Origin of the sequence: Saccharopolyspora soli (assembly GCF_022678645.1) — a bacterium.
Taxonomy (GTDB): domain Bacteria; phylum Actinomycetota; class Actinomycetes; order Mycobacteriales; family Pseudonocardiaceae; genus Saccharopolyspora; species Saccharopolyspora soli.
In genome coordinates this window covers 1-83,694 of the sequence record NZ_JALBWV010000039.1, presented here as the reverse complement: position 1 = coordinate 83,694, position 83,694 = coordinate 1, and the positions used below count along the sequence as shown (strand labels likewise).

88 protein-coding genes and 2 pseudogenes are annotated in these 83,694 nt (G+C 68.8%); 44 read left to right on the top strand and 46 right to left on the bottom strand.

Annotated features, from left to right (window positions below):
- Positions 1-628: 628 nt before the first annotated feature.
- Positions 629-889 (bottom strand): metallothionein, encoded by a 261-nt coding sequence (locus MOQ72_RS26860; protein WP_242188451.1) that lies wholly within the window; start codon positions 887-889, stop codon positions 629-631.
- A gap of 166 nt (positions 890-1,055) precedes the next feature.
- Here MOQ72_RS26860 and MOQ72_RS26855 point away from each other — a divergent pair, with 166 nt between their 5' ends.
- Positions 1,056-4,052, top strand: coding sequence for an alpha-mannosidase (locus tag MOQ72_RS26855; protein ID WP_242188450.1), 2,997 nt, complete (start codon positions 1,056-1,058; stop codon positions 4,050-4,052).
- A 16-nt stretch (positions 4,053-4,068) separates the two neighbouring features.
- On the top strand, positions 4,069-5,028 hold the full coding sequence (locus MOQ72_RS26850) for a leucine-rich repeat domain-containing protein (protein ID WP_242188449.1): 960 nt from the start codon (positions 4,069-4,071) through the stop codon (positions 5,026-5,028).
- Between the two features lie 13 nt (positions 5,029-5,041).
- Here the strand turns inward: MOQ72_RS26850 and MOQ72_RS26845 are convergent, their stop codons facing one another.
- A complete protein-coding gene (locus MOQ72_RS26845) occupies positions 5,042-6,148 on the bottom strand; it encodes a peptidoglycan recognition protein family protein (protein WP_242188448.1) in 1,107 nt (368 codons plus the stop codon).
- Positions 6,149-6,385: 237 nt separating this feature from the next.
- Between MOQ72_RS26845 and MOQ72_RS26840 the strand changes: the two genes are divergently transcribed.
- The 5 genes from MOQ72_RS26840 (at position 6,386) to MOQ72_RS26820 (ending at position 10,638) form a co-directional block, all read left to right on the top strand.
- Positions 6,386-6,694 carry a DUF6221 family protein gene (locus MOQ72_RS26840; RefSeq protein ID WP_242188447.1) on the top strand — a complete coding sequence of 103 codons (309 nt, stop codon included), beginning with the start codon at positions 6,386-6,388 and terminating at the stop codon, positions 6,692-6,694.
- 208 nt (positions 6,695-6,902) lie between these two features.
- Positions 6,903-7,601, top strand: a complete 699-nt coding sequence (locus tag MOQ72_RS26835) for an alpha/beta hydrolase (RefSeq protein ID WP_242188446.1) — start codon at positions 6,903-6,905, stop codon at positions 7,599-7,601.
- 337 nt (positions 7,602-7,938) lie between these two features.
- Positions 7,939-8,379, top strand: a complete 441-nt coding sequence (locus MOQ72_RS26830) for a MarR family winged helix-turn-helix transcriptional regulator (protein ID WP_242188445.1) — start codon at positions 7,939-7,941, stop codon at positions 8,377-8,379.
- A complete protein-coding gene (locus tag MOQ72_RS26825; protein WP_242188444.1) occupies positions 8,376-9,797 on the top strand; it encodes an MFS transporter in 1,422 nt (473 codons plus the stop codon). Before MOQ72_RS26830 ends, MOQ72_RS26825 begins: the two co-directional genes overlap by 4 nt.
- Positions 9,798-10,131: 334 nt before the next feature.
- Positions 10,132-10,638, top strand: a complete 507-nt coding sequence (locus MOQ72_RS26820; RefSeq protein ID WP_242188443.1) for a flavodoxin family protein — start codon at positions 10,132-10,134, stop codon at positions 10,636-10,638.
- 11 nt (positions 10,639-10,649) lie between these two features.
- Here MOQ72_RS26820 and MOQ72_RS46060 read toward each other — a convergent pair whose 3' ends face one another.
- The 3 genes and pseudogenes from MOQ72_RS46060 to MOQ72_RS26805 all read right to left on the bottom strand — a co-directional run bounded on the left by MOQ72_RS46060 (position 10,650) and on the right by MOQ72_RS26805 (position 13,931).
- Positions 10,650-11,723: a PEP-utilizing enzyme gene (locus MOQ72_RS46060; protein WP_242188453.1), complete on the bottom strand. Its 1,074-nt coding sequence runs from the start codon at positions 11,721-11,723 to the stop codon at positions 10,650-10,652.
- Positions 11,724-12,305: 582 nt separating this feature from the next.
- Positions 12,306-13,209: pseudogene (locus tag MOQ72_RS46055) on the bottom strand (PEP/pyruvate-binding domain-containing protein); the annotation flags it as partial.
- The gene (locus MOQ72_RS26805) at positions 13,206-13,931 is read right to left on the bottom strand and encodes a TetR/AcrR family transcriptional regulator (protein ID WP_242188442.1); all 726 of its coding nucleotides are present in this window, start codon (positions 13,929-13,931) and stop codon (positions 13,206-13,208) included. The pseudogene MOQ72_RS46055 and the gene MOQ72_RS26805, both read right to left, overlap by 4 nt.
- 1,104 nt (positions 13,932-15,035) lie before the next feature.
- On the opposite strand from MOQ72_RS26805, the gene MOQ72_RS26800 reads away from it, so the two are divergent.
- On the top strand, positions 15,036-15,440 hold the full coding sequence (locus MOQ72_RS26800; protein ID WP_242188441.1) for a VOC family protein: 405 nt from the start codon (positions 15,036-15,038) through the stop codon (positions 15,438-15,440).
- 123 nt (positions 15,441-15,563) lie between these two features.
- Here the strand turns inward: MOQ72_RS26800 and MOQ72_RS26795 are convergent, their stop codons facing one another.
- Both MOQ72_RS26795 and MOQ72_RS26790 read right to left on the bottom strand, forming a co-directional pair.
- Positions 15,564-16,349 carry an ArsR/SmtB family transcription factor gene (locus MOQ72_RS26795; RefSeq protein WP_242188440.1) on the bottom strand — a complete coding sequence of 262 codons (786 nt, stop codon included), beginning with the start codon at positions 16,347-16,349 and terminating at the stop codon, positions 15,564-15,566.
- A gap of 143 nt (positions 16,350-16,492) precedes the next feature.
- Positions 16,493-16,825, bottom strand: coding sequence for a putative quinol monooxygenase (locus tag MOQ72_RS26790; RefSeq protein ID WP_242188439.1), 333 nt, complete (start codon positions 16,823-16,825; stop codon positions 16,493-16,495).
- Between the two features lie 232 nt (positions 16,826-17,057).
- Between MOQ72_RS26790 and MOQ72_RS26785 the strand changes: the two genes are divergently transcribed.
- From MOQ72_RS26785 to MOQ72_RS26775, 3 genes are all read left to right on the top strand, one after another.
- Entirely contained in the window at positions 17,058-17,534 is a 477-nt protein-coding gene (locus tag MOQ72_RS26785) for a MarR family winged helix-turn-helix transcriptional regulator (protein ID WP_242188438.1), read from the top strand.
- A 53-nt stretch (positions 17,535-17,587) separates the two neighbouring features.
- Complete coding sequence (locus tag MOQ72_RS26780) at positions 17,588-18,556, top strand: zinc-binding dehydrogenase (RefSeq protein WP_242188437.1); 969 nt, start codon at positions 17,588-17,590, stop codon at positions 18,554-18,556.
- 86 nt (positions 18,557-18,642) lie between these two features.
- The gene (locus MOQ72_RS26775; protein WP_242188436.1) at positions 18,643-19,551 is read left to right on the top strand and encodes an NmrA family NAD(P)-binding protein; all 909 of its coding nucleotides are present in this window, start codon (positions 18,643-18,645) and stop codon (positions 19,549-19,551) included.
- Positions 19,552-20,153: 602 nt separating this feature from the next.
- Here MOQ72_RS26775 and MOQ72_RS26770 read toward each other — a convergent pair.
- The 5 genes from MOQ72_RS26770 to MOQ72_RS26750 form a co-directional block, all read right to left on the bottom strand.
- On the bottom strand, positions 20,154-20,441 hold the full coding sequence (locus MOQ72_RS26770) for a hypothetical protein (protein ID WP_242188435.1): 288 nt from the start codon (positions 20,439-20,441) through the stop codon (positions 20,154-20,156).
- Between the two features lie 474 nt (positions 20,442-20,915).
- Complete coding sequence (locus tag MOQ72_RS26765; RefSeq protein ID WP_242188434.1) at positions 20,916-21,851, bottom strand: SRPBCC family protein; 936 nt, start codon at positions 21,849-21,851, stop codon at positions 20,916-20,918.
- Positions 21,848-22,174: an ArsR/SmtB family transcription factor gene (locus MOQ72_RS26760; protein ID WP_242188433.1), complete on the bottom strand. Its 327-nt coding sequence runs from the start codon at positions 22,172-22,174 to the stop codon at positions 21,848-21,850. The genes MOQ72_RS26765 and MOQ72_RS26760 overlap by 4 nt, the downstream gene beginning before the upstream one ends.
- Before the next feature lie 32 nt (positions 22,175-22,206).
- A complete protein-coding gene (locus MOQ72_RS26755; RefSeq protein ID WP_372495552.1) occupies positions 22,207-22,614 on the bottom strand; it encodes a PaaI family thioesterase in 408 nt (135 codons plus the stop codon).
- Entirely contained in the window at positions 22,611-23,333 is a 723-nt protein-coding gene (locus tag MOQ72_RS26750; RefSeq protein WP_242188432.1) for a 3-keto-5-aminohexanoate cleavage protein, read from the bottom strand. The genes MOQ72_RS26755 and MOQ72_RS26750 overlap by 4 nt, the downstream gene beginning before the upstream one ends.
- A 120-nt stretch (positions 23,334-23,453) precedes the next feature.
- Between MOQ72_RS26750 and MOQ72_RS26745 the strand changes: the two genes are divergently transcribed.
- Entirely contained in the window at positions 23,454-24,029 is a 576-nt protein-coding gene (locus MOQ72_RS26745) for an ASCH domain-containing protein (RefSeq protein ID WP_242188431.1), read from the top strand.
- 11 nt (positions 24,030-24,040) lie between these two features.
- Entirely contained in the window at positions 24,041-24,979 is a 939-nt protein-coding gene (locus tag MOQ72_RS26740; RefSeq protein WP_242188430.1) for a methyltransferase domain-containing protein, read from the top strand.
- 21 nt (positions 24,980-25,000) lie between these two features.
- On the opposite strand, the gene trpS is transcribed toward MOQ72_RS26740, so the two are convergent.
- From trpS to MOQ72_RS26725, 3 genes are all read right to left on the bottom strand, one after another.
- The gene (trpS, locus tag MOQ72_RS26735; protein ID WP_242188429.1) at positions 25,001-26,053 is read right to left on the bottom strand and encodes a tryptophan--tRNA ligase; all 1,053 of its coding nucleotides are present in this window, start codon (positions 26,051-26,053) and stop codon (positions 25,001-25,003) included.
- A gap of 184 nt (positions 26,054-26,237) precedes the next feature.
- A complete protein-coding gene (locus MOQ72_RS26730) occupies positions 26,238-26,798 on the bottom strand; it encodes a GNAT family N-acetyltransferase (protein ID WP_242188428.1) in 561 nt (186 codons plus the stop codon).
- Positions 26,795-27,538, bottom strand: a complete 744-nt coding sequence (locus MOQ72_RS26725; RefSeq protein WP_242188427.1) for a GNAT family N-acetyltransferase — start codon at positions 27,536-27,538, stop codon at positions 26,795-26,797. Before MOQ72_RS26725 ends, MOQ72_RS26730 begins: the two co-directional genes overlap by 4 nt.
- A gap of 137 nt (positions 27,539-27,675) precedes the next feature.
- On the opposite strand from MOQ72_RS26725, the gene MOQ72_RS26720 reads away from it, so the two are divergent.
- The gene (locus MOQ72_RS26720) at positions 27,676-28,392 is read left to right on the top strand and encodes an SDR family NAD(P)-dependent oxidoreductase (RefSeq protein WP_242188426.1); all 717 of its coding nucleotides are present in this window, start codon (positions 27,676-27,678) and stop codon (positions 28,390-28,392) included.
- 15 nt (positions 28,393-28,407) lie between these two features.
- Here the strand turns inward: MOQ72_RS26720 and MOQ72_RS26715 are convergent, their stop codons facing one another.
- Complete coding sequence (locus MOQ72_RS26715; RefSeq protein ID WP_242188425.1) at positions 28,408-28,929, bottom strand: MarR family winged helix-turn-helix transcriptional regulator; 522 nt, start codon at positions 28,927-28,929, stop codon at positions 28,408-28,410.
- A 223-nt stretch (positions 28,930-29,152) separates the two neighbouring features.
- Between MOQ72_RS26715 and MOQ72_RS26710 the strand changes: the two genes are divergently transcribed.
- The 4 genes from MOQ72_RS26710 to MOQ72_RS26695 are packed head-to-tail and all read left to right on the top strand — an operon-like array spanning position 29,153 to position 33,133.
- On the top strand, positions 29,153-30,766 hold the full coding sequence (locus MOQ72_RS26710; RefSeq protein ID WP_242188424.1) for an ABC-F family ATP-binding cassette domain-containing protein: 1,614 nt from the start codon (positions 29,153-29,155) through the stop codon (positions 30,764-30,766).
- Positions 30,767-30,778: 12 nt separating this feature from the next.
- Positions 30,779-31,444: a CatB-related O-acetyltransferase gene (locus MOQ72_RS26705; RefSeq protein ID WP_242188423.1), complete on the top strand. Its 666-nt coding sequence runs from the start codon at positions 30,779-30,781 to the stop codon at positions 31,442-31,444.
- Entirely contained in the window at positions 31,437-32,333 is an 897-nt protein-coding gene (locus MOQ72_RS26700) for an alpha/beta fold hydrolase (RefSeq protein WP_242188422.1), read from the top strand. The genes MOQ72_RS26705 and MOQ72_RS26700 overlap by 8 nt, the downstream gene beginning before the upstream one ends.
- Positions 32,330-33,133 carry an SDR family oxidoreductase gene (locus MOQ72_RS26695; protein WP_242188421.1) on the top strand — a complete coding sequence of 268 codons (804 nt, stop codon included), beginning with the start codon at positions 32,330-32,332 and terminating at the stop codon, positions 33,131-33,133. Before MOQ72_RS26700 ends, MOQ72_RS26695 begins: the two co-directional genes overlap by 4 nt.
- A 31-nt stretch (positions 33,134-33,164) precedes the next feature.
- Here MOQ72_RS26695 and MOQ72_RS26690 read toward each other — a convergent pair whose 3' ends face one another.
- Positions 33,165-34,556, bottom strand: coding sequence for an MFS transporter (locus MOQ72_RS26690; protein ID WP_242188420.1), 1,392 nt, complete (start codon positions 34,554-34,556; stop codon positions 33,165-33,167).
- Positions 34,557-34,622: 66 nt separating this feature from the next.
- On the opposite strand from MOQ72_RS26690, the gene MOQ72_RS26685 reads away from it, so the two are divergent.
- The gene (locus MOQ72_RS26685) at positions 34,623-35,432 is read left to right on the top strand and encodes an ArsR/SmtB family transcription factor (protein WP_242188419.1); all 810 of its coding nucleotides are present in this window, start codon (positions 34,623-34,625) and stop codon (positions 35,430-35,432) included.
- Here the strand turns inward: MOQ72_RS26685 and MOQ72_RS26680 are convergent.
- The 4 genes from MOQ72_RS26680 to MOQ72_RS26665 form a co-directional block, all read right to left on the bottom strand.
- The gene (locus tag MOQ72_RS26680; RefSeq protein WP_242188418.1) at positions 35,368-36,009 is read right to left on the bottom strand and encodes a LysE family translocator; all 642 of its coding nucleotides are present in this window, start codon (positions 36,007-36,009) and stop codon (positions 35,368-35,370) included. The genes MOQ72_RS26685 and MOQ72_RS26680 overlap by 65 nt on opposite strands.
- A gap of 97 nt (positions 36,010-36,106) precedes the next feature.
- Positions 36,107-36,871, bottom strand: coding sequence for a DUF899 domain-containing protein (locus MOQ72_RS26675; protein WP_242188417.1), 765 nt, complete (start codon positions 36,869-36,871; stop codon positions 36,107-36,109).
- Between the two features lie 65 nt (positions 36,872-36,936).
- On the bottom strand, positions 36,937-38,157 hold the full coding sequence (locus tag MOQ72_RS26670; protein ID WP_242188416.1) for an RNA polymerase sigma factor: 1,221 nt from the start codon (positions 38,155-38,157) through the stop codon (positions 36,937-36,939).
- The gene (locus MOQ72_RS26665) at positions 38,139-38,513 is read right to left on the bottom strand and encodes a YciI family protein (protein ID WP_242188415.1); all 375 of its coding nucleotides are present in this window, start codon (positions 38,511-38,513) and stop codon (positions 38,139-38,141) included. Before MOQ72_RS26665 ends, MOQ72_RS26670 begins: the two co-directional genes overlap by 19 nt.
- 286 nt (positions 38,514-38,799) lie before the next feature.
- Between MOQ72_RS26665 and MOQ72_RS26660 the strand changes: the two genes are divergently transcribed.
- Complete coding sequence (locus MOQ72_RS26660) at positions 38,800-39,786, top strand: malate dehydrogenase (RefSeq protein WP_242188414.1); 987 nt, start codon at positions 38,800-38,802, stop codon at positions 39,784-39,786.
- A gap of 133 nt (positions 39,787-39,919) precedes the next feature.
- A complete protein-coding gene (locus MOQ72_RS26655) occupies positions 39,920-40,480 on the top strand; it encodes a GNAT family N-acetyltransferase (protein ID WP_242188413.1) in 561 nt (186 codons plus the stop codon).
- Positions 40,481-40,517: 37 nt separating this feature from the next.
- Here the strand turns inward: MOQ72_RS26655 and MOQ72_RS26650 are convergent, their stop codons facing one another.
- The 4 genes from MOQ72_RS26650 to MOQ72_RS26635 all read right to left on the bottom strand — a co-directional run bounded on the left by MOQ72_RS26650 (position 40,518) and on the right by MOQ72_RS26635 (position 42,379).
- Positions 40,518-40,943 carry an SRPBCC family protein gene (locus MOQ72_RS26650; RefSeq protein WP_242188412.1) on the bottom strand — a complete coding sequence of 142 codons (426 nt, stop codon included), beginning with the start codon at positions 40,941-40,943 and terminating at the stop codon, positions 40,518-40,520.
- A 111-nt stretch (positions 40,944-41,054) separates the two neighbouring features.
- Positions 41,055-41,372 carry an ArsR/SmtB family transcription factor gene (locus MOQ72_RS26645; RefSeq protein WP_242188411.1) on the bottom strand — a complete coding sequence of 106 codons (318 nt, stop codon included), beginning with the start codon at positions 41,370-41,372 and terminating at the stop codon, positions 41,055-41,057.
- Positions 41,369-41,752 carry a VOC family protein gene (locus MOQ72_RS26640; protein WP_242188410.1) on the bottom strand — a complete coding sequence of 128 codons (384 nt, stop codon included), beginning with the start codon at positions 41,750-41,752 and terminating at the stop codon, positions 41,369-41,371. Before MOQ72_RS26640 ends, MOQ72_RS26645 begins: the two co-directional genes overlap by 4 nt.
- Before the next feature lie 348 nt (positions 41,753-42,100).
- On the bottom strand, positions 42,101-42,379 hold the full coding sequence (locus tag MOQ72_RS26635; protein ID WP_242188409.1) for a hypothetical protein: 279 nt from the start codon (positions 42,377-42,379) through the stop codon (positions 42,101-42,103).
- Positions 42,380-42,656: 277 nt separating this feature from the next.
- On the opposite strand from MOQ72_RS26635, the gene MOQ72_RS26630 reads away from it, so the two are divergent.
- Entirely contained in the window at positions 42,657-42,851 is a 195-nt protein-coding gene (locus tag MOQ72_RS26630) for a hypothetical protein (protein WP_242188408.1), read from the top strand.
- Positions 42,848-43,192, top strand: coding sequence for a hypothetical protein (locus MOQ72_RS26625; protein ID WP_242188407.1), 345 nt, complete (start codon positions 42,848-42,850; stop codon positions 43,190-43,192). The genes MOQ72_RS26630 and MOQ72_RS26625 overlap by 4 nt, the downstream gene beginning before the upstream one ends.
- Positions 43,193-43,633: 441 nt before the next feature.
- Here the strand turns inward: MOQ72_RS26625 and MOQ72_RS26620 are convergent, their stop codons facing one another.
- Complete coding sequence (locus MOQ72_RS26620; protein ID WP_242188406.1) at positions 43,634-44,158, bottom strand: cupin domain-containing protein; 525 nt, start codon at positions 44,156-44,158, stop codon at positions 43,634-43,636.
- Positions 44,159-44,534: 376 nt separating this feature from the next.
- On the opposite strand from MOQ72_RS26620, the gene MOQ72_RS26615 reads away from it, so the two are divergent.
- Complete coding sequence (locus MOQ72_RS26615) at positions 44,535-44,783, top strand: RidA family protein (protein ID WP_242188405.1); 249 nt, start codon at positions 44,535-44,537, stop codon at positions 44,781-44,783.
- 10 nt (positions 44,784-44,793) lie between these two features.
- Here the strand turns inward: MOQ72_RS26615 and MOQ72_RS26610 are convergent, their stop codons facing one another.
- Positions 44,794-45,783, bottom strand: coding sequence for a substrate-binding domain-containing protein (locus tag MOQ72_RS26610; RefSeq protein ID WP_242188404.1), 990 nt, complete (start codon positions 45,781-45,783; stop codon positions 44,794-44,796).
- Between the two features lie 294 nt (positions 45,784-46,077).
- Here MOQ72_RS26610 and MOQ72_RS26605 point away from each other — a divergent pair, with 294 nt between their 5' ends.
- The 6 genes from MOQ72_RS26605 (at position 46,078) to MOQ72_RS26580 (ending at position 52,163) form a co-directional block, all read left to right on the top strand.
- Positions 46,078-47,052, top strand: a complete 975-nt coding sequence (locus MOQ72_RS26605) for an NAD(P)/FAD-dependent oxidoreductase (protein ID WP_242188403.1) — start codon at positions 46,078-46,080, stop codon at positions 47,050-47,052.
- A 24-nt stretch (positions 47,053-47,076) separates the two neighbouring features.
- Positions 47,077-47,418: a ferredoxin gene (fdxA, locus tag MOQ72_RS26600; RefSeq protein ID WP_242188402.1), complete on the top strand. Its 342-nt coding sequence runs from the start codon at positions 47,077-47,079 to the stop codon at positions 47,416-47,418.
- 51 nt (positions 47,419-47,469) lie between these two features.
- Complete coding sequence (locus tag MOQ72_RS26595) at positions 47,470-48,492, top strand: cupin domain-containing protein (RefSeq protein WP_242188401.1); 1,023 nt, start codon at positions 47,470-47,472, stop codon at positions 48,490-48,492.
- A gap of 115 nt (positions 48,493-48,607) precedes the next feature.
- Entirely contained in the window at positions 48,608-49,675 is a 1,068-nt protein-coding gene (locus tag MOQ72_RS26590; protein ID WP_242188400.1) for a cupin domain-containing protein, read from the top strand.
- 2 nt (positions 49,676-49,677) lie between these two features.
- The gene (locus tag MOQ72_RS26585; RefSeq protein ID WP_242188399.1) at positions 49,678-50,616 is read left to right on the top strand and encodes an ATP-binding protein; all 939 of its coding nucleotides are present in this window, start codon (positions 49,678-49,680) and stop codon (positions 50,614-50,616) included.
- A 290-nt stretch (positions 50,617-50,906) separates the two neighbouring features.
- Positions 50,907-52,163, top strand: a complete 1,257-nt coding sequence (locus tag MOQ72_RS26580) for a glycosyltransferase (protein ID WP_242188398.1) — start codon at positions 50,907-50,909, stop codon at positions 52,161-52,163.
- Between the two features lie 26 nt (positions 52,164-52,189).
- On the opposite strand, the gene MOQ72_RS26575 is transcribed toward MOQ72_RS26580, so the two are convergent.
- From MOQ72_RS26575 to MOQ72_RS26545, 7 genes are all read right to left on the bottom strand, one after another.
- Positions 52,190-53,419: an MFS transporter gene (locus tag MOQ72_RS26575; RefSeq protein WP_242188397.1), complete on the bottom strand. Its 1,230-nt coding sequence runs from the start codon at positions 53,417-53,419 to the stop codon at positions 52,190-52,192.
- Between the two features lie 126 nt (positions 53,420-53,545).
- Positions 53,546-54,679, bottom strand: coding sequence for an ABC transporter ATP-binding protein (locus tag MOQ72_RS26570; protein ID WP_242188396.1), 1,134 nt, complete (start codon positions 54,677-54,679; stop codon positions 53,546-53,548).
- An 18-nt stretch (positions 54,680-54,697) separates the two neighbouring features.
- Positions 54,698-56,452 (bottom strand): ABC transporter permease, encoded by a 1,755-nt coding sequence (locus MOQ72_RS26565; RefSeq protein ID WP_242188395.1) that lies wholly within the window; start codon positions 56,450-56,452, stop codon positions 54,698-54,700.
- A 44-nt stretch (positions 56,453-56,496) separates the two neighbouring features.
- Positions 56,497-57,627, bottom strand: coding sequence for an ABC transporter substrate-binding protein (locus MOQ72_RS26560; RefSeq protein WP_242188394.1), 1,131 nt, complete (start codon positions 57,625-57,627; stop codon positions 56,497-56,499).
- 93 nt (positions 57,628-57,720) lie between these two features.
- Positions 57,721-58,833, bottom strand: coding sequence for an ABC transporter substrate-binding protein (locus tag MOQ72_RS26555; protein WP_242188393.1), 1,113 nt, complete (start codon positions 58,831-58,833; stop codon positions 57,721-57,723).
- A gap of 104 nt (positions 58,834-58,937) precedes the next feature.
- Positions 58,938-59,564, bottom strand: coding sequence for a cupin domain-containing protein (locus MOQ72_RS26550; RefSeq protein WP_242188392.1), 627 nt, complete (start codon positions 59,562-59,564; stop codon positions 58,938-58,940).
- Between the two features lie 65 nt (positions 59,565-59,629).
- Positions 59,630-60,526, bottom strand: a complete 897-nt coding sequence (locus MOQ72_RS26545; protein ID WP_242188391.1) for an NAD(P)-dependent oxidoreductase — start codon at positions 60,524-60,526, stop codon at positions 59,630-59,632.
- 125 nt (positions 60,527-60,651) lie between these two features.
- Here MOQ72_RS26545 and MOQ72_RS26540 point away from each other — a divergent pair, with 125 nt between their 5' ends.
- Positions 60,652-61,923: an MFS transporter gene (locus MOQ72_RS26540; RefSeq protein ID WP_242188390.1), complete on the top strand. Its 1,272-nt coding sequence runs from the start codon at positions 60,652-60,654 to the stop codon at positions 61,921-61,923.
- On the opposite strand, the gene phtC is transcribed toward MOQ72_RS26540, so the two are convergent.
- From phtC to MOQ72_RS26515, 5 genes are all read right to left on the bottom strand, one after another.
- Complete coding sequence (gene phtC, locus MOQ72_RS26535; RefSeq protein WP_242188389.1) at positions 61,877-62,599, bottom strand: 3,4-dihydroxyphthalate decarboxylase; 723 nt, start codon at positions 62,597-62,599, stop codon at positions 61,877-61,879. The two genes, MOQ72_RS26540 and phtC, sit on opposite strands and share 47 nt — an antisense overlap.
- Positions 62,596-63,717 carry a zinc-dependent alcohol dehydrogenase gene (locus MOQ72_RS26530; RefSeq protein ID WP_242188388.1) on the bottom strand — a complete coding sequence of 374 codons (1,122 nt, stop codon included), beginning with the start codon at positions 63,715-63,717 and terminating at the stop codon, positions 62,596-62,598. Before MOQ72_RS26530 ends, phtC begins: the two co-directional genes overlap by 4 nt.
- 173 nt (positions 63,718-63,890) lie before the next feature.
- Positions 63,891-64,187 carry a hypothetical protein gene (locus MOQ72_RS26525; RefSeq protein WP_242188387.1) on the bottom strand — a complete coding sequence of 99 codons (297 nt, stop codon included), beginning with the start codon at positions 64,185-64,187 and terminating at the stop codon, positions 63,891-63,893.
- A gap of 7 nt (positions 64,188-64,194) precedes the next feature.
- Positions 64,195-64,746, bottom strand: a complete 552-nt coding sequence (locus tag MOQ72_RS26520; RefSeq protein WP_242188386.1) for an aromatic-ring-hydroxylating dioxygenase subunit beta — start codon at positions 64,744-64,746, stop codon at positions 64,195-64,197.
- Entirely contained in the window at positions 64,743-65,999 is a 1,257-nt protein-coding gene (locus MOQ72_RS26515; protein WP_242188385.1) for an aromatic ring-hydroxylating oxygenase subunit alpha, read from the bottom strand. Before MOQ72_RS26515 ends, MOQ72_RS26520 begins: the two co-directional genes overlap by 4 nt.
- Positions 66,000-66,103: 104 nt before the next feature.
- On the opposite strand from MOQ72_RS26515, the gene MOQ72_RS26510 reads away from it, so the two are divergent.
- On the top strand, positions 66,104-66,883 hold the full coding sequence (locus tag MOQ72_RS26510; RefSeq protein ID WP_242188384.1) for a FadR/GntR family transcriptional regulator: 780 nt from the start codon (positions 66,104-66,106) through the stop codon (positions 66,881-66,883).
- On the opposite strand, the gene MOQ72_RS26505 is transcribed toward MOQ72_RS26510, so the two are convergent.
- Together MOQ72_RS26505 and MOQ72_RS26500 are read right to left on the bottom strand one after the other, a co-directional pair.
- Entirely contained in the window at positions 66,880-67,278 is a 399-nt protein-coding gene (locus MOQ72_RS26505; RefSeq protein WP_242188383.1) for an MmyB family transcriptional regulator, read from the bottom strand. The genes MOQ72_RS26510 and MOQ72_RS26505 overlap by 4 nt on opposite strands.
- Entirely contained in the window at positions 67,229-67,729 is a 501-nt protein-coding gene (locus MOQ72_RS26500) for a helix-turn-helix domain-containing protein (protein WP_242188382.1), read from the bottom strand. Before MOQ72_RS26500 ends, MOQ72_RS26505 begins: the two co-directional genes overlap by 50 nt.
- 241 nt (positions 67,730-67,970) lie before the next feature.
- On the opposite strand from MOQ72_RS26500, the gene MOQ72_RS45725 reads away from it, so the two are divergent.
- Together MOQ72_RS45725 and MOQ72_RS45720 are read left to right on the top strand one after the other, a co-directional pair.
- Positions 67,971-68,573: an SDR family oxidoreductase gene (locus MOQ72_RS45725; RefSeq protein WP_372495554.1), complete on the top strand. Its 603-nt coding sequence runs from the start codon at positions 67,971-67,973 to the stop codon at positions 68,571-68,573.
- Complete coding sequence (locus MOQ72_RS45720; RefSeq protein ID WP_372495551.1) at positions 68,566-69,426, top strand: hypothetical protein; 861 nt, start codon at positions 68,566-68,568, stop codon at positions 69,424-69,426. The genes MOQ72_RS45725 and MOQ72_RS45720 overlap by 8 nt, the downstream gene beginning before the upstream one ends.
- 270 nt (positions 69,427-69,696) lie before the next feature.
- Here the strand turns inward: MOQ72_RS45720 and MOQ72_RS26490 are convergent, their stop codons facing one another.
- Positions 69,697-69,924 carry a hypothetical protein gene (locus tag MOQ72_RS26490; RefSeq protein ID WP_242188380.1) on the bottom strand — a complete coding sequence of 76 codons (228 nt, stop codon included), beginning with the start codon at positions 69,922-69,924 and terminating at the stop codon, positions 69,697-69,699.
- Positions 69,925-70,015: 91 nt separating this feature from the next.
- Between MOQ72_RS26490 and MOQ72_RS26485 the strand changes: the two genes are divergently transcribed.
- A complete protein-coding gene (locus MOQ72_RS26485; RefSeq protein WP_242188379.1) occupies positions 70,016-70,630 on the top strand; it encodes a TetR/AcrR family transcriptional regulator in 615 nt (204 codons plus the stop codon).
- A gap of 32 nt (positions 70,631-70,662) precedes the next feature.
- Positions 70,663-71,487, top strand: a complete 825-nt coding sequence (locus MOQ72_RS26480) for a pentapeptide repeat-containing protein (RefSeq protein WP_242188378.1) — start codon at positions 70,663-70,665, stop codon at positions 71,485-71,487.
- A gap of 108 nt (positions 71,488-71,595) precedes the next feature.
- Here MOQ72_RS26480 and MOQ72_RS26475 read toward each other — a convergent pair whose 3' ends face one another.
- Entirely contained in the window at positions 71,596-72,033 is a 438-nt protein-coding gene (locus tag MOQ72_RS26475) for a VOC family protein (protein WP_242188377.1), read from the bottom strand.
- A 94-nt stretch (positions 72,034-72,127) separates the two neighbouring features.
- On the opposite strand from MOQ72_RS26475, the pseudogene MOQ72_RS46050 reads away from it, so the two are divergent.
- The 5 genes and pseudogenes from MOQ72_RS46050 to MOQ72_RS26455 form a co-directional block, all read left to right on the top strand.
- A pseudogene (locus MOQ72_RS46050) lies at positions 72,128-73,318 on the top strand (endonuclease Q family protein); the annotation flags it as partial.
- Between the two features lie 219 nt (positions 73,319-73,537).
- Positions 73,538-75,271: an ATP-dependent helicase gene (locus MOQ72_RS45715; RefSeq protein WP_372495553.1), complete on the top strand. Its 1,734-nt coding sequence runs from the start codon at positions 73,538-73,540 to the stop codon at positions 75,269-75,271.
- Positions 75,272-75,374: 103 nt separating this feature from the next.
- The gene (locus tag MOQ72_RS26465) at positions 75,375-75,944 is read left to right on the top strand and encodes a TetR/AcrR family transcriptional regulator (RefSeq protein ID WP_242188375.1); all 570 of its coding nucleotides are present in this window, start codon (positions 75,375-75,377) and stop codon (positions 75,942-75,944) included.
- Between the two features lie 59 nt (positions 75,945-76,003).
- Positions 76,004-77,191 carry a GDSL-type esterase/lipase family protein gene (locus MOQ72_RS26460; RefSeq protein WP_242188374.1) on the top strand — a complete coding sequence of 396 codons (1,188 nt, stop codon included), beginning with the start codon at positions 76,004-76,006 and terminating at the stop codon, positions 77,189-77,191.
- Between the two features lie 53 nt (positions 77,192-77,244).
- Complete coding sequence (locus MOQ72_RS26455; RefSeq protein ID WP_242188373.1) at positions 77,245-77,994, top strand: SDR family oxidoreductase; 750 nt, start codon at positions 77,245-77,247, stop codon at positions 77,992-77,994.
- Positions 77,995-78,032: 38 nt separating this feature from the next.
- On the opposite strand, the gene MOQ72_RS26450 is transcribed toward MOQ72_RS26455, so the two are convergent.
- Together MOQ72_RS26450 and MOQ72_RS26445 are read right to left on the bottom strand one after the other, a co-directional pair.
- Positions 78,033-79,079 (bottom strand): alpha/beta fold hydrolase, encoded by a 1,047-nt coding sequence (locus tag MOQ72_RS26450; protein ID WP_277954740.1) that lies wholly within the window; start codon positions 79,077-79,079, stop codon positions 78,033-78,035.
- Positions 79,080-79,150: 71 nt separating this feature from the next.
- A complete protein-coding gene (locus MOQ72_RS26445) occupies positions 79,151-79,474 on the bottom strand; it encodes a recombinase family protein (RefSeq protein WP_242188371.1) in 324 nt (107 codons plus the stop codon).
- Positions 79,475-79,943: 469 nt separating this feature from the next.
- On the opposite strand from MOQ72_RS26445, the gene MOQ72_RS26440 reads away from it, so the two are divergent.
- From MOQ72_RS26440 to MOQ72_RS26430, 3 genes are all read left to right on the top strand, one after another.
- Positions 79,944-81,080 carry a glycosyltransferase family 9 protein gene (locus MOQ72_RS26440; RefSeq protein WP_242188370.1) on the top strand — a complete coding sequence of 379 codons (1,137 nt, stop codon included), beginning with the start codon at positions 79,944-79,946 and terminating at the stop codon, positions 81,078-81,080.
- Positions 81,081-81,126: 46 nt separating this feature from the next.
- Complete coding sequence (locus MOQ72_RS26435; RefSeq protein WP_242188369.1) at positions 81,127-82,212, top strand: threonine aldolase family protein; 1,086 nt, start codon at positions 81,127-81,129, stop codon at positions 82,210-82,212.
- 139 nt (positions 82,213-82,351) lie between these two features.
- Positions 82,352-82,903 (top strand): AAA family ATPase, encoded by a 552-nt coding sequence (locus MOQ72_RS26430; protein ID WP_242188368.1) that lies wholly within the window; start codon positions 82,352-82,354, stop codon positions 82,901-82,903.
- On the opposite strand, the gene MOQ72_RS26425 is transcribed toward MOQ72_RS26430, so the two are convergent.
- Positions 82,888-83,484 (bottom strand): MBL fold metallo-hydrolase, encoded by a 597-nt coding sequence (locus MOQ72_RS26425; protein ID WP_242188367.1) that lies wholly within the window; start codon positions 83,482-83,484, stop codon positions 82,888-82,890. The two genes, MOQ72_RS26430 and MOQ72_RS26425, sit on opposite strands and share 16 nt — an antisense overlap.
- Positions 83,485-83,694 lie beyond the last annotated feature (210 nt).

The window sequence follows — 83,694 nt, the reverse complement described above, 5'->3', positions numbered from 1 at the left end:
CCCCGGGCGGGGGGGGGATTTTCTGGGTGGGGGGGGGCCCCGGGGCCCGCCCCGGCCGGGGGGGGGGCGCGGGTTGCCGGGGGGGGTGCCCCCCCCCCCCGGGGGGGGGCCCGGGGCCCCCCGCCACGAGTGTTTTCAGCAAGTCCTGCATCGGCCCTGGCGGTTGTTAGTTGCCCCGGTGCCCGCGTCGCGGCGGGTGCCGACGAACCGATGCCTCGACCTCACCCGGCCAGCAGGCCGGGGTGGGAACTGGCGAACGCCAGCCCCCTCATGCCTTGCGCTGGGTGTTGGCGCTGGACTGCGGGTGCCGCATCACCATGCGGGCCCGCTGCATCTCGCGGGACATGCTGCCCAGCCAGCGAACCAGACCTGCCATCGGGGCGTCCTCCACTACTTCGAGGGGATGAATCGACGATGCTCCGTCCCGTTGTCAACTCCCGGTTCCCGACAACCGGCGCGAACCGGGCGGGGCGAAGCCGTCTCACCCGCCATGTCGTCGCAGGTAGCTCCCGTGTTTCCGGCAATACATAACGTAACGATAACGAATTATCGGATAGTGGCGGTACCTATCAAAAGGGTTAGTGCGCAAGGCTTCGCGGACGCAGCGCGGCTGGTCCGGACAGTCGTATCAGCTGGGGTGAGCGCCCACCGTGTCGCGCAGCTCACCAGCCACCGCCAGGTCCGACTGGCGCGCGCAGTGCGCACAGCAGAAGAACCGGCCGCTGGCCTCCACGCCGTGTCCGAGAATCCGGCACCCGCAGTGCTCGCACTGCGGCGCCAGCCGCTGCGCGGCGCATTCGAAGCAGTCGAAGGTGTGCACCCCACCGCCCATGGTGTGCACCTCGAAGGTCATCCAGTAGTCGTTGCCGCAGACTTCGCAGGTCCCCATGATGTTGCCTTTCCGCGGGATTGGGCAGACACCCGCAGCATGCGGCCGCACGCATGGGTCGGCAACCGCGCCGGAAACACCCCCGTCACCCGCACCGCCGCTGCCCACCAGCCACCCCGATGTGCCAGCATGATCACGATCACGCCGAGGAATCGGGGGAGCAGCCATGCACGACGACCGCCGCATCGTCGAACAGCGCCTCGATCGAGTGCTGGCCGAACGGCTGCGCCCAGCCCAATACGCCGACACGCTGCCCTGCGACGTCGCGGTCTGGCACGCACCCGGCGAACCGGTGCCCGCCACCGAAGCGCTGCACGCCGACTACACGCCCACCGCCGTCGGCCAAGCCTGGGGCCCGGCCTGGGGCACCAGCTGGTTCCGGCTGTCGGCGAGGGTGCCCGAGCAATGGGACGGGCGGATCGTGGAAGTCGTCGTGGACCTCGGATTCGACGACGACCGCCCCGGATTCCAATGCGAAGGTCTCGCCTACACCGCCGATGGCACCCCGATCAAAGGACTGCACCCGCGCAACACCCACCTGCCCGCCGGACGCAACTCCGCCGGACGCACCCGCACCTGGTACGTCGAAGCCGCCGCCAACCCGATCATCCTGGGACCCCGCGGATTCCGGCCCACCGAACTGGGCACCAAACCCACCACCCCAACCCCGCCGCTGTACCAGCTGCGCCGCGCCGAACTCGCCGTGCTCGACGAACCGGTGTGGCAGCTCATCCAGGACACCGAAGTCCTCGACCAGCTCATGCGGCAACTACCGGTGGACTCCCCGCGCCGCCACGACATCCTGCGCGCCCTGGAACGCATGCTCGACCGCCTCGACCTGCACGACATCTCGACCACCGCGCCCGCCGCCCGCGCCGAACTCGCCGACACCCTCGCCAAGCCCGCCCACCCCAGCGCGCACGTCATCTCCGCGGTCGGGCACGCCCACATCGACTCCGCCTGGCTGTGGCCGCTGCGCGAAACCGTCCGCAAGGTCGCCCGCACCGTCGCCAACGTCACTGCCCTGATGGCCGAGCACCCGGACTTCCACTTCGCCATGTCGCAGGCCCAACAACTGGCGTGGATCAAGCAGCACCACCCGCAGCTGTTCGACCGGGTGCGCACCTTCGTGCACACCGGGCAGTTCGTGCCGGTGGGCGGCATGTGGGTGGAAGCCGACACCAACATGCCCGGCGGCGAGGCCATGGCCCGCCAGTTCGTCCACGGCAAACGCTTCTACCTCGACGAGTTCGGCATCGAAACCCGCGAGGTGTGGCTGCCGGACTCCTTCGGCTACAGCGCCGCCCTGCCGCAACTGGTCGCCCTGTCGGGCTCCCGGTGGTTCCTGACCCAGAAGATCTCCTGGAACCAGACCAACAAGTTCCCGCACCACACCTTCTGGTGGGAAGGCATCGACGGCACCCGGGTGTTCACCCACTTCCCGCCCGCCGACACCTACAACTCCGAGATCACCGGCGCCGAACTCGCCCACGCCGCCCGCAACTTCGCCGAACACGGCTACGCCACCCGATCCCTGCTGCCCTTCGGGCACGGCGACGGCGGGGGAGGACCCACCCGCGAAATGCTCGCCCGCGCCTACCGCACCGCCGACCTGGAAGGCTCCCCACGGGTCCAACTGGCCACGCCCGCGGAGTTCTTCACCGCCGCCGAAACCGACCACACCCGCCCCGCGGTGTGGTCCGGCGAGCTCTACCTGGAGATGCACCGCGGCACCTACACCTCGCAGGCCAAGACCAAACAGGGCAACCGCCGCAGCGAACACCTGCTGCGTGAAGCGGAACTGTGGTGCGCCACCGCCACCATCGCCACCGGCCGCACCTACCCGTACCAGGCGCTGGACCGGTTGTGGAAACAGGTGCTGCTGCACCAGTTCCACGACATCCTGCCGGGCTCCTCGATCGCGTGGGTGCACCGCGAAGCCGAAGCCGCCTACGCCCGCATCGCCACCGAACTCGACGCGATCATCAACGACGCCCTGCAAGCCCTCGCCGGTGAACCCGCCCGCCCGCTGACCTTCAACGCCGCCCCACACGCCCGCCACGGCGTCCCAGCGCTGGGCGCGGCCAACGCGGGCAACACCTCCACACCCACCGCCACCCGCCACCCCGACGGCGTCATCACCCTCGACAACGGGCTGCTGCGCGTCACCATCGACCGACACGGCCTGCTCACCTCGATCTACGACCACGCCGCCGAACGAGAAGCCCTGGCCGGGGCGGCGAACCTGCTGCAACTGCACGCCGACCACCCCAACGCCTGGGACGGCTGGGACCTCGACGCCTTCTACCGCCACCACGTCCGCGACCTCACCGACATCGACGAACTGAGCATCGACGAACACACCGTCCGCATCCGCCGCAGCTTCGGCCAGTCCACCGTGGTGCAGCGCGTCAGCCTCGCCGCCGAAACCCGCCGCGTCGACATCGACACCGACATCGACTGGCACGAAACCGAGAAGATCCTCAAGGCCGCCTTCCCGCTGGACGTGCACGCCGACCGATCCGCCGCCGAAACCCAGTTCGGGCACCTCATGCGCCCCACCCACACCAACACCTCGTGGGAGGCCGCCAAATTCGAGATCTGCGCGCACCGCTTCCTGCACGTCGGCGAACCCGGCTACGGCCACGCCCTGGTCAACGACGCCACCTACGGCCACGACGTCACCCGCGACACCCGCCCCGACGGCGGCACGACCACCACCGTGCGGCTGTCCCTGCTGCGCGCACCCCGCTTCCCGGACCCCGACACCGACCACGGCCACCACCGGCTGCGCTACGCGCTGATCGCCGGAGCCGACATCGGCGACGCCGTCCGCGAGGGCTACCGCATCAACCTGCCCGAACGCACCATCAGCGGCTCCCGTCCGGTGGCGCCGCTGATCGCCGTCGACAACCCGGCAGTGGTCGTCGAAGCGGTCAAACTCGCCGACGACCGCAGCGGCGACCTCGTCGTGCGCCTGTACGAGTCCCGCGGCGGGCGGGCGCACGCCAGGCTGACGATCTCCTTCCCCGCGACCTCGGTGACACGCACCGACCTGCTCGAACGCGCCCTGGCCGAACCGGATGCCACCACCGACGCACTCGATCTGCGGCTGCGTCCGTTCGAGATCCGCACCCTGCGTTTCGCCCGCGCGCCACGGTGAGCTCACACTGATGCGGATGCAGCTCCACGACAGCGCGATCCGCTACATCGACGGCGAACCCGACGCGGTGCTCGCCGCCAACACAGGCCTGACCGCGATCCCCGACGCGCTCCCACGGCTGCGGCACCTGCGGCGCATCGACCTCGACGGCAACGCCATCACCGAACTGCCCGCGACCGTCACCACCCTGCCGCGGCTGCACACCCTGCTGCTCTACGACAACGAACTCACCAGCCTGCCCGCCGAATTCGGCCCCGCGCTGCGGCATTTCAGCGTCGGTCGCAACCACCTCACCACGCTGCCCGACGAGCTGTGGCAGGCCACCACCCTGCACACCCTCAACCTCGCCGACAACCAGCTCACCGAACTGCCCGACGCGCTACGCGCACTCGCGGCACTGCGGATGCTCGACCTCGGCCACAACCAGCTGCGCGAGATCCCCGCCGCCATCGGCGACCTGCCCCAGCTCACCGACTACCTGTACCTCAGCGACAACAACCTTCGCCGCGTGCCCGCCGCGCTGGGCAACCTCGACCGCCTGGACTACCTCAACCTCGCCGACAACCAGCTCACCGAACTACCGGCCACGCTCGGCGGCATGACCGCGCTGCGCGAACTACGGCTGTACAACAACGCCCTGACCGAACTGCCGCACACCCTCGGACAGCTGCACCGGCTGCAGGAGCTGCACGCGCGCGGCAACCGGCTCGCTGCGCTGCCCGAGTCGCTGGCCCAGGCACAGCAACTGCGTCACCTGGACCTGCGCGACAACCCGCTGCAACGCCTCCCGGAGGGCATCGCGGCGCTGACCGAACTGACCCACCTCGACCTGCGCGCCACGGCACTGCGAGAGCTGCCCGACGGCCTGCGCTCGCTGCCCCGGCTGGGCAAGCTCGACCTGCGCTGGACGAAACTCGACCGCCACCCGGACTGGCTCACCGACCTGCGCCACCGGGGCTGCGTCGTCCTGCTCTGAGCACCGCGGCCGATCAGCTCAGCAGCCGTTGCCACGTCGACTGGTCCACCACGCCAGTGGTGGGAAGTCCGGTCATCGCCTGGAATTCCCGCACGACCGAGATCATCCGGTCGGCGAACCGCGCATCCGCGTCCAGGTACCGGCCCCGCGAGATCAACAACACCTGAGCGGCGCGCACCGCGTCACCAGTGGCACCCGAACCGAGCACCGGCGCCAACCCGGCCCAGCCCGCGCCGCCGAACACATCCGGCTCGGGTATCCGCGTGGCATAGCACGACATGCCCACCGCGCCGCTCGCCCTGGCGACCTGGCCCGCCGCCGCCTGCGTCTGCTCGCCGAAGACGCCGTCGACCGGGACCGACGCGCCCTGCGCCCGCAACAACAACTGCAACGCGGTCACCGACGGACCCGACGCCCCCGGCCGCAGCAGCGGCCACGTCACCGGGTGCCGCACCGCCTCACCGGTGGCCGCACCCACCGCCTCCCGCAACTCCGGTAATCGTCCATACAGGACCTCACCCGGACACTCGGTGGCCATGAAATCCCGGTGCCCGTAGATCTCGCCGGGATCGATGCCGTACTGCGCCACCATGTAGGAACACAGCTCCACCAGCGCATCCCACAACGCCCCCGGCACGTCGGCCTCGGTGTAGGTGCCCTCGTTCTCGATGCCCAGCGACACCGAGTTCTCCGCGCCCGCGTGCGCGCCCAACACGTGCTGAGATCCGGCGGTCAACACCGCCAGGCTCTCGTGGCGGCCTTCGGTCAGCCAGCCACCGCGCGAGTTGGTGAAGTTCTGCCCGGTGTCGATCCAACCGTTGGAATCCATGTGGAAGTCCTGGATCTGCCGGGACAGCGCGAAGGCGTGCTCCTGCGAGGTTTCCTCGCTGTTGGGCGTCGCCGTGTGATGCACGATGATCTTGACCGGCTCGATGTCCAGCACGGTCACCGGCGAACTGGGCTCCCGCGCCTGCCAATCCGCGGTCGAGGCGATCTCCGGCGCCGCCGCCCGCCGCGACCGCCCCGCCAGCGCTGGGGTCCCGCACACCCCGACCGCGGTCGCCGCCAGCCCACCGGCCAGCAGCACCCGGCGGGCAACTCGCACACCTCGCAGCACCATAACCACTCCCAAAACGGACGAACGATCATGATCAGGGCCGAGCCTAGAAACCGAAACGGTACGCAGCAGCCCCCGGCGAAGAGAATTCCTGGCGACAATCCGCCAACATCCCGTCAATCAATCACCGCCCGCATCGTGGGATGGCAAGATCACTTCGCCCGACCGCCGTCATCACCGAAACGCCGCCGCGTCCCTGGCTGTGACCGACAACCACCTCGGACAACGGGAGTGCGTCAGATGGACCGGTTCGCCCAGTTCCTGCGCCGCCAGGTCGACATCGACCTGGAACTGCTGCGCCGGGCCCGCGAAGACGCCGAAACCGGCAACGGCCACGCCTGCCTGATCACCCCGATCCGGGGCTTCCGCGAATGCGAACTCAAAGCCCGCCTGCTGGCAGCCCACCACCGCTGCGGCACCGGCGGCGGCCCGTGCGACACGCTGGGGGAGAGCTATCCGCCGGAGGACGAACGCGGCTGCCCCACCCGAGCCCTGCTCGGCCTGCCCTACGCCGACCGCCCCGGCTACGCCTCCCGCTGGCGCCCCTGACAAACCAACGGCCAGCGATCCGAACAGCAGCAGGGGAGGAGCGGATTCCGCGTCCGGCGCGCACTGCCATCGAGTCAGGTGAGACAAGGGTGTGCGACACCGCACTTTGGACGACGGGCGTGGACAGAACGTGCGAGAGTGAGCCGAACTTGCCCCGACTTGATCAGTAGTGCGCGCACAGGGCGCTGCATCGTGAACGGAACTTCCCATGGCAACGCGTGAATCCGGTCCGACACTGCTTCTTGTGCATGGCGCCTGGCATGGCCGCTGGGCCTGGGAGAAACTCCAACCCGAACTCGCAGCCGCAGGCTGGACGACCCAAGCGGTTCAGCTACCTACCGCGGTGGCGGTGAAAACTCCCGCTGAGCCCATCGCGGGCATGCACGAAGACGCGCGGGTGGTCCGAGCAGCGATCGACAACATCGACGGACCCGTCGTAGTTGTCGCCCACTCCTACGGGGGCATCCCGGTCACCCAAGCCACCGCCGGAGCACCCAACGTCACGCACGCGATCTACCTGGCGGCCTTCCAACTCGACGTCGGCGAGTCGTTGTACAGCTTCCGCGGTGCTCCACTCCCGGACAGCTTCGAAGGGACCACCCCACCTCCAGATCACGACAGCTTCTACGCCGACCTGCCAGCTGACGAGGCTGCCCAGGCGGCCGCACGGCTGGTACCGCAGAGCCTTCGCTCCTTCTGCGAGACGGTCACCCAGGCAGGCTGGCACACCATTGCATCCAGCTACATCATCTGCGACCAGGACCGAGCCCTACCACCGCACTCGCAGGACGAGCTGGCCGCCCGAGCCGGAGCCGTCCACCACCTCGACAGCAGCCACTCGCCCATGCTGTCGATTCCCGGCGAGCTCGCCGCGCTCATCACCAAAATCGCCGACGGCCGGGTTTAGCGAACCCCCTCCACCGCACCGGTTGGACACGCTCCTCGGCCACCACCCACCCGCGGTGACCCCGCCCTGGACGCGACCGAAAGTCACCGACAGGTTTGCTGGCCGGGCAGCCACCAGTTCCGTCAAGACCGAGGCTGCGCGTTCCGAATGAATTCGTTGACCGATGACCGCGGGTCGCCCGAGCGGACGAGCGCCTCTCCCACGAACACGACGTCCGCGGCCCACCCGTGGTACTCGGCGACGTCATCAGGACCGGTCACCCCCGACTCCCCTTTCGCAACCGCCAACTAGTCAGCCCAGACTGGACAGTTTCAACTGATGGTCTTACGGTGGGAGCGTGGAAGCCGACGTCTCCGAGTCCGCCGTCCGCGCCGCACGCGACCTGCGCGTGGTGTTCAGCCGCCTGCGCCGCCGACTCAGAGAAGTCGCCGCCACCCACGACCTCACCCCGTCCCAGACCTCCGTGCTCAGCCAACTCAGCAAGCAGGGAACCGCCACGGCCAGCGCCCTGGCCGCCAACGAACGAGTCCGCCCGCAGTCGATGGCCACCACCCTCACCGCACTCGACGAACAGGGACTCATCCAACGCCACCCCGACCCCGAAGACGGCCGCCGCCAACTGGTCACCCTGACCGCCGCTGGCCACCAACGCGTCGAAGGCGACCGCCAAGCCCGCCAGGAATGGCTGGCCCGCACCCTGCAAGACCACTACACCGAAGACGAGCGCCAAGTCGTGATCGAAGCGATGGCCCTGCTAGAACGCCTCACCCGCCAGTGATCTCGGCACGCCGCCACAACACCGCGCAGCACGGCTTCGACCGCAAACTCATCGCGCCGATGATCCTCGGCTCGGTGCTCAACCCGGTGAACTCCTCGATGATCGCGGTATCCCTGATACCGATCGGAACGGCCTTCGGCGCACCGCCGTCGCAAACCGCCTGGCTGGTCTCCGCGCTCTACCTCGCCACTGCCGTCGGCCAACCCATCGTCGGACGACTGGTCGACACCTACGGACCCCGCCGCCTCTACCTCGCCGGAACCGCCCTCACCGGCGTCGCCGGAATCCTCGGCGCTCTCGCACCCTCACTGGGCATGCTGATCACCGCCCGAGTCCTGCTCGGACTCGGCACCTGCGCCGGATACCCCGCCGCGATGTACCTGCTGCGCAGCGAGTCCCAACGCACCGGGCACGACGGCCCCAACGGCGTCCTCACCGCACTCGCCGTCGCCAGCCAAACCATCTCCGTCATCGGCCCCACCCTCGGCGGACTGCTCATCGGCCTCGGCGGCTGGCGCACCACCTTCTCCGTCAACATCCCGCTCTCAGCGGCCTGCCTCACCCTCGGCGCACTGCGCCTGCCGAAAACCCCGGCCCGCACAGCAGACACCCACCGCACCAACATGGACCTCGCGGGCATCGCCCTGTTCACCGCGATGCTCACCACGCTCCTGCTGTTCCTGATGAGCCCGCACACCGACCACTGGTACCTGCTCCTGCTCTCGGCCGCCGCGGCAACAGGACTGGCCATCCGCGAACTGCACACCACACAACCGTTCATCGACCTGCGAGTACTCGCAGGAAACATCCCGATACTCGCCACCTTCGGCCGCAACCTGCTCAGCTTCACCGTCTCCTACGCCTTCCTCTACGGCTACACCCAATGGCTCGAAGAAGGACGCGCACTGTCCCCATCAGCAGCCGGCCTCGTACTGCTACCGATGTTCCTGATCGCGATCGTCGTCTCCAGCCTCACCGGACGACGCACCGAAGTCCGCGGCAAACTCATCATCGGCGGCACCGCCCAGATCATCGCCTGCGCCACGCTGCTGCTCATCCACCCCGACAGCCCGATCTGGCTGCTCGTCGCCGCCACCGTGATCGTCGGCATCCCCCAGGGCCTCAACAACCTCGCCAACCAAAACGCCCTCTACCACCAAGCCGACCCCGCGCGCATGGGCTCCACCGCCGGACTGCTGCGCACCTTCACCTACCTCGGCGCCATGATCGCCTCCGCCGCCAGCGGCTCCTTCCTCAACCACGGCGCCGACACCACCGGCCTGCACAACCTGGCCACCTTCATGACCGCCAGCGCCGTCCTGTTCCTCACCGCAACCCTGCTCGACCGCTCCCTGCGCCGCATCGGCCCCACGACAACCAAAACCAGCCACGACAAGAAGGAATCATCGACCTGCTGACCAAAACCCGCGCCTGAGCGACCACCACCCAGACCCGCACCCACCGACACAGGGTCCTTCGGCTCTGGCCGCCACCCCCGCAAACCAGCCGACCATGTGGAACGGCAACACCGAGAGAAGAGACTGTTTCAGGAGCGGTTTGCGTAGCGGTGCGGGTGGCGGAACCTCAGACGCCGCCTCGACTCCGGGATCCCCGACATCATGAATGCCAATTCACCACGTCGGAGCTGTCCTCCCGAGGAGACGCCTGAGAACCCGCAGCGGTGCGAGCTGAGTCCCACACCGCAAGCGGCTACGCCGCTTACAAAACGCCCTAGGGCAGGGGAGGGGCACCATGCGCGCACTGGTGGTCTACGAATCCACGTTCGGCAACACCGAAACCATCGCCGAACACATCGCAGCCGGACTGGAGCGTTGGATGGACGTCGACCTCGCCGAAGTCGCCAGCGCCCCCACCTGCATCGGAGAGCACGTCGGCCTGCTCGTCGTCGGCGGCCACGCCTTCCCGACCACCCAAACCACCACCGACCAACCCCGCATCCACCCCGCGGCCGAACACCGGCTGCGCTACTGGCTCAACAACGTCCACAAAGGACTATCCAGCGTGCACGCCGCCACCTTCGACACCCGCGCCAAAGACCCCAACACCCCCGGCTCCGCCACCCGCGCCATCGAAAAACACCTCCGCCGCAACGGCTTCCACATCATCACCGAACCAGCCAACAGCTTCTACCTCGAACACCCCACCGGACCAGCACGCCCAGCAGAACCCCAACGCGCCCAACACTGGGCCGAACGCCTCGCCGCCAAACTCGCCACCACCGCCCGCCACCCGCACTGACCCCGCGCGGCTCAGCCCAAAACCTCAACGGTGCCCGCCGCGCCATCCACCCGCACCCGATCACCACTGCGCAACCGCGCCGTCGCGTTCCCGCACCCGACCACCGCCGGAATCCCCAACTCCCGCGCCACGATCGCCGCATGCGACAACGGCGCACCCACATCCGTCACCACCGCCGCAGCCCGCGGGAACAACGGAGTCCACCCCACGTTCGTCACCGTCGTCACCAAAATCTCCCCAATCCGCAACGAATCACCCTCATCGACCGACCCCAGCACCCGCACCGCGCCCTCCACCACACCGGCCGCGCCCGCGAACCCGCGCACCGCATCCGACAACGGCGCCAACTGACCCGACTCGTCGAACACGTCGAACCGCCGATCCGCCCACGCCGCCCACCGCACCGGATCGAAACGCCCCCGGACCAACGTCGGATACGGCCCCAAGTCGACATACGCCCGATACGTCTGCCGCCGATCCGGCACCAACCCCAGCGGCTCCCGCGACCCATCCAGCACCGCGATAACCTCCTCAACCCGCAAGAAGAACAGATCATCCCCGCACCCGATCAACCCACCAGCACGCAACACGAACGCCCGCAACACCCAGAACGCCCGGATCACCTCCGAACGCGCTGCCTCCCGCCCCCGCGCCGCCCGCGCAGCACCCGCGATCCGCCGCCGCAACGCCCGCTCCTTGCGCGGAAAACGCGACCGCAACCGCGCCCACGCCGCCTCCCGCGCCCGCTCCTGCCGCGCCAGCAACTCCACCGGATCAGTCCCCGACGACCGCAACCCCGCCAACTGCCGATCGATCCACTCCGGATCCTCCGCAGGCCGCGGCACCGACACCTCGAACTCGTCCGGACACCGATGCCCCCACCGCCGCACGAACGTCTCCCGATCGATCTCCCCACGCGCCAACTCACCCAACCCCAACACCGGCCCCAAACTCGCCAACGCCGCACCACCCGAACTCAACCCGGTCAGCAACGCATTCGCATCCGCCTCACCAACCAGCTTCCGCAGCCGCGGCCGGATCCGCACCAAACCGGCACCATCCAACCGAGCCCCCGCAGCCAACATCCGACTGCAGTCCCGCAACAACGGCTCCACAGCCGAATGCCACAACGCCGCCAACTCACCAGCATCACCAACAGCGGCAATCCGCTCGTGCAGCCCAGCACACCGATCCGGCGCTGCCGCCAACAACTCCGGTAGCCGCCGCTGATAACCCACCACCCGCCGCAAGAACGGCACCGCACCCGACAACGTCGACCACAACACCCGCCACCGCGACATCGGCAACGGCGGAACCGACACACCCGCCGGAATGCGCCCGAACGCCTGCTCACTGGCATTGCGCACCAACGCACCCAACCCCAGTGCATTGCCCGCCGCGAACGTCAAGCTCAAATTCAGGTAGAACCGCCCACCGATGTTGCCCGACAACCGATGCGGCCCCAACCGCGACAACGACATCGCCTCGGACATGAAGATCTCCACCAGCGACCACGTGCACGGCGTCATCACACTCGGAATCGCCTCACCCAAATTCGCGCACGTCCACAGGTAATCCCCGGCCAAGCTGTCGTTCCACACCTCAACCGGACGCTCCCGCAACCCGGTGATCGGCCGCGCCTGCACCACCCAGAACCGGCCATCCCGAACCACCCACTCCACATCCATCGGCCGCCCGTACAACTCCTCGATCCGCACCCCCAACGCCGCCAACTCGCCGAGCGCGGCAGGGGAGAGGACCGCCGCAGCACGACGCTCCTGCGGCACCGCCTCCTCCCGCGTCCCGCCATCGGTGCGCACCGTCATCACCGCCTTGTCCCCGATGACCTGATCACGCACCTGCCCACCCCGAGCCACCACGTACGTATCCGGTGTGACCTGACCACCAACGATCGACTCACCCAACCCCCACGCTGCATTCACCAGAACATCCTCACCAGCACCGGTCACCGGATCACGCGTGAACAACACCCCAGCCGCATCCGCCGCCACCAACTCCTGCACCACCACTGCAAGCGCAACCTCATCGGCGGCCACCCCGTTGCGCAACCGGTAGTCGATCGCCCGCGCGGTCCACAACGACGCCCAACACCGCCGCACCGCATCCAACACCGCGGACTGCCCACGAACGTTCAGGAACGTGTCCTGCTGACCGGCGAACGACATCTCCGGCAGATCCTCCGCGGTCGCCGACGACCGCACCGCCACCGCAACCTCGCAACCCATCTCGGCATAAGCCTTGCCGATCGCATCAACGATGGCTTTCCGGCACCGCGGTCTCGGCGAACAACCGCTGAATGCGCTCCGACGCCGCCCGCGCGGTCTCCGGCCGATCAGGATCGACCTCCGCCACCGCGGCCAAGATCGACTCCCGCAAACCCCCAACGGTCACGAAATCCCGATACGCCACCGTCGTCACGTCAAACCCAGGCGGAACCGGCAACCCCGCACCCGCCAACCGCGCCAACGACGCACCCTTACCACCCACCAGCGCCAAATCGGCACCAGCAGCATCCAACGGCAGCACAACAGACACTGGCACGCTCCTCATCCCTCGGAATCCAGCAGATCCCGATACGTCGCCTCGGCATTCGCCAACGCCTCGTCCAGATACCGAACCGTGGTCACCGCAAGCCGCTCCGACTCCGCCGAGGTGAACTCCCCGCCAGCGGCCAACGACCGGCACACCACCTCGGCCAACAACTCCGCGCGCACCTCATCGGAAACCGCGAACTCGTCCGGAACCATCGGCGGCGCCAGGAAGAACCCCAGGAACGCCGCGCTGACCACCTGCACCTGCTCGGCCAACCCCAGATCGACCCGCACCAACCCCGATTCGCGCAGCATCTCCAGGTACCGCACGAAATCGCTGCGCAGCGCACTCCCGGCCCGCACCGCCTTCTCCGCGCTCGCCAACTTGCCGATCACGTCCAAATCGCGCGTCACCACGGCCCGCAGCAGCGGCCGCCGCAGATACACCAACGTCATGTGCACCAGCAGACTGCGCAGCGAAGGCCCCTCCGAACCCTCGGTGACCCGCCGCCGAACCTCGGTCAGCAGCTCGACCCGCTCCCGCCGCAACAACGCGACGAACAGCCGCTCCCGGTTCTTCCAATGCAGGTAGATCGTCCCCTTGGCGACCCCGGCGGCCCGCGCCACATCGTCCAAAGTGGTCTTGTCGTACCCCCAGCGCAGAACCAACTCGGCCGCCGCATCCAGAATGCGCTGCCCACGCTGCTGCCGTCCCGAAGAACGACCCCGAGCGCCCGCCACCACCACCTCCGTGACTTCGTGACCAAATATGCCTATCTGGTCACGGGGCAGACCGTACGCCCGGAAGCCCGCGCAGGCAAGACGAGGACAGGCCCTTTACGTGACCCTGACGCACACCACTCGACACAGGAGAGCAGCCAGAGGGGAGTGGGCGATGACGCCGCCAGTGAGGGGAGTAGCGGCAACGCCAGCCGTTTCGCTGGGAGGGAAGGCAAATCGGCGCGACCAGGTTCCCCAACACCACGACTGCGTTGCCCGTGCCTCGACATGTCCAACAGCGAGCTGCGATTTGATGGATAACGTTGATTATCCATCAAATGGAGAAAGAGCTTGGGTATGCGGCCAGGCTCGGAGGGGTAGCAGCTGGGGCCGCTGACGTTGAAACCTCCGGGTCGCCCAGCTGATCAACTTGCGAAGCTCACCCGCAGAACAACACGACATCGACGGACCGGCCGACCCGACTCGATGCCTTGTGAGATCAACATCGGTGTTGCCGGGCCTGGTGACTGTTCAACGTTGCCACACGGCAGTCGACCAGCAAACCCGGGAACCCCACCGATATTCGTCACTGTGACGTTATTAAGGCGGGGAAGCCCAACCTGGAAGTTCGCGACCGAAAAGGCATCGGTGTCGGCAGGACCGGTCCGCCTGCCCACGCGGCCCGCGACGTCGCTGCGTCGTCGGGCGCATGCGAGGTGTCGGCCGGACTGCCATGCGCGACAGGCTTCTTGGGTGGATGCGCCAGGCGTCGTCATAGCCACCCAAAAGGCGCCACTCTCGTCCATCACCGCAGATCGATAGAATGCCGATAATGTACATTATGTTAAGTAAATGGTCTGCGTGCCTCACTGGATGGATCAGTGACGCAGAGCTGGGCCACTGCCCCATCGCTACCTCCGCCGACGTCTAATGGATGCACGCGGCGGTCCTCCTCTCGCCACGTTCTGCTCGCCGGTTGGCGGGCTCGTCGTCGAATCGCCCCTCTTCGGGTGCCTGCGGCGATGCTGCGAGATTTTCTTGCGTGGGATGTCGAGATCGGGGCTTCTGCTCCGACCTCCGAGTTAGGGCCCATCTGGAGGGTATCGGCGTGGAAAGGGATTGATCATGGGATGGCCAGTGGTGCACTTCGAGATCATCGGGAGTGATCCCGCCAAGCTCCGCGGCTACTACGGTGAGCTGTTCGGCTGGGCGTTCAGCACGGGTGACGCGATCACAGAGAAGGTGTCTCAGCAGGGCATGTACGGATTCGTCGACGGGAGCACGACCGGCGAGGGCGACGGGATCAACGGCGGGGTCGGTGGTGGGCCGGGCCACCAGCCCGCAGTCCTGTTCTACGTGGGCGTTCCCGACGTCGAGGCGGCGCTTCGGAAGGCGGAGAGCCTCGGTGGGAAGCGCCTGATGGGCCCCGAGCCGGATTCTGGCGGGGATTTCGCGGTCGGGCAGTTCGTCGACCCCGAGGGCAACGTCGTTGGTGTCGCCGGGCCTTCGGCGAAGTCTTCGGGGAGGTAGTCGGGCGGCTATGTCGTGGTGGACGGCGAGAGCTTGGAGCGTGCTGCGGAGATCGCGGCACGCATTCCCTTCGCTGCGGTGGAAGTGCGTCCGATCATGAGCACCTCCGGTGCGGAGATGTGATCAGCTGGGTAGGGTTTCGCCTGTTTCGAGCAGGGTTTTCAGGCTGGACAGGAGTTCGGGCCAGCCTTCGCTGATCATGGTCAGCACGGTGCTGTCGGGTTCGAAGCCGTCGTGGACCACGGTCAGTTTCACCATGTCGCCGACCGGTTCGATTTCGAAGGTCACCTTCGAACGGGGTTCGTCGGCGATCTTGGCCAGCACTTCCTCGCTGACTCCGACTGCTTCGGCCCATTCCGGTGTGAAGGTGTGCCAGGTGTAGGAGAGCTTCCGGTAGGGCTCGGATTCGAGCACGACCTGGCCGGGGTTGGTGGTCTTGGCGCCGTGTTCTTCCCAGGTCATCGGCGACCCGGCCTGCCAGTCGGTGTCGAAGGCCACTCCCCAGTAGCGGCGGGTGAAGGCCGGGTCGGTCAGGGCTTGCCAGAGGCGTTGCGGCGTGGTCTTGATGTAGGTCTTGTAGACGAATTCGGTGTTGCTCATGGGTTGTTGCTCCAATGCGGTCTTCAGGTCCGCGAGTGCGCGTGCTCGTTCGCGGTCGTACTGGTTGATCCAGCGGTCGGCGATGGCGTTGATCGGTGCTGCGTTGAGGTAGTGCAGCTTTTCCCGGCCCCGCCACGTGGTGGTCACCAGATCGGCTGCTGCCAGCACTGCGATGTGTTTGCTGACGGACTGCCGGGCCATGTCCAGTCCCGCACACAGTTCGCGCAGGCTCTGCCCGTTGCGTGCGTTAAGGCTGTCGAGCAGTCGGCGGCGGCTGGCATCGGCCAGTGCCTTGAACACCTCGTCCATGTCGTGCCATCCCAAAATATGCAGCCGGTTGGCTGCCTGAAATATAGGCAGCCAACCGGCTGCATGTCAACCGGCGCGAACTGCTAGCTCTCCCCCGCCCAGGTTTCGGGTATGCGGCCGTGCGGCGTTTTCGGAGGTGTTGATCAGCTCTTTTCGGGCACGGCCATCTCGCCGAGCAGTGACCAGTCCTGTTGGGGCACCGTCGTGTTCACGATCCGCGGGGTTTCGACCAGGTGTGGTGGCAGCGTCTGCTGGGCCTTCTTGAAGTGCTCGGACTGCACGTGGGCCGCTCCGGCGTCGTCATCGCGGAATGCCTCGACCAGGACGTACTCGGTGGGATCGGCGATGCTGCGCGACCAGTCGAACCACAGGCAGCCCGGTTCGGCACGGGTCGCCTGGGTGAACTCCTCGGCGATCTCCGGCCACCTGTCGGCATCTTCGGGCCGGATTCGGAACTTGGCCGTGATGAAGATCATCGCGGGCACTCCATTCTGCAGCGAGACATCGGCTTTCGCATGAACGCCCATGATCCTAAAAGCCGCATCGAAGGCGTCGCATGGCGGCGCGTCGGGTTCCACGCTGAGGCCGCTGGTTTTCCCAGCCGCGTCCATGCCGGGAGCCGCGACAGGTGAATGCACTTGCATGGACCGTCGCGCCTCCTATATAGTTGGTTTTGACCAACCAACTAATCAAGGTGGGGGTGCCGGGATGGAACGTACGGCGGGGAACGGGGACGACCGGCAGCGGGAAACCACCGATCGGGTGGCGGCGGCGCTGGCAACGGTGGGCAACTGGATGTTCGCCCCGGCAACGCGGCGACGGATCATGGCGGCCTCCGGGCTGGAGCTGTCGCTGGGGGACTACACGCTGCTCGCGCAGATCTCCCTGCACGCGCCGGTGCGGCTGTCGGTCCTGGCCGAGCTGATGGAGGTGGACAAGTCCACGCTCTCGCCCCCCGCCAAGCGCTTGGAGTCGCGCGGGTTCATCGAGCGGCAGCTCGACCCGGCCGACGCCCGGGCGCAGTTGGTGAGTGCCACTCGGGAGGGCAAGCTCGCTATCCGCGAGCTCTGGAAGGCCCGGACGACCGCCGTCGCCGCCCTCATGGAGGGCTGGGAACCGTCCGACATCGAGCATCTGGCCGACGGTCTCGCCGCCTTCGCCGAGGCGATCAAGAAAGGCGCATGACTTCACCGCCGGTCCGCCGGGCTGTGCGTCGCCGATTGAACGGAGTGAGCGCCATGCGTGCTGTTGTGCTGCGTGAATTCGGGCCACCGGCCCGTTTGACCATCGGGGAGGTGCCCGAACCTCGGCCGGGGGCGGGGCAGGTCACCGTGCGGGTGGCCGCCGTCGGCGTCCAGTTTCTGGAGACCCAGGTGCGCTCGGGAGCGTTGCGCGGCGCCGGCCTGCCGGTCGTTCTCGGCAAGGAGATCGCTGGAGAGGTCAAGGAGGTCGGCCCCGGAGGTGATCCCGCCCTCGTCGGCACTCGGGTCCTTGCCAGCACCTCGGGGACGGGCGGGTACGCCGAAATAGCCGCCGTACCCGCCGATTCGCTCATCCCGATTCCGGCGGGGCTCGGCCTGCACGACGCCGTCGCGCTCTACCGGTACGGGGCCACCGCCCAGGGTCTGATTCGTGCGGCGCGGGTGGCCGCTGGTGATCGTGTGCTGGTTCAGGCCGCCGCCGGTGCCGTCGGCACGGTTCTGGTGCAGTTGCTCACCCGCGCGGGCGCGACGGTCGTCGGAGCGGCGCGTGGCGAACGCAAGCTCGACCTCGTCACCGGGCTGGGCGCCGGCCATGTCGTTGACTACTCGCTGCCCGGCTGGACCGATCGGGTCCGCGAGGCGGTGGGCGGTTCGGTGGAGGTGGTGTTCGACCACATCGGCGGGACGCTCGGACAGGAGGCGTTCGGGCTGCTTACCCCGGGCTCCGGCCGGCAGGTCGTGTTCGGCTTCTCCAGCGGCGCGCCGCTGGAGGTCGCGCCCATGGAGCTGATGGGCCGGGGCCTGACCGTCAGCGGATTCAGCGCGGGCCTCATCTGGAACCGGCCCGCCTTCGCCCGCGAGTTGGTGACCGAGGTGCTCGGCCTGGCCGCCGCCGGTCGGTTCACGCCGGTGATCGGTCAGCGGTTCCCCCTGGAGAAAGCAGCCGACGCGCACGCCGCCGTCGAGGCGCGCGACACGCTCGGCAAGACCCTGCTCATTCCCTGAGTCCTGTGCGGACTCCCCAAAGACGCCCAAGAGCCGTTACCGGCCTGGGTGAAGTACCGATTTGTTTCCGAACAAGGAGTCAGAGCGTGTCCATTCCCCCCAAGGTCTTCGTGGCCGGTGCCACGGGACTGCTCGGAAGCCAGATCATCAGCGCCCTTCTCGACCGGGGCGCGCCCGTCCGGGCCCTGGTGCGGCCCGGTGCCGACGCGGACAAGAAGGCCGCGCTCGCAGCGCTGCGGTCGCGCGGCCTGGAGGTGGTCGAGGGCGACGTCACCGACCCGGCCGAGGCGCTGGCCGAGGCCGTCGGCGACGCCGCTACCGTCATCTCGGCCGTGCAAGGTGGCCCCGAGGTGATCGTGGACGGCCAGGCCAACTTGGCGCACGCCGCCGCGAAGGCCGGTGCCTGCCGGTTCATCCCCTCCGACTTCGCCATCGACGTGACCAAGCTGGAGGACGGCGACAACTTCATGATCGACTGGCGTCGCCGGGCCGCCGCCGAGTACGCCCACGCTGGCCTTGAGGTGATCTCCGTGCTCAACGGCGCGTTCTACGAAGTGATGGTCGGTTTCATGGGGCTAATCGACTGGGATCGGGGCACCCTGTCGCACTGGGGCGACCCCGATCAGCCGCTCGACCTGACCTCGGTGCCCGATACCGCCGCCTACACCGCCGCCGTCGCCCTCGACCCGAAGGCCATCGGCACACTGCGTTTCGTCGGTGAAGTGCTGTCGATGCGGCGGTTCCACGAGGCCGTCCAGCGCGGCTCAGGCCGCACCCTGGAGCTGCGGCACCTCGGCACCGCCGACGAGTTGCGCGCGGAGATCGAACGCCAAGCCGCCCGAACCCAGAACCCGTTCGACTACGTCGCTCTCCAGTACCAGTGGTGCATGGTGACCGGAAAGGCCAAGTTCGACGCCCTCGACAACGACAGGTACCCGCAGATCACGCCGGCTTCGGTGATCGACTTCGTCCGCACGGCCGCACCCCCGGCCTAACTCTCAGGGATTCCATGCTGGGCAGGACGCTTGGGCCGGAACCGCCCTGTTCCGGCCCAAGCGTGCCAGGAGCAGACGTTTCACGGACGGACGGACGGCCCTCGGGGCCTTCTCGTCCGCTTCCCTCTGGATCTGGCGCGACGACGATCCATCTGGCTTCGGCGGCGGAGGTGAGCGCTGCCGGCCCTGATCTTCTTGGCCGCTGGGCGGGGTCGGTGGTGCGCTGAGGTCCAGGCGCTGGTCAGTGCGCAGCCCCGCGGTGTCTTTCTGCCGTATTCCAGTGCCGTCCCCCGTGTTCAGCCGTAAGCGCGTGCAGCGATCCTTCGACGAGTCCGCGCGGATGACCGAGGCGATTGGTGGACGCCCGCGGCCGTACAGCGTCGTGTGACGCTGGCTGCGTTTCATAGGTGACCACCTATGAAACACCATGAAAACCGTCATCAACGCACTCTTATCCGTCCTGTTCCCCGTCGCGAAAATCGCCGCCACCGTAAGCCTTGTCGGCGCAACACTGATCGCCATCACCGCAGGCGTTTTCGCTACTGGACGTTCCCGACCGTCCACATCGGTCATCGCGACATCCGAGCTCGAACTCCGGAATTTCACCGCGCGGCGCCGCGCTCCTCCGGCTCAGTGACCGCGCCCGACGGAGCGACGCTGCGCAGCCGCAACTGGCACAGCCCCCGCACATAGCGGCTGGCCCGCCCATCGCAGGGCATCACCAAGGTCGGCCGGGTCAACGCACGACCGTTGTAGCGGGTGGCCAACAGCGCGGCACACGCGCCGAACTCCGGGTCGATCTCCGCCAGGGACAACACCACCTGGAACCTGTCCTCGGACAAAGCAAGCACGATCACGTTGAGCTGACCCATCTTGTGCCGCTGATCCAACCGGGAGGGATCTCCGCCAGCACCTCATACAGCGGAACCCCCCGCACAAGGTGCACTTCCCGACGACGCCGGGTGACGTAGTGGACCTCCTGCTCGCAGCGCGCTCGCGCGTCGAGCTCGGCGGTCTCCAGCACCCGAGGACGGACCCCACATCACCCGCGATCAGCACCTGTCTTGGCCCCAGCTCAGCGCGTTGGGCCGGAATCTCCGGCTCTCCGACACCCCTGGCGGACGGCTCCATGCGCCCACGGTAAAGCGAGCACCTCCACCGACACATCGACCACAAGGGGGCATCACGATCCGCATACACGGCCAGATCGCTCGAATTCACCCGCATTTGCGGATTAGTCCTGTCGCGAGACGCGCAACTGCGGATTCGGCCGTTCAACGGGGGCCGCCCCTTGGTCTGTCGGCGCAGGCCCCCATTGGCCCCTAATACAAAGGACTCACTCGGCAGGAGGTGCCCTTCGCTCCTCAGTCCAGGTCGAGGTACTGGGTGTAGTGCTTGCGCAGGTGTTCGGTTCGTTCCGCTGGCCAGGGGCAGCGGATGTCGCCGTGCAGTGCGGCGAACAGCAGTTCCAGGTGGGTTTGCCAGGCTGCCAGCAGGGTCGCTCGGTCGGCGGCTTGGTTGGTGGGCACGGTGTGGGTCAGCGTCAGGCGGGTGCCGATCGGGTGCTGGGCGCGGAGTTGGAAGCGCACGGTTCCGGCGGGCTGCCAGGTGTATTCCAGGACGTGCGGGGCATCGACGGTGGTGAGTGCGCCGGTCTGTCCGTAGCCGTGGGTGGTCTGCAGTGGTGGTTCGGCGCCAGGTGCGGGTTCGGTGCCTTCGGTGAGCAGTGCCCAGACCTGTTCGAGTGGTTGGACGAGGTCGCGTTCGAAGTGGATCGTCCAGCCGTCCTCGGTGGTGTGCAGTTGGCCTTCGGCGAGGCCGAATTGTTCGATGTACGCCTCGGTGCGTTCGAACCAGGTCTGCATGGAGAATTCGGCGGTGGTGCCGTCCTCCAGTCGGGTGGTCAGGGCGTCCAGGCAGGCGTCCCAGCCCGCGGCGTGGCGGGCGGCCGATGGGCGGTCGCTGTCGGGGCCGCGCAGGGTGTGGTTGAACACCAGCAGGCAGCCTTCGGGGCGTGGGAGCAGTTCGCAGCGGATGACGTCTTCGCTCCAGCGGAAGGCGAAGACCTTCGGCGGGTCGATCTCCAGGATTTCGCCTTCGTCGGATTGGTCGGAGCCTTCGAAGGTGAAGCGCATCGGTGCGCCGATGACGGGTTGGTCGAAGTCGATGCGGGCTGGGAACCAGTGGGCGAGTTCGGCGGGGTCGGTGATGGCCTGCCAGACCTTCTCCGGTGGGTGGTGCAGGAGGCGTTGCAGGTGCAGTACCGGGCGGTCGCCGATCATGGTGATGGTGGTGTTCATGGTTGGGGGTCCTTCGGGTCGGGCATGGTGTCGAGGTGGCGTTCCAGGGCGTCGAGCCGGTCTTGCCACATCCGGCGGTAGGGTGCGAGCCAGGTGTCGATCTCGGCCAGAGGTTCCAGGCGCAGTCGGTACCAGCGGCGTTGTGCGTCCTGGCGGACTTCGACCAGGCCCGCTTCGCGCAGCACTTTGAGGTGTTTGGAGACCGTGGGTTGGCTCAGCGGCAGCTGGTCCACGAGGTCGCCGACTGCGCGTTCGCCGGTGCGCAGCAGGTCGAGGATGTCCCGGCGGTGTGGTTCGGCGAGGACTTCGAAGGTGCTTGCCACACCATCAATATAGCCAATGGGAAATATAGTGGCTAGCTGTTCGTGGACAGCACGGCTTGGGTCTGCGTGGTGTGACCGACGCGGCGTCCGGCGGCGTCGAGCAGTTCGGTCTGCACGGCGATGTTCGTGCGGCCCACGTGCAGTGGTCGGCTGACCGCGTGCAGCGTGCCCTCGCGCACCGCGCGGAAGAAGTTGGTCTTCGACTCGATCGTGGCGGTGTGCGCGCCTTCGGGCAGGTTGAGGAAGGCGCAGATCGCGCCGATCGAGTCAGCCAGCGCCATGACCGCTCCCCCGTGCAGCACTCCCCCTGACGTGCAGCGTTCGGCCGCCCAGTCCAGGTGGCCGCGGACTTCTTCGGCGTTCACGGAGTTGATCCGCACGCCCAGCGCCACCGCGAAGGGCATGCGGGCCACCAGTTGCTCGTGGTCGACTGCGGTCACGAGGCCTCCTGCGCGAGGATGCGGGTTGCGGCGGTGACGAGTTCGGCGTTGTCGGCGGCGACCTGTCCATCCGGCAGCAGCAGGGTGTCTTCCAGGCCGATGCGGGTGGGCAGCCCGCGGCGGGCGGCGACGGTCAGCACCGGCCACGCCCCGGCTGCCTCGCCGTGCAGCAGGATCGGGGTCGTTGCCGGGCGCAGCCGTTCCAGCAGCGCTTCGGCGGTGGTGGCCGCGCCGCGCGCGGTCCGGTCGGTGACCTCGGCGAGCACCCGCAGCACCCGGCCGTGGTGCGGGGAGCGCAGGAATTGGCGGTCGGCGTCGGTGCCGGAGTGGATGCCTGCCTCGATGCCGACGCCGCGTGCCAGCAGCGCGGCCGCGATGTCGTCGGCGCCGGGTTCGTGCCAGTTGACCGAGGCGTGGTCGGGCAGCACCGTCCACGCCCGGATGATGCGGACCCGATCGGCCGGGTCCGGGGTGGTCCAGGCGCCGGTGGTGACCCCGACCGGTACGCCGGGGGCGGCCGCGCGCACCGCGCGCAGGGCCGCCGCGACCAGGTGCGGATCGAGGCTGTCGGTGCCGTCGGGGGCCTTGGGGTGCAGGTGGATGTCGGTGGCTCCGGCGGCGACGCTGTCGGCGGCGGCCTTGGCCAGTTCCTCCGGGCGCACGGGCAGGTGGAAGTGCTCGCGCGGGGACCGGGCGCCGTTGAGGCAGACCTGCAACATGTGCCGATTCTCCCCCGATTCAGCACACCTGCGGAAGTTGGCGACCCCGTTTCGTGATCATCGTCCGGTGCGCGCCCCTGGGTCAGGTGACGCTGGTGCGGGAGGTATTAGCGTGGTGGGGTGGCGTTGAGCGATCGGATTCTGCGCGGGGTGGCGTGCGGTGAGATCAGTCTGGCGTTCCTGCGGTGGAGCAGTCCGCAGGCCAGGGCTGGATCGCAACTGCGCACTGCGGTCGGGTTGATCGGCATCGATGAGGTCACCGAGGTCGATCCGGGGCAGATCACCGACGCGGACGCGCGCCGGGCTGGGTTCTCCTCGGCTGCGGGGTTGCGGTCCTCTCTGGACAAGCACGGGCCGGGTTCGGTTTACCGGCTCGCGTTGCGCTACGAGGGCCTGGCCCCGGCGTCGCCGCAGGAACCTGTGGTGTTGGGTGGTCGGGAGCGGGCGGCGATCGATCGGCGGCTGGCGCAGTTGGACGTGTCCGCTCCGCGCGGACCGTGGACGCGGCAGGTCCTGGAGGTGCTGGCGCGGCGGCCGGGGGTGCGGGTCGCTGAGCTGGCCGCTGAGCAGGGGCGTCCGGTGTCGCGTTGGAAGTCGGATGTGTGGCGGTTGCGGGAACTCGGCCTCGTCGAGCCGCTGGCTGCCGGATTCCGGTTGTCCTCGCGCGGAGTGTCCTATCTCGACGGTCCTGGCTGAATGGAGAACGCGTGTCGATCCACGAGGTGCACCACGCCCACCTCACCGGTGCGAGGCCCGTGGAGGTGACCGTCGACGACGTCGAGTCGGCGTTGTATGTCGCGATCTGGGCGCACAGCAGCGGCGATGACGCCACGGCGCACCGGGCGGCCGGTCGGGCCAGTGACTACGACCCGGGCAGCGAACTGGCCCGGTTGTTGGCCATGATCACTGCTGAAGGCGGTGCGACGGGGGTGTACGACTCCCCCGCGGCGTTTCGGGCGTTCATCCGCGGCGGCGGCAATGTGGGGTTGTACGAGGCGACTTCGGGGGCGTTGCGGGAGATCTACCGGCAGCACCAGCCGCAGCGGGTGCTTGACATCGGTGTCGGGGACGGGTTGGCGCTGTTGCCCGCACTTGTCGAGCACCAGCCCGTGGTGGGTGTGGTCGAGCCGAGTGCGGCGCTGCTGGCCGAGACGACCGCTGAGCTGACTCGTCGCGGCATCGTCCACCACGCGTGGACGCAGACGGCCCAGGATTTCACCGCGACGCATACCCAGCACTGGGACCTCATCCAGTCCAGCTTCGCCCTGCAATCCCTGCCGCCGCACGAGAAGGCCCAGGTGTTGCACTGGGTCGCCGCGCACACCGGCCGATTCGCGCTGGTGGAGTTCGACGTGCCCGAGGTGGCTTCGGTGTGGGAGCCCGCCTGGTTCTGCGACTGCGTGGTGCGGGTGGAACGCGGGTTGCGCGAGTACGGCGCGGATCGTGATCTCGTGGGTGCGGGGTTCATCCTGCCGGTGATCCTCGGCAAGTTCGGCACCGCCGCCCGCACCAACTACGAACTGGCCATCCAGCACTGGGAGACGTTGTTGCGGGGAGCCGGTTTCACCGAGATCACCACCCGGCCGCTGGCTGACTACTGGTGGCGTCCGGCATTTCTGGTCGAGGCGGTCACGGCGGCTGGCTGATGCCGCCGTGACCGGCGCCGGTCAGTAGCGGGTGCCCATCGCGGAGCGCACTTCGTTCAGGGTGGTCTCGGCGAGGGTGTTGGCGCGCTCGTTGCCGTCGCGCAGAATGCCGCGCAGTTGACCGGGATCGGCTGCGAACGCGGCCCGCCGAGCCCGCATCGGTGCCAGGTGCTCGTTGACCGCCTCGGTGACCGTGCGTTTCAGCGTCGCCGCGCCGCCCGAACCGATGCCTTCGGCGAGGTCGTGCGGATCTTGCCCGGTGCACAGGGCCGCCAGCAGCACCAGGCTGGAGACTTCCGGACGGGCCTGCGGGTCGTAGCTGATGTGGCGCTGGGAATCGGTTTTCGCGCCTCGGATCAGGCGTGCGGTCTCATCCGGGGTGGCCGAGAGCATGATCGCGTTGCCGCGGCTTTTGCTCATCTTCGTTCCGTCGGTGCCCAACAGCAGGGGCGCTGGGGACAGCAGGGCATCCGGTTCGGGCAGCAGCGCGCCGTAGCGGTCGTTGAACCGGCGCGCGATGGTGCGGGTCAGCTCCAGGTGCGGCAGTTGGTCCTGGCCGACCGGTACCAGGTTCGCCTTGCAGAACAGGATGTCGGCGGCTTGGTGGGCGGGATAGGTGAACATCAGGCCGCTGACCGCGGACTGCTGCGAATGCGCGATCTCGTCCTTGACCGTCGGATTGCGGGCCAGTTCGGACATCGACACCAGGCTCAGGAACGGCAGCAGCAGTTGGTTGAGCGCCGCCACGGCGCTGTGGGTGAAGATGGTGGCGCGCTGCGGATCGATCCCGGCCGCCAGGTAGTCCAGCACCAGGTTGTGCACGTGCTGGCCGAGCCGGTCGGCGATGTCCCGGTCGGTGAGCACCTGGTAGTCGGCGATGATCACCAGCAGTTCCACGCCGAGGTGCTGCAGGCGGACCCGGTTGTGCAGGGTGCCGAAGTAGTGGCCCAGGTGCAGCGGTCCGGTCGGGCGATCGCCGGTGAGCACCCGGAAGTCCGCCGGTCGCAGGTGGATCAGTTCCTCCAGCTCGGCGCTGCGTCGTGCGGCGGCGGAGGTTTCGATCATGGTGGTCATGGTGTTCTCCTCGAATTTGGTCGCGGGGTTCGGTCGACGCCCCGGACGTGCGGAGAACATGGAAAAGGGCCGTCCATCCGAACGGCCCGAGAGGTGTGCATGCTGGTTGGCCGCTCCTAACCGGAGCGCCACCACGCGAGGCACGAACTGCGAATCACCCCGCCATGCTAACGCATCGTGCGGCTCAACCGGGCGCGTCCAGGCGCATCCGCACCGACGGCAGGTTCTTTCCCAGGGTGTCTTCGTCGGCGGAGAGGCGTTGGTGTTCCTGGAACCCGAGTCGGTGCAGGAGCTGGTATGACGGGGTGTTGGCGGTGTAGAGGTTGGCGAAGATCCGCGCGGCGCCCCGGCGGAACAGCCAGCTGCACACGTCGCGCACGGCTTCGGTGGCGTAGCCGTGGCCCTGGTGGCGAGGATTGAACACGTAGGAGACCCACACTTCGGTCGGGTCCGGCGAGGTTGGCTTGCCGCGTTCGGTGCAGTTGACGGCCTGGACTTCGCCGATGATCGTGTCGTCGGCCAGCACCGTGAACAGCAGGTGGAATCGCTGGTGGTCGCTGCGCGTCCAGCGGTCGGCGGCGGTGCGGAGGCGTTGCCGGACCTGTTCCAGGCTCAGCGCTGGTTGGGTGAGGTAGGTGGCGATGTTCGGGTCCGCCCGGTATTCGTGGACCGCGGTCGCATCGGCGGGGTTCGCTGGTCGCAGTAGCAGTCGTGCGGTGCGCAGCCGCGGTTCCGGCGCGTTCACGGTATCGCCAGGGTCATGGTCGTGTCGGTGACCGCGAACCCGAGGCGTTCGTAGAGCCGCTGTGCGGGGTTGCCGACCGTGACCGCCAAACCCACCTCGCCGGAGCCCTCCTCGGCCAGCCGCGCGAGTGCTCGGCGCAGCAGCAGGCCGCCGAGTCCGGCGAACTGCGGTGCTGGGCGGCGGAAGACGTCACCGACCCACGCGGTGCCGTCGCGGTCGTTGACCACCAGGCCCGCGACGACGTGGTCGTCGGCGTCGACGACCAGTGCGCTGCAGTCCAGCACCGGTCCCAGCACTCGTCCGGTCAGCAGTGGCTGGAGCAGTTCGGTGAGGACCTGTTGGTCGCTGCCGACGACCTGGTCGGGATGTTGCGGGGGGAATGCTTCGCGCCAGGCGGGCAGCAGGTCTGCCGGTGGGCGGGTGCAGGGCACCACCCGCAGTGGTTTCGCTGGTCGCAGGTGTGCCCAGGTTGGCGGTGGTGGGTTGGCGGTCAGGTCGCGCTGCATCCGGTGGGCGTGGCGTTTCAGCCGGGCGCCCGCTCGTACCAGCGCTTCGCCTTCAGCTGGGTTGGTGAGCAGGCTCCAGCCCGGTAGTGCGGTTCGCAGCACGACAAGTGGGTTGGGGCCTCGAAGTTCGAGGACTCGTGCGGTGCGTGGCACTCCGGCGATCGGCGCGCAGGAGACCGTGGTGGTGTCTTGGGAGAGCACCACGGTCTCGCCGGTGCGGCTTTCCTGCAGCATTCGACAAGCACTACACCTGGACTTCCGGTGCGGGCAACCGGAATTCGGCGCGCTGCGCTGGTCGGACTAGTGCGTTGCGTTGCTGGTCGCCGGGGCGCTACCGTAAGCGAAGTCTTTTAGATCTAAAGGAGATTGTTTTGCGCGAGATCATCGTCACCGGCGGCGGCACCGGCATCGGCTACGCCATCGCCGAACATTTCGCCGCCGCGGGTGATTCGGTCACCATCACCGGCCGCCGCCACGAGGTCCTGGACACCGCCGCGGCCGCGCTCCGCGCCACGGCAGTGCCCTTCGACGCCACCGACCCCGACGCCGTCACCGCCGCAGTGGCGCACCTGCCCGAACGCATCGACGTCCTGGTCAACAACGCGGGCGGCAACACCGACTTCGACCGGTCCACACCGGAGGGACTGACCGCGCTGGCCGCCGGATGGCAAGCCAACTTCCAGGCCAACGTGCTCTCCGCAGTCCTGGTGACCGCCGCCGTGACCCCGCGACTGGCCGCCGGAGCCCGCGTGATCACCATCGGCTCGATCGCCGCCCGCACCGGAGCGGGCTCCTACGGCGCCGCCAAGGCAGCCGTCGAAGCCTGGACCGCTGATCTCGCGGGCGAACTCGGTCCGCGCGGCATCACCGCCAACGTCGTCTCACCAGGACTGACCGAGCGCACCGAATTCTTCCGCGGCAACCTCACCGAAGACCGCCGCCACGCGCTCATCACCGCCACCGCCACCAAACGCGCTGGCACCCCCGCCGACATCGCCGCGCTCGTCGGCTTCCTCGCCAGCCCGCAGGCCGGGCACATCACCGGCCAAGTGCTGCACGTCAACGGCGGCGCCCACCTCGGCCGCTGAGAACCCAACCACGCACTAAGGACGATCTTCGGCACCGAGACGCTCGCTGAGATCGCCGAGCAGGATCCGCAGCAACCCCGCCAACTGCTCCCGCTGCTCGGCGTCCAGCGAGCTCAGCAACGTCTCCTCATGTCGCAGCAAGTCGTCCACCCGCTCCTCGATCAACTGGTGCCCGACGTCGGTGAGTTCCACCAGCACCGACCGGCCGTCCACACCACCCTTGCTGCGGCGCACCAGACCGCGCTGCTCCGCGCGCGCCACCCGCTGCGAAATCGCCCCAGCGCTCAGCAACGACTGCCGCGCGATCTCCCCGGCCGCCAGCTGGTACGGCGGCCCCGACCGCCGCAACGTGCTCAACAGGTCACGAGTGGCGGCATCCAAACCGATGCGCGCATCGGTGCGGCGACGCTCGTCCTCCAGCAGCTTCGCGATCCGCCAGATCCGGGTGATCACCCCGATCGACGACACCGGCATCCCCGGGCGTTCCCGCTGCCACGCCCGCTGGATCCGGTCCACCCCGTCCTCACGCTGCGCCATGACCGCACAGCGTAGAACGTCGCCCGCACCCGGCACGCACACCAACGGTGGTGACCGGAAAACGCGTTGACAGCCGCCACGCGGCGCACGCTACGATCGGCGGCACTATGAAGAACTGACATCGAGCCAGGCCCGCGCCCGAGGCTTCCGCGACCCCATTCCCGGTCCGCGTCGAACACCGCCCGGCGGGCAACGCATCGAAACCACCGGTGTGTGACGCTTCGTGTCTTTCGTTCTGCTCGCTCGTGATCTCGTCAAGTCCTATGCGGACCGCGTCGTCCTCGACGGGGTGTCGTTGACCGCCTCGCCGGGCCACCGCATCGGCCTGGTCGGTGAGAACGGTGTCGGCAAATCCACCCTGCTGCGTGTGCTGGCCGGTGCCGAAGCACCCGACACCGGCGAGCTCACCCGCCCCGACGACCTCGGATTCCTGCACCAGGAAACACCTTTCAGCCCCGAGGCCACCCTCGCCGACGTGCTCGATGCCGCCCTGGCCGAGCACCGCGGCGCACAGACCCGGCTGACCGAACTCGCCGCCGTGCTCGCCGCCCGGCCCGATGACGCCGACGCCCTCGCCGCCTACGGCGAGGTCCTCGACTGGGCCGAGCAGCACGACACCTGGGACGCCGACCACCGCGCCGAAGTCGTCCTCGACGGACTCGGCCTGGCCGACATCCCCCGCCAGCGGCGCACCGGCACGCTCTCCGGCGGGCAGCGCAGCCGACTGGGCCTGGCCGCGCTGCTGCTGCGCCAACCACGCGCCCTGCTGCTGGACGAACCCACCAACCACCTCGACGACACCGCCCTGGCCTTCCTGCAACAACACCTCGCCGCGCTGCCCGGCACCGTCGTGCTCGCCAGCCACGACCGCGTGTTCCTCGACGCGGTCTGCACCGACATCCTCGACCTCGACCCCGCCGTGCACGGCCCCACCCGCTACGGCGGCACCTTCACCGACTACCTTGCGGCCAAACGCGCCGAACGCGCCCGCTGGGAACAGCGCTACGCCGCCGAACAGCACGAACTCGACGCCCTGCGCCACGCCGTGGCCGTCACCGCCCGCCAGGTCAGCCACCACGCACCGCGCGGCAACACCAGCAAGTTGGCCTACGACTACAAAGGCGCCCGCGTCCAGAAGCAGATCTCCCGGCGGGTGCGCAACGCCCAGCAGCGCCTGGACGAGCTCACCGCCGACCAGGTCCGCAAACCCCCGCCGCCGCTGCGTTTCGCAGCCACCCTCACCGACCGCGACACCACCACCGACGTGGTGCTGCAGATCCGGCAGGCCGGGGTGCAGGGCCGGGTGTGGATCGACGAACTCGACCTCACCGGAACCGGCCGACTGCTGATCACCGGCGGCAACGGCGCGGGCAAATCCACCCTGCTGCACCTGGCCGCCGGGCGCCTGGCGCCCGACACCGGCAGCGTGCAGCGCCGCCGCGGCACCCGCATCGGCCTGCTCGAACAGGACGTCACCTTCCCCGACGCCCGCAAGAGCCCCCGCCAGCTGTACGCCACCGCCACCGCGGACCGCACACACGTCCCAGCGCTGCAGGAACTCGGCCTGCTCGCCCCAGCCGACCTCGGCCGCCCCATCGGGGCGCTGTCGGTCGGCCAACGCCGCCGCCTCGCCCTGGCACTGCTGCTCGCCGACCCACCACAGGTGTTGTTGCTCGACGAACCCACCAACCACCTGTCCCTGACCCTGGCCGGTGAACTCGAAGACGCCCTGCGCACCGCGCCCGGCGCCGTCGTGGTCGCCAGCCACGACCGTTGGCTGCGGCAACGCTGGAACGGGCCCACCCTGAACCTGCACGACGGCCGCCGCAGCGCCTGAAGGGGGACAACCATGGCCGACACACCCGACCCCAGCCGGGTGCACCCCACCACCCGGCCCGAGCTGACCAACGTGGCCTTCCTGTCCACTGTGGTCAGCTCCCCCCTGATCGAGATCGGCGACTACACCTACTACGACGACCCCGACGGCGCCGCCGAATTCGAAACCCGCAACGTCCTCTACAACTACGGGCCAGCGAAACTGCGCATCGGCCGGTTCTGCGCCCTGGCCACCGGGGCGCGTTTCATCATGCCCGCCGCCAACCACCCCATGATCGGCTGCGCCACCTTCCCATTCGCCATGTTCGGCGGCGACTGGACCCGCGCCACCGCCGACATCGCCGCCGGACTGCCCAGCAAAGGCGACACCGTCATCGGCAACGACGTGTGGATCGGCCGCGACGCCACGATCATGCCCGGCGTGCACATCGACGACGGCGCGATCATCGCCACCGCCGCGGTGGTCACCAGCGACATCCCCGCCTACGGCATCGCGGGCGGCAACCCCGCCCGAGTGATCCGCCGCCGCTTCTACGACGCCGACGTCGAACTGCTGCAACGCATCGCCTGGTGGAACTGGCCCGTGCAGGCCATCACCGACCACGTCCGCACCATCATGGCCGGACAACCCAAAGAACTCGCCGCGCTGGCCCGCCGGGAAGGGCTGCTGGATGACTGAACGCCACATCACCACCCCCGACGGCCTGCGGCTGTGGTCGCAAACCCACGGCGACCCCACCGACCCGCCGGTGCTGCTGATCATGGGCGCGAACGCCAACGCGCTGGGCTGGCCCGACGAATTCGTCGCCGCCCTCACCGCGCACCGGCTGCACGTCCTGCGCTACGACCACCGCGACACCGGCCGCTCCACCCACCTCGACATGACCGGCTACTCCTTGGCGGACATGGCCCGTGACGCCGTCGCCGTCCTCGACGGACACGGCATCGCCACCGCCCACGTCGTCGGCCTGTCCCTGGGCGGCACCCTCGGCCAACTGCTCGCCCTGGACCACCGCGACCGGCTGCGCACCCTCACCCTGATGGTCACCGCCGCACTCGACGTCGACTTCGCCGAGTCGATGCGCCGCGCCGTCACCGGCGAGCCCACCGACCTGCCCACCCCCACCGCGCGGATCATCACCGCGATGGCGCACCGCGCCGACCCGGCGCCCGACCGCGAGACCGCCCTGCACCGCCGGATCGCCGAATGGCGACTGCTCGTCGGCGACGCGATCCCCTTCGACGAAGCGGAATTCCGCCGCTGGGAAAACGCCGCGATCGACCACGCGGGCAGCTACCAGCAACCCGCCGCGCACGCCTTCGCCACCCCGGTACCCATCGAACGCGGCGCCGAACTGCGCCACGTCACCACTCCCACCCTGGTCATCCAGGGCCCGCGGGACCCCATCAACCCACCCCCGCACGGCCAGCACCTCGCCGACCTCATCCCCGGCGCCCGCTGCACGAGCATCCCCGGCCTCGGCCACGCCCTGCCCAGCGCCCTGCACCCACCGATCATCGCCGCCATCACCGACCACATCGGACAGTTCGAGAGGACCACCACGTGATCGACCCCCGCCTGCACGACCGCGTCGCCGTGCTCACCGGCGCCAACAACCCGCTGGGCATCGGCGCGGGCATCGCCCGAGCGCTGGCCCGCCAGGGCGTGAAAATCGTGCTCGCCTCCCTACCCGAAACACACCCGACCAACGGTGTCACCGGCATGGTGACCGACCACGTGCGCGACGCCCTGCGGGCCGACGGCGCCGCCGTCGAATCCCTGGCCGTCGACCTCGCCGACACCGACAGCGGCCCAGCGATCTTCGACCACGCCGAAAAGCACTTCGGGCCGGTGGAAATCCTGGTCAACAACGCCGCCCACTGCGTCCTCGACACCTTCCAACCCGACCCGCCGCGCGGCATCCGCACCGTCGACGCGGCGAGCCTGGACGCCCACCACGCGGTCAACACCCGCGCCCCCGCCCTGCTGATGGCCGAATTCCACCGCCGCCACCTGCACCGCAAAGCCACCTGGGGCCGCATCATCAACATCTCCACCGACGCCGCCTCCGGCGCGGCCGACCAAATCTCCTACTGGGCCACCAAGAACGCCCTGGAATCGCTGAGCCGCTCGGCGGCCATCGAACTCGGGCCCGCCGGAATCACGGTCAACATCATCGCGCCCGGCCCGGTGCAGACCGGCTGGATCAGCGACGACATGAACACCCGCTTCGCCGAATTCAGCCCGCTGGGCCGCGTCGGCCGCCCCGACGACATCGCCGACCTCGCGGTCTTCCTGGCCTCCCACCAAGCCCGCTGGATCACCGGCCAAACGATCTACGCCGGAGGCGGCAAACGCATGGTCTAGCCCCGGACCGAGCCCCGCTGACACGCTCCGTTCATCGCATAGCAGGGTCGCGCTCTGGTGCGCCAGACACCGTGCCCCCAGACCGCGAACCACCCCCGCGTGCGAGAACGCTGAGCGCTATCGCTGCCAGCCACACAAGCACGCCTAGCACGGCCAGGTGGTGCAGTCCGGTCACGAAAGCGGCTGGCGCGTTGGGGGTCCCGGCGACCGCGCCGAACACCGCGACACCCAGTGCGGTGCCGGTCTGCCGCATGGTGTTGTTCACCCCGCTGGCCAGTCCAGACCGCTGCGGTCCGAGCGCGCCGACTGCCGCGGTCACCACCGAGGTCGTCAGCAACCCAGCCCCGACCCCGTACGCCAGCAGCACCGGCACCACCTCGGCGAAACCGCCGTCCGGACTGGCCAGCACCCAGCAGATCGACCCGGCGCCCGCGACAGCGGCGCCGACGAGCATCGGCAACCGCGGCCCGAACCGCGCCACCAGCCGCCCGGCCACCGGCGCGAGCAGCACCAGCGGAACCGACATCGGCAACAACAGCACCCCAGTGCGCGCGGGCGAGTTCCCACCGACGTTCTGCAAGTAGAGGGTGAGCACGAACAACGTGCCGTTCATGCCCAGATTCATCAGCAACGCCACCGAGTTCGCCGCCAGGAACGGCCGGTTGGCCAGCAGCGTGCGCGGTACCCGGCGACCAGCGGCCCACAGCGCAATCGCCGCCACCACCAACAACCCGAGCACCACCGCGTCCAACCCGGTCCGGCCCACCTCGATCACCGCGAACACCACCGCCGTCAACCCGACCACAGCGCTGGCCAGCACCCCGCCGCGAAACCGCTGCCCGCGATCCCCAGGCGAGGCCGGAACAAGCAGGGCGATCCCCGCGACCGCCACGATCACCACCGGCACGTTCAGCGCGAACACCAGCCGCCAGCCACCCCACTCGACGAGCACGCCACCCAGCAGCGGCCCCGCGGGCAACGCCAGCGAGGACACCGCCGACCACACCCCCAGCGCCCGCGCCCGCACCGCCGGATCCGGATACACCCCGGTGATCACCGCCATGCTGCCCGGCAACAGCAGCGCCGCACCCGCGCCCTGCACCGCGCGGGAAGCGATCAGCACCCCAAGGCCAGGAGCCACCGCACACCCCAGCGACGCCGCACCGAACAGCGTCATCCCGGCCAGCACCACGCGACGGTGCCCGAAGCGGTCGCCCAGCATGCCGCCGACCAGCAACAGCCCCGCGATGGCCAGCGCATATCCGTCGACCACCCACTGCGTTCCGGCCATCCCCGCACCCAGCGAGCCGCGCAGGCTAGGCAGGGCCACGTTGACCACCGTGACATCCAGCAGGACCAGGAACATGCCCGAGCACATCATCGCCAGCACCAGCGCGGGCGAACCACCACGTCGTATCAACACGCCCCCGAGCCTGCCCCGCCAACACTTCAGGCCAGCCCGAAACATCGCGGGCGCATCATGGAACGCATGGCAGCCCAAGGAGACAGTGACATCGCCCCGGTCGCCGCGCTGTTCGCCGACCCCGGCCGCGCCAGAGTGCTGCAAGCCCTCGCCGACGGACGCGCGCTGCCCGCATCGGTGCTGGCCGCCGAAGCGGGCCTGTCAGCCAGCGCCGCCAGCGCCCACCTGGCCAAACTGCGCGACGGCGGCCTCATCGAAGTCCACCGGTCCGGACGGCACCGCTACCACCGGCTCGCCGACGACCGGGTGGCCGCCGCGCTGGAAGCCCTCGCCGTGATCGCCCCCACCCAACCGGTGCGCTCGTTGCGCCAAGGCACCCGCGCCGCCGCGTTGCGGGCCGCCCGCAGTTGCTACGACCACCTCGCCGGACAGCTGGGCGTCGCCGTCACCGCCGCGCTGCTGGAACTTGGCGCGCTGGCCGCCACCGACGGCATCCCCGACACCCGCCGCCGCCCAGGCGACGGCCTGTCCGTGCAGCTCAGCGAGCACCCGTACGAGCTCGGCCCGCACGCCAAACCGATCTTCGCCGCCCTGGGCGTGGACCTCGACACGGTGCACGCCGCCCACACCCGGCGGCCGTTGCTGCGGTTCTGCGTGGACTGGAGCGAACAGCGACACCACCTCTCGGGACGGCTCGGTGCCGCGTTGTTGGCCGCGCTGATCGACATCGGGTGGCTGGCCCGCAAACCGCAGCACCGAGCGCTGAAACTCACCGAGGACGGTGCCCGCGGCCTGCACGCCGCACTGGGCATCACGCCGGGCGACTGCGCTCGGCCAGCAGGTGCACCGCCAGCCCAGCAAGCACCGTGCCCATGAAATAGCGCTGCACCCGCAACCAGCCCGGCCGACGAGCCAGCAGACCCGCCACCGAACCGGCGGTCACCACGATCATCCCGTTGACCGACACCGCCACCACGATCTGCACCACGCTCAACGTCAGGCTCTGCAACGCCACACCACCCCGGCTCGGGTCGATGAACTGCGGCAGCAACGACACGTAGAGGATCGCGATCTTCGGGTTGAGCAGATTGGTCACCAACCCCATCGTGAACAACCTGCCCGGCCCGTGCGCGGGGGTGGGCACCGGCGCGAACACCGATACCCCGCCCGGACGCACCGCCTGCCACGCCAACCACAGCAAATACCCCGCACCCGCGATCTGCACCGCCGTGTACAGCGCGGGGACCAGCGCGAACACCGCGGTGATCCCGGCAGTGGCCGCCGCCGCGTACACCAGGAACCCGACCGCGACCCCCAGCAGCGACACCAACCCGGCCCGCCGCCCCTGCGTCAACGACCGCGACACCAGGTACACCATGTTCGGCCCCGGCGTGAGCACCAACCCCAACGCCACCACCGCGATCCCCACCACTGCCGAAGAATCGACCACCACGCCACCTCCTGCCGCAACCGACCTGTCGTTTTTCGCAGGCTAAGCGGCCGCGGCAGCAACACGAACAGCCAATCCGACGCCAGTGGCCTGCCCAAGCTCAGTCGTCGTACTCATCGTGGTAGCGGACCTGCGGGCTGCCCGCGGGAGCGCCCAGGCCGGTGGCGCGGCCTTCCGGCTTCTCCCAGCCCTCCTGGCGGCCCAGCGCGGTCAGGTCCAGGAAGCTCGTCGTGCTGCCCAGTACGTCCAGTCCCCGCCCGTAGGTCGAGTAGGTGTGGAACACCTTGTCGTCGACCCGCAGGAAGCAACTCAATCCGGGCAGTTCGAAGGGCTGCTCGCTGGAGACGAAGTAGTCGGTTCCGGCCCGCTGGTGCTCCTCGGCGCTGCGGTAGTTGTGCTCCACCGGGCACACCGACTCGTCCAGCGTCACGTGGAAGTCGTAGTTGAAGTCGCTGCCGAATGAGGAGAACCACGGCACCGTCCAGCCCATCCGGGCCCGGAACCTCTCGATCTTGGCCAGCGGCGCGCGGGAGACCAGCACCAGCGACGTGCCGCGGGCGCGCAGGTGCGCCAAATGCCCGATCTGGTCGATGAACGCCGAACAGCTCCGGCATCCGGTCTCCCAGCTCGGATCGAACATGGCGTGGTAGATCACCAGCTGCGCCCGTCCGTCGAACAGGCCCGGCAGGCCCACCGGCCCCTGCGGGCCTTCGAACCGGTAGTCCTTGTCGATCTCGACCATCGGCAACCGCCGCCGGTCGGCGTTGAGCTCGTCGCGGGCGCGGGTGAACTCCTTCTCCCGCGCCAACAGCGCACGACGGGCCACCAACCACTCCTCGCGCGAAACGATCTCGGGAAGACTCATCGCAAGCTCCGTCCACCTCGTGATTTCGTCCTGCACCACAGGTAGACCGGCCGCTGCGGCGAAACTCATCGCGCCAACCGCTGGCGGGCCCGCCGCAGGAAGTCGCGTTCGGCCGCGTTGTCGGTGCCCGCGATCGCCGCGTCATAGGCATGCGCGGCCTCCTCGACGCGGCCCAGCCGCCGCAACAGGTCCGCGCGGACGGCGTGCAGCACGTGGTAGCCGCCGAGATCGAGCTCGTCAACCAGGGCGAGTCCCGCTGCCGGGCCCTCGACCTCGGCCACCGCGACCGCGCGGTGCAGCGCCACCACCGGGCTCGGCGAGACCGCCAGCAACTGGTCGTAGAGCATGCGGATCTGCCGCCAATCCGTCGCGGCCGCGCTCGGCGCGTCGCTGTGCACGGCGTTGATCGCCGCCTGGATCTGGTACGGGCCGGGCCGGTCGCGGCGCAGGCAGCGCCGCACGAGGGCTTGGCCTTCGGCGATGAGATCGCGATCCCACCGGCTGCGGTCCTGGTCGGCCAGCAGCACGAGCGCACCCTCGGCGGTGGTGCGCGCTGCCCGCCGCGACTGGATGAGCAGCATCAGCGCCAGCAGCCCCATGGCCTCCGGTTCGTCGGGCATGAGTTCGACCAGCAGCCGTCCGAGGCGGATGGCCTCCGCGCAGAGGTCCTCGCGGACCAACTGCTGTCCCGAACTGGCCGTGTAGCCCTCGTTGAAGATCAAGTAGACCACCGCCAGCACTGCCCGCAACCGCTCCGGCAGGTCGGCGTCGCTGGGCACCCGGTACGGGATCCCCGCGTCGCGGATCTTGCCCTTGGCGCGCACCAGCCGCTGGGCCATCGTCGGCTCGGCCACCAGGAACGCGCGCGCGATCTCCGCGGTGGTCAGACCGCCCAGCAACCGCAGCGTTAAAGCGACCCGCGCGCCGGTGGCCAGCGCCGGGTGGCAGCAGGTGAAGATCAGCCGCAACCGGTCGTCGTGCACGGGAGACTCCTCGTCCGGCTCGTCACGGGCGTGCAGCAGGGCAGCCTGGGCGTGCCGGTCCTCGCGGGATGCCTCCCGGCGCAGCCGGTCGATCGCCCGGTTGCGGGCCGTGGTGATGATCCAGCCCGCCGGACTCGGCGGCAGCCCGTCCGACGGCCACCGCCGCAGCGCCTCGGCGAAGGCGTCCTGGACCGCTTCCTCGGCGATGTCGATGTCGCCGAAGACGCGGACCAGGACGGCGACCGCGCGGCCGTACTCCGCGCGGAAGACTCCTTCGACCCCCGCTACTGCGATGGCTGGCACGTCATCTCGGCGTCGTCGCCCTGCAACGGGCGCACCTCGATCGGCAGCGTGGTCGCCCGCGCCAACTTGCGCCCCCATTCCAGCGCGGCGTCCAGATCCGGTGCCTGGATCACCGTGAACCCGCCGAGGTGCTCCTTGCCCTCGGTAAACGGCCCATCGGTGACGAGCACCTCCTCGCCCTGCGCCCGCAGCACGGTCGCCGTGCTCGGCGGGTGCAGACCGCCAGCGAACACCCACGCCCCAGCGGCCCGCATCTCGGCATTGAGCGCCTGCAGGTCGCGGACGATCGGCTCCAGCACCTCCGGCGGCGGCACCGGCCCGTCGGGCTGGTAGATGCTGAGCAGGTAATGCTTCATCACGATCTCCTCGCATTCGCGGCAACCGGCGTTCACCCGGTTCTCACCCACTACACGAACCACCACGGCCCGGATCGACACCACCCCGCGAGGAATTTCCGGGCCACCGACCACCCCACCCGCCGAGGTGAACGTGGCGATGATTACGCACCGCCCAGCGGCCTGGGCGGCTGAATCGGTCCGGCACGCTGTCCACTGTGATCCGTGGCGGGCCCGCAACGGCAGCGGCGCGCTGGGGATAGCATCCGGCTAGGCAATCACCCGGCGAGCAGGAGAACGAAACCTCATGACCCAAGCTCCCGTCACCGTGACCGTCACCGGTGCGGCCGGTCAGATCGGATACGCGTTGCTGTTCCGGATCGCTTCCGGTCAGCTCATCGGGCCCGACACCCCGATCAAGCTCCGCTTGCTGGAGATCCCCCAGGCGGTCAAGGCGGCCGAGGGTACCGCGATGGAGCTCGACGACTGCGCCTTCCCGCTGCTGCAGGGCATCGACATCACCGACGACGCCCGCACCGCCTTCGACGGCACCAACATCGCGTTGCTGGTCGGCGCGCGCCCGCGGACCAAGGGCATGGAGCGCGGCGACCTGCTGGAGGCCAACGGCGGCATCTTCAAGCCCCAGGGCGAGGCCATCAACGCCGGTGCCGCCGACGACGTGCGCGTGCTGGTGGTCGGCAACCCGGCCAACACCAACGCGCTCATCGCCCAGGCCCACGCCCCGGACGTGCCCGCCGCGCGATTCACCGCGATGACCCGCCTGGACCACAACCGGGCGCTGACCCAGCTGGCGCAGAAGCTGAGCGTGTCGGTCACCGACATCAAGAAGCTGACCATCTGGGGCAACCACTCCGCCACCCAGTACCCGGACCTGTTCCACGCCGAGGTCGGCGGCAAGATCGCCGCCGAGCAGGTCGAGCAGGCATGGCTGGCCGACGAGTTCATCCCCACCGTCGCCAAGCGCGGCGCGGCGATCATCGAGGCCCGCGGCGCCTCCTCGGCGGCCTCGGCGGCCAACGCCGCCATCGACCACGTGAACACGTGGATCAACGGCACCCCCGAGGGCGACTGGACCTCGGCGGCGGTGGTCTCCGACGGCTCCTACGGAGTGCCCGAAGGTCTGATCTCGTCGTTCCCGGTCACCGCCGGTGACGGCAAGTTCGAAATCGTCCAGGGGCTGGAGATCGACGAATTCTCCCGCGAGCGCATCGACGCCTCGGTCAACGAACTCGTCGAGGAACGCGACGCGGTCCGCGGCCTCGGCCTGCTCTGACCCCCTTCGGGAGCGGGGGCCGCCCCAAGGGCGGGCGGCCCCCGCTCCCCAGGGAGCCCGTCGTGCCCGAATCCCATTGCGGTGGCGCGAAAATGGGTTGCCGACAGCGGCCGGGGGACAGCACCATCGACGCATGGCCCATCCCGCGGAAGTGATCAAGCTGGACTCGGCGGTGTTGCGGCGGTGGCGCCCCGAGGACCTCGCCGAAGTGCACCGCGTGGTCACCGAAGCACTACCGCACCTGCGGCCCTGGATGCCGTGGGCCGCCGGTGACTACCCGCTGGACGAAGCGGCCGAATTCCTCGACGGCTGCGCCCGCAACTGGCACAGCGGCCACGCCTACACCTACGCCATCACCGTCGACGGCGCGATCGTCGGCTGCATCTCCCTGGAACGCCGCATCGGCCCCGACGGCCTGGAAATCGGGTACTGGCTGCACCCCGACCACACCGGCCGCGGCCTGGTTACCACCAGCACCGCGGCGCTGGTCGACGAAGCGTTCGCGCTCCCCGGAATCGACCACGTGCAGATCTGGCACGACGCGGCCAACACCGCCAGCCAAGGCGTGCCGCAACGACTCGGCTTCACCTGCGTCGACCACCGCAGCCCCGGCCGCGGCCCGAAAACCTCCGGTGACACCGGCACCGACGTCATCTGGGAACTGAACCGAGCCGAGCACACAGCCCCGCGGTGAGCCGCCCGCGACAGCACCGTCCACAGTGCACAACCGCTCAGAGCTCGTCGAGCACTGCGGTCAGCCGGTTGAGGACGCCGGTGCGCCAGCCGCCGCCCATGATCCTGCGGGAGATCTGCTCGAAGTGGTCGTCAGGATCGAACCCCTCGTGGCTGAGCAACAACCGGGTGCCGCGCCCCTCCGGCTCCAACCGCCAGGTCACCGTCCACGACTCACCCCAGCTGATCCGCAGCAACCGCGGCTCGTCGACCGCCAGCACTTCGCACGGCACCGGGCCACCGGCGAACCCCGCCGCCGGTTTCGGATCCGCGTGCAGGTGGAAGCGGTGGCCGACGACCGGCTTGATGTCGGCGGGCATCAGCCAGCGCGCGAACAACTCCGGCTCGGTCAACGCCCGCCACACCTTCTCCGGCGGGTGCGCCAGGAACTGGTCGACGTGCACCGCGGTCAGATCCTCGTGCACAGATCCTCCTCGGTAGCTGGCGGGAAAGGATGACTCACAGGTCCTCCACGGTGTCTTGCGGGACACCCGCACCTGGTCGGACCTGACGAGCCGATGGGCAAGTGTGGCCCATCAGTCCTCCTCGTCGAGCAGATCCCGCAGCCGCGTCAACCGCTCCCGCCAGAACCGCTCGTAGGGTGTCAGCCACTGCGAGACCTCCCGCAGCGGCTCGGCCTGCAACGAGTAGTACCGCAACCGGCCGTCCTTGCGTTCGCTGACCAGCCCCGCCTGCCGCAGCACCCGCAGGTGCTCCGACAGGCTCGGCCGACGCATCTCGAAGTGCTCGGCCAACTCGTGCACCGGCCTGGGCCCCTCCAACAGCAGCCGCAACACCTCCCGCCGCACCGGGCTGGCCAGCGCGGCGAACACCGCATCGGCGGGCGCGGTCACTGCGGCCGGTCCCCCATGCGCGAGGGCTGCAACAGCGTGATCGGGTTGCCGTCGGCATCGGCGAAGGAGGTCATGCGCCCCCACGGCATCTCCTGCGGATTGCCCGCCGCCACCCCCGCCGCGCGCAGCTCAGCGATGTCGGCGTCCACGTCGTCGGTGTGGAACTGCAGGTGCACCGGGCTGCCGAACCGGTCGCCGATGTTGGAATCGACCAGCACGACGCCAGTCTGCGCACCGGGCGGGGCCACCATGACGAACTGGCCGTGCGGCCCGGCGATATCCACCACCAACTCGAAGCCGAGGACATCGACGTAGAAGTCACGGGCCTTGACGTGGTCGGCCACCGGCACGGACACGAACTGCAAACGCGAGATGTGCATGCCCAAAACTATAGGTAGGAAAACGCCTACCTATCAAATCGGAGCCAACCGCACCCCGCGTCGCAGTCCGATTCGGGGCTTGAGACATCGGACCGAAAACTGGCGCTAAGCCCCGAGTGGTGCTGGGGACCGCCGGGCGCACGAAGGGCCCGCACCCGAAAGTGCGGGCCCAGCTGAACTTCTGGCGCGATCAGTCGTTGTCGATGAGGAACGGGTCGCGCGGGTTGAACCGCGGCTGCCCCGGCGGCCTCACGATCGCCGCGTCAGGTGGGCAAAATACTGCGGCCCGTTTCCCATGGGCGGGATGCCTGGGAAACGGGCCGAACCCCAAGAGTTGGCGGTCCGAGCTCACAAAAGCACGATCTCGCGGGTGGAATTTTCGGTCTTGACCAGTACCTCGGCGTGGTCGTCCTTGATCGCTCGGTAGATGAAATCTCCGTAGCTGATCAGGCGTCGGCACGCCTCGGTAAGCGTGACGCCTTCGTGGTCCATCACACGTTGAAGTGCCTGCACCATCTCCGCGGTGACGGCGACGTTGATCCGCTTGGGCTGCGGGTCGTCGGACTGCTCGCTGCCGTGCGACCCGGCTGCGCGGTTACTACGCCTGGCATCGGTCTCGGTCTTCATGGTTTGCCCTTCCCCACACGCACGACCCCCCGCTGAGGAGCACGTAGCAGTTCTCTGGTGTCGAAAAACGATGGTCGGACGCGCGCTGCCACTCCATAATGACTCAAAACCTGCACGTTGTCAACACAGAATCAACACCATATCTGTGGTCTTTACGTGTACATGATGTGGGTCAGGTATGTGAATTTGTTACCGAATTCGATACCCTGCGCACAGGGTGGCCGTCAAGTCACCTTGTGCTCCCGTAGCCCACCCCCGGAAGTTGAGGTTCACGACGATGCCCAGACCCTCGACGTCGACCCGCCACCGGCGCCGCGACCAAGTCCTGGCCGATGGCACCTGGTACGACGACTCGCCGACCGAGCACAAGCCGACCATCGGCACCCTGCCCAAAGATCCGGTTCTGCCGACCCAGCCGCCGCTGAGGCGAGACCGAATAGAGATGCGCAACGAATGGGCCGCCGAGACATGAGCACCCCTGAGCCCGAGAGCCCCGACCACGACGGGGCCGGGGACATCGGCGAGACCTGGACCGACCCGGTCTCCGTCGCCGCACCAGAACAGCACCGCCCGCTGATCGAGCTGCGGGACCGCCGACATCGACACCTGGCCGGGATGCAGACCAAAGTGCTCTACGGCATTGGCCTGGTCGTGGTGCTCACCCTGCTCATCCTGCTGATCGGGGTAGGCTTCGGCGCCTTCAGCGAGAACTTTGGACTGGAGCTGCTGCGCACCGTACTGCCGCCCTCGCTGGCAGCCGGTGCGACCATCGTGGGAACCCTGTTCGCACTGGAAACCAATTGGCGGGACTAACCACCCAGATCGCGGCTTGTCGTGCCACCACGCCCCAAGCGCGGTGGCACAAGAGGCCGTGACGCCCCAGCTAGACCCGTGGTTGACGGCCTTGACCGGCATGCTGAAGCTTCGCCGCGGTTCCGCCGCAGTGGGCGGATGTAGACCCGGGAGACGACGAGCAGGGGCGCCTGCACTTGGAGGCGCTCCGGTGGAGGCGGAGCCGCCGAGCCTAAAGAACCTTCGGGTACTGACCAATCGGATGCTGCCGAGGGTGGATCTGCCCGAGGTGCTGCTGGAGGTCTTCTCCTGGACCGGCGCCGCAGATGCGTTCAGTTCGATCACCGGCGAAGCCCGCCTGGCCGACCTGCACATCACCATCGCGGCCCTGCTGGTGGCAGAGTCCTGCAACCCAATCCGAACTCGATTAGGTCAGCACGTTACCCACGCGAAGAATCAGGATCAGACGAGGAGGAAGTTGTCGTGCCGGATCATGAACTCTTGGCGGTCGTCGTCTTCCGACATCCCGCCAGCAGCCATTGCCTCGAAGTACGCCTCTCGTGGCCCTCCCGGCGCGAAAGTCAGCAACATCGAGGCGAAGTCCCCGCCCTTGAAGGCGTGGATACCACCTTCCGGCACATAGAAGTAGTCACCGGGACGGCCGGTTACCCACGTACTGCCGTCGTAGAGCTTAACCTCGCCCGACAGGACATAAAATTGTTCACTGATGGACCGGTGGAAATGTGCTTCCGGTCCGGTTTCGTTTTCGCCGAACGTCCATCGGTACAGGCCGAATCGGCCGTTGGTATCAGAGGATATGGCTATGAACTCGCACTTCTCACCGCCGCCCATGGTCAGATCCGGCGGTGTCGAGTTCGGCCGCATCCATGCGCTGATCTCGCCGCCGTTGCCGCGGTAGATGTCCGGCGGATAGTGCCGAACGTTCTGGCGGCCCTTCGTCGTGCGGACATCCTTCGGCAAGCTCATGGTCTCCCGCTCCTCTCCTCCTGGGACGCTACGCGCTGGCGCATCGCCGGGCTGGCGAGCCCGAAGCGGCGGTGCAGGCACTGCTGGGCGAGGCCCGGCGTCGCCTCGCTGACGCCGAGGCGTACTTCAACCAGTAAACCCTCAACGCTTACTGTCGCCGAGTGCCAGCAGGCTGGTGACCTCGCTACGCTGGCGATCATGCCGAAGCCGTTCCGCCTGATCCGCAGTGGACGTCTGTCCGATGTGGCCGAATACGCCTACGGCGCGGCGGTGCGGCCGGACGCGCGCCTGGTGTTCGCCGCCGGGGCCTGCCCCCTCGACGACACCGGCGCGACCGTGGCGATCGATCGGCGACTACGCCGCCCAAGCACGCCAAATGATGCACAACCTCGACACCGCCCTCGGCGAAGCCGGAGCGCGACCCTCCGATGTGGTCAAAACGACCGTCTACGTCGCCTCGGCACGACAAACCGACCTGGTGACGACCTGGGAAGTGGTGCGCGACCACTTCGGCGACCACGACCCGCCCAGCACGCTGCTCGGCGTCACCGTGCTCGGCTACGACGACCAGCTGGTCGAAATCGACGCGCTCGCCGCACTGCCCCCGGAGCATCCGGTCAGGTGAAGCCGGTGGATCAGACGACGACTTCGGTCGTGACCCCCGGCGGGAAGATCTCGTCGGGAGTGGCCAACCGGTGCGCGATGCCCTGCTGTGCGGAGTAGGTGAGCAACTGCTCCCAGGTTGCCATGTTCTCCTTCACGCCGTAGGGGAACGGGTCGCCGTCGAAGAGCTCCCGCATCTCCCGCGCGTAGGTCGCCAGCCATGGCAGCGGATACCGCGACACGGCCGGGTCCAGCAACCGTTCGATGCTGCGGAGTTTCGATTCCTGGAAGGCGTTGTAGAGGTTGCGGGCCGCCCACGGGTGCTCGTCGAGCACCCGCCGCTGCATGGCGATGATGTGCATGATTGGCCACACCCCGGACCGCTGGTAGTACGCCCGCTCCATGTCCACGAAGTCCGGGAACAGGCGAACCACGTCCGGGTGGCCTTCGAGGAAGCACGTGGGCGGCCGGGCGATGATCGCGCAGTCGATGTCACCGGCGGCGAGCAGATCCGACAGCGACCGGTCGGCGACGCGGGTCAGCCGCACCCCTTCGGGCAGCGTGAGTTCGACCTTCTCCACCCGGCCCGGCGCGTTGGCGCCGGCCTGGTACCACTCGATCTCGTCCAGCTGCACGCCCATCTCGTTGTGCAGCCAGCCGCGCATGTACACCGCCGCCGAGTGGGCCCACTCCGGCGAACCGACCTTCTTGCCGCGCAGGTCTTGCACCGTGCGGATCCCGCTGTTGCGGTTGACGTAGAACGAACCGAAGCGGAACAGCCGGGAGCAGATCACCGGCAACCCGATGATGTCCGGGTTCTCCCGCGTCACCTGGGCGCTGAACTTCGCGAACGACAGCTCGCTGACATCCCACTCCCGGTTCGCGGTGAACCGGGCGAAGATCTCGTGATGGCTGAGCACCGACCAGGTGTGCTCGATCCCCTGGGCCTTGACCGCCCCGGTGCGGAAATCCCGGAAGTGGTCGTAGTCCGTGGTCGCGATGCTGAGATGGATATCGCTCACGCGCTGCTCCTCGCCGCAGAAAGGTCTGACAGTTAGTCCTATCGGGAGGATACTCGGCGGCCTGCTCGTGTGGAACGGCAGCGAGTCACCAGCGGGGCACCGGACGCTTTCCCGCCTCGGCGAAGCGGTCAAGGCGCACCCGTCCTGGACCTGCCAGGGAACTAGGCGATCGTCGGCGATCAGCCACGCCCCGGATCAAAGGTCGCAGCCCGGTGCGGTGGGTGCCGCTGCCGTGGACTCTTGTTCATCAGCCCCCATATGGTGATATGGTTAGTCCATTGAACGGAGGCGTGGATGCTCAACGTCGATCTGCTCATCGTGGGCGCGGGGCCAGTCGGGCTCTATGCCGCCTACTATGCCGGGTTTCGCGGCTTGGAAGTAGCCGTTGTCGACTCCCTTCCCGATCCCGGCGGGCAAATCACGGCCTTGTATCCGGAGAAGGCGATCTACGACGTCGCGGGACTACCCGCGGTCCGCGGCCGGGACCTGGTCGAAGGACTGCTCACCCAGGCAGACCAGTTCAAGCCGCACTACCGGCTCGGGCACAACGCGACCGAGCTGACCCGTGCGGCCGACGGCTGGACCGTGACCACCGACAACGGCGAGACGATCCGCGCCAAGGCGATCGTCATCGCTGGCGGCATCGGAACCTTCACCCCCCGGCCACTGCCCGCGGGCGAAGACTTCCTCGGTCGCGGCCTGACCTACTTCGTGCCGAACCCGGCCGAGTACGCCGACCGGGAGGTCGTGGTGGTCGGTGGCGGCGACAGCGCCGTGGACTGGGCCAACCTGCTGGAACCGATCGCGCGCAAGGTCGTGCTGGTGCACCGCCGGGACGCCTTCCGCGCGCACGCCGCGTCCGTCACCGCCCTGCGGGCCTCGACGGTCGAGTTGCGCACCCCCTACGTCGTCGACGAGTTGTACGGCAACGGCGTCGTGGAAGGCGTGCGCCTGCGCGAGCTCACCAGCAAGACCACGAACGAACTGCGCTGCGACGCCGTGATCGCGGCACTGGGCTTCACCGCGGACCTCGGTCCGCTCGAATCCTGGGGCATCCACATCGAAAACCGCCACGTGCTCGTCGACTCCCGGATGGCCACCAACCTCTCCGGGATCTTCGCCGCGGGCGACATCACCGAATACGACGGCAAAGTCCGGCTGATCGCGGTCGGCTTCGGCGAGGCGGCGACGGCGGTCAACAACGCCGCTGTGCTCATCGACCCCTCCACCACCCTGTTCCCCGGTCACTCCACCGACTCCGCGGCGTGACCTGCTCGACGATCGAGGTCTGCGATGCCCTACTTCATCACCTCAGCCTGCCTGGACATCCAGGACATGTCGTGCGTCGAGGAATGCCCGGTCGATTGCATCTACGAGGGTGACCGCAAGCTCTACATCAACCCCAAGGAATGCATCGATTGCGGCGCCTGCCAGCCCGTCTGCCCGGTGTCAGCCATCCAGCTGGACAGGTCCGCCGACGCCGAACTCGACACCTGGAAGGCCGACAACGCCCGCTTCTTCACCGAAGCGCTGCCCGGCAAGGACGCCCCGCTGGGCAATCCCGGCGGGGCGCGCAAGGTGGGCCGAATCGGCGTCGACACCGAACTCGCCGTCCGCACCAGCGCCCAGAGCTGAACCGCACGTTCCCCAACCCGTCAGCGGGACGAAACTGATCCAGGAGGACCCATGGGAAAGAAAGGACGCGTCTTCGTACGCGGCTTGACCTCGGAAACCTACGGCCTGAGCCAGTTCCGCCAACAACAGCTCGCCGTCGAACGGGTCCGTGACGACTCCGTCGTCGTCGACGACGCCAAGGTCGCGCACTCCGGGGACAGCAGCCAGTCCCGCACCTGGTGGCGGATCGGGCCGGGCGACGAGGACTTCCTGACCCAGACCATCCAGGTGCACTTCGTCGAACTGCCAGCGCAGTCGAGCAACCACGGCCACGGGCACCAGAACGAGGCCGCCTTCTACATCCTCGAAGGCCGCGGCTACGAGATCCACGACGACAAGCGCTACGACTGGGCCAAGGACGACCTGGTGTTCGTGCACACCGACTCGGTGCACCGGCACTTCAACCCCTACGACGAGAAGGCGCTCGCCCTGGTCGTCAAGGCCAAGTGCACCTGGATGTTCATGGGCCTGATCCAGCAGGGCCGCTCCGGCCCGATCGACCGGGAAGACGACTTCGGCCCCCGCGAAGACTGGTCGCGGATCTGGACCCCAGGCGTGCTCGACCGCAAGAAGGTCATCAGCCCCAGCGACACCACCTGGGAGAACACCCCGCTGGGCAACGTCCGGGTGATGTCCTCGCCGCAGCGGACCGACGCCCGCATCTTCAGCATCGACGCGTTCGAACTCGACATCCCCGGCGGCGGCCACTCCGGCAAGTACTGGAAGATGGCCGACGAGGTGCTCTACGTCATCGACGGCGGCGGCTACGCGCTGCAGTGGGAAGTCGAGGCGGAGATCGCGGAGCAGTACTACGCCCGCATCGCCCGCGAACCCAAGCGCTACGAGATCACCAAGGGCGACACCCTCTACGTGCCGCAGAACCACGTGTGCCAGATCTTCGCCAACGACGGCACGCCGCTGCGAATGCTCTCGGCGCAGAACCGCGTGTTCAAACACCTCGGCTACGACACCGTGCACTACTTCGAGCCCGCTTCGACGTTCGCGGGCGAGGACCTCGCCGCAGCCTCCCGCTGATCCACCCGCTCGTCCGGATGCGGGCGGAGCACACCACCACCCGCATCCGGACGAGCCGGGCAACCCGCCCGCTGGCTCGATACCGCCGTCCCACTCCGACTCGTTTGGGGAACGCATGTCGACGCGCACCAAGACCGAGGTTTCGCACTACCACGTCCAGAAACGCCGCCGGGCCCAGTTCATCGAGGACTGGCGGAAGAACCACCTGACCGTCGTGCGCGGCACCGATGTCGCGCTGCACCAGACCGCCCGCGGCCTGCGCACCGGTGTGTTCACCGGAGCCGACGGCGACCGGCCGACCCGCTCGATGGATGCACTGGTGCACGAGATCGATCCCGGCGTCACCTCGACGCTGCACCGCCACTCCTGGGACGCAATGGTCTTCTGCGTCGCGGGCAACGGCTGGTTCGAGATCGACGGGGAACGCATCGACTGGGGCCCCGGCGACTCGCTGCACCTCCCGGCCTGGTCGTGGCACCGCAGCGGCAACGACGGCACCACGACCGCGCGCTACCTGACCTTCTCCAGCCAGCCGATGCTGGAGACGATGGGCATGGCCGTCATCGAGGACGCCGGAAACACCCCCGTCGCCGAACTACCCCCACGGCCGCCCTACTCGCCCGGCATCGACGGCGACGACCCCTACGCGCGCCGCCTGCGCCGCCTCGCACGCGATCAGCAGGCGCGGCGCTCCGGGCGCCTGCACACCAGCTGGGACGACCTCGAACTGGTCAACACCCCGCGCGGCACCCGCACCACCTTCCTGCTCGACCGCGCCATCGGCTACCAAGCCTCCGGCATCACGATGGCGATGTTCGAGATCGCACCGGGCCGCGGCCAGTCGATGCACCGCCACCCCGGCGAGGCGTGGTTGTACGTCGTGGAGGGCAAGGGGCACAGCTACCTCGGCGCCGAACCCGAAGGCGGCGAAAACCACCCCTGGCAGAAGGGCGACATCATCGTCGTCGACCACTACCTGTGGCACCAGCACATCAACGACGACCCCGAGAACACCGCCAAAGTGGTGCGCATCCACATGTTCGACTCCCTGCTGGAGACCATGCGGGCGCTGTGCGACCCGCTGGTGCTCTTCGAGGAGCCGCCGGACCACATCCGCGACGCCCAGGCCGGGGACCCGACCACGGTCGACTGGCCCGAGCTGCACCGACCCACCTGGCCCTGACCATGACCCCACGACTGCCCCAGGGAGTCCTCGGGCTGCACGCCCTGCCCGCCGACCACCACGAGGGTCCCTGGGACTCCATCTTCGTACCCGGCGACCTGAAAGCCCGGCTGCTGCGGCACTGCGTGCTCGTCCTGCGCCACGGGCGCCGACTGGCGCAGCTGGCTGGGCCACCGCACGGTCTGGTGCTGCTGGCCGGGCCACCAGGCACCGGCAAGTCGACGCTCGCGCAGGGCCTCGCCCAACGAGCCGCGCTGGCGGTCTCCGACGTCGGCGCGACCACCTTCGTCGAGATCGACCCGCACGCCTTTCCCAGCGACATGCTCGGCGAAAGCCAACGCTCGGTCGCCAAGCTCTTCCACGAGACCCTGCCGGAACTCGCCGCCCGACGGCCGCACCTGATCGTGCTGGTGGACGAGGTGGAAGCGCTGGCGGTCCGGCGCAGCACCGCCTCGTTCGAAACCAACCCCGTCGACGTGCACCGCGCGACCGACGCGGTCCTGGCGGGAGTCGACGCCCTGCGCGCCTCATGCCCGCGCACGATCGTGGTGACCACGACGAACTTCCCCGCCGCCGTGGACGATGCGCTGCTGTCCCGGACCGACTTCGTGGCACGCCTGGATCTGCCCGACGATCGCACGGTGCGCCGCATCATCGAACACTCGCTGGCCGAAATAGCCGCCGTGTGGCCCGCCGCCGCAGCCGTGCAAAGCGACACCCCCGCCATCGCCGAGGCCGCCCACGTGCTGCGCGGCTTCGACGGACGCCAGATCCGCAAAGCAGTGCTGGCCGCACTGATCGCCCGCGACGAAGTCGCCATCGACCCAGGCCAGTTGACCGGCCAGGACGTGGTCACCGCCGCCCGCACCATCGCGGCCAACACGACGCACGACGGCGCCACCCCTCCCGCCGCCGTCATGTCCAACTCCGCAGCCGGTTAGACGCGAATACCGCAGATCTGACCGAACTACGGGCCGAGACACCACAGTGGACAGACGACCGCACCTTGATCAAGAAGGTGGGCACGGCCGTCTCGCCTTCGCCTCTCGCGATAGGAAGCGGCGCCGCTGCGCAGGTCGCAGTGCGAGCGGCGGCTGTGCTACCGGAGATTGCCTTCCGCGCACGGACGTGAAGCCTTCGCCTCAGACAGCGGCAACACCCGCTTGGCGCAATCGGCTCTGGCCGTGCGATTCCGGTCTGTCGGGCACGCGATGTTGTCTAGCGTGTGGCCATGCGAATCTTGATCGGCGCGGCTGGGTCTATGGGCGACGTTGTCCCCTACCTCGGCCTGGGCAGCAGGCTACGGGAAGCCGGTCACGAGGTGTCACTGGCCTCGTACGAGCTATTCGGCGATCGAGTGCGCCAACAGGGACTCGATTTCCGGGCGCTACCCGGTGATCCGGAACTCATGGGTGCCTCGCCGGACGGGCAGCGATGGCAGGAGGGCGGAGCCGGGCCGCGAGGGGTGCTGCCGTTCATGCGGCTGATCGCGGCACACATGGCCGAGCTCAACGAGGCGTTTCTCGCCGCCGCACAGCAGGATGCGGACGTGTTGCTGCTGGGCGGGATGACGATGATCGGCGGCTACCACATCGCTGAAGGATTAGGGCTGCCGAGCATGGGACTGGGTCTGGCGCCTGGACACCCGACCGGCGAATTCCCGCCGACGACGGTAGCGCTGCCCTCCCTGGGACGATGGGGCAACCGAGCCATCTCCACTGCCGTGATCACCGCAGGAACGGCCGCGCTGTCAGGCTCGATCAAACAATTGCGCATCAGCATGGGACTGCCGCCCGCCGGTGCCCGCCGGATGTTCCACCGGCAGGACGCCGCACGGTGGCCGGTGTTCTACGGCTTCAGCGAGTCCGTCGTGCCACGGCCAGCCGACTGGCGGCCGGGCCTGCACGTGGTGGGCTACTGGTGGCCCCCACACCCGCCCGAGTGGCAGCCCCCCGCAGCGCTGGTGGACTTCCTGGCCTCGGGGCCGCCGCCGGTCTACGTCGGCTTCGGCAGCCGCAACCCGCGCGATGCCGAGCGGATCAGCGAGATCGTCAGCACGGCCCTGCGTCGTGCCGGTGCGCGTGGCGTGCTGCAAGCTGGCTGGGCGGGACTCGCCGCGGACGGTGACGATGTGATCAACATCGACGAGGTACCGCACGACTGGCTCTTTCCCCAGATGGCCGCGGTCGTGCACCACGCCGGGGCGGGCACCACGGCCGCCGGGCTGCGCGCCGGGGTGCCGACCGTGGGCGTGCCCAACATCACCGACCAGCCCTTCTGGGCCTCCCGACTGGTAGCCCTGGGAGCCAGCCCTGGCGCGGTGGCGATGAAGAACCTGACCGTCGACCGGCTCGCCAACTTGATCCGCGCCGCCGTCCAAGACCGCACCTACCGCGACGCCGCCGAAACGGTCGGCCAGCGGATCCGAGCAGAAGACGGCGCCAGCCACGTCGTCAACGCCATCACACAACTCAAGCCACCGGCGTAACCGCACTGCGCCGAGCACCAGCACGCTCATGCTTTCGTCGTTTCCTCCGGCTGGACGACGCTGTAACCGCGCACCACCGGACTGGTCGACGCGGCCACCGAAGCCAGCACCGGCACCAGACCACCGACGGTGAGCGCGGCCACCGGGCCGAGCACACCCGCGGCCGCGCCGATCACCGTGTCACCGATCGCCGGTCCGCCGCGCGAGGACATCTGGTAGATCGCCGACACCCGCCCGCGCAACCCGTCAGGGGTTTCGACCTGGACCGCCGCGTGCCGGATGGTCGTCGCCAGCGCGTCGGCCACCCCCAGCAACCCGGCCAGCACCAGCGCCACCCCGAACACCGTGGACTGCGCGAGACCGGCCACGATCAGTCCGTAGACGGCCGTGGAGATCAGCACGATGACCCCGGACCGCTGCGAGCGCACCAGCCGGAACACCAACACCGAACCGATCAGCGCACCCGCCGACGGGGCCGCGGACAACAACCCGTAGCCGGTGGGACCAGCGTGCAGGACGTCCAGGGCGTAGGCGGGCAGCAGCACGCGGTACGCCCCGAAAACCGTTGCCGCGAGGTCCAATCCCATCAACTGCCAGATCAACGGGCGCCCGCGGACGTAGGCCGCGCCTTCCCGGAGGCTGGCCAGGATCGGGGCGTGCGGCTTGTCCGGGATCAGCGGCGGAATCTTGATCATCGCCAGCATGACCACCATCGCCGCGTAGGTGATCGCGTCGAACGCGTACACCGCGCCCGCACCCCAAGCGGCGATGAGCACACCGGCCAACGCGGGACCGACGAGCACTGCCAACTCCCGCGAGGGGTTGAGCAGCGCGAAGGCGTCGACGAGCCGGTCACGCGGAACCAGCGCCGGGATCAGCGCCTGCCGAGCGGGCTGGTCGAAGGTCGCCGCCGCGGTCGCCAGCAACGCCGAGGTCGCCACCATCCACGTCGTCGCGACCCCGGCGAAGGTCACGGCGGCCAGGACCGCCGAGACCACCAGCGCCACACCCTGCGTCCACTGCAACAGGCGGCGGCGGTCCATCCGGTCGGCGAGCACACCACCCAGCGGGGAGAGCACTAGCAGCGCCACCGCCTGCGCCAGGCCGACCATCCCGACCTGCAGCGTCGACCGGGTGAGCTCGTATACCTGGTAGAGGTTGGCCGCCACCGCCCCACGAGTGCCGATCTGGCTGAGCACGACACCGCCCCAGTAGAGGTCGAAGTCGCGGTTGCGCAATACGACGGGAATTCCCACCGAAACTCCTGTTTGAGGGTGTGCAGATTGGGGTGCGCCGGTGGGCGCCCAGCGGAACCGCAGACACCGTCTGGACTCCGCCGGTTCCCGGCCCGGACGCAGGCGTCGTGATCCGCGCGAACCGCCTCAACCCACGGGCACCAAGATGACCTTCGTCGGATCCACCGACAGGTGCACCCGGGTGCCCGGCTCGATCGACTGCGTCGGGTTCGAGCGGGTGCGGATCTCCAACTTGCCAACGCCCACGACGTGATCGACCGCATCGCCCATGAACGCGCGGGTGAGCACCTGACCGGACCAGGTGTTCACCGTGGACGGACCTTGGGTCAGCGAGACGTCGATGCTCTCCGGCCGCAGCGACAGCAGCGCGTCCGCACCCACCGCGGGCGGTGGGACCTCCCCGCACTTGCTGACCAATCGGCCTTCGACCGTGTCCACGGCCACCTCGTCACCGTCGACCGAGGCGACCACCCCCTTGACGAAGTTGGAGGTGCCGATGAACTCGGCGACGAACTTCGTCGCCGGATTCGTGTAAACCGCGCGCGGCTTGCCGATCTGCTCGATGTTGCCGCCGTTCATCACGGCGATCCGGCTGGACATCACCAGCGCCTCGGACTGGTCGTGGGTGACGTAGATGGCGGTCAGACCCAGTTCGCGCTGCAGCCGCTTGAGCTCGAAGCGCATGTTCTCCCGCAACTTGGCGTCCAAATTGGACAGCGGTTCGTCGAGCAGCATCAGGTCGGGCTGGATGACCAGGGCGCGCGCCAGCGCCAGCCGTTGCTGCTGGCCGCCGGAGAGCTTCGTGGCCGGGCGGGCGGCGTACTCCGACAGCTCGGTGACCTGCAGGACCCGCTCGACGCGTTCGCTGATCTCCTGCCGCTTGGGCCTGCGGTTGCGGGGCAGCACATCCAGCGGGAACGACACGTTCTTGAACACGCTCATGTGCGGCCAGATCGCGTACGACTGGAACACCATGCCCAGCTCGCGGCGGTTGGCCGCCACGTTGACACCCTTGCCAGCGTCGAAGAGCACCCGGTCGCCGAGCGTGATCCGCCCGCTGTCGGGACGTTCGAGCCCCGCGATGGACCGCAGCGTGGTCGTCTTCCCGCACCCCGACGGTCCCAGCAGGGTGAACAGTTCCCCTTCCTGCACGTCGAAACTCGCACCGCCGATGGCGTAGACGCGCTTGCGCTCGGTGGCACGCTTGCGACCACCACCCGTGCTGTCGAAACTCTTCACGAGATTGTCCACGTTCAACATGTCCGCTCCTACGGATGGCTAGCTGGCGTTGTCCGACTGCAGCCCAACGCGAGCACCGAGGCGGTGGGCGATGAAGACCAGCACGAGCAGGATCGTCACCATGCACACGCCGATCGCGGCGAGCGTGGTGAACTGGCCGTTCTCGAACTGCTCCCAGATGAGCACCGAGAGCACCTCGTTCCCGGGGCTGTACAACAAGATCGTGCTGGAGAGCTCCCGGAATGACACCACGAGGATGTAGACCCAGCCAGCGAGGATGCCGCTGCTGGCCAGCGGAACGAGCACCCGGCGGAACGTCTGCAACCACGACGCGCCGCACACCTGCGCCGACTCTTCCAACTCCTGCGACATCTGCGCCATCGCAGCCGACGAATAGCGCATGCCGTAGGGCAGATACCGCGTGCAGTAGGAGATCAGCAAGATCAGCAGGGTCCCGTAGATGGGCAGCGGCACCCGCAGGTACACGAACGACAAGGCGAGCCCGAGGACCAGTCCGGGGATGACGATCGGGGTGAACGCCAGCACGTCCAGCACCCGGCGGCCGGGCAGCTTGGTGCGCACCACCACCCACGACACGATCGCGCACAGCAGCATGACCACGGTCGCGGATCCGATGCCCAGCAGGAGCGAGTTCTTCAGCGCAGTACCGGCGAGCGGCATGTTGAACACCGCCACGAAGTTGTCGAACGTCATCGTCCGCAACGCTTCCATCGACGGTCCCGCGTAGAACTTCAGCAGCGACGCGTAGATGAGCACGGCGACCGGCAGTACGGCCGTGATGATGAAGTACAGCAGCACGCCCGCACCCACCCACGGCCGAGCCCGCCCGAGGTGGACCGGCTGGGGGCGGAACGCCTTTCCGGTGATGGTCTGGAAGCCGCGCGCGTTGCGCTGCAACCAGTTGGCGAACAACACCCCGGCCGCGGCGATCGCCAGCAGACCCACCGCGTACGCGCCAGCGGCGCCGTAGTCGATCGGGTAGGCACGAAGCACGAAGTAGATCCGGCTGGTGAACACGTAGATGCCGTTCTGCAGGCCGAGCAGGCCCGGCACCTCGAAGCTCTCCAGCGACTGCACGAACATCAGCAGCGCACCGGAGATCAGCGCGGGTCGCAGCAGCGGGACGGTGATGCGCCGCAGGATCGTCAGGCGCGAGGCGCCCGACATCGCCGCGGACTCCTCAAGCGACGGGTCCATCGCCCGGAAGGCCGCCACCATCAGCAGGAACGCCACCGGGGCAAGGTGCAGGCCCTGGACCCAGATCATGCCCCAGACGCTGAACACGTTGACCGGGCTGGCGCCGAACAGCGGCTGGAAGAACAGCGTGTTGACCAGCCCGATGGCGGGGTCGCCCAAGAAGATCCACGACGCCGCGTACAGGATCCCCGGCACGATCAGGGGGATCAGGGACGCGGCGAACAGCAGACCCTTGAACGGCACGTCGGTGCGGACCTGCACGTAGGCCAGGACCGTCCCCGCCACCAGGGCGAGCACCGCCGAACCCAGGGCGAACCACAACGAGTTCAGCAGCATTTCCCCGGACTGCGAGTTGCCGCCGTAAGCGCGTGCGAACGCGCTGAAGGTCAGCCCCGAACTGCCGGTGAACGTGTCGTGCAGCAGGTAGGCCAGCGGTACGACCGCGAGGAACGCGACGACCACCATCGCGCCGCCGACGATGAGAAATTGCGGGGTCAGGAACCGGCGTAACCGGGAAGGCGAATCGGTCACACCGGAATGGCTCGTGACCGGTGTCGGAGGACTCGTTGCGGTCATGTGTCACCTCACCTGGGAGCTGTTGGCGGAATGGGGCTGTCGTGTCAGTTCGGCACCTGCTCGACCCCGCGCAACTGCTCGTCGTACTTCCTGTCCCAGTCGGCGCCCTCCTTGGTCAGGCCCTCGACGTCGAAGGGAACGAGGTTGATGCCCTTGAAGCTGTTGTCACCGGGCACGTCGGTCGACGGCGTCAGGTGCAGGTCGACGAGCACCTGCTGGCCTTCGTTGAGCATCCAGTCGTAGAACAACCACGCCGCCGCGGGGTTCTTGGCGCCGCGGAGCATGCCCACCCCGTTCGGCCGCGCGAAAGCGGGGATCGGGTTCGTGCCATCGGCGAGGCGGTAGGCGACCGGTGCCCCGTCCACCCTGGCCCGCTCTGTGATGTAGGTGTAGTTCATCGCGTCCATCGGGGTCTGGCCCGCGCCAAGCAGCTCCATCATCGTGGTGTGCCCCTTGGCGGCCTTGGCGTTGCTGACGATGCCGCGCCAGAGGTTGTCGACCTCCTGCTGCGACTTGCCGTGGTCGAGCCAGTACTTCGTGACGTTCTCGTACCAGTCGCTGTCGGAGACCTCCAGCGTGATCTTGCCGCGGTACTTCGGGTCGGCGAGCTCCTCCCAACTGCGCGGCTCCTCACCGGGACGGATCAGGTTGGTGTTCCACGCGGGCAGGAAGACGTTGAACCGGCTGGCGGTCCAGTGGTCGAACTTGCCGGTGTCCTTGACCTTGTCGAGGCCGGTCCCGGTGTAGTCGGCCAGCATGCCTTCATGCGCGAGCACGGCCATCTCGGCGAAGTTCGTCTCGACCGCGTCCGCGCCGAGCCGGTTCGCCCCGCCCTCCTGCAGGATTCGCTGCAGGACCGTCTCGGAGTTCCCGCGGAACACCGAGACCTGGATGCCGAACTGCTGCTGGAACTTGTCGCGCACGACGTCGGCGACGTCCTGGGTCATCGAGGAGTAGATCGACAGGGATCCCTCTTGCTTGGCCAGTTCCACGGCTTTGGCGCGTTGCTGGTCACGCGGTACAGCGGCGATCTCCGCGTAGACCTTGTCCGCCTCGGAGTTGGCGGTACCTCCCCCGGCGATCTGTCCGGTGTCTGCGACACCGCCTCCGCACGCCGCGGCTAACAGCGCCATCACGCCGGTAACGGCGATCATGGCGAATGATCGAGTCCTCATTGACTGTTCCCTTCGGTTTTGGCAATCGCCGCGGCGGACCACACGGGTCGGGGCGCGTTCACAGGCGGCGACTTCCAGGTGCGGCAACGGAGTTCACCGAGCCTGCGGCGCACCGCGCAGCAGGTCGTCGTACGCCTTGTTCCACATGTCGACCTGCTGCACGGCCGATTCCGGCATCTCGTACACCGGGGTGCCTGGCGGGATCGGGTTCTGGTAACCCGGAACGTTCTCGGCGGCCGGGATCCGGTTGGATTCGGCGATCACCTTCTGCCCCTCGCTGAGCACCCAGTCCGCCCACAGCAACGCTGCGGCCGGGTGGCGAGGCTGCGCCATCAGCGCCAGCCCGTTCGGGCGCAGGATCACCGGGTCGGCGACGGGATGCCAGGCCACCGGTGCACCATCGGCGGCCGCGTTGTCGACGGTGTGGTTGTAGATCGACGCCGCCACCGCGAACTGGCCAGCGCTGAGCAGCTCGCCCTGCACGGTGTGGCCCTTGGTGACCTTGGAATTTGCCACGACCTGCCGGAAGAGTTGGTCGACGGCCTCCGGGGCCATGTGCTTCTGGTCGGTGAGGTAGGTGTGCATCGTGGCGTACCAGTCCCAGTCACCGAGTTCCAGCGCCACCTTGCCCCGCCACTTCGGGTCCGCGAGGTCGGTGAAGCTCTTGGGTGCCTGCCCCTCGGGCACGAGGGAGGTGTTCCAGCCGATGACGAACCCGTTGAACCGCTCGGCTTGCCAGTCGTCGTAGATCGCGTCCGGGCGCAGGTTCTGCTTCGCCGGGCCGTTGTAGGGCGCGAGCACGTGTTCCTTGCTCAGGGCCCGAAGTTCGAACTCGTTGGTGTCCACAACATCGTTGGCGATCTTGCGCGCGCTGGATTCCTGCAGGATGCGCTGCAACACCGTTTCGGAGTTGGCGCGGAAGGCGTTGACCTTGATGTCCGGATATGCCTTCTGGAAACCGTCGATCAGGTTCTGGATGTCGGTGTTGGAGGTGTAGATGTCGACCTCGCCGCCTTCGGACTTCGCGGCCTCCAGCAGTTTGGCCGTGCGGTCCGGGCCGGTGAGGTTCGCGTAGGCGGCATAGGCGTCGGTACCGGTGGTTGATCCAGCGGTCGCGGCGGGGCCGTCCGCGGCTCCGGAGGAGCAGCCCGCCACCGCGAGGCCGACGATCAGGAACAGGGCGAGGAGGGGGGAAGGGCAGCGCATCGGTGAGCTCCCTGGGGTGTGGTGGGAGAAAGCCGGGCAGTGCCGAGCCACGTGCGGGAATCACGTGCGGCTCGGCTGCCCGGCCTGGCGTCGTCCTCGGGGCGTCAGGACTTTCCGGGGTCGTTGACGGGTTCGACGATCGTGTTGGGGTCACCACTGCGCATGCCGCCGTGCACCGTGCCGTCGGCGATCGCGGCGTCGAGCAGCGGGCGCGCCTCTTCCGGGGAGAGCTGAACGCCGTGCCGCTCGATGTTGTGCAGCCGCATGGTGCGCAGCAGCCCGGTGTCCTGGATGGCGAGGTACCGCGCGGTGTCGGACTCGTCGAGGTTGAAGTGCTGGTGCCAGGCCCACCGCGGTGGGGCGAACAGGGTGCCCTCGGACCACTCGACGACCTCGATCGGCTCGTCGTCGTAGTTGATCAACGAGTAGCCGTGGCCCTTCACGACGTAGAGGTATGCCTCCGTGGTGTGGCGGTGCCGCACCGACGGGCTGCCCGGCTTGAGTTCCGAGAGGTGCGCGTTGAGGACCTCGTAGTCGCCGAGGTCGAAATAGTGCCCGCGGTTGTTGCGCCACGGCCGTTCGGGCAGCTCCATCTTGCGCAGGTCGTGCGGGACGACGAGGCCCTTGGTCATTGGATGCTTGCGGTTGAACTCGTCACGCGCGGCGATCTCGGAAGTGCTCAGGTTGCGCTTCTCGCTGGACAGAACGCCTTTCTGGTAGTCGTCTCGCACTGTTGGGTTCCCTTCGACGGTGGTGCGGTTCGCTGCACACAGATTACGGTCTTACGGTATGACCTTTAACCCTCGTTACCTGACCGAAACAACGCGGGGGATTCCGCGCCGACCGAGACGAGCAGCTCGGCCAACGCGTCGACGGTGATGCCGGACATCCGGGACCGGCACAGATCGGCGACCGGTGTCGGGCGGCCGACCTCCCGAGCGAGCCGGTCGACGGTGTCGAGATCCTTCGCCCACCAGGTCAACCGCATCCGTTCGAGTTCCCGCAGAGTTCGGCTGTCGGTCGGCCCGTCCATCAGCGCGGCGCGCACGGCCGGAACCGACAGCCCGTAGCGCCGGGCGAGATCCAGCGCTTCCTCGATGGCGCAGATCTGCGCCCAGTGCACGAGGTTGTTCGCGCTCTTCGCGATCTGTCCCGCACCCAGTTCACCGAGGTGGTGCACGGTGGCGCACCAGGGTTCGAGCACCGGCCTGGCACGTTCGAGCGTCTCGGCCGGTCCGCCGACGAGCAGGTTGACCGCTCCTTCCTCCGCCGCGCGCACGCCGCCGGTCAACGCGGCATCCAGCACGCGGCGGCGACCGTTGGTCCCGGCCACCGCCGCGTCGATCTCCCGCACGGTCGCGGGATGCACGGAGCTGCACACGACGATCACGCCGTCGGTGCCCGCCCGGTCGACGACACCTCCAGCGTCGAGGCACACCGCCCGGACGTCGGAGTCGGAGGGCACCAGCACGAACGTCACCGCGCTCGCCTCGGCGACCACGGCCGCACCATCGGCCACCGCGCAGCCGAAAGCCGCCGCCGCATCTGCGCGGTCCGGGTCCAGATCATGAACGGTCACAGCGATCCCGGATCTCGCCAAATGCCCGGCGATGGGCAGCCCCATCGCCCCCAGGCCGATTACCCCGACCGTCGGGACGACGTCAGAAGAGCCGCCATCGTCATCGTTTTCCACCGGGATCGCTCCCCTCATCGTCCGCGTGATCGCGAGACGGGCCTCGCCCCGGAAAACGATCCGGAGCGATCACTAGCGGAAAACATGGTATTACCATTAGTCCTCAAACGGAAGGGGTTTGGCGCATGGCGCGATCGTTGGCTCACCGGCTACGCCCGCGGATCGTGGCCAGGACGGTGCGATCACTGCGACATCGCGACTACCGGCGATTCCTCTTCGGCCACGCCGTTTCCGTCATCGGCACCTGGATGCAGCGGGTCGCCCAGGACTGGCTGGTCGTCCAGCTCACCGACAACGGCCTCGCCCTCGGCATCACCTCGGCGCTGCAGTTCCTGCCGACCCTGCTGCTCGGACTGTGGGGCGGCGCCCTGGTGGACCGGCTGGACCGCCGTCGACTGCTCATCGGCACCCAGACCGCCAGCGCCCTGCTCGCTGCCGCGCTGGCGGTGCTGAGCCTGACCGGGCTGGTGCAGCTGTGGATGGTCTACGCGCTCGCGCTCGGCCTCGGTCTCGTGACGGTGCTGGACACACCCGCCCGCCAGGCGCTGGTCACCGACAAGGTCCCGCCGGAGGACTACGCCAACGCCCAGGCCCTGAACTCCACCGTGCACAACGCTGGCCGACTGGTGGGCCCGGCACTGGCTGGGGTGGTCATCGCCGTCACCGGAGTGGGCACCGCCTTCGCGATCAACGCCGTCTCGTTCGTCGCGGTGCTGATCGGACTGCTGCGCATGGCCCCGGAACCCCCGGCTGCCGCCGACGCGCGGCGGACCACCCCGACCGGCTCCCTGGAAGGGCTGCGCTACGTGCTGGCCCGCCCCGAGATGACCGCGACATTGGTGCTGGTCACCGTGATCGGCCTGTTCGGCCAGAACTTCCGGGTCGTGCTGCCGCTGCTGGCCAGCGACGACCTGCACAGCGGCGCCTCCGGATACGGCGCGCTCACCAGCGCGCTCGGCCTGGGCGCCGCACTCGGCGCGCTCGTGGCGGCCAGCCGCGAAGAAGTCGGCCTGCGCGGGGTCGTGTGGTGGACCGTGGCATTCGCCGCGACCAACGCCGCCACCGCCCTCACCCCAGGACTGTCGCTGACGCTCGTAGCGGTCACCGCGATGGGAATCGCGAACATCAGCTTCAACACCCTGACCCGCACACTGCTGCAACTACGCGCCGAAAAGGGGCTTCAGGGCCGCGTCATCAGCCTGCACAGCCTGGTCTTCCTCGGCACGACACCGCTGGGCGGGCCGCTGCTGGGCTGGTGGTGCGAGCGCTTCGGAGCCCGCGCCGGGCTGTGGCTGGCGGCCGGGACGGCGCTGCTGGCGGCGGTGGCGGTGCTGCCGATCCTGCGCCGCGTCAAGGCAACCGCGTCAGCAGGTGACGCCACATCATCGACACGTTGAACCCGGCGCCCAGGTCTGGCAGCTCGGCCAAATCCTCCTCGGGGATCGACTCCAGCCCCGACCCGGCCGAAGCCGCGGCCAGCATCATCCGCGCCAGCGAGTCCACCGCGACCGCCTGCACCACCGCCGCCGCGATCGCCGTCATCGGATCACCCCCGGCCACGCTCAACAGACCGTGCCCGCGCAACACGCACACCGGCCGCTGCCCCATGTGATCGAGGAGCTGGTGGGCCAGATCCGCACGCCGGACCAGGACCGAACGCGGCCACTCCGGGATCCCCTCGGCCGCCATCCGCGCGGCTGGAATGTCGTAGGCGCCCACCACCGGCCGCCACGGCAGCCGGGCAACGGTCGCCGCCACGACAGCAGGCGGATGTGCGTGCACGACGGCGGTGACCTCCGGCTGACGGCGCATCGGTTCCACGTGCAGCGGCAGCTCCTGGGGCGGCGCCCAATCCCCCTCCCGGGCCGCACCGTCGAAGGGAACCTCATGAACATCGTCCACTGTGGTGTGAGCGAGTCCGCGCTCGTTCGGACCACGGCCACGCACCAGCAGGCTGCTCTGCGACGTCCGCACGCTGACGTGCCCGAGCACGTTCTCCACGAGGCCGGTCGCGGCCAACACCCGGCAGGCCAGCGCGACCTGCTCGCGAAGTTCCGGTGAAGTCAAGGTCAAGGCACCACGCTCACGTGAATCGCGCCCCGCTCGCCGCCTTTGGCGGCCGTGTGCAGGGCATCCGATGCTTGTTCGAGGGGAAACCGGTGGGTGCACAGCTGTTCCAGCGGGAAGCGGTGCGATCGGATGATGTCGATGGCAGGCTCCACCGACCGATGATCGTGGCCCCGCACCCCGCGCACCACCAGCTCCTTGCGGACGACCACGTCGTTGGAGAAGCCCGCCACGGGGCGGCCGTGCTTGCTGGCGGCGAGCAACACCCGCCCCCGCTTGCCCGCAATCGCCATCGCGTCCTCGACGGTCCCGGTGGCGCCGGGGGCCAGATCCACCACCACGTCCGCTCCCCGGCCCGACGTCACATCCAGCACCGACTCGACCGGGTTCGTGCCGCTGCCAGCGACGATCACCTCGTCGGCACCGAGCGCCTTGGCGACCGCCAACCGGTCACCGTCCTGCGCGGTGCCCACAACGATCACCCGGCCCGCACCCGCAACGCGGGCCGCGACCACGCAACCCAGCCCGTGCTGGCCCGGACCGATCACGACCGCCGTCTCACCGACCTGCAAGCCACCTTCCTGCACCACCCACCGAACTCCGTTGCCCACCGGCACGTAGAGCGCGGCGAGCTCGGGGCTGATGTCCTCGCCGACGTGGTACACGATCGACCGTGGATGCAGGTACAGGTAGTCGGCCTGCCCGCCGTAGAGCGCAGGTGCCACCGTCAGCGGAGTGCTTCCGTAGCGCAGGAACGGTTTGCTGCCCCGCGAGTCGGTGGCCTCGCAGATCCGGTAGTTCCCACCGCGGCACAGTCGACACGTTCCGCACGGCAGGAACTCCTCGACCGCGATCCGGTCGCCGACCGCGACACCCCAACGCTCGGCCGCGCGCTCGCCGATGGCGACGACGCGACCGACGTTCTCGTGTCCCAGGATGAGCGGGCCGAGGCCAGCGCCGCGCGACTGGCGGCCCCAGATTTCCCAGTCAGTACCGCAGATCGCGGTCACCTCCACCCGCAGCAGGCCCTCGTCCGGGCCGATCGGCGGGATCGGGATGTCGCGGGGTTCCATGGCGTACGGATCGGTGGCCACCATCGCCCGCGCACTGTCCGGCACGCTCATCGAAGCCTCCAATCGGGGAGAAAAACCCGGCTTCAGCCGGGCACGAGCCGATCCCGGAACTCGGCGATCGGCTTGAAATTGACGAGTGCGTGAGCCGCACTGCTGAATTCGGCCCGCGAAGCGGGAACGCGCGTGCCTGCTCCCCCGGCCTTGACCGGGGGAGCAGGCACGCCTCAGACCTCGTCTGGGTCGGGTTCGGGAGTGGACACCAGGTCGCTGGGATCGACCAGCGGGGCGAAATCCTTGTGCCTGGCCCGCGTCAACGCCTCCAACTCCAGCGGGTCGAGGAAAACCGAGTTGCCGGAGGCCAGGTCGCGGATGCACAGACGCGCGCCGCTTTCGGTCTCGTAGCGGCTCACCTCCACCATCGCGAACTCGTTCTGGTAGATCTCCGGCGGTCCCGACCGGCGGGGCCACCCGGACGCCTCGTCCTGCTGCGAGGCCGGGCCTGCGGCGAAACGGTCGCTCACGATCACCTCACAGAATGAATGCCAGGTTGAACAGCGGCTGCTCGGACTCGATCAGCACCAGCTTCTTCAAGGTAATCCGCCACTCGCCGGACTCGCGGCGCACCCGGTACTCGCAACGCCCGGCCAGCACACGCGTCCGGTTCAACCCCACCTGCCGCTCCCCACCGGGCCGCAGCTCGGCGACCAGCTGGGCGCACTTGATCCGCGGCCCGTCCTCGGCCTCGACGACCTCGACGTTGCTGGCGAAGTGCACCGTCCGCGAACGCGGATTCTGGTCCAGCACCGGTGTGTGCAGGGTGCGGAACACCCGCTCGGCCCGGCGTTCGGCATCGTCGTAGACGATGGACACCTTCGAGTCGGCGTCCGCCAGTTCGCCGTCGTGGACCGGAATCCAATACACGCCGTCGGCGGTGAACAGCTCCAGCCACTCCTCGTAGCGCACTTCGTCGAGCAGTCGGCACTCGCGGTAGACGAGGGCCTCGGCCTCCGCGACGGTCAGCGTCGCCGGTTGGGACGCCCCGTTGCTGCTCGCCACCTGCGCGTCGGTGGTGGTACTCATGCCATGCACCTCTTCCACTGCCGGTACAGCGACCTCACTGGCGTTTCGTCGGTGCTGTGCCCCACGACCTCGCCCTTGTCGTTGGTGGTCTCGCGGTGCAGCCCACGCGACATCAGGGCCCACTCGACGCCGCGCGCGCGAACTCCGCTCTGGTTGGACACGAAGATCTCGACGTCGTCTGGCGCGCCGAAGCCCGACGGCCCGTAGAAGCGCTCGTGGGCGCGGTAGCGGCCCTCGTTGAGCGCTTCGGGCACCCCGTCGAGCGCGTACACGTAGAGGTAGACCTCGGTGGAGTCCACCGCGATGGGGTTGATCACCCGCAATTGGGTGTCGAACAGGTAGAGGTTCGGGAAGATGAAGATGTTGCGGCGGGCGGAGACGAATTCGATGTATTCCTCGTCGAACTTCTCCCGCAAGGCCCGCTCGTATTCGGGGAACTTCACCATCATGCGGCCGGTCCAGCTCGCGGCCGGGTTCAGACCGCCGGGGCGTTCCAGCAAGCCGTGCCCGTTGACGAATCCACGGGTGCAGCCGTCCGCGCGGAATTTCCGGATGTCGCGCACCGGGGCCTCACCGGCGCGTTCCAGCACCCGCTGCCACGACTCGTGCACGTAATTGCCGTGGTAACCGTCGTGGCCGTTCTCGGCCTGCCACTTCCAGTTCCCCGGATAGGGGTACTTGTGCGCGGTCGGGATGACCGTGATCGAACCTTCCGGCGACCGGTCGAACCACGCGTCGATGTACGGGCGCACCGGGCCCAAGTGCTCTTCCAGGGTCGGCCCGTCCTCGGCGAGGTCGGCGAAGATCAGCCCGCGGTAGATCCCGACGCGCGGCACCCGCTTCAGGCCCCAGGCTGATTTGTCGAAGTCCTCCTTCCAGCCGTGCGACATCGCCATTCCGACGAGCGTGCCGTCGTTGGCGTATCCCCAGTTGTGGTAAGGACACCGGAAATAATTGGAGTGACCGACCTCGGCCCGGCAGACCACGGTGCCCCGGTGGCGACACCGGTTGAGCAGCACGTAGATCTGGCCGTCCTCGTGTCGACTCACCACAACCGGCTGAGTGCCTATCGAGGTGGTCTTGTAGTCCCCGGGTTCGGGCACCTGGGACTCGTGCGCGACGAACACCCAACCGCTTTCGAAAATGTTGCGCATCTCCGATTCGAAGACCGCGGGGTTGGTGTAGACGTCCGTGTTGACCTCGAAGGTGTCCTGGGTTTCCTTGACGAGATCCCCCAGGGAGAGGTCCGGCATGGCGACCATGGGACTCCACTTCTACTTTGGACTATTGGTAAGACCATAGAGTGTGGTTCAGTGGTTGTCAAATGGTTTGACCGATGAGATGGGAGGATGGGTGCATGGTTTCGCGCGACCAACCCAAGCCGACAGGAACACCCACGGGGCAAGACGGCGACATGTTCCAGGCCGTCAGCCTGAGCCGCGTCTCCCAAGCCATTGTGGAGCAGGTGAAGGTGCTCATCCGCCAGGGCAGGCTGACACCGGGTGACCGGCTGCCGAGCGAACGAGCCCTGTGCGAACGCTTCGGAGTCAGCAGAGTCACCGTCCGGGAGGCACTGAGGGTACTCGAAGCCAGCGGCCTGATCACAATCCGCGTCGGCGCCCGCGGTGGCGCCTTCGTCACCTCGCCGACCTCGGAGCAGGTCGGCGAAGGGCTCGCCGACCTGCTCAACCTCTCGCCGCTGACCGCCTCCAACGTGACCGAGGCGCGAATGGTCTTCGAACTCGGCATCGTCCCGCTCGTCGTCGAGCGGGCCACCGACGAGGACATCGCCGCGCTGCGCGAGATGGTGGCCGCCCACCAGACCGCCGTCGATGCGAATCAGTACACCGTGTCGATGTCAGCCGACTTCCACACCCGCGCCGCGGCGTGCACCCACAACCCGGCCATCGAGATGCTGGTGCAGTCCTTCCACGGCCCGTTGCTGATGTCGCTGCGCGAAGCGAAGGAGGTCGCGCCGCTGATGGGTCCCCGCGGTGTGGCGGAGCACAGCGCGTTGATCGACGCCATCGCCGCCCGCGACACCACCAAGGCGATGTCGATCATGCGGGAGCACCTCCAGCGAACCGCGGACCGCGTCAACGCCTCCGCACAGGACGAAACACCACCCAGCAACTAGATCGGGCCTGGGCGGCTGGTCCGCCCAGGCCCGTGGCATTCACCGGCGCAGGACGTTGTCGTCCTCGGACACCGGCGTCGCAGCGGTGTCGTCGTGGCGAGATGGGCGAGCAGCGCCAGCGATTGGGCCGCCGCGCTGCCGGGGGCCGCGTGGAAGAGGACGAGGACCAGCCCGTCAGTGGAGCCGCCGGTGCGCGGGGCGACGTCGTGGCGCACCCACAGCTGGCGGAACTCCTCGCTGCGCACCGACAACTCCCCGACCAGTTCGGCCAACTGCGGGTCCCGGCTCTCGGGCCCGGCGAGCGCCCGGATCGCCGACACCGAGCCAGCGGCGATGCGCTCCCAGTCATCGCCGTACAGCGCGCGGACCTCGGGGTCGAGGAAGGCCGAGCGCACGGCGTTCTCCCCCGGCACGTGCGCCGAGGACAGCGCGATCGCCAAAATCGTTGGCGACCAGGACGTCCTGATAGCGGCCTAGCACCAGCGCGGGAAGGTCGGTGCGTGACAGGACCAGCTGGCGGATGCCCTCCGGCACGCGTTCCGCGCGGCGGCGGGCCGCATGCCGACGCGGGCTGGACTTGGCGAGCTGGTGCAGGTAGGCGGTCGCTTCTGCCTCCAGTCCCAGCGCACGGGCGAGCCCGTCGAGGACCTGCGGTGAAGGGCGCTGGTCGCGGCCCTGCTCCAGTCGCAGGTAGTACTCGGCGGAGATGCCCGCCAGCTGCGCGACCTCCTCGCGCCGCAGGCCGGGCACGCTGCGCGGTCCCCGCATGGCCAGGCCGATGTCCTGGGGCTTGACGAGGTCCCGGCGGGCGCGCAGGTAGGCACCCAGTTCGTTGGACCGACTCACATCTGCACAGTAGGCGCTCACGCCCCATCAAGCCTGGCCCTGGCGACACCCCTGTGACCAGGACCCTGGCTGTCCCGGCGGAACTCGCGGAAATTGCTGGTGAGGTCCTGGAAGCCCGATGCGCGGCTGCCGGAGCGGGCCTCGTGCCTGCGGCACGCACCGCGGGTGATCCGCACGTCAGAAAGACAGACGCCTGGTCAACACCAACCTGGTCGGCACGTTCGACGTGATGCGCCACAGCATCGCGGCGATGCTGCGCAACGCACCCGACGAGACCGGCGAACGCGGCATCGTCATCAACACCTCCTCGATCGCCGCCTACGACGGCGTCGCCGGGCATACCGGCTACGCGGCCACCAAGGCCGGTTTGATCGGGATGACGTTGCCCGCCACCCGGGAACTGCTGGGCAAGGGCGTGCGCGTCAACACCGTCGTGGCCGGAGCGTTCGACACGCCCATTTACGACGGGAAATTGACCGAGGAGGTGGAGCGCGCGGTCAGCGCCGCGATACCCAACCCGCAGCGCCTGGGCCGTCCGGCCGAGTTCGCAGCGCTGGTGCGGTCTCCGGCGGTTGCGGCTCCTGCTCCGCCGCCCGCAACGTCCGCAGCTCCTCCGTCGCCGCGTCCAGCTGCCGCTCCGCGCGCTCGGCGCGCGCCAGCGTCTGCGCCCGCGCATCCTGCACGGCCGCCACCTGCTGCGCGGCGGCCTCCCGTTCGGTCCGCAGCTGCTCCGCAGCCTCCGTCCGCGATCGCTGCAGCTCCGCGGCCTGCTGCTCGCGCAGCGTCGCAAGCTCCTCGCGCTGGCGCTGCACCTCCGCGCGTGCTCGCTCCGCGGCTTGCTTGAGTTCCGCCAGCTGGCCCTGCGCGGTCTCCGCGGTCTGCTCCGCGCGCGCCGCGCGCTCCACAGCTGCGGCACGCTGCTGCCCAGCCTCGGCCATCTGCCGCTGGGCTTGTTCTTGCGCCGCTTGGATTTCCGCTGCCGCCTCCACCTTGGCCTGTTCCATGGCCTGGCGCGCGTCGGCGATCCGCTGATCGGCCTCGCGGCGGGCCGCAGCGATGGCGACTTCGGCCTCGTTGCGCGCGGCTTCGATGTCCTGCTTCGCCCGTTGTTCGGCCTGATGTGCCTGCTGCACGGCATCATCCCGTTCCTTGCGGGCGCTTTCGGCGTCCTGCCCGGCGGTTTCCGCGGCAGTTGCGGCATCCTCGGCCGCGTCTTCGGCGGCACTGCGGGCCTGCTCGGCGTCGCGACGTTGCTGCTGCGCGGTGGCCAGGGCCTGCTCGGCCTGCGCGATGCGGTGTGCGGCTTCGGCCTGGGCCGTCTGGATCTGCGCTTCAGCCGCACTGGGATCAGCGATGGTAGCGAGTTCCGCGATGCCAGCGCGCAGATTCCGGGTCAATTGCTCCGACAGGAGGCGGTACTGCCGGAGCAACTCCTCGGCCCGCAGCCGCGCCCCGTCGTACTCGGCGACCGCCACCGGCGACGCTGGGGCCTGCTCCTGCACCGCCTGCAGCCGCTGCCGTTCCTTCCACGCCCGCCACCGGGTGTGCTCGGGAAGATCGCAGTACTCCGAGGGACGTCCCGGCCCTCCGGTGCGCAACACATCTCGCGAACACCCCGGAAACCGGCAGGTGCCCTCGGCGTGTTCCTCGGAAGCTACATCTTGCACCGGCTGCTCACCCATGCCCGGACGCTTTGATCTGCTCCCCACGGCTACAAGCCGGAGGATTCCGATCGGCCTTCGGTCGATACGGATCGGTACTCCCTCGCGGTTTCCCGCTGCTTCCTGCTTCACAGACCGGGCAACCCCGAGGTCTCCACAGGCCGACAGGGCCAATCCATCCCCGTACCTGGCTTGGCTATCACCAGGCAACCAAGATCATAACCCGCTCACCCCACAGCTAAAGCAAGGGGTCCGCACGCTACGTTTCCCAGATCAACCAGCCACCCGCCGACCGGGGACAACGCGTCAGGCGCGGCGTTTGAGCATTTCCAGGCCCGCGATCGCGGCGACCACCACTGCCAGGAACACCAGCGGGACCAGGTAGCCCAGCAATCCCGTCGGGTTGCCGAACAACCACCGGAACACGGCGCCGTGCTCGCCCTGGATCATCCACCGCACCAGCGGGATCACTCCCACCGTGACGCCGATGAACCCGACAACGCCTTGCAGTGCGTCGATCTGTCCACGCGTCACAGCCGTGTCCCCCTCACTTCGCGGTTCGATCCCGAAGCCACATTACTAGAGTGCGTGCTCTAGTAATAGGTCGGGTTCTATGCTCGCGGTGATGCGCACCGTCAATCCCGAGCAGCACGCCCGCAAACGTGCCAAGATCCTCGCCGCAGCAGCTGGGGAGTTCGCCACCAACGGCGTGGACGGCACCTCCACCGCGGGAATCTGCCGACGCGCAGGCATCGGCTCCGGCACCCTCTTCCACTACTTCGACAGCAAACGCGCCATCTTCCACGCGCTGTTCAGCGACGACGTGGCGCGCAACGCGGAGATCTGCGCGCGGGCGCTGGACACCACGCCAGCATCCGCCGGACTCGACCTGCTCGTGGAGCACTTCGCCGCCGATCTCGCCAATCCGCTGACTCCGGGACTGGCCGCGGCGGCGGTGCTGCAGGCCAACCGGGACGTGGAGTTCGCCCGACTGCTCATCGCCGACGCCGAACGCACCCACCACACCCTCAGCACCCTGCTGACGCGGATGGCCGACGAAGGCCACCAACTGGCGCTGCCCGCGCGCCGCGCCGCTCGGTGGATCCAGCAGCTCATCGACACCAGTTACCTGATGTCCGACGGCCCCGAATTCGACCCGGCGGTCCAATACCGCGAACTCCGCCAGGTCATCGCCTGGCTCACCGGCCGGGACCAGCGCAGCACCCGACCCGGAGAATGACTCCATCCACTACCGGCAGGAGAGCACGCACGTTGTCCCACCAGCACAATCCACCGTCCACCGACAGCACCCTGCAGGCTGACTGCGCGCACTGCTTCGGGTTGTGCTGCGTCGCGCTGCCCTTCGCCGCGTCGGCCGATTTCGCCGTCGACAAGGCCGCCGGAGCAGCTTGCGCCAACCTGCAAGCCGACTTCCGCTGCGGCATCCACGCGCACCTGCGCGAGCGGGGCTTTCCCGGCTGCACCGTCTTCGACTGCTTCGGCGCCGGGCAAAAGGTCTCCCAACTCACCTTCGGCGGGCAGGACTGGCGGCAGGCCCCGCACACCGCAGCGCAGATGTTCGCCGTCTTCCCCGTGATGCGGCAACTGCACGAACTGCTGTGGTACCTCACCGAAGCCCTGACCCGGCCCGCGGCCCATCCCATCCACGACGACCTGCGCCGCGCGCGTGAGCGCACCGACCGACTCACCCGCAGCAGCGCCGAAACGCTCGCCGAAGCCGATGTCGCGGCGCTGCGCGAGGACATCAACGCCCTGCTGCTGCGCACCAGCGAACTGGTGCGCGCCGAGGTCGCGGGCCGCAAGAAGAACCACCGGGGCGCCGACCTCATCGGTGCCAAACTAAACGGCGCGAACCTGCGGGCAGCCAACCTGCGCGGGGCCTACCTCATCGCTGCCGACCTCCGCAACGCCGATCTGCGCTCGGCCGACCTGATCGGGGCGGACTTCCGGGACACCGATCTGCGCGGCGCCGACCTCACCGGCAGCATCTTCCTCACCCAAGCCCAACTCAACGCGGCCAAAGGCAATGCGGCCACCAAGCTGCCACCCGCCCTCACCCACCCCACCCACTGGTGACCCCCACGACGAACCAACCACGCAGGTGATCGGAGTCCGGGCTCGCGACGCGTGTCCCCGACGCGGGGACGAGCACAGCCAGCCCGACCCACTGCAGCCGTCGGCTGGTCAGTCCAGGCAGAACTCGTTGCCCTCCGGGTCGGTCATCACGATGAACCCGGCCTCCATCGGCGGCGCGGGATCGACGCGGCGCTGCCGACTCGCCCCCAACGCCACCAGCCGCTCGCACTCCGCCTCCAGCGCCGCCATCCGCTCCTGCCCCTGCAGTCCGGGCGCCGCCCGGACGTCGAGGTGCAGCCGGTTCTTCACGGTCTTGTGCTCGGGCACGCGCTGGAAGAACAACCGTGGGCCGACGCCCTCCGGATCCACCGCTGCCCACCGTTCATTGCGCTGCTCCGGCGGCAGCGTCGCCGCGAACGCGTCCCAGGAAGCGAAGCCGGGCGGGGGCGACGGCACGTCGTACCCCAACACCTGGTTCCAGAACATCCCCAGCGCTCGCGGGTCGGCACAGTCGAAGGTCACCTGGATCGTGCGCACATCAGCCATGTCCGGAATCTAGGCGGCCGCACCGACATCCAGCGCGCCCTGACCAGCCCAGCAGTGTGCGGGCCACGGCAACCAGCCCCCGGCGGGAACGCCGATGACCTTTTGGCAAGATCGCCGGGTGCGCTTCTACGCCGATCTGCACATCCACTCGAAGTACTCCCGCGCCTGCAGCAAGGACTGCGACATCGAGCATCTGACCTGGTGGGCGCGCCGCAAAGGCATTTCGCTGGTCGGTACCGGCGACTTCACCCACCCGGCCTGGTTCGCGCACCTGCGCGAGGTCCTCGAACCCGCCGAGCCGGGCCTGTTCCGGCTGCGCGGGGACCTGGACCGGGACCTCACCCGCAGCCTGCCGCCCACCTGCGGCGGGCAGGTGCGGTTCATGCTGTCGGTGGAGATCTCGACGATCTACAAGTACGGCGAGCGCACCCGCAAGGTCCACCACCTGTGCTACGTGCCGGATTTCGCCGCCGCCGAGGAGTTCAACCGGCGACTGGGGCGCATCGGCAACCTCGGCTCGGACGGCCGCCCGATCCTGGGCCTGGATTCCCGCGATCTGCTGGAGATCACCCTGGAATCCGGCGACGGCTCGTACCTGGTGCCCGCGCACATCTGGACGCCGTGGTTCGCGGTGCTGGGCTCCAAGGCCGGGTTCGACGCGATCGAGGACTGCTACCGGGATCTGGCCGGGCACATCTTCGCGCTGGAAACGGGGTTGTCCAGCGACCCGGAGATGAACTGGCGGGTTTCCGCGCTGGACAAGTACACCCTGGTCAGCCACTCCGACGCGCATTCGCCGCCGATGCTGGGCCGGGAGGCCAGCGTCTTCAACACCGAACTGGACTACTTCGCGGTCAAACGCGGGTTGGAGACCGGCGACGGGTTCGCGGGCACCGTCGAGTTCTTCCCCGAAGAAGGCAAGTACCACCTCGACGGCCACCGCAAGTGCCAGGTTCGCTTCGAACCGGGCGACACCCGTGCCCACAGTGGACTGTGCCCCGGCTGCGGCAAGCCGCTGACCGTCGGCGTGCTGCACCGCGTCGACGCGCTCGCCGACCGCGCCGAGGGGGCCCGCCCGTCCGGCGCGGCGGGCTTCCGCAACCTCATCCCGCTGCCCGAGATCGTGGGTGAAATCCTCGGTGTGGGGCCGAAGAGCAAGAAGGTCTTCGGCGAGATCAGCGACCTCACCGCCACCCACGGCCCCGAACTGGCGATCCTGGAAGACGTTCCGGTCGACGAGCTGCGCGCCAGCAACGCCGCGGTGGCCGAGGCGATCGAGCGGCTGCGGCAGGGCCAGGTGTTGCGCGACCCCGGCTACGACGGCGAATACGGCACTATCCGCGTCTTCGAACCCGCCGAACTCACCCGGCTGCGCACCGGCAACGCGCCCGCGTTGTTCGACGACGCCCTGTTCACCCCGCAGCCAGAACCCGAACCCGCAGCCGCAGCCGCACCGATCGCCCCGCCGCTTGTCGAACCCGCACCGGAACCAGCGGCCGTCACAGTGGCCACCGGCTCGGGAGTGCTGGCCGGGCTGGATCCCGACCAGCGCGCGGCGGCGGAGGTCGCGGACGGGCCGCTGTTGATCGTGGCCGGTCCCGGCACCGGCAAGACCCGCACCGTCACCCACCGGCTGGCGCACCTGGTCCTGGAACGCGACGTCCCGGCCGACGCGTGCCTGGCGATCACCTTCACCCGCCGCGCCGCCGAGGAGATGACCGAACGACTGCAGGCGCTCATCGGTGCCGCCGCGCGGCAGATGACCGTGGCGACCTTCCACTCCTTCGGACTGCAGATCCTGCGCGAACACCACGAACTCCTCGGGCTGGACGCCGACTTCGGGCTGGCCGACGCCGCGCGGCAGCACGAGATCCTCACCGCGATCACCGGTGACGAGCGCAGCGCGCGACGGGTGAAGGCGCAACTGTCCCCGGCCCGCCGCGGCGGGCAGAGCGATCCGGAAACCGAGGCGGTGCTGGCGGAATACCTCGCCGGTTTGCGCGCTGCGAACCTGGTGGACTTCGACGACCTCGTGGTGCTGGCGGTGCAACTGCTCACCGAGCACCCCGGCGTCGCCGAGCAATACCGACAGCGCTACCAGTGGATCACCGTCGACGAGTACCAGGACGTCGACGAGTTGCAGTACCGGCTGCTGCGCTTGATCGCCCCGGCCGAGGCCAACCTCACCGCCATCGGCGACCCGGACCAGGCGATCTACTCCTTCCGCGGCGCCGACGTCGGTTTCTTCCTGCGCTTCGAACAGGACTACCCCGCCGCCCCGGTGCTGGCGCTGACCCGAAACTACCGCAGCGGCGCCCACATCCTCACCGGCGCGACCCGCGCCATCGCACCGTCCACACTGGTCACCGACCGGCAGCTGCACCCCGCCGCGAACCGCGAGGCACACCGCATCGTGCGCCACCAGGCCAGCGACGAACGCGCCGAGGCGGCCTTCGTGGCACGCACCATCGACCAGTTGCTCGGCGGGGCGTCCTTCCATTCCCTCGACAGCGGCCGCGTCCTCGGCGACGGGCCGGGCGGCATCGGCTTCAACGACATCGCGGTCCTCTACCGCACGGATGCCCAATCGCGTGCGGTGCTCGACGAGCTGACCCGCTGCGGACTGCCGGTGCAGAAACGCTCCCACGACCGGCTTGCCAACCGCCCCGGCGTCGAACTCCTGGTGCGCGAACTGCTGCACGTCGGCGACCGCACCGGCCCGGTCGCCGACCAGCTGCGCATGGCCGCGAAAGCGGTCGCCGACATCGTCACCGAGGACACCCGACACGACATCCACACCGCCGTGGAACTGCTCGGTCCGCTGGCCCAGCGGTGCGGAGACGACGTGCAGCAGTTCTGCCGGGAGGTGTTGCTGGGCGCCGAGGTCGACACCCTCGACCCGCGCGCCGAGGCGATTTCCCTGCTGACCTTGCACGCCGCCAAGGGCCTGGAATTCCCGGTGGTCTTCCTGGTCGGCTGCGAAGACGGGCTGCTTCCGCTGCGCTGGCCGGGCACCGAACCCACCGGAGCCGAGGTCGCCGAGGAACGCCGTCTGTTCTTCGTCGGCATGACTCGAGCCCAAGACCACCTCTACCTCACCCACGCAACTCGCCGCACGATCCGCGGCGGCACCCAGGACCGAACCCGCAGCCCGTTCCTGACCGGCCTCGGGGACACGGTCACCGAATCCGAAACCCCCGCCCGCCGCCCCCGCCCAGCCCAGCTGACGCTGATGTAGGGGGCGTACCCACGCTTGTCGCGGCTGCTGCCGTGGCGCGCGGACATTTGCCTAAAGGTATTAGGCAAATGCATAATGTCCTTCGCCGAATGAGGGGCGGGCTATGGCGAGAGTAGGGCTGACTGCCGAGCGCCTGGCGTGGGCCGGGGCGGAACTGGCCGACGAGGTCGGCTTCGACGAGGTGACCGTCTCGGCGCTGGCCAGGCGGTTCGACGTCAAGGTCGCGAGTCTGTACTCGCACCTGAAGAACTCCCACGACCTCAAGACCAAGATCGCCCTGCTCGCCCTGGAGGAGCTCGCTGACCGAGCCGCCGACGCCTTGGCCGGGCGGGCTGGCAAGGATGCCCTCGTCGCCTTCGCCAACGTCTACCGCGACTACGCCCGCGAGCATCCTGGTCGCTACGCCGCGGCCCAGCTCCGACTCGACCCGGAGACGGCAGCCGCCAGCGCAGGCGGCAGGCACGCGCAGATGACCCGCGCGATCCTGCGCGGCTACGACCTGACCGGGGTGGACCAGACGCACGCGGTCCGGCTGCTGGGCAGCGTTTTCCACGGCTACGTCAGCCTGGAGATGGGCGGCGGATTCAGCCACAGCGCCCCCGACACGCAGGAAACCTGGTCACGAACCCTCGACGCCCTCGACGCCCTCCTGCGGAACTGGCCCGCACCATGACCAGGCCCCGCATCGGCGGATGTGAACGACCCGGAAATCCTCTTCAACAGGCTGAGACCATGCACACCTGGATCACCACGCCCATCACCGCGAACATCCTGCGCGGCGCCCTCGACCTGGAGCACACCGAGCACGGCGTGCTGCCGCACCGCCTGCCAGCCTGGGCGCGCGCCCAGTGCGCCGACGGCCAACTTGCCATGGCGGAGGCCCAGCCCTCCGGCGTGCGGCTGGTCTTCCGAACCCGGGCCACCGCCGTCGAATTGGACGCGCTGCCCACCAAGCGGAACTACGCGGGCGCCCCGTCCCGCCCGGACGGCATGTACGACCTGCTCATCGACGGCCGTCTGACCGACCAGGCCAGCGTGACCGGCGGCAACACGCTGACCATCGACATGACCACCGGGACCGCCGAGAACCAACCCGGCCCGGCTGGCACGCTGCGCTTCACCGGGCTGCCCGACCGTGTCAAGGACGTCGAGGTCTGGCTGCCGCACAACGAGACCACCGAACTCATCGCCTTGCGCACGGACGCCCCGATCGAACCCATGCCGGACCGGGGCCGCCGGACCTGGCTGCACCACGGCAGTTCGATCAGCCATGGCTCCAACGCCGCCAGCCCCACGACAACCTGGCCAGCCCTCGCCGCCTCCGCCGGGGGCGTGGAGCTGATCAACCTGGGTCTCGGCGGCAGCGCGCTGCTCGACCCGTTCACCGCCCGCGCGCTGCGCGACACCCCCGCAGAACTGATCAGCATCAAGATCGGCATCAACCTGGTCAACGCCGACCTGATGCGCCTGCGCGCCTTCGCCCCGGCCGTGCACGGCTTCCTCGACACCATCCGTGAAGGCCAGCCGACCACACCGCTGGTGGTCCTCTCGCCCATCTACTGCCCCATCCACGAGGACACGCCCGGCCCCAGCGCTGTGGACTTCGCCGCCCTCGGCACCGGGCACCTGCGGTTCCGGGCCGCGGGCGACCCTTCGGAGCGCGCCGCCGGGAAGCTGACGCTCCAGGTTATCCGCGACGAACTGGCCCGGATCGTGGCGCAGCGGGTGGCCGACGACTCGAACCTGCACTACCTCGACGGCCGGGAACTCTACGGTGCGGGCGACTTCGCCGAGCTGCCGCTGCCGGATGAGCTCCACCCGGATGCGGCCACCCACCGCCGCATCGGCGAACGCTTCGCCAAGCTCGCCTTCACCGCCGACGGCCCCTTCGCTGAAACCCGTGCCGGTCGCCACCTGTGATCGGCGAAACAGAACCCGGTAGCGCGCTGTGCGCGGCTGACATGATTCGGGGCATGGACCGTCCCATCACGATCATCACCGGTGCCAGCCGAGGCATCGGCGCGGCGACCGCGCGGTGGCTGGCCCGCGCTGGCCACGACCTCGCGCTCGGCTACCGGGAAAACCGCGATGGCGCCGAGAAAGTCGCGGCCGAGGTCAGCGGGCACGGCGTCCGCTGCGTGCTGGTGCGCGTCGATGTCAGCCAGGAGGCCGATGTCGACCGGCTGTTCGCCGATACCGCCGAGCAGTTGGGGCCGGTCACGGGGCTGGTCAACAATGCGGGGTTGACCGCGCACATCGGCGATCTGGCCGACACGCCGGTTGAGATGATCCGCCGGGTCATCGACGTCAACTTCCTCGGCACCGTGCTGTGCGCGCGGCGGGCCGCGCAGGTCATGTCCACCCGCCGCGGCGGCCCCGGCGGCGCCATCGTCAACGTCTCCTCCAGCGCGGCGACGCTCGGTTCGCCGCACGAATACGTCCACTACGCGGGTGCCAAAGCGGCCGTGGACGCGATGACGATGGGATTGGCCAAGGAACTCGCCGAAGACGGGGTGCGGGTCAACGCGGTGGCTCCCGGCCTGGTGCGCACCGACATCCACGCCGGGGCAGGCGACGCGGGCCGGGTCGAGCGGGTCGTCTCCCGAGTGCCGCTGGGCCGAGTGGGCGAACCCGAGGAAATCGCGCCCGCCATCGGATGGCTGCTGAGCCCGGAATCCGGCTACGCCACCGGAACAGTGGTGCGCGTGTCCGGTGGTCTGTAGTCGCGGCGAAAACCGCGGCCGAGACGGTGTTGTTCGGCTCAAGCGGTGCTCAGGAAGTCCAGGAGTTCGCGGTAGAGGATCGAGCGGGTGTCGACGCTGGTGAGCATGGCGACGTGCCCGCCGGGGCATTGCACCACTCGGGGTGGGCGGCGCAGGCATTCGACGAGCGCGAGGCTGGCTGGTGGCGGCACGATGTGGTCGGCCGCGGCGACGGCGAGCATGACGGGCACGCTGAGGTCTTCCAGGCGTGCTGGTCGGCCGTGCACGGTCCTGCGGCCGTTGAGGAGGGCGTTGCTGCGCGCGTAGTCGACGAGGTCGAACAGCAACGCACCGGGGATGGGTGTTTGCTCCCAGACCCAGCGGGACAGCGGTCCGGCGATGGCTCGCCAGGTCGGATCCCGTCGACGCCGCCAGGTCTGACGGGCCGCGCGCAGTGCGATCGGGCGCAACCAGTGGAAGCCCTCCCTGATGAGCGAGGCGGGCAGTAAGCCGTGCCCATCAAGGGCGAGAACGGGTGGCAGCCGCGGTGAGCGCAGTAACCCGCCCAGGCGGCCCGCGACGGCGGTGTCGATGAAGGGGGCGATCGCAGTCAGGGACGCCACCCCGGCATCGCCGAGGGCCGCGTGCGCGGCCAGGGTCAGCGTGCCGCCCAGGCAGTAGCCGACCAGATGCACCTTCGGCTGACCGCTGCGCTCGCGGACTATCTGCTCGGCCAGCATCAGGGTGGTGACGTAGGCGTCGAACCCGCGGCCTGCCTCGGCAGGTCCTGGGACTCCCCAGTCGAGCAAGTACACGTCATGGCCAGCATTGACAAGCGCGGCGACGAGGCTGCGGCCCGGCGCCAGGTCAAGCACCCAGGAGCGGGTGACCAGCGAATGCACCACGAGGACCGGTGGGCCGGGGACACGGTGTTCGCTCGTATAGCGCCGGAGCTCCGCCGGACCCGACCGCCATATCACCGAGGAAGGGCTCGCTGGCACGGTCGCCCGGGGTAACCCAACGGCGATTTCGACGATATGAGGCCAACCGGCCACCGCCGCCAGCAGGCGCGCACAACCCGCCCGAAACCACCGAACTGCCCTCATGATCCGGTTAGCTCGCAGCAGACTCCGGTCGGTGGAAGTAAGATGCCGCCAATGCACCCGCGGTCCGCCAGTCATCGCTCGACCCGGGTCGTGGCGGCGCCCAGGTAGCGGTGCAGCGAGGTCTTCGGGATGCCGGTCTTGGTAGCGATCTGGCCGAGGCTGACGCCCTGGCCTTTGAGCAGCCGGGCGTACTCGATCTCGTCCTCGGGATGGGTGACAGGTCGTCCGATGCCGCGGTCGACGGTGGCGCCGGTTTTCTTGTCCACGTAGATCCGCTCGTTGCGGATACCGGCCTCGCCCAGTGCTGCGAGTTGCCGTTCCAAGCTTTGCTTGGTGGATACGCGGGCGTAGCCGAATTCGAGTCCGCGGGCGAGGTGGAGATCATCGGCTCCCATGATCCAAACGTACCGGAAGTCGTCGCCGTACCCGACTTCCGATACGCATCTTGTGGAACGACTTCCGGAGCGGCAGGCGGATTTGATCGTCCGAGATCGCGCGATCTCGGCGCCCCCATCGGTCGACCGTTCCACGCCCAAAAAAATGTACTCGGTGGAAAATCTGCTGGCGGTCACCTGCGTTGACAGCGCCACCGCCCCCGTCCTACCGGAACAACCGCGCAAGGTCCTCGCGTGGGCGCTGCGTCGATTCGGTCCTTGGCGCTGCGTGACCCGCAGCTGCGGTTGCCCGCGAAGCGGCTTCGCGTGCTGTCGAAAAGTCATGAGTGCGAAAGCAGGCTTCAGCCCGTCTACGCACTCACGGCTCCGAGGTGCGGGCGTTCCTGCCATTGCACTGTTGAGAACCCGGGGCGGTGCGCGGGCTTGGTCGCGGCGGAAAACCGGTGGCCGGGATTCGTAAGCTCAGAACGTGGGGCGCGAATCGGTACTCGTCAATTTCGTCTACTGCCATCCGGTCGGACACGCCGTGGAGGCGCTGCAGTACTGCCTGGGGTACCGACGCGCGAACCCCGATCGCCGCATCGGCGTAGTGCTCAACTCCGCCACCGCGGTCGAACTGGCCGCCTGGTGCGATGCGATCGACGAAGTGTACACAGTGGACATCGATGTGTTTCGACCACCGGCGGCCGAGGTGCTCGCGCACATTCCGGCCGACTGGGACTGGATCGTCGACGATCCTCGCGGGCACCAGAAGTGGCAGCACGACTTCTTCCCCGGTCTGCAGCGGTACTACGAACTGGCCGCCGAGCATTTCCGCACCACCAGCGGTCACACCCGGGTCGGCGCGCCCCGGCCGTCCTACCGGGCGCACAACCCGTTGCGCCTGGAGCTGCCCGCCCCGGCGCGAGGCTGGGCGGCCGAACTGCTGCCCGAGCACGACGCCCCGACCATCGCGGTGCTGCCTGGTGGCAGCGCGGAGCGCTGGCGCTACCCGTCGCTGCGGTCGTGGCAGCGCATTCTCGGCGCTATCACGGATCGTTGGCCGGACGCGCGGGTGTGTCTCACCGGCAAACTCACCGAAGACGGCCGCACCAACACCGGTTTCAGCCGCGCGGAGTTCGACGCGCTGGCCGAGACCGTCCCCGATGTGGCGTGGGCGCTGGACTTGCCGCTGGACCGGCAACTGGCCGCGATGCAGCGCTGCGATCTGCTGCTGTCGCCGCACTCCGGGTTCGCCTTCGCCGCGTTGGCGGTGGGCACCCCGTGGCTGGCGCTGGCCGGGAACGACTGGGCGGAGTACTACTTCAACCCCGGAGTGCCGTTCTATTCGGTGCTGCCGGACCTGGACCGTTTTCCCTGCTACGTGCTGCTGGGCAACACCCCCGAGCCCGTCGATGACGACGGCCCGCGCGCCCCCAGCATGTCCACGGCGCGCATCGACGCCGACCTCGCCGAGCTCATCGACGGGGCCGCCTGGTTGGTCAGCGGCGAGGCCGACTTCGACGCCGCGATGCACGAGCACGCCAACCGCCTGCACAAGCTCTTCGGGGGCCGTACCGAGCTGATGTACTCGGTGGACAACCTGCTGACCACTTATCTGCGATAACAGCGTCTCCCTCCATCCGACCGGAACAACCGCATAAGGTCCTCGCATGAGCGATGCGTCGGTCCGGTCCTTGGCACTGCACGACCCGCGGCTGCGGTTGCCCGCTGAGCGGCTTCGGGTCCTGCTCTCCCGCGTGGACGAAGACGAGTTGCCCGACGACTACGGGCGCGGCGGCGCGGTGCAGCGGCTTGAGGACCGGATGGCCACCTTGCTCGGCAAGGAGGCGGCGGTGTTCATGCCCACTGGCGCGATGGCCTCGCAGGTCGCGCTGCGCCTGCACGCCGACATCCGCACGACGCGGGTCATCGGCTTTCACCCGCGCGCCCACATCGAAGTGCACGAGCGCAAGGGCTACGCGGTGGTGCACCAGCTGATCGGCAAGCAGCTCGGCGACCACGACCGCCTGCTGACCCTCGACGAGCTGGAGGCTGTGCGGGAGCCGCTGGCCGCAGTGCTCTGGGAGCTGCCCCAGCGGGACCTCGGCGGTCTGCTGCCCGAGTGGGACAGCCTGGTGGCGCAGACCGCCTGGGCCCGCGAGCGAGGCATCGCCGCCCACCTCGACGGCGCACGTATCTGGGAGGCGCAACCGTATTACGGTCGCAGTCACGCGGAGATCGCGGAGCTGTTCGACACCGTGTACGTCTCGCTGTACAAGAGCCTGGGTGGCCTCGGCGGCGCGATCCTCGCCGGTCCCGCGGCCCTGGTCGAGCACGCCCGCGAGTGGCGAGCCCGGCTCGGTGGCCAGTTGCACAACGCCTGGCCCCTGGCGATGTCGGCCGAGGCCGGACTGGACTCCCATCTGCCCCGGATGCACGACTACTGGATGCACGCCCGCGAACTCGCCGCTGCCCTCTCGGATGTGCCCGGAGTCAGCACCGTTCCGCACATGCCCCAGACCCCGCTGTTCCACGTGCACATCGACGCGCCGCGCGAAGCGCTGGATGCTGCGCACGCGCAGCTGATCCACGAAGGCGGAATGCGGCTCTACCGGTATTCGCGGACCACGACGCATCCGGAACGCAGCCGCTTCGAGGTGACCGTTGGCGCGGATGCCATGCGACTGCCGGTCGAGGATGTTCGCGACGCCATCGACGAACTGGCCCGCGCGGCACGACAACACCACAACGCATAGCCCGTAGGATCACGCACAAGCCCCTGGACGGCAGCGAACTCGATCCCGCCGCAGTGGCCGTTCGCGCGGTGGCCACACCGCAGCCAAACCCTTGTACTGTCTACTCTGGACAGTTCGCGCCTCGTTGGAGGTCGATTTCGTGCGGGAGAGGTTCGTCGTCGTCACCGGCGGTCCAGGGGCGGGCAAGACGACCCTGATCGACCGGCTCGCCGCGGCCGGGTTCGCGCGGTCAGCGGAAGCGGGTCGCGGCGTGATCACCGACCAGCTCGCCATCGGCGGACGCGCGCTGCCCTGGGCGGACCGCGCGCTGTTCGCCGAGTTGATGCTGAGCTGGGAACTGCGCTCCTACCACCAGGCTCGTGACCTGACCGGCACGGTGATCTTCGACCGCGGACTGCCCGACATCATCGGCTACCTCCGGCTCAACGACCTCCCCGTGCCCGAGCACGTGCACACCGCGGCGCAGCGGTTCCGGTACCGCTCCCGCGTGCTGCTCGCCCCGTTCTGGCCGGAGATCTACCACCAGGACAGCGAACGCAAGCAGTCCCCGGCGGAAGCCGAACGCACCTGCCAGCACGTGGCCGCCGCCTACGTCGACTACGGCTACGAACTTGTGCGGCTGCCGCACAGCTCGGTCGAGGAGCGGGTGCGGTTCGTGCTCGACGAGCTGGCCGGTCAACGCAACCGGTAGGTTCGGCCCTCGGCTCCCCACTCACCGAACGGCGGGTCCTGGCCCTGGTCGATCGCGCGAATCGACGGGCGTCCGATGTGGGCGAAGACGAGCCGACCAACACCGGCCCGAGCAGCGCATTCGGCGGTGTCCACGCAAGCGGCGTGGCCGCCCACGCCACCGGCGAAGCGGATCGGCCGGTCCCATCCGGCGGCGTCGGCGAACATCAGCTCCGCGTCGGCGGCCCAGTCCGGGAAGACCCAGAACTCCGGCGCCCACACCGCGTGGTGGTCGTGGTGGTCGATGAGGTAGCCGTACGTCGGGTGTGAGGTGTGCGCCACCGGCAGCGGTCGCAGCCGAACTCCACCGGCCCGGTATTCGACCGCGCCAGCGGGCACCCCGAGCGCGGAGCTGCGGCGCCGGATCGAGGGCATGAGCTCGGCACGCTCGTCGCACACCAACCAAGCGTCGATGTGCTGCCCCTCGGCAGCCGTCCCACCGCCGTCGATGATCACCCGACGTCCGGCCCAGGCGACGGCCAACCCGGCTGGGCGGTAGCGAGGCGAGTTCATCGCCCCAACCCCCAGCAACGTCAGATCCACCACCCCACCAACGTAACCCGTCGTGGGGGGGGGGACGGGGGGGCCCCCCCCGCAACCGAGCGCGCCCGCCCACCCCGCGGGTGGGGCGGGGGCGGCGGGTCTCACCCGCGGGGGGGGGGCAACCTATGAGAGCCCCGACCCGCGGGCTGCTCAGCGTTCTTGCGAACGCGATGCCTGTGAGGTCGCCGAAGCGCTTGGGGCAACACCGAC

Excerpts from the sequence above, each read along its gene's own strand:
- MOQ72_RS26860 (WP_242188451.1), bottom strand. The coding sequence starts at position 889 with ATGGGGACCTGCGAAGTCTGCGGCAACGACTACTGGATGACCTTCGAG.
- MOQ72_RS26855 (WP_242188450.1), top strand. The coding sequence starts at position 1,056 with ATGCACGACGACCGCCGCATCGTCGAACAGCGCCTCGATCGAGTGCTG.
- MOQ72_RS26850 (WP_242188449.1), top strand. The coding sequence starts at position 4,069 with ATGCAGCTCCACGACAGCGCGATCCGCTACATCGACGGCGAACCCGAC.
- MOQ72_RS26845 (WP_242188448.1), bottom strand. The coding sequence starts at position 6,148 with ATGGTGCTGCGAGGTGTGCGAGTTGCCCGCCGGGTGCTGCTGGCCGGT.
- MOQ72_RS26840 (WP_242188447.1), top strand. The coding sequence starts at position 6,386 with ATGGACCGGTTCGCCCAGTTCCTGCGCCGCCAGGTCGACATCGACCTG.
- MOQ72_RS26835 (WP_242188446.1), top strand. The coding sequence starts at position 6,903 with ATGGCAACGCGTGAATCCGGTCCGACACTGCTTCTTGTGCATGGCGCC.
- MOQ72_RS26820 (WP_242188443.1), top strand. The coding sequence starts at position 10,132 with ATGCGCGCACTGGTGGTCTACGAATCCACGTTCGGCAACACCGAAACC.
- MOQ72_RS46060 (WP_242188453.1), bottom strand. The coding sequence starts at position 11,723 with ATGTTGGCTGCGGGGGCTCGGTTGGATGGTGCCGGTTTGGTGCGGATC.
- MOQ72_RS26800 (WP_242188441.1), top strand. The coding sequence starts at position 15,036 with ATGGGATGGCCAGTGGTGCACTTCGAGATCATCGGGAGTGATCCCGCC.
- MOQ72_RS26795 (WP_242188440.1), bottom strand. The coding sequence starts at position 16,349 with ATGGACGAGGTGTTCAAGGCACTGGCCGATGCCAGCCGCCGCCGACTG.
- MOQ72_RS26790 (WP_242188439.1), bottom strand. The coding sequence starts at position 16,825 with ATGATCTTCATCACGGCCAAGTTCCGAATCCGGCCCGAAGATGCCGAC.
- MOQ72_RS26785 (WP_242188438.1), top strand. The coding sequence starts at position 17,058 with ATGGAACGTACGGCGGGGAACGGGGACGACCGGCAGCGGGAAACCACC.
- MOQ72_RS26780 (WP_242188437.1), top strand. The coding sequence starts at position 17,588 with ATGCGTGCTGTTGTGCTGCGTGAATTCGGGCCACCGGCCCGTTTGACC.
- MOQ72_RS26765 (WP_242188434.1), bottom strand. The coding sequence starts at position 21,851 with ATGAACACCACCATCACCATGATCGGCGACCGCCCGGTACTGCACCTG.
- MOQ72_RS26750 (WP_242188432.1), bottom strand. The coding sequence starts at position 23,333 with ATGTTGCAGGTCTGCCTCAACGGCGCCCGGTCCCCGCGCGAGCACTTC.
- trpS (WP_242188429.1), bottom strand. The coding sequence starts at position 26,053 with ATGACCACCATGATCGAAACCTCCGCCGCCGCACGACGCAGCGCCGAG.
- MOQ72_RS26725 (WP_242188427.1), bottom strand. The coding sequence starts at position 27,538 with ATGCTGCAGGAAAGCCGCACCGGCGAGACCGTGGTGCTCTCCCAAGAC.
- MOQ72_RS26715 (WP_242188425.1), bottom strand. The coding sequence starts at position 28,929 with ATGGCGCAGCGTGAGGACGGGGTGGACCGGATCCAGCGGGCGTGGCAG.
- MOQ72_RS26705 (WP_242188423.1), top strand. The coding sequence starts at position 30,779 with ATGGCCGACACACCCGACCCCAGCCGGGTGCACCCCACCACCCGGCCC.
- MOQ72_RS26700 (WP_242188422.1), top strand. The coding sequence starts at position 31,437 with ATGACTGAACGCCACATCACCACCCCCGACGGCCTGCGGCTGTGGTCG.
- MOQ72_RS26685 (WP_242188419.1), top strand. The coding sequence starts at position 34,623 with ATGGCAGCCCAAGGAGACAGTGACATCGCCCCGGTCGCCGCGCTGTTC.
- MOQ72_RS26675 (WP_242188417.1), bottom strand. The coding sequence starts at position 36,871 with ATGAGTCTTCCCGAGATCGTTTCGCGCGAGGAGTGGTTGGTGGCCCGT.
- MOQ72_RS26665 (WP_242188415.1), bottom strand. The coding sequence starts at position 38,513 with ATGAAGCATTACCTGCTCAGCATCTACCAGCCCGACGGGCCGGTGCCG.
- MOQ72_RS26660 (WP_242188414.1), top strand. The coding sequence starts at position 38,800 with ATGACCCAAGCTCCCGTCACCGTGACCGTCACCGGTGCGGCCGGTCAG.
- MOQ72_RS26655 (WP_242188413.1), top strand. The coding sequence starts at position 39,920 with ATGGCCCATCCCGCGGAAGTGATCAAGCTGGACTCGGCGGTGTTGCGG.
- MOQ72_RS26640 (WP_242188410.1), bottom strand. The coding sequence starts at position 41,752 with ATGCACATCTCGCGTTTGCAGTTCGTGTCCGTGCCGGTGGCCGACCAC.
- MOQ72_RS26635 (WP_242188409.1), bottom strand. The coding sequence starts at position 42,379 with ATGAAGACCGAGACCGATGCCAGGCGTAGTAACCGCGCAGCCGGGTCG.
- MOQ72_RS26630 (WP_242188408.1), top strand. The coding sequence starts at position 42,657 with ATGCCCAGACCCTCGACGTCGACCCGCCACCGGCGCCGCGACCAAGTC.
- MOQ72_RS26625 (WP_242188407.1), top strand. The coding sequence starts at position 42,848 with ATGAGCACCCCTGAGCCCGAGAGCCCCGACCACGACGGGGCCGGGGAC.
- MOQ72_RS26620 (WP_242188406.1), bottom strand. The coding sequence starts at position 44,158 with ATGAGCTTGCCGAAGGATGTCCGCACGACGAAGGGCCGCCAGAACGTT.
- MOQ72_RS26615 (WP_242188405.1), top strand. The coding sequence starts at position 44,535 with ATGATGCACAACCTCGACACCGCCCTCGGCGAAGCCGGAGCGCGACCC.
- MOQ72_RS26605 (WP_242188403.1), top strand. The coding sequence starts at position 46,078 with ATGCTCAACGTCGATCTGCTCATCGTGGGCGCGGGGCCAGTCGGGCTC.
- fdxA (WP_242188402.1), top strand. The coding sequence starts at position 47,077 with ATGCCCTACTTCATCACCTCAGCCTGCCTGGACATCCAGGACATGTCG.
- MOQ72_RS26595 (WP_242188401.1), top strand. The coding sequence starts at position 47,470 with ATGGGAAAGAAAGGACGCGTCTTCGTACGCGGCTTGACCTCGGAAACC.
- MOQ72_RS26590 (WP_242188400.1), top strand. The coding sequence starts at position 48,608 with ATGTCGACGCGCACCAAGACCGAGGTTTCGCACTACCACGTCCAGAAA.
- MOQ72_RS26585 (WP_242188399.1), top strand. The coding sequence starts at position 49,678 with ATGACCCCACGACTGCCCCAGGGAGTCCTCGGGCTGCACGCCCTGCCC.
- MOQ72_RS26580 (WP_242188398.1), top strand. The coding sequence starts at position 50,907 with ATGCGAATCTTGATCGGCGCGGCTGGGTCTATGGGCGACGTTGTCCCC.
- MOQ72_RS26570 (WP_242188396.1), bottom strand. The coding sequence starts at position 54,679 with ATGTTGAACGTGGACAATCTCGTGAAGAGTTTCGACAGCACGGGTGGT.
- MOQ72_RS26565 (WP_242188395.1), bottom strand. The coding sequence starts at position 56,452 with ATGACCGCAACGAGTCCTCCGACACCGGTCACGAGCCATTCCGGTGTG.
- MOQ72_RS26560 (WP_242188394.1), bottom strand. The coding sequence starts at position 57,627 with ATGAGGACTCGATCATTCGCCATGATCGCCGTTACCGGCGTGATGGCG.
- MOQ72_RS26555 (WP_242188393.1), bottom strand. The coding sequence starts at position 58,833 with ATGCGCTGCCCTTCCCCCCTCCTCGCCCTGTTCCTGATCGTCGGCCTC.
- MOQ72_RS26540 (WP_242188390.1), top strand. The coding sequence starts at position 60,652 with ATGGCGCGATCGTTGGCTCACCGGCTACGCCCGCGGATCGTGGCCAGG.
- MOQ72_RS26530 (WP_242188388.1), bottom strand. The coding sequence starts at position 63,717 with ATGAGCGTGCCGGACAGTGCGCGGGCGATGGTGGCCACCGATCCGTAC.
- MOQ72_RS26520 (WP_242188386.1), bottom strand. The coding sequence starts at position 64,746 with ATGAGTACCACCACCGACGCGCAGGTGGCGAGCAGCAACGGGGCGTCC.
- MOQ72_RS26515 (WP_242188385.1), bottom strand. The coding sequence starts at position 65,999 with ATGCCGGACCTCTCCCTGGGGGATCTCGTCAAGGAAACCCAGGACACC.
- MOQ72_RS26510 (WP_242188384.1), top strand. The coding sequence starts at position 66,104 with ATGGTTTCGCGCGACCAACCCAAGCCGACAGGAACACCCACGGGGCAA.
- MOQ72_RS26485 (WP_242188379.1), top strand. The coding sequence starts at position 70,016 with ATGCGCACCGTCAATCCCGAGCAGCACGCCCGCAAACGTGCCAAGATC.
- MOQ72_RS26475 (WP_242188377.1), bottom strand. The coding sequence starts at position 72,033 with ATGGCTGATGTGCGCACGATCCAGGTGACCTTCGACTGTGCCGACCCG.
- MOQ72_RS26465 (WP_242188375.1), top strand. The coding sequence starts at position 75,375 with ATGGCGAGAGTAGGGCTGACTGCCGAGCGCCTGGCGTGGGCCGGGGCG.
- MOQ72_RS26460 (WP_242188374.1), top strand. The coding sequence starts at position 76,004 with ATGCACACCTGGATCACCACGCCCATCACCGCGAACATCCTGCGCGGC.
- MOQ72_RS26455 (WP_242188373.1), top strand. The coding sequence starts at position 77,245 with ATGGACCGTCCCATCACGATCATCACCGGTGCCAGCCGAGGCATCGGC.
- MOQ72_RS26450 (WP_277954740.1), bottom strand. The coding sequence starts at position 79,079 with ATGAGGGCAGTTCGGTGGTTTCGGGCGGGTTGTGCGCGCCTGCTGGCG.
- MOQ72_RS26445 (WP_242188371.1), bottom strand. The coding sequence starts at position 79,474 with ATGGGAGCCGATGATCTCCACCTCGCCCGCGGACTCGAATTCGGCTAC.
- MOQ72_RS26435 (WP_242188369.1), top strand. The coding sequence starts at position 81,127 with ATGAGCGATGCGTCGGTCCGGTCCTTGGCACTGCACGACCCGCGGCTG.